This window comes from Lentzea sp. NPDC004782, from assembly GCF_040609115.1.
GTDB lineage: Bacteria > Actinomycetota > Actinomycetes > Mycobacteriales > Pseudonocardiaceae > Lentzea.
This window is the reverse complement of the sequence record NZ_JBEXJN010000010.1, coordinates 69411-181530: the sequence shown is the minus strand read 5'-3', so window position 1 is coordinate 181530 and position 112120 is coordinate 69411. Positions and strand designations below refer to the sequence as shown.

Below are 112120 nucleotides of genomic sequence, written 5' to 3'. Positions count from 1 at the left end.
GCACCAGGCTTTCGGTCAGGTGGAGCAGTTCACCGGCAAGCCCGCGCCGCAGGACGTCATGCGCTCTGCTCTGGCCGCGGAACTCGCCTCACGGTCCTGACCGCGCTTTGTCCAGAATGGACAGCAGTGCGGCCAGGTCGTCCGGTCCGAGTACCGAAAGCGGGCTGCACTCCACCACGATCCGCAGCACCTCCGAGCGCACCTGCCTGCCCTTGTCGGTGAGGACGAGCGCGCGTGACCGCCGGTCGTGCGGGTCGGGCACGCGTTCGACCAGTCCCCGTGCGGCGAGCTGGTCCGCGACGAAGGACAGGTTGGGCGCGTTGCAGTACAGGCGGCCGGCCACGACCTTCATCGACGGCGGCTCCTCGTGGGGGTCCAGCACCCACAACGCCTGAGCGGTCGCCGTGGTCAGGCCCAGCTCCGCGAGCGGGGCGGAGATCGCCGCCTCGGTGCGCATGACCACCTCGCGCACGGCCTCCACGGCCGCGGCCTGATCCTGTTCGCCCATGGCCGCATTCTATCCGCTTGCTTCGAGACTCGAACTTGTTATGCTGCGGCCAAGATACTTCGAGACTCGAACGATTGGAGTGTGCCGTGCACTCGTTCGCAGGCACCACCGCACTGGTCACCGGTGCGTCCAAAGGCATCGGTCGCGCCTGCGCGCTGGAACTGGCCCGCCGGGGCGCCGACCTGGTGCTCGTCGCGCGCAGCACCGCGTCGCTGGACGAGCTGGCGGCTGAGATCCGCGCCGCACACGGCGTGAAGGCCGAGACCATCGGCGCTGACCTCGCGGACGCCGCGGGTCCCCGAGCCGTGGCCGACGCCGTCGCCGACCGCGGCCTGACGATCGACCTGCTGGTCAACAACGCGGGCTCCGGCGCGGTAGGCCCGTTCTTCGAACGCCCCTTCGCGCCGAACAGCCAGTCGGTCGCCGTCAACGTCACCGGGCTGATGGAGCTGACGAACCTGTTCGGCCGCGACATGGTGGCCAGGGGAGCGGGAGGCATCATCAACGTGGCGTCCACGGCGGCGTTCCAGCCGACGCCCTACATGGCCAGCTACGGCGCCACGAAGGCGTTCGTCCTCTCGTTCACCGAAGCCCTCGCGGAGGAGCTGCGGGGCACCGGCGTGCGGATCATGGCCGCGCATCCCGGAGCGACCGCCACCGGGTTCTTCGACGGCACGACGGCCACGATGGACGCCCGTGTGACCGATTCACCGGAGTCGGTCGCCGCCCGCACGCTCGACGACTTCGCGCGCGGCCGCGTCACCTCCTATCCCGGTCGCACCGCGCACCGGCTGATCACCCTGGTGGCACGCGTGCTGCCGCGTCGCACGGTCGCCAGGGCCGCCGCCGCGCTCAACCGCAAGCTCGGCTTCGACGCCGCGGCCGACCTGCCCGCCACCGCGGCTAAGGGCAGTTGACGCCGGTGGCCGGCACGCCTTCCAGCTTGGCCCGGCTCGCGACCGCCGTGCAGTACAGCTGGAACTGCGCCATCTTCGTCAGCGGCGCCATGTCCTCGGGCAGCACGAGCACGTTCGACACCGCGTACACCCGCGACGACGAGACAGGCACCTCGGTCACCAGGCCCAGCTTCCCCTCCTCGTCGGTGGGGCCCGCGACCAGCAGGTTGACGGCGGTGGCGGTGTCAACGTCGCCGGAGTGGGCACGCGTTCGCCGCACCAGCTGGTCGTGCCCGGCCGTGAGCAGGTAGATGGTCACCTCGTGCGAGGAGACGGTCGGGGCCTCCGCACCGCTGAGCACCGGGGTGGGGCGCACGCCGCACGCGGACAGGGTCACCAGGGCAAGCGCAAGGTGAAGACCGCGCCGCCCGCGGGGTCGTTGGCCGCTTCGATGGTGCCGCCGTGCAGGCGTGCGTTCTCCCATGCGATCGCCAATCCCAGTCCGCTGCCCTCGGAACGGGAGCGGGCCGTGTCTGCCTTGTAGAAGCGGTCGAAGATGTGGGGCAGGGCGTCCGGTGGGATGCCGGGGCCGTGGTCGGACACCTCGATGACACCAGGACGCACGGTGATCCGCACGGGCGCGCCGCCGTGCTTGAGGGCGTTGCCGACGAGGTTGGCGACGATCACGTCGAGGCGGCGGCGGTCCACCCGGCCCGTGATGCCGTCCGGCAGACAGGCCTGCACCGAGGTGGCCCAGCCGCGGGCGGCCAGGCAGTCGCGGACGGCGGTGCCGATGTCCCACTCGTCGAGCTCCAGGACGTTGCGGCCCTCGTCGAAGCGCGAGATCTCCATGAGGTCGTTGACGAGACGGGTGAGCTTGCGCGTCTCGGTCGAGACCAGCCGGGCCGCCACGGCGGTGTCGGGCGGCAGGGACCCCGCGTCCTCGTCCAGCACGGCGGTCACGGCGTTCATGGCCGTCAGCGGCGTGCGGAGCTCGTGCGACACGTCGGCCACGAACCGTCTGGAGGCCGCCTGGGATGCCTCCAGCTGCTCGGCGGCGCGGTTGAACGTGCGGGCCAGGTCGGAGAGCTCGTCGGAACCGCGTTCGTCGACACGGGTGTCCAGCCGTCCGGAACCGAGGGCGCGGGCCGCGGCGCCCAGGCGGCGCACCGGGCGCAGGACGCCGCGCGCGGTGAACAGCGCCAGCCCGAGGGCCAGCGGCAGCACCAGGCTCACGCCCACCCAGGCGGCCTTCGCGAAGCTGTCGATGGCGCGTTGCGGGCCGCCCAGCGACGACATCGCCCACACCTCGACACCGGTGCTGGAACCGTCGGCACGCAGCAGCGGGATGCCGATGACCACGTACGGCTCGGCCAGGTCCGTGCGGCGCTGCCAGATGACGGTCCTGCTCGACTTCAACGCCGTGCGCATCTCCGCGGGGATGGTGCTGGAGAGGTCCGGTCCGCTGTGGGCGCGAAGCCCTTCGTAGCTGACGAAGGCGGTACCGCGCAGGTAGGACGCGAACTTGTCGAGGTCCTGCTGCGCCGGCGGCACGGTCAGCTTGGGCGCGTAGTCGCGGACGTCCTTGACCAGCGGGTTCATGAAGCCGTCCTGCGCGTCCTCCAGCAGCAGGTTGCGGGCCGTCGCGTAGGAGGCACCGGCCGCGGCCACCGCGCCCAGCAGGGTCAGCAGCCCGAACGCGGCCATCAACCGGGGGCGCAGGCCGCGCAGCAGCGACCTCATCGCGGGCCGAAGCGATAGCCGAAGCCGCGCACCGTGTGGACGTAACGGGGTTCGGACGGCACGTCCTCGATCTTGGCGCGCAGCCGTTGCACGCAGGCGTCGACGAGCCGGGAGTCGCCGAGGTAGTCGTGCTCCCAGACCGCTTCGAGGATCTGCTGGCGGGTCAGCACGCGGCCCGGTGTGCGGGACAGCTCCAGCAACAGCTTCAGCTCGGTCGGGGTCAGCGCGACCTGCACGTCGTCCTTGAGCACCTGCAGGCCGGCGCGGTCGATCACGAGCGAGCCGTGGCGTTCCACCGTGGACGGTTCGGAGACGGTCCGGCGCAGCACGGCGCGGATGCGGGCCTCCAGCACGCGCGGCTCGACGGGCTTCACCACGTAGTCGTCCGCGCCCGCCTCCAGGCCCGCGACCACGTCGAAGTCGTCGCCGCGCGCGGTCAGCATGATGATCGGCACCTCGGCCTGCGCGCGCATGCGGCGGCACGTCTCGAAGCCGTCGATGCCCGGCAGCATGATGTCCAGCACGACGATGTCGGGACGGGACTCGCGCAGCCGTTCCACACCTTCCTCGCCCGTTCCCGCGGCCCGGACGTCATGACCCTGGCGGCGCAGCGCCAGACCGAGACCTTCGCGCACGGACGGGTCGTCCTCGACCAGCAACACCATCGCCACGAGATCCATTATCGGCGGGGGAGGGCACCTGTGCCGTTTCTGTAGCGGAACCATGACATGGCGTGGACGCTCCCGTCGAGCGGCACGCGGAGTCTCGGCAGCATGGCCGGAAGCTTGGTGGGGTTCCTCTTCACGTACTTCGCGCTGGTGTGGACGTCGTTCGGGCAGAAGGCGGAGAACGCCGCGTTGCCCGAGCTGTCACTGCAGCGTTCCTGGGCGTCCAACGTGGACATGGCGATCCTCGTCGCCGCCGTCCTGGTGGTCCTGGTCGCGCGGAAGAAGTCGTTGCCGCCGTTGCTGGTGCTCGGCGGTTCGGTGTTGCTCGCGCAGGTGCTGAAGCTCCACGTGCTGGTCCGGCCCGAGCTGGACGAGGACGCCGTGCTGGTGCACAACAGCTTCCCCAGTGGACACACGACGGCCGCGGTGGCGTCGGTGATCGCGGTGATCATGGCCGTGCCGCGGCGGTTCGCGGTGTGGGTCGCGGTGCCGGGCGCGATCGGCGCGGGCGCGGTGGCGGCGGAGACGGTGTCGCTCGGCTGGCACCGGTTCAGCGACACGCTCGGCGCGGCGCTGCTGGTCTCGACGCTCGCGTTCCTGGTGCTGCGCGGGTGGACCGCGGGGCTGGTCGTGCCGCCCGCGCTCGCCGCGGGCGGGGTGTGGCTGATGGTGACGTACCCGCAGGCCACGCCGTCGATCTTGGCCGGCGTCGTGACCGCGGGTGTCGTCCTGCACTTCGGGTGGGCCGTGAGCGGACGCCCCGGCGCCCGCTCACGACCTGACTCACTCGTCGTGGTCGGTGGCGATCAGTTCGGCGATGGCGTCGAGAGCGTCGTCCGCTCCGTCCCCGTCGGCGCTGAGCACCACCTCGTCACCGTGCATGGCGCCGAGGGTCATCAGACCCAGCACACTCGCCGCGTCCACGGCTTCGCCGCCGTCCTTGCGGATGGTGACCGTCACCGACTGGTCGGCGGCGGCCTTCGCCAGCAGTGCGGCAGGCCGGGCGTGCAGTCCGACCTTGCTGGCCACGGTGACCCGTCGCTCGGCCATGATGGTTCCTCTCGGTAGAACTGGTTGTGCTGGTTACTTCTCGGACGTGGCGGGCTTCTCGCTCGCCGAGCCGACGATGCTCTCGTCCGCCTCCGGCGACTCGTCGTCCTCGCGGCCCGGCGTCTTCAGGTTCCACTTGGTGATGACCCAGCGGAACAGGAAGTAGTAGACCACCGCGTAGATCAGGCCGAGGATGATCAGCAGCCACGGCTTGGTCGCGATGTTCCAGTTCAGGATGAAGTCGATCGCACCGGCCGAGAACGAGAACCCGTCGTGGGCGCCCAGCGCGTTCGAGATCGCGAGCGAGGTGCCGGTCAGCACCGCGTGGATCACGTACAGCGGCCACGCCACGAACATGAACGCGAACTCGAGCGGCTCCGTCACACCGGTGATGAACGCGGTGAGCGCGGCGGAACCCATGATGCCACCGATGATCTTGCGCTGGTTCGGCCGCGCGGTGTGCACGATCGCGAGCGCGGCGGCCGGCAGGGCGAACATCAGGATCGGGAAGAAGCCGGTCTGGAACGTTCCGGCGGACGGGTCGTGCGCGAGGAAGCGCGGGATGTCGCCGGTCTTGCCGTTGAATTCGCCGAACTGGAACCACACGACGTTGTTGATGATGTGGTGCAGGCCGAGCGGGATCAGCAGGCGGTTGATCGTGCCGTAGATGAACGCGCCGATGACCGTGCTGCCGGTGACCCACTGCCCGAGCGCGGTGATGCCCGCGTTGAACCACGGGTAGACCAGGCCCAGCACCACGCCGACGACGATCATGACACCGGCGACGACGATCGGCACGAAGCGGCGGCCACCGAAGAACGCGAGGTACGGAGGCAGCTTGATGCGGTGGAATCGCTGCCACAACAACGCGGTCAGGATGCCGACGACAATACCGCCGAGCACCCGGTAGTCGATCAGGACCGGCTTGGCGCCCGCCCCGGTGGGCTGGTCCAGGACCAGCGGCGACAGGGCCTTGAAGATGCTCGTCAGTACGGTGTAGCCGACGACGGCGGCGAGCGCGGTCGAACCGTCACCGCGCCGGGCGAACCCGACGGCGATGCCGACCGCGAACAGCAAGGCGAGGTTGCTGAACAGCGCGTCGCCCGCCGCGCCGATCACCGCGGCGACGGCGTTCCAGCCGAGACCGTCCTTGCCCAGCAGGTCGTCTTGACCGAAGCGGAGCAGGAGACCTGCCGCGGGCAGCACGGCGATCGGCAGCATGAGGCTGCGACCGAAGCGTTGCAACGTGGCGAGGCCCTTGATCTCACGCCCACCGGTCTGTGCGGCGTTGGTGCTCATCGGGTACCTCCCTTGGCGGAGTTCGGTCCGGTCCCCGGGACGGTCCGGTCCAGTTGCATGGTCACCTGGTAGAGATCGCCCCGGTACCAGGAAGTCACGTCTTCACACGGCCGCCCCTGAGAGCTGGCGACCCTTCTGAACACGAGCAGCGGACTGCCCTTGCGGACGTCGAGCGCCTTCGCCGTCTCGGCGTCTGCGGTCTCGGCCCACACGGTCTGCCTCGCCTCGTCGAGCTGCACCCCGTACTTCGCCGCGAAGAGCTCGTAGAGCGACCCGGTCAGGTCGCACCGGTCGAGCTCCGGCAACAGGTGCGGGCTGTACCAGCCGGCCTCCAGCGCCAGCGGCGCCCCGTCGGCCCTGCGCAGCCGCACCACGCGGTAGGCGTACTCGTCGGCGTCGAGCCCCAGCGAGGCCTTCGAACCGGGCGTGCCCTGCCCGCAGCTGATCACCTCGGTGCTGGGCTCCAGCCCGCGAGCCTTCATCTCCGAGGTGAACGAGGCGAGGAAGAGCTGCAGGTCGTAGCGCCGCCGCGCGGTGAACGTCCCGCGCCCCTTGGCCCTGGTGAGCAGCCCTTCGGCGACCAGTTGGCCGACGGCGGCCCGCACGGTGATGCGGGACACCCCGTACCGCTCGGCGAGGTCGCGTTCGGACGGAATGGGCGAGCCGGGCGCGAGGTCGTGCTCGGCGAGCCGGCGCAGGATCTCGCGGAGCTGCGCGTGCTTGGGCTTGGGCCCGTCCACGATCTCGTGCATTCGCTCACCTCCTCGCAGTGGTACTTTCCGGTCTAGACCAGTTGGTGCGGGAGAATGCTCCGCGCACCGAGCGGGTGTCAACCGCTGTTACGGGAACGAGAGGTACGAACGTGGCTGACGACAAGGCGCAGAAGATCATCGACGCGCTGGGCGGCGCGTCCAACATCGTCGAGATCGAACCGTGCATCACCCGCCTGCGGTGTGAGCTGGAGGACGGCTCAGTGGTCGACGAGAAGGCCCTGAAAGCGTTGGGGGCACACGGAGTCATGCGCTCCGGCAACGTCGTCCAGGTCGTCGTCGGCCCCGAGGCGGACACCATCGCGTCGGACATCGAGGACCTCCTGTGAGCCTCCGCGTCGGCAGCCCCGTGGCCGGCCGCGTGGTCGCGCTCTCCGCCGTGCCGGACCCGGTCTTCTCGCAGGCGATGGTCGGCCCCGGCGTGGCCGTCGAGCCCGCTCGTTCCCGCGCGGACGTCGTCTCGCCCGTCGACGGCACCGTGGTGACGCTGCACCCGCACGCGTTCGTGGTGGCCACTTCGGACGGCGCCGCGGTCCTGGTCCACCTGGGCATCGACACCGTGAAGCGCAAGGGCGAGGGCTTCGAGCTGCACGTGGTCAAGGGCGAGCAGGTGCTGGCCGGTCAGCGGATCGTGACCTGGGACCCGGCCGAGGTGGAGGCGGCGGGGTTCGCCCCCATCTGCCCGATCATCGCTCTCGACGCCGCCGCCGAGTCGCTGGGCGACCTCGCGCTCGACGTGGACGTGGCCGCGAACGACGCCCTCTTCGACTGGTCCCGCTGACACCGCCGGACCGCACGCGGGGCCCTTGCGTGCGCCAGGAGTGCACGAAAGCTCCCCGCGTGCACTGGTGGGCGGCTGGTGTGGTGGTTGTCTGCGTGTGCCGTGCTGGGCTTGCTGGACGGCACGCGGGGCCCTTGCGTGCGCCAGGAGTGCACGGAAGCTCCCCGCGTGCTCGGTGCGCGCGTTCCCGATCTTGTCGGTGGTGCCCGCTAGGTTGGGTTGCGAGGGGATCCCCGGCCGGGGGTACCCCTGCGCGAGCCCGCCGCGCCACCGGTTCGGGCGTTTTCCCAGCCCGAACCGGGGCATCGTGAGCCCGTGCGTGAACGGACCGTTCACGACCGGTCGCGATTTGTGCCCCGGTCGTACCGAGCAGGACCGTGGTGCCATGACCACGGTCCTGCTCGCGTCCGTCCTGAGTTCGCTGTGGACGGTCGCCGCCGTCCTCGACGCACCACCCTCGTCGTACCTGCTGGCCTGGTTCGGCATCGTGCTCGCGCTGATCGACCTGCGGCACCACCGGTTGCCGGACGCGCTGACCCTCCCTCTGGGCGCCGGGCTGCTGCTCCTGCAGTCCCATCGGCTGGGAGAAGCCGCGTTCGGAGCGGCGGTCTTCGGCGGCGCTCATCTCGCCATCCGGGCGTGGCGTCCCACGATGATGGGCGGTGGTGACGTGAAGCTCGCCGCCGGTCTCGGCGCCACCCTCTCGCTGCCGTTGCTCCTACCTGCGGCGATCCTGTCCAGTACGGTCACGCTCGCCCTCGCCGCGGCGAAACGCGGCAGAGCGGTCCCGCACGGGCCGGGGTTGCTGGCCGCCACCTGGGCGTTGACGACGCTGTGAAAGGATTGTGGACGTGCTGCGCTGGATCACCGCTGGAGAGTCACACGGACCCGCTCTCGTCGCCGTCCTGGAGGGCATGCCCGCCGGTGTCGAGGTGACGACCGACGACCTCGTCACCCAGCTGGGGCGACGCAGGCTGGGTTTCGGGCGAAGCCCGCGCATGGGGTTCGAGCAGGACGACGTCGAGATCCTCGGCGGCGTGCGCCACGGCAAGACCCAGGGCGGCCCGATCGCGGTCACCATCGGCAACTCCGAGTGGCCGAAGTGGCAGACCGTCATGTCCGCGGACCCGGTCGACCCGAGCCTGCTCAAGCCGACCGGCCGCAACGAGGCCCTCACGCGGCCCCGGCCCGGTCACGCCGACCTGCCCGGCATGCAGAAGTTCGGCTTCGACGAGGCCCGTCCCGTGCTCGAACGCGCGTCCGCACGGGAGACCGCGGCCCGCACGGCGCTGGGCACGGTGGCGCGGCAGTTCCTGCAGCAGCTGCTGGGCGTGCAGATCCTCAGCCACGTCGTGTCGATCGGCAGGGCGGAGACGCCCGAGGACAGCGCCCTGCCCACGCCGGACGACCTGGCCGCGATCGACTCCTCGCCGGTGCGCTGCTTCGACCAGCGCGGCACCGACGCGATGGTCGCCGAGGTCGAGGCCGTGAAGGACGCCGGTGACACGGTCGGCGGCGTCATCGAGGTGCTCGCCTACGGGTTGCCGCCGGGCCTCGGCTCGCACGTGCACTGGGACCGCCGCCTCGACGCCCGCCTGGCCGCAGCGCTGATGGGCGTGCAGGCCATGAAGGGCGTGGAGATCGGCGACGGGTTCACGTCGGCGCGCCGGTGGGGTTCCCAGGCGCACGACGAGATCGACCGCGGCAGCGGCCCGGTCGGCGTCACGCGCCGGTCGAACCGGGCCGGTGGTCTTGAAGGCGGCATCACCAACGGCGAGGTCCTCCGTGCCCGCGTGGCGATGAAGCCCATCTCGACCGTGCCGCGCGCACTGTCCACTGTGGACGTCCGCACCGGTGAGCCCGCGGTCGCGATCCACCAGCGTTCCGACGTCTGCGCCGTGCCTCGCGCCGGTGTCGTGCTGGAGTCGGTCGTCGCCCTGGTGCTCGCCGAGGCCGCGCTGGAGAAGTTCGGCGGCGACTCGCTCGACGAGACGCGCCGCAACGCCCACGCGTACCTGAAGGCGCTGGAAGCCCGCTGGGAGGGCATGTGAGCCCGAAGTTCGTCGTGACCGGTCCTCCCGGGGCCGGCAAGACCACGGTCAGCGAGCTGCTGGCCAAGCGGCTGGGCCTCGTGTTCCGCGACACCGACGCCGACATCGTCGAGGCCACCGGCAGAGCGATCGGGGACATCTTCACCGAGGACGGCGAGCCGGCTTTCCGCGCGATGGAAGAGGAAGCGGTCGCCAAGGCGCTCGCGGAGCACGACGGCGTGCTGGCTCTCGGCGGCGGTGCGATCCTGTCGCAGCGGACCCGCGAGCTGCTCAAGAACCACACGGTCGTGTTCTTGAACGTCGGCATGGCCGAGGGCGTGCGCCGCACCGGGCTGTCGACCGCGCGCCCGATGTTCTCCGGTGTCAACCCGCGCGCCACGTTCAAGGCGTTGCTGGACGCGCGCCTGCCGCTGTACCGCGAGGTCGCGACGATCGAGGTGCTGACCGACGCCCTCGACCCGGAGCAGGTGACCGACGCGGTGATCAAGGGAGCCAGCGAATGACCGAGCCCGTCCGCATCCGGGTCGCCGCCGAGAAGCCCTACGACGTGGTGATCGGCCGCGGCCTGCTCGGTGACATCGTCGAGTTCCTCAAGGGCACGGCCAAGATCGCGATCGTGCACCAGCCGACGCTCGCCGCGACCGCGCAGGTGCTGGTCGACGAGCTCAAGGCCGTCGGTGCCGACGCGCACCGCGTCGAGGTCCCCGACGCCGAGGACGGCAAGGACCTCGCCGTCGCGGGCTTCTGCTGGGACGTGCTGGGCAAGATCGGTCTGTCGCGCCAGGACGCCGTCGTGGGCCTGGGTGGCGGCGCGGTGACGGACCTGGCGGGCTTCGTCGCGTCCACGTGGATGCGCGGCGTGCGCCTGGTGAACATCCCGACCACGCTGCTCGGCATGGTCGACGCGGCGGTCGGCGGCAAGACCGGCATCAACACCGACGCGGGCAAGAACCTCGTCGGCACCTTCTACGAGCCCGACGCCATCTTCGTCGACCTCGCGACGCTGGAAACCCTGCCGCGCAACGAGCTCGTCGCCGGCATGGCCGAGATCGTGAAGGGCGGCTTCATCGCCGACCCGGTGATCCTCGACCTGATCGAGGCCGACCCGGCCTGGGCGCTGGACCCCACCGGCGAGGTGCTCGCCGAGCTGGTCCGCCGCAAGATCCAGATCAAGGCCGACGTGGTGACGAGCGACCTGCGCGAGTCGTCGCTGCGCGAGATCCTCAACTACGGCCACACCCTCGGTCACGCCATCGAACGCCGCGAGCGCTACCGCTGGCGCCACGGTGCCGCGATCAGCGTGGGCCTGGTCTTCGCCGCCGAGCTGGCCCGCCTGGCCGGCCGCCTCGACGACGAGACCGCCGACCGTCACAAGCGCGTGCTGGAGCTGCTCGGCCTGCCGACCTCCTACGACCCGGACGCCCTCCCGCAGCTGATGGAGGGCATGAAGGTCGACAAGAAGAACAAGGCGGGCGTGCTGCGGTTCGTCGTGCTGGACGGCCTCGCCAAGCCGGGCCGTCTCGAAGGCCCCGACCCGGCGCTGATCGCCGCCGCCTACTCCGCCGTCGCCGCGGAGCCGTCCACCGGTTCGGGGAAGGTGCTGCTGTGAGGGTTCTCGTGCTCAACGGGCCGAACCTGGATCGGCTCGGCACCCGCGAGCCCGCGGTCTACGGCAGCACCACGTACGCCGACCTGGTCGAGATGTGCGTGGCCGAGGGCAAGGAGCTCGGCTTCGACGTCGAGGTCCGCCAGACCGCCCACGAGGGCGAGATGGTCGGGTGGCTGCACGAGGCCGCCGACGCCTCGGTTCCCGTGGTGCTGAACGGCGCCGCGTGGACGCACTACTCGATCGCGGTGCGCGACGCGTGCTCGCAGCTCACGGCACCCCTGGTCGAGGTGCACATCTCGAACATCCACCAGCGCGAGGAGTTCCGGCACCACAGCTACATCTCGGCGATCGCGAACGGCGTGATCGTCGGGCTCGGCGTGGAGGGCTACCTGCTGGCGCTGCGCTGGCTGGCGCTCAAGGGCCGTGCCTGACCGCGGAGCGCTGCACCACGTCGAGCTGTGGGTGCCGGACCTGGCCCGCGCCGAAGCCTCGTTCGGCCGACTCTTCGCGGACCTCGGCTGGACCGAGCACCAGCGCTGGAGCGCGGGCGTGAGCTGGAAGCTGGGCGCGACCTACGTCGTGGTGGAGCAGTCCCCGGCGCTGACAGGTCCACACGATCGGATGAAAGCGGGCCTGAACCACCTCGCCCTGCACGCCGGTACCCGCGAGGACGTGGACCGCCTCACGGGCGTTGCCCAGCGCAACGGCTGGCGGCTGATGTTCGCCGACCGGCACCCGTTCGCCGGCGGCGAGAACCACTACGCGGCGTTCCTGGAGAACGAGGACGGCTTCGAGGTCGAACTGGTGGCGGATTTCCCGGTCCCGTGACCGGTTCGTCTGCGAGGATGCCGCGCGTGCCGAGACTGCTGATCGCCGCCGTCGCGCTCCTGCTGGCCGGGTGCGATGCCGCCCCGTCCACCAGCACACCCCCGACCTCGCAGAAGCCCGCGGAACGGCCGTCGGACGCGGACCTGCAGGCACGGTGGTGGACGTGGGCGTTGTCGACGCCGCGGGAGCGCAACCCGGTCGCCGACCCGACCGGGCAGTTCTGCGCCCAGAGCCAGCCGAAGGACCTCTGGTTCTTCGCCGGGACGTTCGGCGGCAAGGCGGACCGCAAGTGCGAGGTGCCGCCCGGCCGGCCGCTCGCCGGGCCCGCGGTCAACCTGTACGCCGCCGACGCGGCCGACTGCGAGAAGTTCATGGCCACGGCGAAGGGTTCGGTGACGCTCGACGGCCAGATCGTGGAGCTGCGGCGGGTCGACCCGGTCGGGGTCACGTTCGACGTCGCGCCGGGCAACGTGATCGGGGAACGCGCCGGGCGCGTCGCGGCCAAGGCGTGCGGGCTGTGGGCGTGGCTGCCGCCGCTGGCCGAGGGCGAGCACGAGCTGCGGATCGAGGGCGAGTCGAGCGGCTTCTCGACCTCGGCCGTCTACCGGCTCACCATCCGTGCGGGGGACTAGCGGCGCGCCGAGTCCTTCTGCGCGAGCAACCCACCGAGCAGCATGCCGACCCCGGCCGGCGCCAGGATCAGCAGCGCCGTGAAGGCCGCCCCGCCCGTCAACGCCACCCACAGCGCTTCCTGCCCGGTCTGGTCGACCAGCAGCGCCGACCCGATGACGCCCAGCGCCCCGGCGAACGGCCCCGCTATCAGCGCGGCGATGAACCACTGCATGCCGCGTGACGGCAGGTCGCGCAGCGTGTCGACCGCGCCCCACAGCACCGCGGCGGCGATCAGCAGACCGATCGCGATGGGACCGACCGAGGTCGCCTCGGGACTGCGGACCGCCACCGCCGACACACCGGTCTGCACGGCTCCGTGGAGCAACCCCATCCACAACGCACGGACGAACCAAGGACGCATGCGGACAGCTTAGGACTGGCCGTACGCTGCGAGTCATGTCGTCGTACGCCGCACGCCGCACCGCACTGCGCCAGGAGCTCCAGGCCACGAACCTGGACGCGCTGCTCGTCACGAACCTCCTGAACGTCCGGTACCTGACGGGGTTCACCGGATCGAACGCCGCGGTGCTCATCGACGCCGTGAGCGACGACAAGACGGTGTTCTGCACGGACGGGCGTTATCTGACGCAGTCGGCCAGGCAGGTGCCGGACCTGGAGCGGCTGATCGACCGGCCGTGCGACCTCGCGCTGGCCGCCAGGGCGAAGGGCAGGCTCGGGTTCGAGAGCCACCACGTCACGGTCGACGGCCTCGAAGCCCTCACCGCGGCCGCGGAGAAGGCGGAGCTGGAGAAGGCGAGCGGCCTGGTCGAGAAGCTGCGGCTGGTCAAGGACGAGGTCGAGATCGAGGCGCTGCGGATGGCCTGCGCTGCGGCGGACCGCGCGCTGGCGGCGTTGATCGGGCACGGCGGACTGCGCCCCGGCCGCACCGAACGCGAGGTCGCGCGCGAGCTCGAGAGCCGCATGCTCGACCACGGTGCGGAAGGGCCGTCGTTCTCCTCCATCGTCGCGTTCGGCGCGAACTCGGCGGTGCCGCACCACGCGCCGACCGACGCGACGCTGCACCAGGGCGACTTCATCAAGCTCGACTTCGGTGCCCTCGTCGACGGCTACCACTCCGACATGACCCGCACGCTGGTGCTCGGCAAGCCCGCCGACTGGCAGCGCGACCTGTACGACCTGGTCGCGCGGTCGCAGGCGGCCGGGCGCACCGCGCTGAAGCCGGGGGTGAGCGTGAGCGAGGTCGACCACGCGTCGCGCGAGGTGATCGAGAAGGCCGGGCACGGCAGCGAGTTCGTGCACGGCCTCGGGCACGGGGTCGGGCTGGAGATCCACGAGGCACCGGCGTTGTCGAAGGTGGGTGACGGTACACTTTCGGCCGGTATGGCGGTCACCGTCGAGCCCGGCGTGTACTTGTCGGGGCGGGGCGGAGTCCGCATCGAGGACACCCTCGTGGTGCGCGAAAGCGGGCCGGAGCTCCTCACCCTGACCACGAAGGAACTCGTGGTCGTCTGACACCCCGTCCAATCACAGGAGAAATTCCACCGTGGCCACCACGAACGACCTGAAGAACGGCCTGGTGCTGAACCTCGACGGCCAGCTGTGGACCGTCACCGCGTTCCAGCACGTCAAGCCCGGCAAGGGTGGCGCCTTCGTGCGCACGACCCTCAAGCACGTGCTGACCGGGAAGGTCGTCGACAAGACCTTCAACGCGGGCACCAAGGTCGAGACCGCCACCGTGGACAAGCGCGGCATGACCTACCTGTACAAGGAAGGCACCGACTTCATCTTCATGGACGGTGACACCTACGACCAGATCCCGGTTCCGTCCGAGACCGTCGGTGACGCCGCGAACTACATGCTGGAGAACCAGGAGGCCGTCGTCGCCACGCACGAGGGCGTGCCGCTGTTCGTCGAGCTCCCGACCTCGGTCGAGCTCGTGATCGAGCACACCGACCCCGGCCTGCAGGGCGACCGCTCCACCGGTGGCACCAAGCCCGCGCGGCTGGAGACCGGCGCCGAGATCCAGGTCCCGCTGTTCGTGACGACCGGCGAGAAGATCAAGGTCGACACCCGTGACGGCCGGTACCTCGGCCGCGTCAGCGACAAGTAATGGGCGCTCGCAGCAAGGCCCGCAAACGCGCGGTCGACTTCCTCTACGAAGCCGATCTGCTCGGCAGCGACCCCGTGACGCTGCTGGCTTCGCGGGTCGGGTCCCCGGACGTGCCGCCGGTGAACGACTACACGGTGACGCTCGTCGAGGGCGTCACCGCGAACCGCGCGCGCATCGACGACCTCATCTCGGAACACGCCGAGGGCTGGACCCTGCAGCGCATGCCGGCGGTCGACCGCGCGGTGCTGCGGATCGGTCTGTACGAGCTGCTGTGGGCGGCCGACGTGCCGGACGCGGTGGCCATCGACGAGGCCGTGGAGCTGGCCAAGGGCCTGTCCACGGACGACTCGCCGCGCTTCGTGAACGGTGTGCTCGGCCGGATCGCGGTCATCGCGGACCAGCTGCGCGCCGTGCTCTGAGCTCGATGAAGGGAACCTTCCTCCACGTCAGGTGGAGGAAGGTTCCCTTCATCGTTTTTCAACTCGGGCGCGCCCAGCCCCGGCGTTCGCCCTCGCCGATCAGCTGCATGGCCGCCTCGAAGAGGGCCGTCGAGCCCTCGCCGATGACCTTCTTGCGGCTGCGCACGTCGTCGGCGGTGACGCCGGGCGTGCGCCAGGTTCCGCCCTCGGCCATCCAGTTGAGCAGCAACGGCTGGAACCGGTCCATGGCCTTCGCGAACCGGGCTTCCGGCGTCTTCCGCTCCTCGAACTCGTCCCACAGCGCCCGCAAAGCCCGGCCTGAATCCGCGGGCAGGATGCCGAACAACCGGTCCGCGGCGGCCTCTTCGCGTTCCCGCTGGCTCTTGGCCAGCTCGGTGTCGTAGATCGGCGTGTCGCCCGCGTAGATCTCGACGAGGTCGTGGACGACCACGAGCTTGATCGTGTGGCCGACGTCGATCGGTTCGTCGGCGTACTCCGCGAGCGTCATGACCATGAGCGCCAGATGCCACGAGTGCTCGGCGTCGTTCTCCCGCCGGTCCGCCGCGGCGAGCGGGGACGCGCGCAGGATCGTCTTCAGCCGGTCCACCTCGATCAGGAACGTGAGGTGGTCGCGCAGCCGGGAGTCCAGTTCGGACGGCAGCGGGGTGCGATCGGCGAGAAGTCCTGAGTCGGTCACCTCGCCAGCATGGCATCAGCCGCCAGGAACTCCTCCCACGTGTGCGTGCCGCGGTCGCCGTCCAGCGCGAGGTTCTGCCCGCCCCGGTAGGCCTGGCCCGCCTTGCCCGGCAACCGAACCGGCACCGTCAGCCGGCGCCTGCCCGCGGTCGTCAGGTAGTCGCGCACCAGTTCCCGCATCTCGTAGACCGCTGGTCCGGCGAGGTCCGCGACCCTGCCCGCGGGCGCGCCCAGCGCCAGCTCGACGATCCGCGCGGCGACGTCGCGGACGTCCACCGGCTGCAGCCGCAGGCCCGGCACCGGCACGATCGGCAGCTTCGCGAGCCCGCGGACCATCGTGAGCGTCAGGTCGTGGAACTGGGCGGCCCGCAGGATCGTGAACGGGATGCCCGACGCCGCGATCGCCTCCTCGCAGGCGAGCTTGGTGCGCAACCAGGCCAGCGGCACCGTGTCCGCGCCGATCACCGAGATGTAGACGAAGTGCCGCACGCCCTTGCACCCGGCGAGCAGGTTTCGGGTCGCGACGTCGTCGCCCTTCTGGCCACCGGCCAGGTGCACGACCACGTCGGCCTCGAACTGCGGCACCTCGGTCAGCAGGTCGCAGGCGATGTCGCCGTGCCGGCTCAGCACCACGACGTCGGCGCCCGCCGCGCGGAGCCGGGGGACGACCTGCTTGCCAAGGGTGCCGGTGCCGCCGGTCACGAGAATCTTCATGATTACCCTCCCGAATGAGCTGTTGCCCGGTTGACCCGGCAGCGCTCGGGAACGTGACAGCGTGTGGTTCAGGACACAGGGGGATGCCGTGATCGCGCAGTTCGAGCAGGAACGTCCGCGGCTGAGGGCGATCGCGCACCGGATGCTGGGCTCGTTCGCCGAGGCCGACGACGCGCTGCAGGACGCGTGGATCAGGGTCGAGAAGGCCGACACGAGCGAGATCGACAACCCGGCGGCCTGGCTCACCACCGTGGTCGGCCGGGTGTGCCTGAACATTTTGCGGGACAGGCGTGAGCACGCGTTCGAGATGCCGGACGCGGTGATCGACCCGGCGGAGGAGCCGGAGCACCAGGCCGTCGCCAAGGACGAGGTCGGGCTGGCGATGCTGATCGTGCTGGACACGCTGAAGCCGGACGAGCGCCTGGCGTTCGTGCTGCACGACATGTTCGCGGTGCCGTTCGACGACATCGCGCCGTTGATCGAGAAGACTCCCACGGCGACGCGGCAGCTCGCGTCCCGTGCGCGCAAACGTGTGCAGGAGCGTCCACAGTCGAACGTCGACCTGCCGCAGCAGCGCGCCGTGGTGAACGCGTTCCTCAAGGCTTCGCGTGAGGGAGACCTGGAGCAGCTGGTGTCCGTGCTGCACCCGGACATCGTGCTGCGCGCCGGGGCCCTCGAAGTTGTCGGGGCGCGGACGGTGGCCGGGAGGGCCAGCACGTTCCGCAACCTCGTGGCGGTGGCCGAGATCCGCCCGGTGCTGGTCGGCGGTCTGGCCGGCTTCGTCACGTGGGTCGGCGGCGAGCCGTTGTCGGTCATGGCCTTCACCGTGCGCGACGACAAGGTCGCCGCGATCCACGTCATCCAGGACAAGGAGCAGCTCGCCGCGCTGGTTTCCTGAGAAAGGGTGACAGGACGGTGTCGCGGCCTCCTGCGACGGTCCGCGACATGGAGATCATCGATGAGGACTGCCTCGCCGAAACCGCGGAGTTCACCGGCACGTTCGAGATGCCGGTCGCGCCGCTGGAGGTCCTGCGGCGCAACCGGCTCGGCGGGGACACCCCACCGGTGAGGCTGCCGCAGGGCGGGGACCGGACGGTCGCGGGCGTCGGGGTCAGGGTGTTCGCGCCGGACCACGTCGGCGGCGTCTACCTGCACATCCACGGTGGCGGCTGGTCGTTCGGGTCGGCGGACGGGCAGGACGAGCGGCTGTGGCGGCTGGCGCTGGAGGCACGGCTGGCCGTCGTGAGCGTCGAGTACCGGCTCGCTCCCGAGCACCCGTTCCCCGCCGGACCGGACGACTGCGAGGCGGTCGCGCGGTGGCTGGCCGAGCACGCCGAGGCCGAGTTCGGCACGACCAGGCTGCTGATCGGCGGTGAGTCGGCGGGCGCGCACCTGAGCGTCCTGACGTTGCTGCGCGTGCCCGGCGTCTTCCGGGCGGCGAACCTCGTGTTCGGCGCGTACGACCTGTCGGCGCCCAAGACCGCACGGCTGCAACGCACCTACGAGCTGTTCACGCCGGGTATGACCGCCGAGCGACGCCGTGACCCGGCGATCTCGCCGCTGTTCGCCGACCTGACCGGCCTGCCGCCCGCCCGGATCGTGGTCGGAAACGAGGATCCGCTGCTCGACGACTCGGTGGCCCTGGCCGAACGATGGCGGGCGCCGGTGCGACTGAGCGTCGTCGCGGGCGCGCCGCACGGCTTCACGCTGTTCCCGTTGACCATCGCCGAGCGGGAACGGCGTCGTGAGCGGGAGTTCTTGGCAGGATCGGGGGTGTGAACCGCACTGCCCGGCTGTACGCGCTGGTGGAGGAATTGCGCGCGGCGGCGCCGAGGTCGTTGACGGTCGCGACTCTCGCCGCACGGCTCGAAGTCAGCACACGGACCGTGCAGCGCGACCTGCAGGCGTTGATGGAGGCCGGTGTCCCGGTGCGGACCACGCCGGGACGTGGCGGAGGCTGGTCGATCGACCCGGCGATGACCCTGCCACCGCTGCACTTCACCCCGGAGGAGGCCTCGGTGCTGGCCGCCGCGCTCGCGGGGGCCGACGGCTCGAACGCCGCCCGCACGGCGTTCCAGAAGATCGCGGCGGTGCTGAACGGCCCCGCGACGGCCGCGGCCGGTGAGCTCGCGGGCCGCATCGTCGCGCTGCCGTCGCGAACCGACGCGCGGGTCCGGACGGCGGTCCACCAGGCGCTGGCCGCGAACACGGCACTGCGCCTGACCTACACCGACGCGGCCGGGCAGGAGACCGAGCGTGTCGTGGAACCCGCCGGACTGCTCACCACCGACGGCCGCTGGTACCTCATCGGCTGGTGCCGCTCCCGGCGAGCCGGTCGTGGTTTCCGGCTGGATCGGATCGTCTCGGCGGCCGACACCGCCGAACGGGTGCAACCGCGTGACCTGAATGAGCTGCTGAGGGATTCGGCGGCCGCCGGGGCCGTGCGGCCCTCGACGCTGGATCCCCTGAATGCAGCAGTGGCCCCCTCGACGTCCTCAGGGCGACTAACAGGACGTGAGAGGGCCACTGCTCCGAAAGCGTGAGCGCTCAGTCTTCCTTCGCGGGCCGGGCCTCGGGAGGCAGCACACCCCAGTCGATGAGCTGCTCGGTGAGCTCGCCCGGCGTCATGTCGTAGATGATCGCGAGAGAGCGCAGGTCCTCGGTGCGGATGGAGAGGACCTTGCCGTTGTAGTCACCGCGCTGCGACTGGATGGTCGCGGCGTAGCGGGCCAGCGGGCCGACCTTCTCGACCGGCAGCTGCTGGAGCCGTTCCAGGTTGATCACGATCTTGGTGGCCGGCTCGGCACCCGACGGCACGCGGCCCTCGGGCAGGAGCTCGGCGACGGGAACCCCGTAGAAGTCGGCCAGCTCGGCCAGCTTCTGCACGGTCACCGCGCGGTCACCGCGCTCGTAGGAGCCGACGACCACGGCCTTCCAGCGACCGCCGGACTTCTGCTCGACGCCGTGCAGGGACAGGCCCTGCTGCTGGCGGATAGCGCGGAGCTTGGCCCCCAGCGCCTTGGCGTAGTCGCCCATGTGGCGGTTCTCCGTTCATTCGCCCCGTCAGCAGTACGGGCGTGCTGCGGGGAGGCTTAGATCGATACGCAGAGTAATGATTACTCGCCGTGGTCGACAGGTCAAGCTGATCTCAGGACGAGACGCGCGCCACGCGTGCGACACCACTCGGACGGCTGACCGTCCGTAGGTGATACGGTGCAGGTCAGCCCGGCTGTAGCCGGGTGTCCGACGTCCTTTAAGGACCCGTCCAGTGAGGCGGGGAAGGAGGTCCAGCCGTGGCGTCACGTCAACGTGGCGCGACGGATCCGGCCGGGGATCGCGAGATCCTGTCGGCCGGTGATGTCGCGCGCACTGTCGCCCGAATGGCCCATCAGATCATCGAGAAGACCGCTCTCGATGCACCGAGCGCACCCGACGTCGTCTTGATGGGTATTCCCAGCAGGGGAGCCCCCCTCGCACGCCGTCTGGCCGCTAGGATCGCCGAATTTTCCGGCCGCCAGGTGCTCGAAGGCACTCTGGACATCACGCTCTACCGCGACGACCTCCGCCGCGGCCCGACCAGGCCGCTGGAGACGACGAAGCTGCCCGAGGGCGGCATCGACGACAAGCTCGTCGTGCTCGTGGACGACGTGCTGTTCTCCGGCCGCACCATCCGCGCCGCGCTCGACGCCCTGCGCGACCACGGCCGTCCCCGCTCGGTGCAGCTCGCCGTGCTGGTCGACCGCGGGCACCGGGAGCTGCCGATCCGCGCGGACTACGTCGGCAAGAACCTGCCGACGGCCAAGACCGAGGACGTCGTCGTGCTCCTGGAGGAGTTCGACGGGCGTGACGGAGTGGTGCTGAAGTGAAGCACCTGCTCTCCACCGACGGTCTCGGCCGCGACCAGGCCACCGCGATCCTCGACACCGCGGACCGGCTGAAGCAGGCGCTGCTCGGCCGCGAGGTCCGCAAGCTGCCGACGCTGCGCGGACGCACCGTGATCACCATGTTCTACGAGAACAGCACCCGCACCCGCGTCTCGTTCGAGATCGCGGGCAAGTGGATGTCCGCCGACGTGATCAACGTCAGCAGCTCCGGTTCCAGCGTCAGCAAGGGCGAGTCGCTGCGCGACACCGCGCTGACCCTGCAGGCCGCGGGCGCGGACTGCGTGATCGTGCGGCACCCGGCTTCGGGCGCGGCGCACCGGCTCGCGGGCTGGCTCAAGCACACCAGCACGTCCGTGGTGAACGCGGGCGACGGCATGCACGAGCACCCGACCCAGGCACTGCTCGACGCCGCCACGCTGCGCGACCGCCTCGGCAGCCTGGACGGCCGCCGCGTCGCGATCGTGGGAGACGTGCTGCACAGCCGCGTGGCGCGGTCGAACGTGCACCTGCTCACCACGCTCGGTGCCGAGGTCACGTTGATCGCCCCGCCGACGCTGCTGCCGGTGGGCGTGGAGAAGTGGCCGGTCTCGGTGTCGCACGAGATCGATGCGGAACTCGCCGGCCAGGACGCGGTGATGATGCTGCGCGTCCAGGCCGAGCGCATGACCGGCGGGTTCTTCCCCAGCTCCCGCGAGTACTCGATCGCCTACGGCCTCAACGAGCGCCGCCTGAAGCTGCTGCCAGAGCACGCCGTCGTGCTGCACCCCGGCCCGATGCTGCGCGGCATGGAGATCGCCTCCGTCGTCGCCGACAGCCCGCAGGCCGCCATCACCGAGCAGGTCCGCAACGGTGTCCACGTGCGCATGGCCGTGCTGTACCACCTGCTTGCCCATGAGGAGGAAACCGCGTGAAACCCTTGCTGCTCAAGGGAGTTAGGCCCTACGGCGAGGGGGAACCGATCGATCTGCTGATCCGCGACGGCGTGATCGCAGAGGGCACGGACGACAACGCCGAAGTGATCGAGGGCAACGGCGCGGTGCTGCTGCCGGGCTTCGTCGACCTGCACACCCACCTGCGCGAACCCGGCCGCGAGGACACCGAGACCATCGAAACCGGTTCGCGTGCGGCCGCTCTCGGTGGCTACACGGCGGTCTTCGCCATGGCCAACACCGACCCGGTCGCCGACAACGCCGTCATCGTCGAGCACGTCGCCCGCCGCGGCCGTGAGGTCGGCCTGGTCGACGTCCACCCGGTCGGCGCCGTCACCGTCGGGCTCAAGGGCGAGAAGCTCGCCGAGCTCGGCACGATGGCGGGCTCCAAGGCCAACGTGCGCGTCTTCTCCGACGACGGCCACTGCGTGCACGACCCGTTGATCATGCGCCGCGCCCTGGAGTACTCGAAGGCTCTCGGCGCCGTGATCGCCCAGCACGCCGAGGAGCCCCGGCTCACGATCGGTGCCCAGGCGCACGAGGGCGAGAACGCCTCGAGGCTCGGCCTGCAGGGCTGGCCGGCCGCGGCCGAGGAGTCGATCGTCGCCCGCGACTGCATCCTCGCGCAGCAGGTCGGCGCGAAGCTGCACGTCTGCCACGTCAGCACCACCGGCACGGCCGACGTGCTGAAGTGGGCCAAGGCACGCGGCACGAAGGTGTCCGCCGAGGTCACCCCGCACCACCTGATCCTGACCGACGACCGGCTGAGCACCTACGACCCGGTCAACAAGGTCAACCCGCCGTTGCGCACCCAGAGCGACGTCGACGCGCTGCGCCAGGCGCTGGCCGACGGCACGATCGACTGCGTCGCCACGGACCACGCCCCGCACGCCGTCCAGGACAAGGACTGCGAGTGGTCGGCGGCCCGGCCGGGCATGCTGGGTCTGCAGACCGCGCTGAGCATCGTCGTCGAGACGATGGTGAAGACCGGCCTGCTGGACTGGCGCGGTGTCGCACGGGTGATGAGCGAGAAGCCCGCCGAGATCGCCGGGCTGACCGACCAGGGCCGTCCGATCTCCGCCGGCGAGCCCGCGAACCTCGTGCTGGTCGACCCGGACGCGACGTGGACGGTGAACGGCGCGCAGCTCGCGAGCATCGCGGGCAACACCCCGTTCGAGGGCATGGAACTGCCCGGCGCGGTGACGGCGACCATCTTGCGTGGGCGCGTCACGGCTCTCGCGGGAAGGATTGCGGAATGACCCGCGTGCTGCTCGTTGTGGTGGTGTTCCTGTTCTTCGCGTTGTGCGTCTACGGCATGTGGCACGGCTGGAAGCGACGCCAGCGCAAGCAGGCCGATCTGCCCGCGTTCCCCGCGACCCCCGCGACGCTCGGTGAGCCGCAGCTCGCGACCACGGGCGTCTACGTCGGAACGACCAACGCGGGCAACTGGCAGGACCGCATCCAGGTCGGCGACATCGGCCACCGCGCCGAGGCCACGTTGAGCCTCGTGCCGGAAGGCGTCGCCATCGACCGCGTCGGCGCGACGCCGATCTTCATCCCCGCCGGGTCCATCCGCGACGCCCGCACCGACCGCGGGCTCGCCGGGAAGGTCATGTTCAGCGAAGAGGGACTGCTGGTGGTCCAGTGGGAGAACCAGGGCCACCTGTTCGACACCGGTTTCCGCGGTGACGACAAAGAGGTTTACGACGAATTGGTTGCGGCACTCAGCCGGAAGGCAATTGAACACGGAGGCAAGGCGTGACGAACGCGGCATTGGTGCTGGAGGACGGTCGCGTCTTCCGCGGTGAGGCGTACGGAGCGACCGGCGTCTCGCTCGGCGAGGTCGTGTTCTCCACGGCCATGACGGGGTACCAGGAAACCCTGACCGACCCGTCGTACCACCGCCAGATCGTGGTGCAGACGGCGCCGCAGATCGGCAACACCGGCTGGAACGACGAGGACGACGAGTCGTCGAAGATCTGGGTCGCCGGGTACGTGGTGCGCGACCCCGCGCGGACACCGTCGAACTGGCGGTCCAGGCGCGGTCTGGACGAGGAGCTGGCGAACCAGGGCGTCGTGGGCATCTCCGGCCTCGACACGCGCACGCTGACCCGCCACATCCGCGAGCAGGGCGCGATGCGGGCCGGCGTGTTCTCCGGCTCGGAGCTCACCGACGACGCGTCGATGATCGAGCAGGTCAAGGCGTCCGCGCAGATGGTCGGCGCGAACCTCGCGGTCGACGTGACGACGGACAAGCCGTACGTGGTCGAGGCGATCGGTGAGAAGAAGTTCACCGTCGCGGCGCTCGACCTGGGCATCAAGTCGAACACCCCGCGGATGATGGCGGCGCGCGGCATCGAGGTGCACGTGCTGCCGTTGACCTCCTCGTTCGAGGACATCCTCGCGACGAGCCCGGACGGGTTGTTCCTGTCCAACGGTCCTGGTGACCCGGCGACGCAGGACCACGCCATCGCCCTGACCAAGGAAGCGCTGTCGCGCAAGCTGCCGCTGTTCGGCATCTGCTTCGGCAACCAGATCCTGGGCCGCGCGGTGGGTCGCGGGACCTACAAGATGCGCTACGGCCACCGCGGCATCAACATCCCGGTGATCGACGTGGCCACCGGCAAGGTCGCGATCACCGCGCAGAACCACGGGTTCGCGCTGGAGGGCACGCCGGGGGAGGAGTTCACCTCGGAGTTCGGCCGCGCGGTGCTGTCGCACTACTGCCCCAACGACGGCACCGTCGAGGGCGTCCGGCTGCTCGACGCCCCGGCGTTCTCCGTGCAGTACCACCCCGAGGCCGCGGCCGGTCCCCACGACGCCGCGCCCCTGTTCGACGAGTTCGTGACGCTGATGAATGAGGCCCGCTGATGCCGAAGAGGACTGATCTCAAGCACATCCTGGTCATCGGGTCCGGCCCGATCGTGATCGGTCAGGCGTGCGAGTTCGACTACTCCGGCACCCAGGCGTGCCGGGTGCTGCGGGAGGAGGGCATCAGGGTCAGCCTGGTGAACTCCAACCCGGCCACGATCATGACCGACCCCGAGTTCGCGGACGCCACCTACATCGAGCCGATCACGGCCGAGTTCGTGGAGAAGGTCATCGCGCAGGAACGCCCCGACGCCGTGCTGGCGACGCTGGGCGGCCAGACCGCGCTGAACACGGCCATCGCGCTGCACGAGCGCGGTGTGCTGGAGAAGTACGACGTCGAGCTGATCGGCGCGAACGTCGACGCGATCCAGCGTGGCGAGGACCGGCAGATGTTCAAGGACATCGTGCGCAAGATCGGCGCCGAGGTCCCGCGTTCGGCCGTGTGCAAGACGATGGACGAGGTCCGCGCGACCGTCGCCGAGCTGGGCCTGCCGGTCGTCATCCGGCCGTCGTTCACCATGGGCGGCCTGGGTTCCGGCATGGCGCACACGCCCGACGAGCTGGAGCGGCTCGCGTCGATCGGCCTGGAGGAGTCCCCGGTCACCGAGGTGCTGATCGAGGAGAGCGTGCTCGGGTGGAAGGAGTACGAGCTTGAGCTGATGCGCGACCGCAACGACAACGTGGTCGTCATCTGCTCGATCGAGAACATCGACCCGATGGGCGTGCACACCGGCGACTCGGTGACGGTGGCGCCGGCGATGACGCTGACCGACCGCGAGTACCAGCACATGCGCGACGTCGGCATCCAGGTCATCCGCGAGGTCGGCGTGGACACCGGCGGCTGCAACATCCAGTTCGCCATCCACCCCGAGAACGGCCGCATGGTCGTCATCGAGATGAACCCGCGGGTGTCGCGGTCTTCCGCGCTGGCGTCGAAGGCGACCGGGTTCCCGATCGCCAAGATCGCCGCGAAGCTCGCGATCGGCTACACGCTCGACGAGATCACCAACGACATCACCGGCGAGACCCCGGCGTCGTTCGAGCCGACGCTCGACTACGTGGTCGTGAAGGCGCCGCGGTTCGCGTTCGAGAAGTTCCCCGGCGCGGACCCCACGCTGACGACGACGATGAAGTCGGTCGGCGAGGCCATGTCCATCGGCCGCAACTTCGTCGAGGCGCTGGGCAAGGCGCTGCGTTCGCTGGAAACGAAAGCGGTCGGTTTCTGGACGCAGCCGGATCCGCAGGGCACTACTCTGGAATCCGTCCTGGCACAACTGAATCGCGGTCATGACGGCCGCCTCTACACGGTCGAGCGCGCTCTGCGGCTCGGTGCGTCCATTGAGGACGTCCACAAGGCCTCGGGGATCGACCCGTGGTTCATCGAGCAGATCGCGTGGCTCGGTCAGTTGCGCACGGAGCTGCTGGACGCTCCCGTGCTCGACGAACCGTTGCTGCGCAAGGCGAAGCGCGCGGGCCTGTCGGACCGGCAGATCTCCGTGCTGCGCCCGGAGCTCGCGGGTGAGGACGGCGTGCGCGCGCTGCGGCACCGCCTGGGTGTGCGGCCGGTCTACAAGACCGTCGACACGTGCGCGGCGGAGTTCAAGTCCGAGACGCCGTACCACTACTCCGCCTACGAGCTCGACCCGAACGCCGAGTCGGAGGTGAGCGAGCAGCGGGAGAAGCCGAAGGTGCTGATCCTGGGCTCCGGACCGAACCGCATCGGGCAGGGCATCGAGTTCGACTACTCGTGCGTGCACGCGGCCATGGCGCTGCGGGAGGCCGGGTACGAGACCGTCATGGTCAACTGCAACCCGGAGACCGTGTCGACCGACTACGACACCTCCGACCGCCTGTACTTCGAGCCGCTGACGTTCGAGGACGTCCTGGAGGTCGTGCACTCCGAGCAGCGCTCCGGCGAGGTCGCCGGCGTGATCGTGCAGCTCGGCGGCCAGACGCCGCTGGGCCTGGCGCAGCGCCTGGCCGACGCCGGCGTGCCGGTCGTGGGCACGACGCCCGAGGCGATCCACCTCGCCGAGGACCGCGGCCAGTTCGGCAAGGTGCTCACCGAGGCCGGTCTGCCCGCGCCGAAGTTCGGCACCGCCACCTCGTTCGACGAGGCCAAGGAGATCGCCGACGAGATCGGCTACCCGGTCCTCGTGCGGCCGTCGTACGTCCTGGGCGGCCGGGGCATGGAGATCGTCTACGACGAGGAGTCGCTGTCGGGCTACATCGCCCGCGCGACCGAGGTGACGCCCGAGCACCCGGTGCTGGTCGACCGGTTCCTCGACGACGCCATCGAGATCGACGTGGACGCGCTGTGCGACGGCCACGAGGTGTTCATCGGCGGCGTCATGGAGCACATCGAGGAAGCCGGCGTGCACTCCGGTGACTCGTCCTGCGCGCTGCCGCCGATCACGCTCGGCGCGTCGGACATCGAGAACGTCCGCCGCTCCACCGAGGCGATCGCGCGCGGCATCGGCGTGAAGGGCCTGCTGAACGTCCAGTACGCGCTCAAGGACGACGTGCTGTACGTCCTGGAGGCGAACCCGCGTGCGTCGCGCACGGTGCCGTTCGTGTCCAAGGCGACCGCTGTCTCCATGGCCAAGGCCGCGTCGCGGGTCATGCTCGGCGCCACCATCGCGGAGCTGCGCGAGGAGGGCCTCCTGCCGGCCACCGGTGACGGTGCCCGGCTGCCCGAGCACGCGCCGGTCGCGGTGAAGGAGGCGGTCATGCAGTTCCACCGCTTCCGCACGCCCGAGGGCCACGGCGTGGACTCGTTGCTGGGCCCGGAGATGAAGTCCACCGGCGAGGTCATGGGCATCGACTCGTCGTTCGGCAAGGCGTTCGCGAAGTCGCAGACGGCCTCGTACGGTTCGCTGCCGACCTCGGGCAAGGTGTTCGTGTCGTTCGCGAACCGCGACAAGCGCGCGATGATCTTCCCGGTCAAGCGCCTGGCCGACCTCGGGTTCCAGATCCTCGCCACCGCGGGCACGGCGGAGGTGCTCAAGCGCAACGGGATCCCGTGCACCGAGGTGCGCAAGCACTTCGAGGGCGAGGGCAACGTCGTCGACATGATCCTGGCCGGCGAGATCGACATGATCTTCAACACGCCGTACGGCAACAGCGGCCCGCGCGTGGACGGCTACGAGATCCGCACCGCCGCGGTGGCCAAGGACATCCCGTGCGTCACCACGATCCAGGGTGCCGCGGCGGCCGTGCACGGCATCGAGGCGCTCATCCGCGGTGACATCGGCGTGCAGCCGCTGCAGGCGCTCCAGGCCACGCTGAGGGAGGGCGCGTGACGTTCGGGGAGCGGCTCGCGAAAGCCGTCGAGGCGTACGGGCCTCTGTGCGCCGGGATCGACCCGCACCCGAGCCTGCTCGACGCCTGGGGCCTCTCCCGCACCGCGGAGGGCCTCGAACGGTTCGCTCTGACGGCCGTGGAGGCGTTCGGCGGCAAGGTCGCGATGGTGAAGCCCCAGGCGGCGTTCTTCGAGGCCTACGGGTCACGTGGCGTCGCCGTGCTGGAGCGGGTGATCGCGGAGCTGCGCGACTCGGGCACGCTGGTGCTCGTGGACGCCAAGCGCGGTGACATCGGCTCCACCATGGCCGCCTACGCCGAGGCCTACCTGGGCGACGGCTCACCGCTGGCCGGTGACGCGGTGACCCTGTCGCCGTTCCTCGGTTTCGGGTCCCTGCAGCCCGCCCTGGACACGGCGCGGGCGACCGGCCGCGGCGTGTTCGTGCTGGCGCTGACGTCCAACCCGGAGGGTGCCGAGGTCCAGCGCTCCGTTGCTCCGGACGGGCGAACCGTGGCGCAGACGATCATCGATTTCGCCACCGCTCGGAATTCCGGCATTTCTCCGTGCGGCGATGTGGGGCTCGTCGTGGGTGCCACGATCGGGGAAACGGATGTGGACCTCGCGGGGTTCAACGGGCCGATCCTGGCCCCCGGTTTCGGGGCTCAGGGCGGCTCGGTCACTGATCTAAAACGGCTCTTCGGGCCCGACATGCGCAACGTCTTTCCGACTTCTTCACGAGATGTTCTCAAGCATGGGCCGGACGTATCGTCGCTGGTCAGGGCCGTGCGGAGGGTTCAGGAGAGCCTCTGAGGAGGGGCGCGCCACGTCTTTTGGGGTGTGGCGCGCTCACCTGGGGAAACATGTGTTGGTAGGGTCCACGCCACCGGCTGCCCCGCTGGTCACCGGCCTCATAGCACACGTAACGTGGGCGACGAGTTGCCGGAGGGCAGTGATCAGGCCGCCGGAGGGTGTTGGTACTACTACCACCCGCCGCATCACTCATGGCCGCTGGAGATTTACCTGACTGGGTCACGTTGTCCCCAGGCAATTGCGGTCGGTACGGTCGCGGCACCGATCCGAAAAGAATCCACACCACGGAGGAAATCGTGGCTCTTCCCCAGCTTACCGAGGAGCAGCGAGCCGCAGCGCTGGAGAAGGCTGCTGCCGCTCGTCGCGCTCGGGCTGAGCTCAAGGAGCGCCTCAAGCGCGGCGGCACGACCCTGACGGACGTGCTCAAGGCCGCCGAGAGCGACGAGGTCCTGGGCAAGATGAAGGTGTCCGCGCTGCTCGAGGCCCTGCCGGGCGTCGGCAAGGTGCGCGCGCAGCAGATCATGGAGCGCCTCGAGATCGCTCCCAGCCGTCGCCTGCGCGGTCTCGGTGACCGTCAGCGCAAGGCCCTGCTCTCCGAGTTCAGCGGAGAGTGAGTGACACCGGGACGGGGGCGGGTTCTGCCCGCTCCCGTCTCACCGTCCTGTCCGGGCCGTCGGGCGTCGGCAAGTCCAGCGTCCTGGCGGAGCTGCGCAAGCAGCAGCCCGATGTGTACTTCTCCGTCTCGGCGACCACCAGGAAGCCGAGGCCGGGGGAGGTCGACGGGGTGCACTACCACTTCGTCGACCGCGACAAGTTCCAGCAGATGGCCGATGCCGGCGAGTTCCTCGAACACGCCGAGTTCGCCGGCAACCGCTACGGAACCCCCCGCAAGCCTGTCGAGGACGCACTGGCCGCAGGCAGGCCCGCTCTGCTGGAGATCGAACTGCAGGGAGCGCGGCAGGTCCGCGTGGCAATGCCGGACGCCCAGCTGGTCATGCTGGCGCCCCCGTCGTGGGAACACCTGGTGGACCGGCTGACCGGCCGGGGCACCGAGCACCCGGAGGTCGTCGAGCGCCGACTGGCCATCGCCCGCGAGGAGCTGGCGGCCGAGAAGGAGTTCGACGAGGTCGTCGTGAACGCCGACGTGCGGGCGGCCGCCGCCGAGTTGCTATCCTTGATGGTCGGACCACGAATCTCAGGAGTTTGACGAGTGATCACCCACACCGAGCTCGGTCATCTGACCGGTTCCCCGGAGGGCATCACCAACCCGCCGATCGACGACCTGCTGGAGCAGGTGAGCTCGAAGTACGCGTTGGTGATCTACGCCGCGAAGCGTGCCCGCCAGATCAACGACTACTACGCGCAGCTCGGCGAGGGCCTGCTCGAGTACGTCGGCCCGCTCGTCGAGCCGGGCCCGCGTGAGAAGCCCCTCTCGATCGCTCTTCGTGAGATCCACGCGGGTCTCCTCGAGCACACCGAGGGCGAGTGAATTCCGCGTCTAGCGACGCTGATGCCCCCGCGAAGCCCAGGATCATCCTGGGCGTCGGCGGGGGCATCGCCGCGTACAAGGCCTGTGAGGTTTTGCGGCGCCTGACCGAATCCGGTCATTCCGTGCGGGTCGTTCCCACGGAGGGCGCGCTCAAGTTCGTGGGTGCGGCCACGTTCGAGGCGCTGTCCGGCCAGGTCGTGACCGCCGACCCGTTCGACGACGTGCACGAGGTCCCGCACGTCAAGCTCGGGCAGAACGCCGACCTCGTGGTCGTGGCCCCGGCGACGGCGAACATCATCGCGAAGGCCGCCCACGGCATCGCGGACGACCTGCTGACGAACACCCTGCTGACCGCGCGCTGTCCGGTCCTGCTGGTCCCGGCGATGCACACCGAGATGTGGGAGCACCCGGCCACCCAGCACAACGTGGCGCTGCTGCGCTCCCGCGGGGTCGTCGTCGCCGAGCCCGCGAGCGGCCGCCTGACCGGCAAGGACACCGGCAAGGGCCGGTTGCCCGACCCCGCCGAGATCGTCGAGCTCGCCCGGTTGCTGCTGGTGCGCCCGGACGCGTTGCAGCGGACACTGGAAGGCGTGCACGTCGCGATCTCCGCCGGCGGTACGCGCGAACCCCTCGACCCGGTCCGGTTCCTCGGCAACCGCTCGTCCGGCAAGCAGGGCTACGCACTGGCGCGGGTCGCGGCCCAGCGCGGTGCGAGGGTGACGTTGGTCGCGGGCAACACCGCGGACCTCGCCACGCCCGCCGGGGTCGACCTGGTCCGGGTCGGCTCCGCGATGGAGCTGCGCGACGCCATGCACAAGGTCGCGGCGGACGCGGACGTGGTCGTGATGGCCGCCGCGGTGGCTGACTTCCGGCCCGTCGCGCTCGCCGGGCACAAGATCAAGAAGACTTCGGCGGACCCCGACCCGATCTCGCTGACGAAGAACCCCGACATCCTCGCGGAGCTCGTTTCCGCACGTCGGGAGGGTCAGCTGATCGTCGGGTTCGCGGCCGAGACGGGCGACGAGACGACGTCGGTGCTCGACTACGGCCGGGCGAAACTGCAGCGCAAGGGCTGCGACCTCCTGGTGGTGAACCGGGTGGGCGCCGGCCTCGTATTCGAGCAGGAGGACAACTCCGGGTGGCTGCTCTCCGCCGACGGCGCCGAGACGGCTATACCGCACGGGTCGAAAGCGCAACTGGCGTCCGCGGTGTGGGACGCAGTTACCGCCCGTTCCGGTGAACCTCAGTAAGCTCTTCCAGACGTCATGACAGCGAATAAGGAGTGTCCGTGAGCCAGCACAGCAGCAGGCTGTTCACCAGTGAGTCGGTGACCGAGGGACACCCCGACAAGATCTGCGACGCGATCAGCGACTCGATCCTCGACGCGCTGCTGGCGAAGGACCCGCGCTCCCGCGTCGCGGTGGAGACGCTGGTCACCACGGGGCAGGTCCACGTCGCGGGTGAGGTCACCACGGAGGCCTACGCCGACATCCCCACGATCGTCCGCGAGAAGATCCTGGAGATCGGCTACGACTCGTCCGCGAAGGGCTTCGACGGCCACTCGTGCGGCGTGAACGTCGCCATCGGCTCCCAGTCCCCGGACATCGCGCAGGGCGTCGACACGGCGTTCGAGAACCGCGTCGAGGGCGCGGCCGACGAGATCGACAAGCAGGGCGCCGGCGACCAGGGCCTCATGTTCGGTTACGCGTGCACCGACACGCCCGAGCTCATGCCGCTGCCGATCGCGCTGGCGCACCGCCTCTCGCGCCGCCTGACCGCGGTCCGCAAGGACGGCACCGTCCCGTACCTGCGCCCGGACGGCAAGACCCAGGTCACCATCGAGTACGCGGGCGACCAGCCCGTGCGCCTCGACACCGTCGTCGTCTCCACGCAGCACGCCGACGGCATCGACCTGGAGAAGCTCCTCGGCGTCGACATCCGCCAGCACGTCGTGCAGCCCGAGATCGACGAGCTGGGCCTCGACACCACGGACGTGCGCCTGCTGACCAACCCGACCGGCCGCTTCGTCATCGGCGGCCCGATGGGCGACGCGGGCCTGACCGGCCGCAAGATCATCGTCGACACCTACGGCGGCATGGCCCGCCACGGCGGCGGTGCCTTCTCCGGCAAGGACCCGTCGAAGGTCGACCGCTCCGCCGCCTACGCCATGCGCTGGGTCGCGAAGAACACCGTCGCGGCGGGCCTCGCCACCCGCGTCGAGGTCCAGGTCGCCTACGCCATCGGCAAGGCGGCCCCGGTCGGCCTCTTCGTCGAGACCTTCGGCACCGAGACCGTCGACCCGCAGAAGATCCAGCAGGCCATCAACGAGGTCTTCGACCTCCGGCCGGCCGCGATCATCCGCGACCTCGACCTGCTCCGCCCGATCTACGCCCCAACCGCCGCGTACGGCCACTTCGGCCGCACCGACGTCGACCTGCCGTGGGAGTCCACGGACCGCGCCGAGGCCCTGCGCAACGCCGCAGGCGCCTGATCCGCTCGCCACAACGGCCCGCTTCCCCGAAGGGAGGCGGGCCGTTGCGGTCGGCAGCGCCAGGAGGGAGCGCCGGCGCGTACCGGCGAGGCGCGCCGCCTGACCGGTGACTTCGAGGGGCCGGACCAGGCGGACGACATGCCCGCGCATCCAGCGGAGCTCTCGGGACGCACCCTGATACGTCGGGCGGACGAAGTCTTTGTTCATACTCGCGACGGTTCCGCGTCACCTGCTGAGACTAGAAACTCGTTCCATGTCGCTGTCTCGTCGCGGGTTCATGGCTGCTGCCGCGGCGGCCGGTGCGGGTGCGTTGCTGCCGCCGTCGGTGTACGCCGCATTGGCCCGTGAACCCCGTGCGGGTGGGTTGCGCGCGATCAAGCACGTCGTGCTGTTGATGCAGGAAAACCGGTCGTTCGACCACTACTACGGCACCCTTCGCGGCGTGCGCGGGTTCTCCGACCGCAACGCGTTGCGCGGCGTGTTCGACCAGTCCGGCGTGCTGCCGTTCCCGGTGCGCGAGGCCGCGTCCGGGCGGGACGTCCAGTACATCGGCGACCTCGACCACAGCTGGAACGGCGGGCACGCGGCGTTGCGCGGCGGGTGGAACGACAACTGGGTGCCGGCCAAGACCGCGGCCACCATGGCGTTCTACACGCGGCAGGACATCCCGTTCCACTACGAGCTGGCCGACACCTTCACGCTGTGCGACGCCTACCACTGCTCGGTGCCGTCCTCCACCTCGCCGAACCGGAACTACTGGGTGTCCGGCTACACCGGGTTCGAGCCCTCCGGTGGCCGGGCGACCGGGAACGCCGCCTACAACGAGGACAAGCACACCGGCTACACGTGGAAGACCTACCCGGAACGCCTTGAGGCGGCGGGGAGGTCGTGGCGGGTGTACCAGGAGTGGGACAACTTCCAGGACAACAACCTGGAGTTCTTCGCGCGGTTCAAGGAAATCGCGCGCAAGGTGCTGCCGGCCGGGTTCAGGTCGCTGGACAAGCTGTACGCCACCGGTGACCCCGCGCTGATCGGCGCGATCGACCTGACGAAGCTGACCCCGGCCGAGAAGTCGTTGTACGACAGGGGACTGCACCGCGTCCGGCCGGGCGGGCTCGGCGAGGCGTTCCGGGCCGACGTCGCGTCCGGGCGCCTTCCGGCGGTGTCGTACCTGGTTCCGTCCTCCGCGGACTCCGAGCACCCCGGCGCGTCGTCGCCCGCCGCCTCCGCCTCGATCACCTACCAGGTGCTGGACGCGTTGGCGTCCAACCAGGAGGTGTGGGAGTCCACGGTCCTGTTCATCACCTACGACGAGAACGACGGCTTCTACGACCACGTGCCGCCGCCGCGCCCGCCGTTGTCCGTCACGGACGAGTACGTGGGTGACCGTCCGTTGGGGCTCGGTATGCGCGTGCCGATGACTGTCGTCTCGCCGTGGTCCGTTGGCGGATACGTGTGTTCGCAGGTGTTCGACCACACGTCGATCACGCAGTTCCTGGAGAAGTGGACCGGTGTGCGGTCGGAGGAGATCTCCGCGTGGCGCCGGACCGTTTCCGGTGACCTGACCTCTGCGTTCGACTTCGACCGCCGTCGCACGTGGCCCGAGGTGGGGGAGCCCGCGCCGGTGCCGCCCGCGACGCCCCGATGGCGTCCCGTGCCGCCGTCGTCGCAGAAGATGCCCGAGCAGGAAGCCGGTCGCAGGCGCGCGCGAGCCCTGCCGTACCAGCCTGACGCGTCGTTGCGCGGGTCGCGGCTGGAGATGACGAACTCCGGTTCGGCGTCCGTGCACTTCGCGCTGTACCCGTACTCGGGCCAGTTCGCGGTGCCGCAGCACTTCGACGTCTCCTCGTCGGCGTCGGCCGAGATCGCGGGTGATCATGATCTCGTTCTGCTCGGGCCCAACGGGTTCCGCCGTGAGTTCGCCGGGTCTTCTTCTGACAGCGCGCACGTGTCGTCGTCGGTGCGCGGCTACAGCCGTGTGCTGACACTCACCTTCGAGAACACGGGCTCGTCCCGGCTGACGTTCGTGCTCGGGCGGCGGCGGTACGTGGTGAGACCAGGCCATCGGTACGTCATCCCGTGGCTGACCGCGATGAACTCCGGCTGGTACGACCTGACCGTGACGGTGGAGGAGGAGCCGCGGTTCCGCCGCCGTCTGTGCGGGCACATCGAGAACGGCCAGGAATCGATCTCCGGATGATCACCTGTTCGGTGAGGTGCGGCGCGTGACTGTCAGAGGTGTCTGATACACCAGGAGCATGAGCGCGAAGACCGGGGCGAGACGGGGCGAACGAGTGCCCGCGGCTGTGCTGCCGGTCGCCCGGATCGTGGTGGACGTGCCGCTGGCCCACCTCGACCGCCCCTTCGACTACGCGGTTCCGTCCGAACTGGACACGGCGGCCGTGCCGGGCTCCCGTGTCCGCGTCCGGTTCGCGGGCCAGCTCGTCGACGGCTACCTCCTGGAGCGCGCCGAGACCTCCGACTACGGCAAGAAGCTCGCCTTCATCGAGAAGGTCGTGTCGCCGGAACCGGTGCTCTCGCCGGAGATCGCCGCCCTGGCCCGCGCCGTCGCCGACCGGTACGCGGGCAGCATGATCGACGTCCTCAGGCTCGCGATCCCGCCCCGCCACGCCCGCGCGGAGGCCGCCGCGTCAGGCGAACCGGCGCCGCTGCCGCAGGTCCCGGCCTGGGTCGGGACGGACCCGGTGGGGGGCGGGTGCGCTGCTCCCGCGGACGACGGGCTCGATGCCCCGGCCGACGCGTTCGAGGACGTCGTGGCGACATCGTCTGCGGACTCCGCGTCCCCCACGTCACCGATCCGGTCCCAGCTTCCCCCGGTCCCCGCCGACGCCTGGTCCCGCTATCCCCGCGGCCCCAAGTACCTGGAAGCCCTCCGCACCGGCCGCCCGGCCCACGCGGTCTGGCAGGCCCTGCCGTCCGAGGACTGGCCCGCCCGCCTGGCCGAGGCGGCGGCCGCGGTCGCCTCCACCGGCCGCGGCGTCGTCATCGTCGTGCCGGACCACCGCGACCTCGCCCGTGTGTCCGAGGCGTGCGGCAAGCTCATCGAAGGCGTGGTGACGCTCTCGGCCGATCTGGGGCCCTCCGAGCGCTACAAACGGTGGCTGGCGGTCCGCAGGGGCGTCGCCAGGGTCGTCGTCGGCACTCGCGCCACGGCGTTCGCGCCGGTCGAGAACCCCGGTCTGCTGGTCGTGTGGGACGACGGGGACGACCTGCACGTCGAGCAGCGTTCGCCGTACCCGAACGTGCGCGACGTGCTGGTCCAGCGCGCGCACATGTCCGGGGCCGCGCTGCTGATCGGCGGCTTCGCCCGCACGGCCGAGGCCCAGCTGCTCGTCGAGACGGGCTGGGCGCACGAGATCGTGGCCTCCCGCGAGACGTTGCGGTCGGTGGCGCCGCGGGTGGTCTCGGTGGGCGACAACGAGTGGCAGGAGGTCAAGGACCCCGCCGCTCGCACGGCGCGCCTGCCGTCCATCGCCTTCGACGCGGCCCGGTTCGCCCTGACCGACTCGCCGGTGCTGATCCAGGTGCCGCGGCGCGGTTACGTGCCCGCCCTCGCGTGCGGTCAGTGCCGGGGGCCCGCTCGCTGCCGGCGGTGCGCGGGGCCGTTGGCGTTGCCGGGCGGGACCGAGGACGGCCTGCCGAAGCCCGCGTACTGCCGGTGGTGCGCGGCGACGGAGGCCGGTTTCCGGTGCCCGACCTGCGGGTCGCGCAGGCTGCGTGGCCAGATCATCGGCGCCAGGCGCACGGCCGAGGAGCTGGGGCGGGCGTTTCCCGGGCATCCGGTGCGCACCAGCGGGGCCGACGAGGTGCTGACCGAGGTTCCCGGCAAACCCGCCCTGGTGGTGGCGACACCGGGCGCCGAACCCGTCGCCGAAGGTGGGTACGGCGCGGTGCTGTTGCTCGACGGGTGGGCGTTGCTGGGGCGTGCCGATCTCAGGGCGTCCGAGGAGGCGCTCCGGCGCTGGATGACGGCCGCGGGACTGGTGCGGCCGGGCAACGGGCGGGTGGTCGTCATCGCGGACTCCGGCCTGACGCCGGTGCAGGCCCTCGTGCGGTGGGACCCGGTGTGGCACGCCGCCACCGAGCTGGCCGCGCGCACCGAGCTCGGGTTCCCGCCCGCGGTGCGGATGGCGACCGTCGACGGCACGCCGGACGCGGTGAACGCCCTGCTCGACGAGCTGCGGTTGCCGCCGACCGGCGAGGTCCTCGGGCCCGTGCCGCTGGGTGAGGACGAGACCAGGGAACGGGCGTTGGTCCGGGTCGCCCGCAGTGAGGGCCGTCAGCTGGCCGCCGTGCTCGCCGAGGCGCAGGCCGTGCGGACCGCGAGGAAGGAACAGGAGCTGGTGCGCATCAAGCTGGATCCGCTGGAGGTCCTGTAGGTCTGGGCCAGACCAACCGCTGGCTGGTCACTCGCTGTGCATCTGCGGTCACGCGCATGCGCCGCAGCTTCCTCACGCTCAGTGCCCTGCCGCCGTTGGGCACGATCACGCTGCAGGCCCGGCTCTACCCGGACGAGGAGTCGTAGTACGAACGCAGGTTCGCGATGTGGCCGCGGATGTCGTCGTCGGTGAGCTGCTCGTACTCGAGGTACTCGCTCATGTAGGTCATCAGGTCGGCGCGCTCGGGGTGGTCCTCGTTCGAGATCACGTGCGCCGTGGTGCCCGAGATGCCCGCGGGGAACAACAGGAAGCCGTCGATGCCCGCCATGGTGTCGAAGGAGGCGTTCTTGGCCTCCCACAGCGTCCAGACGTCCTCTTCGCGGCCGCACTCGGCGAGCAGCAGCGCGGCGAGGACCATCGTCTCGCTCAGGCCCCAGCCCTCGCGGTGGGCGGCCGTCTCCTCGGCCAGCAGGTGGCGCAGCAGGTCCGCGTCGCTCTCGCGGCGGTCGCGCAGGAGCAGGTGCAGCGCCTCCTCGCGGTCGGCCTCGTCGAGCGGGGTGTTCGCGAAATCCGTTCGCAACCGGTCAAGATCGATCACCTCCGCACCTTAGGCCTTCCTCAAGGGGCCTTGCCATCCGGTGGCAACGGAGTAGAAGTTTCCGCATGTTGCGAACGGTCGCCGCCCTGACGCTGTCCGTAGTGCTGGTCGCCCCCGCTCAGGCAGGCGCGGCGGAAACACCTGTGCGCGTGCCCGAGCAGGTCGGCTGGGGCGGTGCCGTCACCAGCGTCGACCCCGACGCGTCCCAGATCGGCATCGACGTGCTCCGCAGAGGGGGCAACGCCGTCGACGCCGCCGTCGCCACCGCCGCCGCACTCGGCGTGACCGACCCGTTCTCGGCGGGTATCGGCGGAGGCGGCTTCTTCGTCTACTACGACGCCCGCACCGGGCGCGTGTCCACTCTGGACGGACGGGAGACCGCGCCGCGTTCCGCGACCGACCAGCTGTTCGTGGAGAACGGCAAACCGCTGCCGTTCGCCGAGGCGGTGACCAGCGGTCTGTCCGTCGGCGTGCCCGGCACACCCAAGACGTGGCAGCAGGCCCTGCGCAGGTGGGGCACGCTGAACCTGCGGCAGGCCATGGCACCGGCGGAAGCGTTGGCACGGCGTGGTTTCGTCGTCGACCAGACGTTCAACACGCAGGTCGCCAACAACGCCGCGCGCTTCGCCGACTTCACCTCGACCCGCGACCTGTACCTGCCCGGCGGGAAGCCGCCGGCCGTCGGCAGCACGTTCCGCAACCCGCAGCTGGCTGACACCTACCGCGAGCTGGCCCGCACAGACCTCGCCTCCCTCTACGGCGGACCGGTCGGCCGCGACCTCGTCAAGACCGTCCAGCAGCCGCCGGTCGTGCCGGGTTCGACCCGCAACGTCCGCCCCGGCGCCATGGAGATCTCCGACCTCGCCCGCTACCAGGTCGAACGCCGGGAGCCCACGCATTCGCGCTACCGCGGCCTCGACGTCTACGGCATGGCGGCGCCGTCGTCGGGCGGCACGACCGTCGGCGAGGCGCTGAACATCCTGGAGTCGACCGACCTCTCCGAGGTCTCCGGCGTCGAGTACCTGCACCGGTTCATCGAGTCGACGAAGCTCTCGTTCGCCGACCGCCTGCGCTGGGTGGGCGACCCGGCCTTCACCCGCGTGCCGACCGACGGCCTGCTGTCGCAGGAGTTCGCCGACACCCGCGCGTGCCTGATCAAGCCCGACGCCGTCCTGCCCGCCCCGCAACCCGCCGCCGATCCGGACAACCCCAAGCCCTGCGAGGCCACCGCGGGTCCCTCGAACCTGCGCGAGGACGCCGAGCGCACCACGCACCTGACGGTCGCCGACCGCTGGGGCAACGTCGTCGCGTACACGCTGACCATCGAGTCCGAAGGCGGCAGCGGCATCGTCGTGCCCGGACGCGGCTTCCTGCTCAACAACGAGCTCACCGACTTCGAGTTCGTGCCCCCGACCGCCGGCGTCCCGCACCCGAACCTGCCCGGCCCCGGCAAGCGCCCGCGCTCGTCGATGGCCCCGACCATCGTGCTGGACCACGGCGAGGTCAAGCTGGCCGTCGGCTCACCCGGCGGTGCCACGATCATCACCACGGTCACCCAGATCCTGACCGGGCGCCTGGACCGCGGCATGTCGCTGCTCGACGCCGTGGCCGCGCCGCGCGCCTCCCAGCGCAACTCGGCCACGACCCCGGCCGAGGCGGAGTTCATCGCCGCCGCGACCACCGCGGGCCTGCAGGCCATCGGCCACAAGTTCAGCCAGAACGCCGAGATCGGTGCCGCCACCGGTGTCGAGCGGGCCCCGGACGGCCGCTGGCGTGCCGTGGCCGAGCCGACGCGGCGCGGCGGAGGCGCCGCCCGCGTGGTGTGCGTGGGCTGAGCGCGAGCACGACGAGTCGCCGGGTGGGGTGCGGGCTTCCGCACCCCACCCGCTCGTTTTCCGGGCAGGTCCTGCGCTGGTCCGGTGGCTTCGGTGGGCCCATGGTGAGGCTGGACCGCCTGGTCAACGTGCTCCCTCCCCAGATCGCCCTGACGGCATCTGCCCCGTCACGGAGGCGCCATGACGAGGACAACCCGCGCGTGTGGCCGACACCGCAGGCGCACCACCGGCTCCGCAACGAATTCACGGCACTGCTCGCGCCGGCCCGGATCCGGTTCGACGACGAGGCCGGCATGGTGCTCACCGTCCGCTTCGACGACACCGGTGAGACCGCGACGTTCCTGCACGGCGCCCGCTGCGGCGAACAGCGCGCCTACCGGGTGCCCAGCGGTGCCACGATGTGCGTCACCACACCGTCGCATCGGCCTTTGTGACGTGCGGGTGTCCGCCTTTCGGCCGAGTGGCGCGCCCGATCGTCCCACCTCGGGCTGATGGAGACTCGATACCGCGAGCCGATGTGGGCTGACCTGCGCGAACGGCACAGTTTGTGGCATGACGACGACAACTGCCGGTACTGCCTCGGTGGCCCAGCTCAACTTCCACGCGTTGTTCCGCCCGGTGCTGACGGCGCTGCGGTTCGCCGGCCACTTCCTCGTGGCGCTGGTGGGCGTGATCTTCCTCGGCAGCGCGTCCGAGCACTGACCGCGCTCCTCGTAGACTGGCAACCAGTCCACCACGAGGAGCACTGCGTGACCGTCCAACCCATCCGCCTGTTCGGCGACCCGGTGCTGCGCACCCCCGCCGTCGAGGTCACCGACTTCGACAAAGAACTGCGCACCCTGGTCAAGGACCTGTGGGACTCGATGCAGAACGCGGGTGGAGCGGGACTGGCCGCGCCGCAGCTCGGTGTGGGGCTGCGCGTGTTCACCTACCACTGCGACGGCTTCGCGGGACACCTCGTCAACCCGACGTGGGACGTGGTGGGCGAGGAGATGCAGGACGGTCCCGAGGGCTGCCTGTCCATCCCCGGCATGTCGTGGGACTGCAAGCGCCACCTGCACGTCGTGGCCAAGGGCTGGAACATGCACGGTGAGCCGGTCGAGGTCGAGGGCACCGAGACGCTGGCCCGCTGCATCCAGCACGAGACGGACCACCTCGACGGCGTGCTGTTCCTCGACCGCCTCGACGCCGAGACCCGCAAGCTCGCCATGAGGGAGATCCGGCAGGCCGAGTGGTTCGACGGTACGGTCCCCACCTTGAAGCAGAGCCCGCACCCACTCTTCGGCAGGTCCAGCTGACCATGCGACTCGTGTTCGCCGGTACGCCCGAGGTCGCACTTCCCTCGCTGCGCGCCTTCATCGACTCCCCGCGCCACGACGTCGTCGCCGTGGTCACCCGCCCCGACGCACCCTCCGGCCGCGGCCGCAAGCTGGAGCGCTCACCCGTCGCCGCGCTCGCCGACGAACACGGCATCGAGGTGCTGACGCCCGCGAAGGCCGGCGACCCCGAGTTCCTCGACCGCCTGCGCGCCCTCGAACCGGACCTGTGCCCGGTCGTCGCCTACGGCAACCTGCTGCCGCAGCGCACGCTCGACGTGCCGAAGTTCGGCTGGGTCAACCTCCACTTCTCCGTGCTGCCCGCCTGGCGCGGCGCCGCGCCGGTGCAGGCCGCCGTGCGCAACGGCGACGACATCACGGGCGCCTCGACGTTCCGCATCGTGCGCGAGCTCGACGCCGGCCCGGTCTTCGGCGTGGTGACCGAGAAGGTCCGCGACCGCGACACCTCCGGCGACCTGCTCGCCCGGCTGTCCGAGTCCGGCGCGCAGCTGCTGCTGTCCACTGTGGACGGCATCGAGGACGGCACCCTGCGCGCCGTCGAACAGCCCGCCGACGGCGTCACCTACGCACCCAAGATCACCGTCGAGGACGCGCGCCTCGACTTCACCGCGCCCGCTGCGGCCGTCGACCGCCTCGCACGCGCCGTGACACCCGAGCCCGGCGCGTGGGCGTCGTTCCGGGACGAGCGGCTGAAGCTCGGCCCCGTGACGCCCGTGGACGACGTGACGCTGCCCGCCGGGGAGATCCTCGTGGAGCGCAAGCGGGTGCTCGTCGGCACCGCGACGACCGCGGTGGCGCTCGGCGAGGTCCAGGCGCAGGGCAAGAAGCGCATGGCCGCCACCGACTGGGCCCGCGGCGTGCGCATCGAGGCGGGGGAGCGCATCGCGTGACGCGCTCTCGAGCAACGACGCGCGGTATCACCGTGGTCGCGCAGATGCGAGCCGGGGCGGGGCCGGCTTCAGGTGGCCGTGGCACAGCGGGTGGACGCGTGGCGGCAGAGACGAACTCGGCGCGCGTTGGCCGCGCCGCAGCAGGAGAGTGCATCGCATGACCGGCTACTCGCGAGGAGCCTCCAAGCCTTCCCGTCCGCGCAGGCCGCATCCGCCGCGGCGGCGCACCGGGCCCTCACGGCCGCCCGTGGAGGACCCGGCACGTCTTGCCGCGTTGGAGACGTTGCGGGCGGTTCGGCAGCGCGACGCGTACGCGAACCTCGTGCTGCCGCAGCTGTTGCGCGAGCGCCGCATCACTGGCCGTGATGCCGCGCTGGCCACCGAGCTCACCTACGGTGCGGCGCGCGCTCAGGGATTGCTCGACGCCGTCATCGAGGCGTGCTCCGACCGCCCGCTGTCCGAAGTGGACGGGTCGGCGCTCGACGCGTTGCGGCTGGGTGCGTATCAGCTGCTGCGCACCCGGATTCCGTCGCACGCGGCGGTTGCCTCCACCGTCGACCTCGTGCGGGCCGAGCTCGGGTCCGGGATCGCCGGGTTCGTCAACGCCGTGCTGCGCCGCGTCGCCGAGCAGGACGAGGCCGCGTGGGTCGACGAGCTCGCGCCCGACCCGGACACCGACCCGATCGGCAACCTCGCCTTCGCGCACGCGCACCCGCGGTGGATCGCGCAGGCGTTCGCGGAGGCCCTCGGCAGCCGGGACGAGCCGCTGAAGCGCGCCCTGGAGGCCGATGACGCCCGGCCTGCCGTGCACCTGGTGGCACGGCCCGGCGAGGTGAGCGCCGACGAGCTCGCCGCCATCACCGGTGGTGACGTGGCGCCTTACTCGCCCTACGGCGTGCACCTGGACGCCGGGGCGGGCGACCCGGGCGATCTCGAGCCCGTCCGGGAACGCCTCGCCAACGTCCAGGACGAGGGCAGCCAGTTGTGCGCACTGGCCCTCACCCGCGCAACCCTGGAGGGCACTGACGACCGCTGGCTGGACCTCTGCGCGGGCCCCGGCGGCAAGGCCGCGCTGCTCGCCGCACTCGTCGGCCTCGAAGGTGGCGAGCTGATCGCCGTCGAGAAGGCACCCCACCGCGCCGAGCTCGTGCGCAAGATCACCTCAGGCCTGCCGGTGACCGTGCACGTGGCCGACGGCCGCGAGACCGACTTCGTCGAAGGGGCGTTCGACCGAGTGCTGGTCGACGCGCCCTGCACCGGTCTCGGTGCACTGCGCAGGCGCCCGGAGGCGCGGTGGCGGCGCCAGCCCGCCGACGTCGGCACGCTCACGAAGCTGCAGCGCGAGCTGCTCACCGAGGCGTTGCGACTGGTGCGTCCTGGCGGCGTTGTCGGTTATGTCGTGTGCTCACCTCATCTCTCCGAAACCGTCGGGGTCGTGACGGACGTCGCGCGGCGGACCGGGGCGGAAGTGCTGGACACGCGGGAGCTCTTCCCGGGAGTTCCGGACCTCGGGGAAGGGCCGCACGTCCAGCTCTGGCCTCATCTGCACGGCACCGACGCGATGTTCTGCGCGGTGCTGCGACGCCCTGCTCGAGCGCTCGTGAACGACGGTAGTGGCGGGGTCTGACAGTCCTGCGCGGCTGAGGACGGGCGGGTGGGCGCGACAGAACCGGCGGCAACACAGCCGGTGACGTGCAGGACGGTCACGTCACCCGGATTCGCGACGTCCACGGGAACGTGCGCGCCGGCCGCCCGCGCCCAGGTGGTGGCAGAGGGTGTTCGTGGGAGTGGCGCGGGTCCCCGTCGTGGCTCTGGCGGCCCTGATCGGGTGGTGAGTGCGGGGCGTCTGCACCCCCGCCTCGCCGATGATCGTCCACGCCGGACCCGCCGCCTACCATCGGCGCAATGACACGAGGACTGCTGGGACTGGTCGCGTCGGGCTGCGGCGGCGTGGAGACCTGGTTCCGCACGGAGCTCGCCGAACCCGCGGCGCGGCGCGGCTGGCGGCTCGCCATCACCCTCACCCCGGCGGTCGTGCCGTGGTTCGAGGAGGCGGGCGAGCTGGACCGGCTGCAGGCCCTCACCGACCTCGGGATCCGGTGGCAGCCGCGGTTGCCGAGCCGGCCGAAGCCGCACCCGACGCCGGACGCGTTCATCTTCGCGCCCGCCAGCGCGAACTCCGTGGCCAAGCTGGCCCTGGGCATCGGTGACAACCAGGCGCTGACGGCCCTGAACGAGGCCATGGGCGTCGAGGGCTGCAAGGTCGTCGTCATGCCGCAGGCGAGTGCGGACAAGCGCCGTCACCCGATGTGGGAGACCCACCTGAAGACCCTCACCGGGGCGGGTGTCGTGGTGGTCACTGACGAGGCTCCCGGCAGGCTGCTCGACCTGCTGGACACCTAGACTTCACCCTTGTGGTCCACACGCCGATGATCGCCCCCAGCATCCTGTCCGCCGACTTCGCGCGGCTCGCCGACGAGCTCGCCGCGGTGCCGACGTCGGACTGGATCCACGTCGACGTCATGGACAACCACTTCGTGCCGAACCTGACGCTCGGGCTGCCGGTGGTGAAGTCGCTGCTCAAGGTCACCGACATCCCGATCGACTGCCATCTCATGATCGACGACCCGGACCGCTGGGCCATCGGGTACGCCGAGGCGGGCGCCTACAACGTGACGGTGCACGTCGAGGCGGCGAACGACCCGGTCAAGCTCGCCGGGGACCTCAGGGCCGCGGGCAGCAAGGCGGGGCTGAGCATCAAGCCCGGCACGCCGCTGGAGCCGTACGTCGAGGTCCTCAAGCACTACGACACGCTGCTGGTGATGTCGGTCGAGCCGGGCTTCGGCGGGCAGAAGTTCATGGCGGACGTGCTGGAGAAGGTCAGGACCGCCCGCCGCCTCGTCGACACCGGGCACCTCAAGCTGCTCGTGGAGATCGACGGCGGCATCAACGCCGACACCATCGAGCAGGCCGCGCAGGCCGGTGTGGACTGCTTCGTGGCCGGGTCCGCCGTGTACGACGCCGCCGACCCCGGCAAGGCCGTCGAGGCGTTGCGCGCTCAGGCAGCCGGGGCGAGGTGACACCCGAGGACGCGATGGTGCTCGCCATCGCGGAGAGCGAACGGGTGAGGGGCACCACCAGTCCGAACCCTCCGGTCGGATGTGTCATCCTGGACCGGCACGGCAAGGCGGTCGGGTTCGGCGGCACCCAGCCACCGGGCGGCCCGCACGCCGAGGTGATGGCGCTCAAGGAAGCCGGCACGAAGGCCCAGGGCGGCACGGCGGTCGTGACGCTCGAACCGTGCTCGCACTTCGGCCGCACGCCTCCGTGCACCGAAGCGCTCAGGGAAGCCGGCATCAGGCACGTCATCCACGCCGTGAGCGATCCGAACCCGGACGCGGCAGGCGGCGCGCAACGGCTCCAGGAAGCCGGCATCACGGTCGAGAGCGGTCTACTCGAAGACGAGGTCGGCAACGGACCATTGCGCGCGTGGTTGCACTACGCGCGCACGGGACGTCCACACGTCACGTGGAAATACGCGGCGTCGTTGGACGGCCGGATCGCGGCCCGGGACGGCACCAGCCGGTGGATCAGCTCGGAAGCCTCCCGCAAGGAGGTGCACGACCTGCGCACGAAGCTGGACGCCATCGTCGTCGGCACGAACACGGTCAAGAAGGACGACCCGGCGCTCACGGCCAGGGACGACGACGGAATGCCGTTGCCCCGCCAGCCGTTGCCGGTGGTCGTGGGCCTGAGCGACCTGCCGGACGGGGCCAAGCTCCGGGACAGGGCACTGCACCTGCGCACGCACGACCCGGACGAGGTGCTCGCCGCGCTCGCCGAACGCGGGATCGTCGACGTGCTGCTGGAAGGCGGTGCGACTGTCGCCGGTGCGTTCCTGCGCGCGGGCAGGATCGACCGGGTGCTCGCCTACGTCGCGCCGGTGCTGCTCGGGGACGGCCCCGCGGCGGTGCTGGACGCGGGCGTGTCAACCATCACGGACGCTGTCCGGCTGACCGTGCAAGACGTCACCATGAGCGGACCGGACTTGCGGATCAGCGCGGTTCCGCAAACTTAGGAGGAGCGGTGTTCACCGGGATCGTCGAGGAACTCGGCCACGTGGTCGCCACGGAGGACCTGCCGGACGCGGCACGGATCCGCATCTCCGGGCCCATCGTGACCAGCGACGCCAAGCACGGCGACTCCATCGCGGTGAACGGCGTCTGCCTCACCGTCGTGGAGGTCGAGAACAACACCTTCACCGCCGACGTGATGCGCGAGACGCTGGTGCGCAGCAGCCTCGCGAAGGTGGCGGAGGGCGACCGGGTCAACCTGGAGCGCGCGGCCGCGGTCGGCCAGCGCCTCGGTGGCCACATCGTGCAGGGGCACGTCGACGGCACGGGAACGGTGCTGGCGCGGGAGAAGGCCGAGCACTGGGAGATCGTCCACATCGGACTTCCGCCGAAACTCGCCCGCTACGTCGTGGAAAAGGGTTCAATCACGGTCGACGGCGTGTCGCTGACGGTCGTCACGGTGTCCGAGGACGAGTTCACCGTGAGCCTGATCCCGACCACGCTGGAGCTCACCACGCTCGGGCACCGGCTGCCCGGTGACGTGGTGAACCTCGAGGTCGACGTGCTGGCGAAGTACGTCGAACGGCTGGCCACCCCGCACCTGCGGGACGACAAGGAGGCCCAGTGAGCACCGACTTCCCCGACATCGAGCGGGCGATCAAGGACATCGCGGCCGGTCGGCCGGTCGTCGTGGTCGACGACGAGGACCGCGAGAACGAGGGCGACCTGATCTTCGCCGCCGAGAAGGCGACGCCGGAGCTGCTCGCGTTCATGGTCCGCTACACGTCCGGGTACGTGTGCGTGGCGCTGCCGGAGTCCACCTGCGACCGCCTCGACCTGCCGCCGATGTACCACACGAACCAGGACCAGCGCGGCACCGCGTACACGGTCACGGTGGACGCGCGCGAGGGCATCGGCACCGGCATCTCGGCCGCCGACCGCGCCCGCACCATCCGGCTGCTCGCCGACCCGACCTCGAAGGCGAGCGACTTCACCCGGCCCGGCCACGTCGTGCCGTTGCGCGCCAAGGAAGGCGGCGTGCTGCGCCGTCCGGGGCACACCGAGGCCTCCGTCGACCTGGCCCGGCTCGCCGGTCTCTCGCCCGCGGGCGTGCTCTGCGAGATCGTGTCGCAGAAGCTCGAGGAGGAGATGGCGCACCGCGAGGAGCTGGAGGTGTTCGCCGCCGACCACGACCTCGCGCTGATCACGATCGCGGACCTGATCGCGTACCGCCGCCGGGTCGAGACGCAGGTTGAACGCGTTGCCGAGGCACGCATCCCGACCGCGCACGGCGTGTTCACCGCCGTCGGTTACGACAGCCTGCTCGACGGCATCGAGCACGTGGCGCTCGTTTACGGCGAGATCGGCGACGGCGAGGACGTGCTGGTGCGCGTGCACTCCGAGTGCCTGACCGGTGACGTGTTCGGCTCGTTGCGCTGCGACTGCGGCCCTCAGCTCGACGCGGCGCTGGAAGCCGTTGCGGCACAGGGACGTGGCGTCGTGCTGTACATGCGCGGGCACGAGGGCCGCGGCATCGGCCTGATGCACAAGCTGCAGGCCTACCAGCTGCAGGACGAGGGCGCGGACACCGTGGACGCGAACCTCGCGCTGGGCGTTCCCGCGGACGCGCGTGACTACGGCACGGGCGCGCAGATCCTCGGCGACCTCGGCATCAAGTCCATGCGGCTGCTCACGAACAACCCGGCCAAGCGCGTCGGTCTGGAGGCCGGATACGGTCTGAGGGTGCTCGACCGGGTGCCGCTGCCGATCTCCCCGAACCCGGAGAACCTGCGGTACCTGCGCACCAAGCGCGACCGGATGGGCCACGAGCTGCACCAGCTGGAGCAGTACGAGGCCGTTGTTTCCGCTACGGAGGACCAGGAATGAGCGGCGAGGGCCGTCCAGAGCAGACCCAGCTCGACGGCAAGGGCCTGAGCGTGGCGATCGCGGCCACGCGCTGGCACACCAAGATCACCGACCAGCTCGTCGAGCGCGCGCTGAAGGCCGCCGCCGACGCGGGCTGCGCCGACACGACCGTCGTGCGCGTGGCGGGGGCGATCGAGCTTCCCGTTGTGGTGCAGGAACTCGCACGCCACCACGACGCCGTCGTGGCGCTGGGCGTGGTGATCCGCGGTGGCACCCCGCACTTCGAGTACGTGTGCGACTCGGTGACCGACGGCCTGACCCGCGTCGCGCTGGACGAGTCGACGCCGGTCGGCAACGGCGTGCTGACGTGCGACACCGAGGAGCAGGCGCTGGCCCGTGCCGGCCTGCCGGACTCGGTGGAGGACAAGGGCTACGAGGCGACGGTGGCCGCGATCGACACGGCGCTGGTGCTGCGCGGCCTGCGTCAGCCGTGGACCGAGCGGGGCTTCGAGTGACGACCGTCGTCTTCCGCCCCAAGAAGATCCGCCGTGTCGCGTGGGCGTGCGCGATCTTCCTGATCGCCGTGTTCACCGTGGTCGGGCTGCTGCTGGGCAAGACCCCGACCGGCGTGGTCTTCCGCGCCTCCGACCAGGTCGCCATGATCCTCCTGGGCTTCCTGCTGGCGGGCGGGGTGCTGCTGCTGACCCGCCCGCGCGTCACCGCGGACGCCTCGGGGGTCGACGTGCGCAACGTCGTGACGTCCCACCACTTCGAGTGGAAGGACGTGCTCGCGGTGAGCTTCCCGGACGGCGCCGCGTGGGCGCGTCTGGAGCTGCCGGAGGACGAGTACATCTCGGTGATGGCCGTGCAGGCCGTGGACCGCGAGTACGCCGTTTCGTCCGTGCGCGCGCTGCGTGAACTGCACAAGGCCGCACGAAGCTGACCTGGCGCAACTGCTGAAGGCGCAGAACTTCTGCGCCTCGAGCGACGGGCTCGCCGCCGGCGAGCCGGCCCGGCCGCACCGAACCGGTGGCAGCCGCTGTCTCGACGACTGCTTCACGCGGGGAGTTCCTCGACGCCGGCCTGGTCGACGCGCTGCACGTGGCGGTGTCCCCGCTGAAACTGGGAACCGGGCTGCGGTTCCGGGAGTCACCGGACGAGCTGCGCGACCGCTTCCACCTCGACGTGGTGCCCAGCCCGAGCGGTGTCACGCACCACCTGTTCCGGCGCCGCTAGGTCCAGAGGCCGAGGATCGCGCCCGCCAGCACCAGCCCGACGATGTGGTAGCCCGCGCCGATGGCGGCGAACGTCTTCGGCGCGGGCTTGGTCATGTCGTACGTGCCGGTCACGAACATCACCGGAAGCGCGATGCCGACACCCACGAGAAGTCCGAGCAGGATGCCTTCCATGATGTTGTCGGTGTCCGACGCGGCACCGATCATCGCGGTCGCGAGCGTGGCGAGGAAGCAGGTGGCCAGCGGCACGGTGTAGATGCCCGCGCTCGTGTTCTCCGGTGGGTTCAGGTCCCACCCGGCAGCCCGTTGCCAGGCCCTGCCGAAGGCGAACTCCGCGTACCACAAGGCACCCAAGGCGAAGTACGCGATCGTGGCCACGATGACGGCGAACCAGTTCAGGTCGCCGAGCACGGTCAAGCTCATGAGGTCTCCCGCGGTGGTCAAGGTGACTTGGCATCGCGAGGTGAACGTTCACTGTTACCGGTGGTTCGGGTTCGGACATAACAGTGGTTTATGGATCATGGCCACCTGGTCCGAAGTGGACCAGACCTGGCTGCGCGACCTCAGTTCGGCACGGCGACGGCCACCGCGTCGTCCGAGATCTCGGTGCGGGTGCCGCCGACCTCGGAGAACAGCTGCCAGGTGGGGTCGTCCGGGGCGGGGTGGACGAGGGCCGCGCGGAAGCCGGGGACGACCTGGCGGGTGTAGCCGGGGTCGTCTCGCCTGGTCCACCCGGTGTTCCCGAGCTGCCAGTGGCTTTCCGGGATGGTCACCGACGTCCGCGGGCCACCGCTCGACGCGCAGAGCCACGACGAGTAGATCATGTTCAGGGTCCCGTCCTTGTCGTACCAGACGGCGGCCACACCGGATCCGTCGTCGTTGGGATCACCGGCCACGGGCGTCTCGCTCTGGGCGCCCGTGGCGAGGTTGATCAGGACGACCGACGATCGCTCCTGACAGGCTCCCGCATGGCCTGCGGTGACGTAAACCAGAGAGCGTCCGTCCGGGGAGAAGGCCGCCCGGTAGACGGCGACGTTGCCCTGGACGGCGCCGAGCGGGACCACCTGGCCGCCTGGACGCACGAGGTACAGGTTTTCCGGCCCACCGTAGGCGGACACGCCGTCGGGCGCGGCGACGAGGCTGGTCCCGTCCTCGCCGGCGAGGATCCGCAGCGGCAGGACCAGGCCGGCCTCGTCGACCTTGCGGTCGGGCAGGACGGTGGTCCCCGACACCGGCCGGGCGTTCTGGTCGGCGAGGTCGAGCGTGGTCACGACGTTGCCGGCCAGCCAGCTGATCACGCTGCCGCCCGCGGTCACCGCGTTTCGGCAGCTTCCGCACGGCACCGACCCGGTGGCCCCGGTCCGGACGTCGATGGTGGTGATGCCCGTCGAGGTCACGGCGAACACGAAGTGCCCGTCCGCTGTGTACCCGAGGCTGCGCGGGTCCGCGCTGTCAACGGCTGTCTCCGCGACCACCTTGGTCCCGCGCACGACGCCCAGACGGGTGGTGGTCAGGAACGCGTAGCTCGGTTCCGGCTCCGCTGGTGCCGCCTTGACGCTGAGCGAGGCCGCGTCGGGCGAGTTCGGGACGACGAGCCGGTCGAGGACGACCTTCAGGTCGTCGGCGGAGTCGGCGAACGTGGTGTCGGAGGCGAACTTCGCCAGCGCCTCCTTCCGGTCCTGCGGGACCTGGAAGCCGACGACCCTGATGTCGAGGTCCAGCCCCGCCGCGGCCAAGCGGTCGTCGATGGACTTCCGCGCGCCGGCCGGGTCGTTCGTGCAGGCGTCGGCGCCCGTCGTGGAGATGACGATGATCCGGTTGCGGACGCTGCCGCGGCGGGTCAGGAACCCGCTGACGCCGTCGATCGCCGCCAGGGATGACTCACAGGGACGGCAAACGGGCCGCGCACTGCCTCCGTTGGCACGAACTGTCCACGATTTGGCCAGTTGCGTGTTCCTCCGAGACGTCAGGAAAGCGCCGGGTCGAGCAGGTTCTCTCGATGCCCGCTGCGGACCATGTAGGCGACGGAGGCGTCGTAGATGGTGGTCTGCGGGGCGCCGTCCTCCAGGAAGCTGCGGATGAAGCCGCCCCTGTGAAGTCCTTGCGCTTCACGCCGTGCTCGGTCAGGTACTTGCCCGCGGGCGAGTCGGCCTGGACCGCCCAGTGCTCATCACCCGCCGTTCGACGTAGTCAGATAGCGTTAACGTGGTCGGATGCGCGCTGGGAGGGTGCGATCTGCGGCGCCGGACTCGGGGAGGCTGGAAGGACATGACCGCCAATCTCCAGTGGCCGTATGTGCCGCCGGACGGCTGGACAGCGGCCGACCTGGATCGCATCAGCCCTGACGGGCCTCATAGCGAATTGGACGCGTTGAAGCGCATCGAGTTGATCGATGGAGAGCTCATCATCACGAGTCCGCAGACCGAGTTCCACCGCCGCGTGGTGGAGCGGTTGGGTAACCAGCTGGGCAGCCAGTGCCCTGATGAGCTGACCGCCACGCGGGAGATGGATGTCCTGCTGGGGGGAGCGGCAACGGCCGTGTCCTGACGTCTCGGTGGTGGACAAGGCAGCTGCGGCAGACCTGGACCGCACGTACTACGAACCCGAGGACGTGCTCCTGGTCGTCGAGGTTGTGTCGAAGTCTTCAGAGATCCGTGACCGCGAGACGAAGCCGAAGCGGTACGCACAGGGCGGGATCAAGCATTTCTGGCGGGTGGAGAACGACGGCGGGCAGCCGGTCGTCTACGTCTACGAACTCGATCCGGCGACGACCAGCTACGCGTTGACCGGCATCTTCCACGACCGGTTGAAGACCACTGTGCCATTCTCCGTGGACATCGCGCTGGACACGTTGATCAGCTGAACCGCAAGGCGAAGGGCCGCCCACCGGAACCGGTGGGCGGCCCTTTCGGTCGTTCTGGCTAGCTGCGGACCATCTTGCGCAGGACGTACTGCATGATGCCGCCGTTGCGGTAGTAGTCGGCTTCACCGGGGGTGTCGATGCGGACGACCGCGTCGAACTCGACCTTGGTGCCGTCGGTCTTGGTGGCGACGACGTGGACGGTCGAGGGGGTGGTGCCGTTGTTGAGCTCGGTGATGCCGGTGAAGTCGAACGTCTCGGTGCCGTCGAGGCCCAGGGACGCGGCGTTCTCGCCGGCGGGGAACTGCAGTGGCAGCACGCCCATGCCGATCAGGTTCGAGCGGTGGATGCGCTCGAAGGACTCGGCGATGACGGCGCGGACGCCGAGCAGCGAGGTGCCCTTGGCGGCCCAGTCGCGCGACGAGCCGGAGCCGTACTCCTTGCCGGCGAGGACGACCAGCGGGACGCCGGCTTCGGCGTAGGCGACGGAGGCGTCGTAGATGGTGGTCTGCGGGGCGTCGTCCTCCAGGAAGTTGCGGGTGAAGCCGCCCTGGACGTCGTCGAGCAGGAGGTTGCGCAGGCGGATGTTCGCGAAGGTGCCGCGGATCATCACCTCGTGGTTGCCGCGGCGGGAGCCGTAGGAGTTGAAGTCCTTGCGCTCCACGCCGTGCTCGGTCAGGTACTTGCCCGCGGGCGAGTCGGCCTTGATCGAGCCGGCGGGGGAGATGTGGTCGGTGGTGACCGAGTCGCCGAGCAGCGCGAGGACGCGGGCACCCGAGATCTCGGTGACCGGCTTCGGTTCCATCTCCATGCCCTCGAAGTACGGGGGCTTGCGGACGTAGGTGGACTCGGCGTCCCACTCGAAGGTGTTGCCGGTCGGCGTGGGCAGGGACTGCCAGCGCTGGTCGCCCGCGAAGACGTCCGTGTAGCCCTTGGTGAAGCCCTCCGGCGAGATGGAGGTCGAGATGACCTCGGCGATCTCCTGCGGCGACGGCCAGATCTCGCTCAGGTAGACCGGCTTGCCGTCGGAGTCGTGGCCGAGCGGCTCGGTGGTGATGTCCTTGTCCATCGAACCGGCCAGCGCGTACGCCACGACGAGCGGCGGCGACGCGAGGTAGTTCATCTTGATGTCCGGGTTGATCCGGCCCTCGAAGTTGCGGTTGCCCGACAGCACCGAGACGACGGCGAGGTCACCGGACTGCACGCCGGCCGAGATCTCCTCCTGCAGCGGGCCCGAGTTGCCGATGCAGGTGGTGCAGCCGTAGCCGACCAGGTGGAAGCCGAGCTTCTCCAGGTACGGCATGAGGCCCGCGCGCTCGTAGTAGTCCATGACGACCTTCGAGCCCGGCGCCAGGGTCGTCTTGACCCACGGCTTGCGCTCCAGGCCGCGCTCGACGGCCTTCTTCGCGAGCAGGGCCGCGCCGAGCATCACGGACGGGTTCGAGGTGTTGGTGCAGGACGTGATCGCGGCGATCGCGACGGCGCCGTGGTCCAGCTCGAACTCGTTGCCGTCGACGGTGACCTTGACCGGGTTCGAGGGACGGCCCTGCGCGCCCTCGGCGGCGGTCTGGATGCGCGGTGCGCCCTTGCCGTTCTCGCCCTCGTGCACGGCGATCGGGTCGGAGGCGGGGAACGTCTCGTCGATCGCCTCGTCGACGTCGGACTTCTCGTCCTCGACGTGCGCGACGTAGTCCTTGAGCGACGCGCGGAAGGAGGCCTTCGCGTTCGTCAGCTCGATGCGGTCCTGCGGGCGCTTCGGGCCGGCGATGGACGGGACGACCGTCGCCAGGTCGAGCTCCAGCGTCTCGGAGTACACGGCCTCGCGGGACGGGTCGTGCCAGAGGCCCTGCTCCTTGGCGTAGGCCTCGACGAGCGCGATCTGCTCCTCGGAACGGCCGGTCAGGCGCAGGTAGTCGATGGTCTCGCCGTCGATCGGGAAGATGCCGACCGTGGAGCCGAACTCCGGCGACATGTTGCCGATCGTGGCGCGGTTCGCGAGCGGCACGGCGCCGACGCCCTCGCCGTAGAACTCGACGAACTTGCCGACGACGCCCTGCTTGCGCAGCATCTCGGTGATCGTGAGCACCAGGTCGGTGGCGGTGGCGCCCGCGGGCAGCTCACCGGAGAGCTTGAAGCCGACGACGCGCGGGATCAGCATCGAGACCGGCTGGCCGAGCATCGCGGCCTCGGCCTCGATGCCGCCGACGCCCCAGCCCAGCACGCCGATGCCGTTGACCATCGTGGTGTGCGAGTCGGTGCCGACCAGCGTGTCCGGGTAGGCCTGGCCGTTGCGGACCATGACGACGCGCGCGAGGTGCTCGATGTTGACCTGGTGCACGATGCCGGTGCCGGGCGGGACGACCTTGAACTCGTCGAACGCCGTCTGGCCCCAGCGCAGGAACTGGTAGCGCTCCTTGTTGCGCTCGTACTCCAGGTCGACGTTGAGCTCGAACGCGTCCGGGCGGCCGAAGACGTCGGCGATGACCGAGTGGTCGATCACGAGCTCGGCGGGGGCGAGCGGGTTCACCTTCTCGGCGTCGCCGCCGAGCTGGGTGACGGCCTCGCGCATGGTGGCGAGGTCGACGACGCACGGCACACCGGTGAAGTCCTGCATCACGACGCGCGCCGGCGTGAACTGGATCTCGGTGTTGGGCTCTGCGGCAGGGTCCCAGTTGGCGAGAGCGCGCACGTGGTCGGCGGTGATGTTCGCGCCGTCCTCGGTCCGCAGCAGGTTCTCCAGCAGGATCTTCAGGCTGAACGGAAGACGCTCGGCGCCCTCCACGGCGCTCAGCCGGAACACCTCGTACGAGGCGTCGCCGACGTTGAGCGTGCCGCGGGCGCCGAAGCTGTCCTTGCTAGCTGGTGCAGTCACGTGCAACTCCATCTGGTGACAGCGCGGTGGTCAGTTCGGGGTACGGGGAGAGTCTTCCTCACCGGGTCGACCACTGCCCCTCGACCCCAAACAGTACGCGTGTCCTGTTAGCCGGTTCAAGGCAGGTTGCCCTAAGTCACGTGACGTTGCGTTGCACCCCGGCCCACCTGCGCCGGGCGGACTCGTCAAGATCGATGTCGGCCGGCGTCGAGGGGTAGCCCGGCCGGGGCGGAGGGGGTGTACCGGGCTACCCGCGGAAAGGCGGCGAGGCTACGCGCCGCCGTGGTCCCTGACGACCCGCCTGGCCGAGGCGAAGAGCATGCCGATGTTGACCGACTTCGGGCACACGACGACGGCGACGACGTCCTCGTGGTGGTTGTTGCGGATGAACAGGTGCGTGAGGTTGCTGCTGTTGACCAGGATTTCCTGGAAGTAGTGCTCGGAGCTCGCGATGCCGCGCCGCTCCTTGAAAACGTCCTCGATCATGGTCACCGTGCGGCCCTGGAACAGGTCCAGCGTCGCGCCGGCGAGCAGGTCGAGCACCTCGGACGGGTGACTCTCGGTCGTCTCGAACGAAAGCAGCATGCCGGTGGCCATGTCGACGATTCCGGCGGCCACGCAGCCCTGCACCTCCTGTCGCAGGTGCCTGACCATTGCGGCCATCTGGTCGGACATCGGTCTGTTGCTCATCTCGGGCTTCGTCACTTCACTTTTCTTTTCGGGCGGTGGTGGGAACGGGGCCTGGCTGGTCGAAAATCAGGGAGCTTTCCTCTCTGGTTGTTTGAAGAGCTTCGGCAGCAGCTGGCGGCGCAACGACCGGGGCAGCGGCACGGCCGGCTGCGGGTCCGCCGCGACGGCCGCGGGGTTCGCGACCACCGTCAGCAGGCCGTCGGAGACCATCCGGCAGGCCTCGACCGTCACCGGGAAGACGCTGCGCCCCGACGCGAACGCGATGTCGCGCGCGGTCTGCCTGCCGGTGGCGTGCGAGAGGATCTCCGCCCGTGCGGGGACGAGTTCGCTCAGGTCGGCGTCGTGCGACGGGCTGAGACGGTCGCGGTGGGGCGAGAGCGGGTGCTTCAGCGCGAGCAGTGAGGTGATCCGCCGCGAGGTCTCCTGCAGCAGGCGGACGGGGTCGATCGCGGTCGCCATCGCGACCGGGACGTCGAGTGTCTGCGGGGTGAAGAGGCAGTCCTCGACGTCCCCCGCGACGATCGTGAACGCGGCGTCCTGCGTGGCCATCATGGCGACGACGTGCAGCTCGGTCTCGCCGAGGGCGGATTCGCTGATCCGCCTGGTGCGCGACAACAACGCGTCCGGCCCGGGCGAACCGGGGCTTTCCACGCAGACGATTCCGCCTTCGCGCAGGTGAATTCTGCCGCCGGGATTTCCCAGGACGTGCAGCGTGCCCGTGGCGCGTGCCGCATCTCGTCCGGTCAACGCGCCCGCGAGCAGATCGAAGGAGAATTGCGCAGCGCTTTTCAGGGGTGTCACCCGCATTCGGTCGAACTGAGCTTGAGCAAACTCATCTTTGTTGCTCGGGTGACGGTTTGTCGCCACGGTTCACTCGATCGTGTGAAAAGTGAGGCGACTATATTTATCGGACATGCATGTGATGTCACGCGGAGTTTTCTCAAACGAACATGAGAATGATTCCGAAGGCGCCCAGCATCAGCAGTTTCCCGCATTCGAGCACGATGTAGGCGAGGTGGACGCGGGAGCGGGGAGGCGTCCCTCCGTCGATGATGAGCTGGGCCCTCGCCTCCAGCCGGGGACGCAGCACGACGACCTGGACTGCCAGCGTCGCGGCGAGGGCGGTCATCAGCACAGTGGCGGCGAGCGGGCGCGGGGCCGGTGCGAGCGTGATCGCGGTGGCCGCCGCGAGCACGATCTCCGCGGCGTTGAGTGCGCGGAACACGAGCCGGCCGATGCCCAGGCCGAGGGGCAGCGTGATGCCGGGCGCGCGGAACTTGAGCGGTGCCTCGACGGAGATCGCCAGGACCATGCCGAACCAGATGCACGCCAAAGCGAGCGGAAGTGGTGTCATGAATGGTTATCTTGGCGTGGTGCTCCTCGACCAGGTTTCGAAGCGGTACGGGCGCGGGCAGTGGGTGCTGCGCGACCTCACGCTGGAGGTCTCCGGCCTGACCGTGCTGACCGGCGCCAACGGCACCGGCAAGTCCACGTTGCTCAAGATCGCCGCCGGGGTGCTGAAGCCGACGTCCGGGCGGGTGAAGCGGCCGGCGTCCGTCGGCTACGTGCCGGAACGGTTCCCGTCGGACGTGAAGATGTCCGCGTCGTCGTACCTGGCGCACCTGGGGCGGATTCGCCGGACCGCGGCGGGCGATGTGCTGGAACGACTGGGTTTCGCGGGTTCACTGACGGCGCCGATGTCGGAGCTGTCCAAGGGCAACGCGCAGAAGGTCGCGCTGGCGCAGGCGTTCCTGGCCACCGACCTGTTGGTGCTCGACGAGCCGTGGACCGGCCTCGATCCGGCCGCCGCCGCAGAGCTGGTGTCGATGTTGGAGGGACGCACGGCGCTGGTGTCCGACCACGAGGGGCACCTCGCGTCGGCCACTCGGGTCGACCTCGCGGGCGGGCACGTGACGATCGAGCTGAGCCGGGTCGTCGGGCTGGAAGCCCTGGAGGCGTTGGAAGGCGTGCGCTCGGTGTTGTCGCGGGGGTCGTCGGCGCGGGTCGTGGTGGCGCCGGACCGGAGCGATGAGGTGCTGGCCGAGGCGTTGCGGCTCGGCTGTTCGGTGCGGAGCGTGCGGTGATCTCGCTCGTCCGGTACCTCGCGGCGGATGTCCTTCGGGGACAACGGTTCCTCGCGCCGATGCTGGTGTTCCTCGGCGTGCTCGGGATGTTGTTCTCCTACGACCCGGGACCGCAGCTGTCGGCGTTCTCCGGGTCGGCGGCGCTGATCTACCCGATCGGCGCGTGGCTGGCCGTCGTCGTGGCGACCTCCGAGGACGTCGTGCGGCGGGAGATCACCGTCGTGTCGGCGGGCGGGTGGCCGCGGGTGCTGACGGCGGTCGCCGTGACGGCGGTGGTGTTCGGGCTGGCGTTCGCGGTGGTGGCGACGGTGTGGGCGGTGGTCGCGAGCCCGCGCCCGTACACCGTGCCGCAGGTGCTCGCGGGTCTCGGGGTGCACGGGGTCTCGGTGCTGCTCGGCATCGGTGTCGGGCTGATGTTCGCCCGGCCGGTGTTCGACGCCATCGGCCGGACCGTGCTGGTCGTGTTCGGCGTCGTGGTGATGACCTATCCGCTCGGGCGCCACACGCCGCTCGGGTGGGTGCTGGACACGTTGGGGGACAACCAGGTCACGCTGTCGACCCTGTGGGCGGGCCTGGTCGGTGCCGCCCTGGTGTCCGGTGCGGTGGTCCTGGGGGTGCGGCGGGTCTGATGCGGGTCAACGTGCTCGGGCCGTTGCAGGTCCTCGCCTCCGACGGGACTGTGCTCGAAGTGCGCGGGAAACGGTTGCGGTGGCTGCTGATCCGGCTCGCGATGGAACCCGGCCAGGTGGTGGCCTCGGAGCGGTTGATCGCGGACCTGTGGGTGGACGAGCCGCCGGTGGACGGCCCGGCGGCGTTGCAGTCGCTCGTGTCGCGGCTGCGGCGGACGCTGGGGGCCTCGGTGGTGTCGTCGCACGCGCTGGGCTACCGGCTGGAGGCGGCGACCGACGTCGAGGAGTTCACCCGGACGCGGTCGGCGGCGTTGTGGCGCGGGGCGGCGTTCGAGGACGCGCCGTTCGCGGTGGACGAGGCCGTGCGGCTGGCGTTGCTGCGCGACGACCTCGCCGGGCTGGAGGCGCTGGCCGCCGCGCATCCGTTGCGGGAGGACGTCCAGGCCCGGTTGATGCTCGCGTTGCACGCGGCCGGGCGCCGGTCGGATGCGCTGGGTGTCCACGAACGGGTTCGTGCCGCGCTGGCGGACGAGCTCGGCGTGGATCCCGGTGAGGCGTTGGCGGCGGCGCATCTGACCGTGCTGCGCGAACGGCCGGTGCGGGGCAACCTGCCGGCCGCGGTCGGGTCGTTCGTCGGACGGGACTCGGACTTGGCGCGGTTGTCGGCGTTGTTGCGGGACAACCGGTTGGTGACGCTGACCGGGTTCGGCGGGGTGGGCAAGACCCGGCTTGCGCTGATGTGCGCGGCCTCGGTCGCGCAGGCGTGGTTCGTCGAGCTGGACTCCGCCGCCGAACCGCTGGCCGCGCTGGATGCGGCCTTGGGGCCGAACCCGTTGGCGACGCCGTTGTTCGCGCGGCTCGGGTCGTCGCTGGTGGTGCTGGACAACTGCGAGCACGTGGTCTCCGCGGCGGCCGCGCTCTGCGAGCAGCTGCTGGCCGCGGCGCCGGACGTGCGGGTGCTGGCGACCTCGCGGGAACCGCTGGGGATTCCGGGCGAGGTCGTGCATCCCGTGGCGCCGCTGGACCTCGATCACGCCGTGCGGTTGTTCACGGCACGGGTCGGCGCGGCGTTCGATCCGGACGTGGCGCGGCGGCTTTGTGCCGCGCTGGACGGGATTCCGCTGGCGGTGGAGCTGGCGGCGGCGCGGGCGCGGTCGCTGTCGGCCGCGCAGCTTCAGGCTCGGGTGGACAGCCGGTTGCGGCTGCTCGACCGGGGGCCGCGGACCGGGCCGTTGCGGCACCGGACGTTGCGGGCGGTGATCGACTGGAGCTGGGAGCTGCTGGACCCCGCCGAGCGGTTGTTGCTGGCGCGGCTGGGAGTTTTCGTGGGCGGGGCCACGGCTGCGGCAGTGCACGCCGTGTGCGGGGCAGGCTTGCGCAGGGGTACCCCCGTGCTGGGAACCCCTGCGTTTCAACGTACTCCGGGGCACCGACAAGATCAGGATCTCTGGGACACCGAGGACCTGCTGGCCGCGCTGGTGGAGAAGTCGCTGGTGGTCAGGACGGGGGAGCGGTACCGGCTGCTGGAGACCGTCCGCGAGTACGCGCTCGAACAGGGGCGGGCCGATCCCGCCGCGCACGCCGCCTACTACGTGGCGCTGGCCGAGCAGAACGAGCCGTTGCTCAGGGGACCGCGCCAGCTCGACGCGCTCAAGGTCTTCGACGCCGAACGCGGCAACCTCGACGCCGCGCAGACGTGGGCCGTGCGGCACGACGCGGTGCTCGCCCGCAGGGTGATGGCCGCCCGCACCTGGCACCTGCTCGTGATGACCAAGCGGTTCGAGGAGATGCACCGGTGGGCGTCGCTCACGCCGGACGACCCGCTGTCGGACGTGCTGACGTCGCTGGGCACGCCCAGGGCCGTCGCCGCGGCCCGGCGGCTGTGGGAGGCGGACGTGCCCACCGCCCTCTGCGCGTTGATGCTGACCAGCGCGCAGGTGTGGGGCTCGGCGGAGCTGGGGGAACGGCTTTCCGAGCTGGCCGACCGGCTGGAGCGGTCGCCCGACGAGTGGATGCGCGCGTTCTCGGCGCTGCTCAGGGGCGTGGTGGCCGGTGAGTTCAGCGACGGCGCGGCGCCGGTGGCCGAGGGCTGGTACCGGCGGGCGCTGGAGGGGTTCCGCGCGGTGGGTGACCGGTGGGCCATCGTGTTCGGGCTGTCGTGCCTGGTCATGGTGCTGATCAACCGCGGCGCGTTCGCCGAGGGGTTCAAGGCCGTGTCCGAGGCGCGTGAGGTCGCGGAGGAGCTCGGCGAGCCGGAGTCGGTGCTGGTGCCGATGTCGGTGCTGATGCAGACGGCGCGGCTCAAGATCCGGATCGGCGACCTCGACGGGGCTCGTGAGGACCTGATGCGCGTGCCGGTCTCGGCCGGCCTCGACCGGGCGCGCGTGCTGCAGGTCCACGGCGAGATGGCCTACTTCAGCGGTGACTTCGAGCAGGCCGTGGCGCTGTACCGGCAGGCGCTGCACGCCACGGCGGACTCGCTCGCGACCCAGTTCCGCGCGACCGTCCACGCCGGACTGGGGCTGGCGCTGACCCGCCTCGGCCATCTCGGCGAGGCGGGCGACGAGCACCGGCGCGCGCTCGACACCGTCTCCGTGAGCGCCGACGGGCCCGCACGGGCGATCGTGCTGGAGCGGTACGCGGACTGGCTGTGCGCCCAGGGCGACCCCCGCAGTGCGGGAGAGGCCCTGGACGAGGCGGAACGGCTACGCGGCGGCCCCAGCAGCGACCCGTCGGTGGTGCAGCTGCGTGACCGGGTTCGCGCCGAAGTAGGCGTCGATCGCTGACCGGCCGACCGCGGCGACGTAGCCGTCCGGGCGCACCAGCACCGGGCCGTCGGGCAGGTCCAGCGTCACGAAGTCCGGTCCCCGCAACAGGTCGAAGATGCGGCCGTGCGCGGTGTGCCCGTCGGGCATGCGGTCACCGGCCTGCAGGCCGTCGCCGTCGGACGTCCGGTACGACAACGACAGCTGCAGCGTCTGGTCGTCGCGCTTCTGGAACGGGTTGCCGGACGCCATGATCTCGGTCGTCAGGCCCAGTAACCACTCGGCGACCGGCTTGCGCTCGGCCTCGTAGGTGTCGAGCAGCGTTTCCATCGCGAGCTTCCAGCCCAGGTTGTAGGCGTCCTGGATGCCCGTGTTCATGCCCTGCGCACCGGCCGGGGAGTGGACGTGCGCGGCGTCGCCCGCGAGGAAGACGCGGCCGACCCGGAACCGGTCGACCATGCGGATGTTGGTGCGGTACAACGACATCCACGTCGCCTCGTGCACCACGACGTCGTCCAGCCCGGTGCGCTCGCGCACGATCCGCCGGTAGAGCTCCAGCGAGGGTTCGCCGTCTCCCGTCGCCTGGAACTGGTAGAGGTCAGTGCCGGGCAACGGGCACAGGCCGAGCCACTGGCCGTCGTCGGTGCTCCAGCCGTGCCAGTACTCGCGGTCCAGGCCGGACACGCGGACGTCGCCGACGAGCATCCGCTGGTCCTCCCACGTCTCGCCGACGAACTGCACGCCGAGATGCTTGCGCACGAACGACTTCCCGCCGTCACACCCGACGAGGTACTTGGCGCGCACGGTCTCCGGGCCGACCACCGCCGTGACCCCGTTGTCGTCCTGGAAGAACGACGTGAGCGGCATGCCGTACTCGACGGTCCCCTCGGGCAGCGCGTCGCGCATGATCTGCTCGACCCGGAACTGCGGGATGAGCATGGTGCTCGCGTACGGGCGGTCGGCCGTGGGCTCGCGGCCCTCGTGCATGTCCCACTCGCGCAGCACTTCGCGCCCCTTGTAGTGACGGTGGCGCATGTGGAACTTGCCGGACGCGAGCACGGGCTCGATCAGGCCCAGGTCGTGGAAGACCTCCATCGACCGCGGCTGCAGGCCCTTGCCGCGCGAACCGGCGAACGGGGCGGGCGCCGCGTCGACGACGCGGAACGGCACGCCGCGGCGGGAGAGGTCGAGAGCCAGGGTGAGGCCGGTCGCGCCGGCGCCGATGATCAGAACCTGTGTGTCCATGGCGGCAACACTGCCCCCATGAACTGCCACGGCCCTGTCACCGCGCTGTTGCGGGTGACAGGGCCGTATCTGACCTGCGAAGCCTTACTTCTTGATCAGTGCGATCAGCGCGTCGACGTCCTTGGGCTCGAAGCCGCGGAACAGCGTCAGCGCCAGCTCGTAGTACGAGCGGACCGGGCTCACGTACCACTTGCCGCCGACCTCGGTCGAGACGACGCCGACACCGGTCTTCATGACCGACGCGGCCACCCGGCCGATGATCTCGACGGCCTGCGCCGGGATCTTGCCGCCGCCCTGCTGCTGCAGCAGCTGCGCGATCTCGTCGGCGCAGAGCTTCTGCGAGCCCTGGCCGGGAACCTCGGCGGCGTAGCAGTCGCCGTCACGGGTGATCGAGACGGTGTCGCCCTCGACCGTCACCGACAGCTTCTTCACGGTGACCTGCTTGCCGCCCGTGACGTCCTTGACGTCGGTCTCCAGGGCGTTCAGCTTGGCGCCGGTCGGGCCCACCTTGCCCGCCTGCTCCAGCAGCAGCGGGCCCAGGTCCTGCAGCACACCGGCCTCGTCCGGCGGCAGCAGCGAGATGACCGTCTTCAGGTCGCCGTCCAGCGCGGCGGTGACGAGCTGCTTGGCGGCGTCCTGCGCGGAGCCGGCGCCCTGCGGCGCGAAGCCCTGCTGCGGCCACTTGAGCTTCTCCTTCTCGAGCGCGACGTTCGCGATGGTGTAGAAGGCGCTCGGGTACCACTTGTCCTTGACCTTGATCGTGGCGATGCCGATCGGGGCGCCGCGTTTCTGCACCTCGGCGGTGATGTCCCAGGTCTTCGTCTCGGACTTGGTCAGGCTGACCTTGTCGCCGATCGCGTCCATCAGCTTGTCGGTCAGCGGGACCTTCGAGATGTCCGAGGTGACCGTGATCTTGCCCTCGACCAGCTTGTTGATGGTGAGGTGGTCGTTGATCTTCTCGGCCTTGGCCTCGTCGAACTTGATGTTCTCGCTCTTGAACTCGACGCCCGACAGCTTGTTCGGGTCGGCGTCGGGCTTGAGGATCTCGAGCCGCTTCATCTCCTTCGTCATCGAGTCCATGTAGTCCTTCGACAACGCGGCCTCGGCGGGCGCCAGCGACGCCATGATGCCGACGACGTCACCGCTGCCGAGCTGGTCGATGAGGTTCTTCGCGGCCACGGCGGGGGTGTCCTGGCCCGCGTTCGCCGCCGGGTCGGACTTCTTCAGCGCGAAGAACGTGACGGCGCCGCCCACGAGCAGCAGCACGGCGACGACGGCCGTGATGACCAGGCCGGTGCGCTTCTTCTTCGGCGGCTGCCCGCCCATCGGGGCGTAGCCGTACGGCTGCTGGTCGAAGCCCTGCTGGGGGAAGCCCTGCGGTCCGGTCTGCGGGTAACCCTGCTGCGGGAAGCCCTGCGGACCGGTCTGCGGGTGACCACCCGGCTGCTGGGGCTGCTGCGGGTAACCACCCTGCTGCGGGTAGCCGCCCTGCTGGGGCTGTTGCCCGTACGGGTTGTTCTGCGGCTGCCACTGGCCGCCGCCACCACCTGGGTAGCTCACGGATTCCCTCCCGGAGTTCTCACTGCGCTGCGCCTGTTGGAGGTGAGCACCGTGATCGCCCCCACGATCGTCAGTACGGCACCGGCAAGGGTGACGGCCGGTCCGGCGATGCTGATTCCGACCAACGCGCCCTTGCTGTCCCCTTGGACCGCGGCCAGCAGGGCCACGGTTCCCGCGATCGTGCCAAAGAGAAGGCCGACGCACCCGGCGATTCGACGAAATCGGACCACGTAGAGGACCGCGGCGATCATCGCGAGCGGGGTGAGACCCACCCAGACCGCCGTGACGACGCCGCCGGCCACCCCGTCCAACCCGGCCAGATCACGCAGCGAAAGCACCTCGTAACTGTCCCTCGTGGTCGTTCCGGACTTGAGCCAGGGAAGGAAAGTCCCCGTGATGGACGTGATCAGGCCCACTGCCGCGATGGCGGCTCCCACTGCGCTGCGCACCGGACTAGTGTGAACCGATGCCCACCGACGCCTGCGAAGCGGCACGGGCGCTGGTCGCGTCCGCGCACCGGATCACCGTGCTGACGGGCGCCGGGGTCTCCACCGATTCGGGCATCCCGGACTTCCGCGGCCCGGACGGGCTGTGGACGCGTGACGCCGACGCCGGGCGCACCGCGTCGCTGGACGCCTACCTCTCCGATCCCGAGGTGCGCAGGCTCGCCTGGCGGACGCGGCTCCACAGTCCCGTGTGGACGGCCCAGCCCAACGCCGCGCACAAGGCGTTGGTGGAGCTGGAACGGTCGGGGCGGCTGCGCACCATCGTCACCCAGAACATCGACGGCCTGCACCAGAAAGCGGGCTCCGACCCGCATCGCGTGCTGGAGCTGCACGGCACGTTGCACGCGACCGTGTGCCTCGCATGTGGTGCCACCGGTCCGATGCGGGACGCGTTGAAGCGCGTCGCGGAGGGGGAGCCGGAGCCGGACTGCCCGCGGTGCCGGGGCATCCTCAAGTCCGCCACGATCTCGTTCGGACAGGAGCTCGACGGCGAGGTGCTGCGCCGCTCCCGGCTCGCGGTCCTCGACTGCGACGTGCTGCTCGTGGCCGGGACGTCGCTGTCCGTGCAACCCGCCGCCGGACTCGTGCCGCTGGCCGCGCGGGCGGGCGCACAGGTGATCATCTGCAACGCCGAACCGACGCCGTACGACGGCGTGGCGGCCGTGGTCCTGCACGAACCGGTCGGCGAGGTGTTGCCGGATCTCAGTTCGGTTCCTCCATCCGGGGGAGGCCGATTCTCGTCCTGGGGAGATCCGAGCACCTGGCCGTAGGGTCGGGACATGCGCGTACCGCTGATCACCACGGACTTCCTGGACCGGGCGTCGTTCGCGTTCTCGGCGACGACGGCGACCATCGACGAGCCCGACCAGCCGGCCAAGCCGGTCGAGACGACGACGTACGCGGAGATGGCGACCCGCGTGCGCGCGTGGCAGGCCGGGTTCGACGCACTGGGCATCGGCGAGGGCGAGCGGATCGCCGTCGTCAGCCACAACTCGGCGCGGCTGCTGGAACTGCTGCACGCGGTGCCCGGCAGCGGGCGGATCTGCGTGCCGGTGAACTTCCGCCTGCGCCCGGACGAGGTGAAGTACATCGTCGAGCACAGCGGCGCGTCGGCGTTGTTCGTCGACCCGGAGCTGGAACTGGACGACGTGGTGGCGCGGCACCGGTTCACGCTCGGCGAGGAGTCGGAGTCGCTGCTTCGGTTCGATGTGGAGCCACGGCCGTGGAGCGAGCCCTCGGAGGACGCGACCGCGACCATCAACTACACGTCCGGCACCACCGCGCGGCCCAAGGGCGTGCAGCTCACGCACCGCAACATCTGGCTGAACGCGGTCACGTTCGCCATGCACACGCGTGCGTGGGAGGGCGACGTGTACATGCACGTGCTGCCGATGTTCCACTGCAACGGCTGGGGCATGCCGTTCGGGCTGGCCGGACTGGGCGTGCCGCAGGTGGTGCTGCGCAAGGTCGACGGCGCCGAGATCCTGCGCCGTGTGCGCGACCACGGCGTCACGCTGATGTGCGGCGCACCTGCCGTGTGGAACGCCGTGCTCGACGCCGCTCAGTCGTGGGACGGCGAGATCCCCGGCCGTGACCGCGTGCGGATCGTGTGCGCCGGCGCCCCGCCGCCCTCGCGCACGATCCAGCGCGTGACCGAGGAGCTCGGCTGGGAGTTCCTGCAGATCTACGGCCTGACCGAGACGGCACCGCTGCTCACCTTCAACCGCGCCCAGCCGGGCCCGACCGGTGAGGAGAAGGCGCGCAAGCAGTCGCGGGCGGGTGCGCCGGCGCTGGGCGCGCGGCTGCGGATCTCCGACACCGGCGAGGTGCTCGCGCGGTCGAACGTCGTGATGGAGGGCTACTGGGACAACCCCTCCGCGACCGCCGACGCCATCGAGGACGGCTGGTTCCACACCGGCGACGGCGGCCACTTCGACCACGAGGGCTACCTGACCATCTCGGACCGCAAGAAGGACGTGATCATCACCGGAGGCGAGAACGTCTCGTCGATCGAGGTGGAGGACTGCCTGTTCTCGCACCCGGCCGTCGCCGAGGTCGCCGTGATCGGCGTGCCGGACGAGAAGTGGGGCGAGACGATCAAGGCACTGGTCGTGCGCTCGGCGGACGTCACCGAGGCCGAGCTGATCAAGCACTGCAAGGAGCGGCTCGCCGGGTACAAGGCGCCGACGTCGGTGGAGTTCCGCGACTCGATCCCGCGCACCGCGACCGGCAAGATCCAGAAGTTCAAGCTCCGCGAACCGTACTGGGCGGGCCGGGGCCGCGGCGTGAACTAGGGCCTGCCCGGCGCACGCGGGGACCTTTCGTACTGCATGTCAGTACGGGAGGTCCCCGCGTGCGGTTGCGCCACTCCGGCGACACGCCGGACTCCGATCGTCCCAAAAGGACCACAGCGCGTGTTCCACTGTGACACGTGTGGTTGACGGTGCGTTAGTTCCGGATGCGCCGAATGAGTCTGATTGGTCTAATGCGGTCGGAGGTGATGTCCGGTGTTGACACGACTCTCCGCCGTGTTCGTAGCGCTCACGGTCATCCTGACCGGGACGGCCAACGCCGTGCCGCCGCCTCCGCCGAACCCGAGTGACGCGGAGATCTCGGCGTCGCGGGCGGAGGCCGACGCGAAGGCCGCCCGCGTGGGCGAGCTGACCGGGCGGCTGACCCAGGCCGAGTCACGCCTGCAGGAGCTGCAGGACGACGTCTCCTACAAGCGCGAGCTCGCCAACAAGGCCCGCGTCGACCTGGAGACCGCGATCTCCGAGGCCGAGGCCGCCCGTCGTGAGGCGTCCGCCGCGCGCGTGCAGGCCGATGCCGCTGCCAAGGCCGTGGAGGAGAGCCGGCGGGCGCTGGACGAGTTCGCGGCGGCGTCCTACGCGCAGGGCAGCACGGTCGGTTCGTTCTCGGCGTACTTCGGCGCCAAGTCGCCGGAGGACCTGCTGGCGCGTGCCCAGCTGCTGGAGGCGGTGTCGTCGGCCGGGCTGAACCAGCTGGAGCAGGTGACCCGCGACCAGGGCACCGCCGCGAACCTCGACGCGGCCGCCCGCGCCGCCGTGCGCAAGGCCGACGCGAAGCAGGCCGCCGCCGACGAGGCGAAGAAGATCGCGGACCGGGCGCAGCAGGTGGCGGTCGAGGCGCACACCGCCCAGGCCGCCGCGACCGCGGAGCTGCAGGCCGGCAAGGACGCCGTCGAACGCGAGCTGGTGGCGGCGCGCGGTCAGGTCAGCGGCCTGGAGGCGCAGCGCCGGCAGTACGACCAGTGGGTCGAGGCGAAGAAGCGCGAGGACGAGGAGAACGCCCGTCGTGCGGCCGCGGCCGCCGCGGCAGCCGCCGCTGCCGCGCAGCCGGCTCCGGCTCCGCAGCGCCCGATCGCCGCTGCCCCCGCACCGTCCGGCAGTCGCGTGCAGACGGTGATCAACCGGGCGTTGGCTCAGCGCGGTGTCATCTACGCGTGGGGCGGTGGCGACTACGACGGTCCCACTTATGGCGTGCGCGACGGTGGTGTGGCCGACGAGTACGGCGACTACCGCAAGATCGGGTTCGACTGCTCGGGGCTGATGATGTACGCGTTCGCCGGCGCGGGCGTGTACCTGCCGCACTACAGCGGCTATCAGTACAACTCCGGGCGCAAGGTGCCGCTGTCGCAGATGGCGCCGGGCGACATGATCTTCTGGGGTCCCGGCGGCGGCACGCACGTGGCGTTGTACATCGGCGGCGGGATGATGGTCGAAGCACCGCATTCCGGTGCTGTGGTGCGGATTTCGCCCGTGCGGTACGGCGGGATCATGCCGTACGTGACGCGCGTGCTGTGATGAAGGTCAGGGCTTGAGGGCACGCGCCCAGAGCTGGCCGATGACGTCGTGGCCGAAGCTGTGCCGCGGCGTCTTCTCGACCAGTTCGAAGCCGTGCGCCTCGTAGATCTTCCTGGCGGACGTCAGCCCGTCGACCGTCCACAGCACCATGCGCTGGTATCCGGCGTTCTTGGCGAACTCGATGCACTTTTCGACGAGCTTGGCGCCCGTGCCGTGGCCACGCGCGTCGGGGTGCACGAGCAGCACGCGCAGCTTCGCGGTCGTGTCGTTTTCGCGCACGCAGAACACGCATCCGACGCGTCGGCCGTCGAGCTCGGCGATCCACGCGGCTTCCTTCGTGTCGTCGTGGTCCGCCGCGTAGTCGCCGACGATCTTCGCGACCATCGCCTCGAACGACGTGTCCCAGCCGTGCTCGGCGGCGTAGAGCTCGCCGTGCGCCTGGACCACCCAGCCCAGGTCGCCGGGCCGGTCGAGCGGGCGGATCAGCATGGTCGCCTCCACTGACACGACTGTTTCAGTAATGCGAGAATAGTGGTCATGCCGTCCGCGCGGGAGACCGAACTGCTCGAAGCCGCCTACCGGTACGTGCTCACCCACGGCCTGGCGGACGTGTCGCTGCGGCCGCTGGCGGCGGCCATCGGGTCGAGCACGCGCGTGCTGCTCTACCTGTTCGGCAGCAAGGAAGGCCTGGTCAGGGCGTTGCTGGCGCGAGCGCGAGCCGACGAGCTGGCGCTGCTCGCCGACATCGGCACCGGGCCAGGAGTGATCGCGCGGCTGTGGGAGTGGCTGTCCACGCCGGCGCACCGGCCGTTGCTGACGTTGTGGCTGGAGGCTTACGCGCGCTCTCTCGTGGAACCGGACGGGCCGTGGTCGGGCTTCGCGCGCGCGACCGTCGAGGACTGGCTGGAGGTTCTCCGTGTTTCGCAACCCGCGGACCTGCGGGACACGCCTGCCGGGCTGGTCGAGCGCACGCGGGAGCTCGCGTTGCTACGGGGCGCGTTGCTGGACCTGCTGGCGACAGGGGACGAGCAGCGGGTCAGCGCGGCACTGGCGTGAGGCCGAGCGCGGCGAGGAACCGCTCGGAGGGCGGGGCCGTGCCCGGTGTCCAGTAGTGCTGCGCAGGGTGGCGCCGAGGTACGTGACGAGCACCGACCAGCTCGGGCGCGCGATGGTCGCGCTGGCCAAGGGTGCGCGCCCGGCGGTGCGGGTGCTGCGCAGCGACGAGATCAACCGGCTGGCCTGAAGGCGTCCTCGGTCGTGACCACGCCCGCGGTGCGGCCCGGCGCCGTGTGGTTGCCCCAGTAGAGGTTGGTGTGCGCGATGACCTCGTCCGGCGTGGGCGCGCCCCACTCGGACAGGTCCTCGGTGGTGTGCGCGTCGCTCACCAGCAGGGCGTCGTAGCCGCGGGCGATGGCGCCGTGCAGGGTCGAGCGGATGCACTCGTCGGTCTGCGCGCCGGACACCACGAGGCGGCCGATTCCCTTGCCCGCCAGCACTTCCTCGAGGTCGGTCGCCTCGAACGAGTCGGCGTAGGTCTTGTGCACCACGGGTTCGCCGTCGGCGACCTTCAGCTCGGGCACGAACTGCCAGCCGTCGGAGCCGACGGGCAGGTGCTCGGGGTTGCTGTGCTGCACCCACACGACGTCGACGCCGGCCGCGCGGGCTTTGTCGACGAGAGTGGCCACGTTGGCGACGACCTCGTCGCGGTTGTGGGAGTGGTTCACCACGCCGTTCTGCACGTCGATCACGAGGAGCGCGGTGTTGGGGCGGTTCGCCAGAGTCGTCACGAGGGTCACACTATGCCTCGGGTCTGACAGTTTTCAGCGGGAACGCAGGCGGCGCAGCATGCGGGCGTCCTCGAAGCCGACGTTGCGCGCTGCCGCCTCGACCGTGGCGCCCTGTCCGATGAGGTGCTCGGCCCGTTCGACGCGCAACGCCTGTTGGTACTTCAACGGCGTCATGCCCGTCGCCCTGCCGAACAACCGCGTCACGGTCCGTTCGCTGCACCCCGCGAGCGTGGCGAGGTCCGTGAGCGAGAGGCGGTCGGCGAGGCGTGACTCGATGACGTCCTGAATGCGGTGCACGGTCTCGTTGACGTGCGAGCGGTGCCGCAGCAGCACGCTCGCCTGCTGGTCGTCGCCGTTCCTGCGCGCGTAGACGACCATCGTGCGTGCGATGGCTGCTGCCGTGGCAGGGCCGTGCCGCGTCGCGACCAGGTTCAGCGCCAGGTCGATGCCGCTCGCGATACCCGCGGACGTCACGACCCGGTCGTCTTCCACGAACAGGACGTCGCGGATCACCCGTGCGCTCGGGTAGCGCCGTTCGAGCTCGTCCTGCAGTTCGTGGTGCGTGGTGCAACGGCGGCCGTCGAGCAGGCCGGCGCGTCCCAGCGCGTCTGCGCCGGCGCACACGCTTGCGACCGTGCCTCCGTTGGCGTGGTGTGCGCGCAACCAGGCCAACGCGCGCGTGCTCAACGGTCCGGTGCCGGCGATCTTCGGTGACCGCCATCCCGGCACGAACACGAGGTCGTGCACGTCGAGAGAGGGCAGTTCGGTCGTCGCGCCCAGCGGCACGCCCTGATGGCTGAGCACGGACTCGGCATCGCCCACGTAAGTGAGCTCGTAGCCGCCCACGAGGTCGGCCGCGCTGGAGAACACCTGCGCCGGCCCCGCGAGGTCGAGCAGGTGCACTCCCGGCACGAGCAGGAAGACGACTCTGGTCACGATCCGGTCAGCGTAGCGACATCGGAGATCCGCGCGAACCGGCCGGCCAGCACGTACTCGGTCCGCTCGATGATCTCCTCGACGCCGAGCACCTTCCCGGTCCGCCAGTGCGGCAGCGGCGTGGTGGCGGTCGCGTCCGTCACGAACGTCATGTCGAAGCCCAGGTCGGAGCCCACCCGCGTGGTCGTCTCGCAGCACTGCTCGGTCTTGATGCCGCTGATCAGCAGCTCCCGGACGCCGTGCACGGTGAGCTGCTGCTGCAGGTTCGTCGTGGTGAACGCGTTGTGCGACGTCTTGGTCAGGACGGGCTCGTCGTCGAGCGGCTTGAGCCCGTCGATGAGCCGCACGTGACCGAGCGCGGGGTCGAACACGCCACCGCTGCCGGGTTCGGAGTGCAGCACCCACACCACCAGGTCACCGGCGTCGCGCGACAGGTCGACCAGCTGGTTCACCTTGCCGACGACGTCCGGGTTCGAGACCTCGGCCCAGTCGGGGCGCTGGCGGAACGACTCCTGCACGTCGATGACGATCAATGCTCGCTTCATGACCTCGAGCCTCGCGGTCGCGGCTGCGCGCGGACAGGCACGGCCTGGACGTGGTGCGGACGGATCCGGTCACCGTGCGAAGATCACGACGTGGACTTACGCGTGCTTGCGGGCGACCCGGCGGACGAGAACCTCGGTGCCCAGGTGACGGTGTCGGTGGGCAGCGAGAGCCTCGACGGGGACGCCGTGCCGTTCGTGCGGGTCACGAAGGAGGAGGTCCGCAGAATCCTCGTGGGACACGCACGCACGGACGGCGAACGACTCGACGTCGCGATCCGGGCGGTGTGGAGCGAGAACGGCGGCTGGCACCGGGAGCACTGGCGCGGCGGCGACGTGTCGGAGCTGCTGCGGCACCCAGCCCACGCGATCCCCGGCGACGGCACGAGGTCCGAGGTGATCGCCAAGGCCGTCGCGGAGGGGTCGCGGAACACGGTCGCGGAGCTGCGGGGCTTGCGCTACGAGATGGAACGGCAGGTCGCGGACCTGCTGGCGCAGCGCAGGAACACCGCGCTGCGGCTGGTGATGGCCCAGCTCGTCGAGCTGTCGATCGCGTTCAGCCGCGCCCGCGACCAGGCCCGCGACACGCTCCGCGAGGTCAGGAACCCCGGCGTCGTGCGGCACTGCGAGGCGATGGACGCCGAGCTCGGCGAGGAGGTCACGCGGCTGCAGTCGTTGCTGAGCAGCGTGTCGACGTTCGCCGTGGCACAGGAAGGCGAGGCGCAGCAACGGTTCAACATGCTCGCCGCGGCCGCCGCGGCCGGACTCGGTCTGCCCGCGCTGATCCTCTCGCTCTACGGCGCGGACGCCTACCTGCCGTTCACGTGGGACAAGGCGTGGCGGGCGCTGGCACCGATCGCGGGCGCGCTGACGCTGGCGGCGGTGATCATCCTGCGGCGCATGCCCGGAAGCACGACCGTGAAGCACTACCTGGCGGCACTGGGCCTCATCACCGGGCTGATCGGCGTGCTGCTGGTCGCCGGCTTCCTGGCTCCCTAGAGCGGACGGCGACCCGCGAACCCGATGTCGGCGCGGTGGTACCAGGCGAGCGTCCGGTCACCCTCCAGCCAGCACAGCAGCACCGGCACGCCGTCCCGTTCGGACGGGAAGTCGACCAGCAGCGGGGCGAAGCCCTTCAGCTCGGCGCCGGTCCGCTGCACCGTCTCCAACAGCTCGTCCAACCGGGCCTGCGCCGCCTTGAACTCCGGCAGGCCGCCCAGGGACGAGGGGCCGGCGGCGAGCTCGGCGGCGTCGGCGCGCAGGCGGACGATCTCGTCCAGCACCGGCAGCAACCGCGTCAGCTCGGCCCGGGCTTCGGAGAGGGTGAACAGTCCCACGGCACCAAGGCTGGCACAGTGGACGTAATGACGTGGCGACTGGGTGACCTCACCGTGAACCGGATCGGCTTCGGCGCGATGCGCCTGCCGCAGCGGGGTGCCGCGTTCGATCCGAACGCGACACCCCGCGACCGCGCGCAGGCGATCCGGGTGCTGCGGGACGCCGTCGAGCTCGGCGTCAACCACATCGACACGGCCGCCTTCTACTTCTCGCGGACCCGGTCGGCCAACGAGCTGATCAACAGCGCGCTGCGGCCGTACCCCGACGACCTGGTGATCGCCACCAAGGTCGGCCCGAGCCGCACACCGCAGGGGGAGTGGCTGCCGCTCGCCACCCCCGAGCAGCTCCGGGGCCAGGTCGAGGAGAACCTCCGGCAGCTCGGCAGAGATCACCTCGACGTGGTGAACCTGCGGGTCAGCGGCCTCGACGACGTCAGCGCGCACTTCGCGCAGCTCGCGCGGCTGCGGCAGGAGGGCCTGATCCGGCACCTCGGGCTGTCGAACGTGAAGCCGCACCACCTCGACCAGGCGCAGCGGATCGCCCCGGTGGTGTGCGTGCAGAACTCCTACGGGCTCGGCCACCACCCCGAGCAGGACGACTTCGTCGGCCTCTGCGGTGAGCGCGGCGTCGCGTTCGTGCCGTTCTTCGCGCTGGCCGGGGCGAACGAGGAGGCCGGGACGTCGGCCGAGGACGACGAGGTGACCGAGATCGCGGCGGCGCACCGGGCCACGCCGGCCCAGGTCAGGCTCGCGTGGACGCTCGCGCGAGGACCGCACGTGCTGGTCATCCCTGGCACCGGCGATCCGGCGCACCTGCGGCAGAACGTCGCGGCGGGCGAGGTGCGGCTCAGTCCAGAGGAGCTCACCCGCCTCGACGCCCTGCACCTCAACGGGGTCTGATCGGCTGTGTCTGATTGACTGGGGCGATGACGTACGCGGCGATCATCCTCACCGGCGGCAGGGGTGAACGGCTCGGTGGCGTCGACAAGGCCGCACTGTCCTATCGGGACGCCACGCTGCTCGACCACGTTCTGTCCGTTGTGGACGATGCGAGCGAGATCGTCGTTGTCGGGCCGGAAAAAGACGTCCCGAACGTCGTCTGGGCGCGCGAGGAACCGCCCGGCGGCGGACCGCTCGCCGGACTGGCCGCCGGGCTCGCGAAGATCACCGAGGACTGGGTGGCGGTGCTCGCCGTCGATCAACCCGGCCTCACGAAGGACACCATCGCGAGGCTGCGGGAGCCGGGACGCAACGCCGTGCTCACCGACGGCCGCGTGCAGTGGCTGATCGGCGTCTGGAAGACGGCTGACCTGCGCGAAGCCCTCCCCGGAGATCCGCGCGACCTGCCGTTGCGCAAGACTCTGAGCCGGCTCGACCCGGTGGAGGTGTCCGCTTTGCCCGGTGAGGCGCGCGACGTCGACACGCCCGGTGACCTGGACACCCTTCACAGCGGTTGAACAGGCGAAGAGCAAGACTGGTCCACTATCGGTAAAACCCTGTTCTGCATGGAGGCCCGCACGTGACCGAGCCCGCCGCCGAGGCAACGCCGAACGCATCGGCGCCCGTCACCCCGGCTCGTGACGCCCAGCTGCTCGAACGCACCGTGTTCGAGGTGAAGCGGGTGATCGTCGGCCAGGACCGGCTCGTCGAGCGGATGCTCGTGGGTCTGCTGGCCAAGGGCCACCTGCTGCTCGAAGGTGTGCCGGGTGTCGCGAAGACGCTCGCCGTCGAGACGTTCGCCCGCGTGGTCGGCGGCTCGTTCAGCCGCGTGCAGTTCACGCCCGACCTGGTGCCCGCCGACATCCTCGGCACCCGCATCTACCGCCAGTCCAGCGAGGCGTTCGACGTCGAGCTGGGCCCGGTCGTCGCGAACTTCGTGCTCGCCGACGAGATCAACCGCGCGCCCGCCAAGGTGCAGTCGGCGATGCTGGAGGTCATGGCCGAGCGGCACGTCTCGATCGGTGGCCGGACGTTCCCGATGCCCAACCCGTTCCTGGTGCTGGCGACGCAGAACCCGATCGAGAACGAGGGCGTGTACCCGCTGCCCGAGGCGCAGCGCGACCGGTTCCTGTTCAAGATCCAGGTCGAGTACCCGACCGCCGAGGAAGAGCGCGAGATCGTCTACCGCATGGGCGTCGAGGCGCCCACGCCGAACCAGGTCCTCTCGCCGGAGGAGCTGGTGCGGCTGCAGGGCGTGGCGTCGCGCGTCTTCGTGCACCACGCGCTGGTCGACTACGTGGTGCGCCTGGTCATCGCGACCCGCGCGCCCGCGGAGCACGGCCTCACCGACGTCGCCGGCTGGGTCGCCTACGGTGCGTCGCCGCGTGCGTCGCTCGGCATCATCGCCGCCGCACGCGGCCTGGCGCTGGTCCGCGGCCGCGACTACGTGCTGCCGCAGGACGTCGTGGACGTCGTTCCGGACGTGCTGCGCCACCGCCTCGTGCTCTCGTACGACGCGCTGGCCGACGGTGTGCCGATCGACCACATCATCACGCGCGTGCTGCAGATCGTGCCGTTGCCGCAGGTGTCGGCCCGTCCGCAGCAGCCGGTTCCGGCTGGTAGGCAGTGAGCCCCAAAGACGCTGCAGCGAAAGCCGTCGAGCGCCCCTCGTGGGCGCCGCCCGTCCTGCGCGGCGTGCGGATGGAAGCCGCGCTGCGCATGCTGGAGCTCGACGTCCGGCGCCGCCTCGACGGCCTGCTGCAGGGCAACCACCTCGGCCTCGTGCCGGGACCGGGCACCGAACCGGGCGAGGCGCGCACCTACCAGCCCGGTGACGACGTGCGCCGGATGGACTGGGCGGTCACCGCGCGCACGACGGTCCCGCACATCCGCGAGACGGTCGCCGACCGCGAGCTGGAGACGTGGCTCGCGATCGACCTGTCGCCGTCGCTCGACTTCGGCACGGCGGCCTGCGAGAAGCGCGACCTGGCCATCGCCGCGACGGCCGCGGTCGCGCACCTGACGCGCGGTGGCGGCAACCGGATCGGCGCGGCGGTGTCGACGGGCGCGGAGAACGCCCGCATCCCGGCGCGCGGCGGTCTGGCGCACGCGCGGGGCATGATCCGCAAGATCGCCGAGATGCCGCGCGCGGCCGAGGGCACGCGGGGTGACCTGGCGGCGTTGCTGGAGCAGCTGCGCAGGCCACCGCGGCGGCGCGGCCTGATCGTGGTGATCTCGGACTTCCTCGGCGGCATGGAGTGGCAGCGCCCGCTGCGCGCGTTGTCCGCGCGGCACGACATCGTCGCGGTCGAGATCGTCGACCCGCGTGACGTCGACCTGCCCGAGGTCGGCACCGTCGTGCTGGCCGACCCGGAGACGGGGCGGCAGCGCGAGGTGACGGCGTCGGCGTTGCTGCGCAAGGAGTTCAACGCGGCGGCCGCCGAGCACCGGGCCGAGGTCGCCGCCGGTCTGCGCCGGGCGGGGGCCGGGCACCTGGTGCTGCGCACCGACTCCGACTGGATCGCGGACACCGTTCGTTTCGTGGTGGCGCGCAAGCGCCGCTGGTCTGGGGGTGTCGCGTGAGCTTCTCGAACTTCGTCGCCCCGTGGTGGTTCCTGCTGCTGGTGGCGGTCGCGCTGCTGGCCGCCGCGTACGTGCTCGTGCAACGGATGCGGCGCAAGCGGGTGCTGCGGTTCACGAACCTGGAGCTGCTGGAGAAGGTCGCGCCCAAACGGGAGCGCTGGTCGCGGCACGTGCCGGCGGCGTTCCTGCTGGCGGCACTGGCGTTGCTGACCGTGGCGCTGGCCGGGCCGACCTCCGAGCAACGGGTGCCGCGCAACCGGGCGACCGTGATGCTCGTGATCGACGTGTCGCTGTCGATGAAGGCGACCGACGTGAAGCCGTCCCGGCTGGAGGCCGCGCAGGTCGCCGCCAAGTCGTTCGTGGAGGGCCTGACGCCCGGCATCAACCTCGGGCTGATCACGTTCGCGGGGTCGGCCACCGTCCTGGTGGCGCCGACGACGGACCGGGCGGCCGTCTCGCAGTCGATCGACGGGCTGAAACTGGCCCAGTCGACGGCGACCGGTGACGCGATCATGGCGGCGATGGCGTCGATCGACTCGTTCGGCAAGGTGGTCGGAGGGGCCGAGGGGCCGCCGCCCGCCCGCATCGTGCTGATGTCGGACGGCAAGGAGACCGTCGGCACCAGAAAGGCCTTCGACGCGGCGGACGACGCCAAGAAGGCCGGGATCCCGATCTCCACGATCTCGTTCGGCACCGAGGACGGCGTGGTCGACATCGAGGGACGGCAGCAGGCCGTGCCGGTCGACGACGACTCGATGAAGGAGATCGCCAAGCTCTCCGGTGGCGAGTTCTTCAAGGCCGCCACGGCGGAGGAGCTGCGCCGGGTGTACGACACGCTCGGCGAGCAGATCGGCTACGAGAAGAAGCAGGCGGACGCGTCGAAACCGTGGTTGATGCTCGGCACGCTCACGGCGATGTTCGCGGCCGCGGCGGCCCTGCTGCTGGGGCAGAGACTTCCCTAGGGCCTGCCGTAGGTCAGCAGCACGACTCCGTTGTCGAACGCCCTGGTGCCCCTGAGCGCCAGGGCGTTCGGCCTTTTGAAGAACGGTGTGCCCGCGCCGAGCGCGACCGGGTTGACGTAGAGCCTGATCTCGTCCACCAGGTCGTGGGCGAAGAACGTCTCCAGCAGGGTGGCGCCGCCGACCATGCTGTCACCGGGGAGGTCGCGGATCTCGTCCGCGTCGACCTCGGTGCGGGTCTCGCTGTTCCACTCGGTGAACGTCCGCGTGCGCGAGTAGATGATCTTGCGCACGTTCCGCCAGATCGGGCCGAACTCGCGCATCTTCTGCGTGAAGTCGGGCTGCTCCTCGGCGTGCGGCCACGCCTGAAGCATCAGCTCGTGCGTGCGCCTGCCGTCGAGGAGCGCGCTCATCGTCGCCAGGTCGGCGTTGATGTAGTCGTGCATCTCCTCGCTCATGTGGTGCCAGCTGATGTCGTGGCCGGGTCCCTCGAAGAACCCGTCCAGCGAGATCGACGCCATCGTGATGATCATCCGTGGAGCCTCCGGTATTCCGCTGCCGCACCTGGATGCAACGGCACTTTGCCCGTGTCGATGAGGCTGCGCACGTCGAGGTACTGCGTGCCGAGCGCCTGCTCCGGCACGAGCTGGGCGGCCTTGGCGACCAGGAGCCGCACGACGGCGCTCGCGTACTCGTCGCTCAGGTCCGGCCGGCACACCAGCAGGTTCGGGGTGCCGATCGTGGGCACCTCGACGGACGAGCCGTACACGCCCATGCGCACGTCCACGCGTTCGTAGACCTTGCCGTAGTCCTGGCGCAGCCTCGGCAGGAAGCCGTCGAGCGGGAGCAGCCGGATACCGCTCGCCCTGCCCAGCTCCGGGGTCGGGACGCCACCGGACCACAGCAGCGCCGCGATGTCGCCCGCCTTGAGGGCGTCGATGGCGTTGCGCAACGGGTAGTGCTGCTCCCGCACGCCCAGCGCCAGCCGTTCGCCCTGCAGCGCGGCGCCGGAACCGGCCGCGCCCACCGACACCGGCCTGCCGACCAGGTCGGCCGGGGTGCGGTACGGGGAGGCGTCGAGGACCACGAGCTGCAGGTAGTTCTCGTAGACGCGGCCGAGGGAGACGATGCCGGGTTCCAGGTGGGCGCTGTCGCTCAGCGTCAGGCCCAGGTCGGCGGTGCCCTCGCGGAGGAGCTTGAGGTTGTCGGCGCTGCCGCCGGTCTCCAGCGGGGTGATGGTCAGCGGGCTCGGGGCCAGGCGGGAGAGGAGAGCGGCGAAGTCGTTGTAGAAGCCCCCCGGCTCGCCGCCGGCGATGCGGATCGTGCCGCTCGGCCCGGTCGTGCCGCACGCGGTCAGCAAGAGGGTTCCCAGCAGGAACGTCCGGCGCTTCACAGCAGCGGCTCCTTCGGCAGCTCCACCGCGACCACCAGGCCGCCGTCCGTGTGCAGGCTCAGCGTGCCGTCGTGGGCCGTCACGATCCGTTCCGCGATGGCCAGGCCGAGCCCGGTGCCGCGCTGCGAGCCGTCCCCGCGCCAGAACCGTTCCGTGGCACGGGCGATGTCCTCTTCGGACAGTCCGGGTCCGTTGTCCCGCACGGTCAGCGTGGCGCGGTCGCACACGACCGTCACCCGGGTGCCGCCGTACTTGATGGCGTTGTCGAGCAACACGTCCAGCACCTGCGCCAGGTCCGACACCGCGCACCGCACGAGTCCGGGCGCGCGGTCCTCGACGGTGATCGTGACGCCCGTGGCCTGGGCCGCCGCGCGCCACGCGTCGACCCGGTCGTGCGCCACGACCTGCAGGTCGGCCAGCTCGGGTTCGACGCCGCCCGCCGCGCGTTCGGTGGCGGTGCTCTCCGCCGACGCCAGCGCGAGCAGCCCGTCCAGCAACGACTCCAGGCGCTCGACCTCGGTGAGCAGTGAGCTGTTGGACGGCAGCATGTCCACCCGCAGCCGCAGGGCCGCCATGGGGTTGCGCAGTTGGTGCGAGGCGTCCGCGATCAGTCGTCGTTGCTGGTCGGCGGCCTCGGCGACGGCGTCGGACATGCGGTTGAACGACTCGGACAACGCGCGCAGCTCGGCCGGTCCGGCGGTGTCCGCGACGTGGGTGCGGCGCTGGCCCTCGGCGACGGCCCGGACGCCTCGGTCGAGCTCCTTGAGCGGCCGCAGCAGCCAGCGTGCGACGACCAGGGCCAGCAGCACGCACGCGCAGGCCGCCAGCAGGGCTCCTGCCAGCACGAACGCCCAGCGGCGCGCCACGTCCAGCGCCGCCACGCGGGTCGACGCCCGCAGCACCACCGCGCCCGCGACCTTCGTGCCGGTGCCGACCGGGCGGGCGAACAGGACGTCGCCGCCGTTCCAGGGCAGGACGGTCGGCACGGGCGCGGCCGGCTGGTTGCGCAGGGCGGCGTCGATCTGGGCGGAGACGTCGGCGACCTTCATGCCCGCCTCGACGACGGGCTCGCGCGCCGCGGTGACGACCACGACCTCCTCGCCGTAGATCTCGTTGTACCGCACCGCCTCGGACACCACGGCGTCGGCGGGCAGGGTGGCGAAGCGGTCGAGGTCGGCGGTGCGGCTGATCACGAACTGCTGGGTGCGTTCGGAGGCGGTGCTCATCAGCAGCGGCAGGGCGAACGCGGTGACCGCCGACAGGGAGAACAGCAGCAGCACCAACAGAAGCCGTTGCCGCATCTACTCACCGAGCCGGTAGCCGAAACCGCGGATCGTGTGCAGCAGGCCCGGCCGGTCGAGCTTGGCGCGCAACTGCGTCAGGTGGACGTCCAACGTCCGTGAGACCGCCACGAAGGCGTTGCCCCACACCTCGTCCATCAGCTGCTGACGGCTCACCGCGGTGCCAGGACGGCGGGCCAGTACCGCCAGCACGTCGAACTCCTTGGTGGTCAACGAGATCTGCCGCCCGCCGACCAGGACCTGGCGGCTCTGCAGGTCGATCTCCACATCGGACACCCGCACGACGTCGCCGGGTTCCTGCGCACGGGCGGCACTGCGCCGCGCCACCGCGTCGATGCGGGCCAGCAGCTCGGCCAGCCGCACCGGCTTGACGAGGTAGTCGTCGGCACCCAGGCGCAGCCCGCGCACCACCGTGCGCTCGTCGCCCCGCGCGGTCAGCACGAGCACCGGCACCGGGTCGATCCTGCGGAGCTTGCGCAGCACCTCCAGGCCGTCCTGGTCGGGCAGGCCGAGGTCGAGCAGCACCACGTCGGCGTCGCGGTGGGCGATCAGCGCGTCGGCACCCCTGCGCACGCGCACGGGCCGGTGGCCGTTCGCCCGCAGCGCCTCCACCAGGGCGTCGGCGACACCGTCGTCGTCTTCGACCAACAGCACCCGCATGGGAGAAGTATCGCCCCATGAGGTTGTTTCCGGTGCGCGACGACGCGCCTAAGTGAATGTAAAGAAGCCTCGGCCCAGGTTGTGACGGGGCTGACACGCCCGAGATGGTGTCCGGCATGACAGTCGTTCAGGAGAAGAGCAACGAGCGCCGTGTGGTGGCGAACGTGCTGCGCGGGTCGGTGGGCAACCTCATCGAGTGGTATGACTGGTACGCCTACACCGCGTTCAGCATCTACTTCGCGGCGGCGTTCTTCCCCAAGGGCGACCAGACCGCGCAGCTGCTGAACACCGCCGCCGTGTTCGCGGTGGGCTTCCTCATGCGGCCGCTGGGCGGCTGGTTGCTCGGCCGCTACGCCGACCGGCACGGCCGTCGCGCCGCGCTGACGTTGTCCGTCACGCTCATGGCCCTGGGTTCGCTGATCATCGCGTTGACCCCGTCGTACGCGACGATCGGGGTGGCGGCGCCGATCCTGCTCGTGCTGGCGCGCTTGCTGCAGGGCCTGTCGGTCGGCGGTGAGTACGCGACCTCGGCGACCTACCTGTCCGAAGTGGCCTCTCCCGCCCGGCGCGGTTTCTACTCCAGCTTCCAGTACGTGACGCTGACGGCCGGACAGCTCGTGGCGCTGGGCGTGCAGATCGTCCTGCAGCAGTTCCTGTCCAAGCCCGAGATGTCGGCGTGGGGCTGGCGGATCGCGTTCGTGATCGGCGCGACCGGCGCGATCATCGTGATGTGGCTGCGCCGCGGCATGGACGAGTCGGAGAACTTCGAGCAGCAGAAGGCGAACACCGACAAGGGCACGTTCAAGGCGTTGTTGCGGCATCCCAAGGAGTGCCTGCTCGTCGTCGGACTGACGCTGGGCGGCACGGTCGCGTTCTACACGTACACGACCTACCTGCAGAAGTTCATGGTGAACACGAGCAAGATCGACGCCGCCACGGTCAGCTGGATCAACTTCGCCGCGCTGCTGGTGTTCGTGGTGCTGCAGCCCGTCGCGGGCGCGCTGTCGGACCGGATCGGCCGTCGCCCGCTGCTGCTCGGGTTCGGCGTGCTGGGCACGCTGGCGACCGTGCCGCTGCTGTCGACGCTGGCGCACACGTCAGAGGCGTTCCCGGCGTTCCTGCTCATGCTCGGCGGCCTGGTGATCGTCACCGGCTACACGTCGATCAACGCGATCGTGAAGGCCGAGCTGTTCCCGACGAACATCCGCGCGCTGGGCGTCGGCCTGCCGTACGCGCTGACGGTGGCCATCTTCGGCGGCACCGCGGAGTACGTGGCGTTGTGGTTCAAGCAGGCCGGGATGGAGAAGGTCTTCTTCTACTACGTCGCCGGGTGCGTGCTGATCTCGCTGCTGGTCTACGGGTTCATGCGCGAGACCTCGAAGGACTCCGTGCTCGACCGCGACTAGCAGGCCATGCGGAGGGCGGTCATGCGGCGACCGCCCTCCGCCTTCCGCTCCACGCGCCTTGCCAGAGGTCTTGTCCGTAAGCCGCCTGCTGGGCACTTACGTGGATGAAGGGCTCCTTCATCCACGCCACGGGGTGGTACGAGCCCATCATACACCACACCACAACCCGAGGTTCGAACAAGAATTAATGGGAAAATAGTAGCAGCGTTCCTCGGTCATGCCGTCGTACCGGCTCGACCCGACGAACACGTGGCCGAACGCACGGGTGCAGTACTGCAGGGTGTTCGCGCCGCGCGACCACACCTCCTGCTGGCCCCGCGCACCGCTGCCGGTGTCGATCTCACCGTCGCTGTCGCGGGTGATGATCGCCACGCTGGCGTCGAAACCGGGGTGCTTGGCCTTCCACGAGTCCCAGACGTAGATGTAACCCCAGTTCTTGTTGCAGCCCTTGAACTGCTTGACCGAGGCCACGGTGTCGCTGCCCGACTTGAGGTACTTCGTCGCGCCGATCTGCGTGACGCTGCTGCACCTCGGGTTCGTCTCGGCGTGCGCCGCGCCCGTGAACGTCAGGGCGATCGTGGCCGCGGTCAGCACGACCGCGCTCAGCTTCCTCATGTCAGCAACGCTCCTCGGTCTGGGCACCTTCGTAGTAAGACTCCGAAACCATGTCGGCCCATCCCCTGGTGCACTTGTCCAGCGTGTCCGTGCCGCGCGACCACACCTCCTGCTGGCCGCGCGCGCCTGACCGGTCGCCGCTCGGGAACTCGGCGCCGCGCACCTGGACCGCGGCAGTGGGGATGTAGTCGCGGTGGTTGGCGCGCCAGGAGTCCCAGACGTAGATGTAGCCCCAGTTCTTCCCGCAGCCCTTGAACTGCTTGACCGAGGCGATGGTCGCGCTGCCGTGTTTGACGTACGCCGTGGCGCCGATCTGGGTGACGCTGGAGCACGACGGGTTCGTCTCGGCCTGCGCCTGGCCCGTGAAGCTCAGCGCTACCGCCGCAGCCGCCAGCACGGCGGCACCAATCTTCCTCATGTCAGCAGCGCTCCTCTGTCTCGACGCCGTAGTCGTAGGACGACGACACGATGGCGCCGTAACCCTTGGTGCACTTGTCCAGCGTGGGCGTGCCGTACGACCACAGCTCCTGCTTGTTCTCGACGCTGTTGTAGCCGATCGGGAACTCGCCACCGCGGACCTGGACACCGGCGTAGATCCGGTACGTGCGGTGGTTGGCACGCCACGAGTCCCACACGTAGACGTAGCCCCAGTTCTTGTCGCAACCCTTGAACTGCTTGACCGAGGCGATGATCGTGCTACCGCTCTTGAGGTACGCCGTGGCGCCGATCTGGGTGACGCTCGAACACGACGGGTTCGTCTCGGCCTGCGCCTGGCCCGTGAAGGTCAGCGCCAGCGCCGCAGCCGCCAGCACGACCGAACCGATCTTCTTCTGCATGCGCACGAGACTGAACGGGACCGGTTAGTCAGCGGTTAATCACACCCAGCCGGGTCGCGAGCACGGTGGCCAGGTGGACCGGCCGCCGGTCGGTGGTGTGGCGGATCTGCGTTCGGCAGCTGAACCCGTCGGCGATGACCAGCGCGTCCTCGTCGGCGCGCAGGGCGGGCAGCAGGTCCTGTTCGGCGCACGCGATCGACACGTCGTAGTGGCCCTGCTCGAACCCGAAGTTGCCGGCCAGGCCGCAGCAGCCCTCGACGACCTTCGGCGCGATGCCCGCCCTGGTCATCGCCTCGAGGTCGGCGTCGAAGCCGAGTTCCGCGTACTGGTGGCAGTGCGTCTGCACCACGGCGTCCCGTGTGCCCTCCACTGCGGGCAGCTTGGGCGCGACGTGCGAGGCGAAGGTCTGCGTGACGTCGGCGAGCGCGCGCACCGCCGGGTCGTCGGACAGCTTCGGCGCCTCGGTCTTCAGGAACGCCGTGCAGCTCGGCTCCAGCCCGATCACCGGCACGCCCTCGCCGGTCCGCGGAAGCAGTGCGCGGGCTGTGCGCTCGACGACCCGGCGGGCCTTGGCGAGCTGCCCGGTCGAGTGCCACGTCAGTCCACAGCAGACGTTCACGGACGGGACCTCGACGCGGTTTCCCAGGTGTGCCAGCACGTTCGCGGCGTCGAGGCCGATGCCCGGCTCGAAGAAGTTCGTGAACGTGTCGGGGAACAGCAGCACCGGATCACCCTCGCCGAGCGGGTGCAGCTGCCGGACCAGGGGAGTGGCCGGGACGGGCAACGAGCGCTCGGGCGTGATGCCCGCGAACCGGGCGAACTTCGCCGTGAACCTGTTGACCAGCCCGTACTTCAACCACGTCGGCAGCCAGCCCATCGCGTAGTGCGAACGCGGCCGCAACCGTCCTTTGTAGTGCTCGTGCAGGAACTCCGCCTTGTAGCTCGCCATGTCGACGTCGACCGGGCAGTCGCGCTTGCACCCCTTGCAGCCCAGGCACAGGTCGAGCGCCTCGGCGACCTCCGGCGACCGCCAGCCGTCCGTGATCACGTCACCGGAGAGCATCTCGAACAGCAGGTGCGCCCGTCCGCGCGTCGAGTGCTTCTCCTCGCGGGTGACCCGGTAGCTCGGGCACATCACGCCGCCCCTGGTGTTCAGGCACTTGCCCACGCCCACGCACCGCCGGGTGTCGGCCGCGAACTCCGCCCGCGTCGGAATCCGGGGTGGCGCAACGAGAATCCGCAGGTCGTCGTCGAGCTTCAGCGGCTCGACGATCCGGCCGGGGTTGAGCAGGTTGCCGGGGTCGAAGGCGTGCTTGAACCGCCGGAACGCCTCCAGCGCCGCGGGCGGGTACATCCGGCCGAGCAGCTCGGAGCGGGCCTGGCCGTCGCCGTGCTCGCCGGACAGCGAGCCGCCGTGGCTCACCACCAGGTCGGCGGCGTCCTGCAGGAACTCCCGGTAGCCGTGCGCGAGGTCGAAGTCGATGCGGACGTGCAGGCAGCCCTCGCCGTAGTGGCCGTAGGTGATGCCGCGCCGGCCGTGCCGCGCGAGCAGCTGGTCGAACTCGCGCAGGTAGGTGCCGAGCCGTTCGGGTGGCACCGCCGCGTCCTCCCAGCCCGACCACGCCTCACCGCCGTCGGGCATCCGGGTGGCGAGCCCGGCGCCGTCCTCGCGGATCCGCCACAGCGCCCGCTGGTGCGCGGGGTCGTGGATGACCATCGAGTTCCTGGTGATCTTGGCGACGCGTTCCGGGTGGTCCTCGACCTCGACGAACAGCCAGCTGCGGCCTTCCGGCAGGTCCGGGCGCACCCGCACGCTGCGGACCAGCGCCTCGTCGACGCCCTCGACCGCCAGCGCGTCCTCGATCTCGGTGACGTGGTCGGCGGCGGCGTAGGTGTCGGCGAACCCCAGCACGACCAGGACGCGGCGTTCCGGGCGGCGCACGAGCTTCAGTTCGGCGCCCAGCACCACGACGCAGGTGCCCTCGGTGCCGACGAGCTGCTGGGTCAGCGTCGGGGCGTCCAGGGCGTACCCGCTGACCCGGCGGCCCAGCTGCGGAAACCACGCCGGGTCGTACGCCGGGAGGTCGAACGCGGGCGGGTTCGTGGTGTCGAACGTGCGGCCGTCGGCGGTCAGCACGTGCAGGTTCGCGACGTTCTCGCTGGTCTTGCCCCACTTCACCGAGTGCGCGCCGCACGCGTTGTTGCCGATCATCCCGCCGATGGTGCAGCGCGAGTGTGTGGACGGGTCCGGCCCGAAGATGTGGTCGCCGGCCAGGGAGTTCACCCGGTCGAGCACCGCGCCCGGCTGGACGAACGCCCGGTCGCCGGAGATCTCGATCGCGGTCAGGTACCGGCTGAAGTCGATCACCAGACCGGTGCCGCACGCGTTGCCCGCGATGGACGTCCCGGCGCCGCGGCTGGTGACCGGCACGCGGTGCTCGGCGGCCAGCGCCACAGCGGCCCCTACCGCACCGGGGGTGCGCGGGCGGATGATCACCCGTGGCACGTGCCGGTAGTTCGACGCGTCCGCCGAGTACAGGGCCCGGCTCGCCGGGTCGTCGAGCACGTCGCCGTCCACGTGGCGGCGGAGTTGATCGAGAAAGGCCCGCATCACCCGATCATGCCCGGCTGGATGTGACATGGCCCCGCCGATGCCGGTCTACCTGCGAGTAGCCGATAGCCTCACCCGGTCAACCAGCAGCGATTCTCAGGAGAGCTAGTGAGTCGGTCCGTTCTGGTCACCGGAGGCAACCGCGGCATCGGCCTCGCCATCGCGCAGGCGTTCGCCGCGCAGGGCGACAAGGTCGCGGTGACCCACCGCGGGTCCGGCGCTCCCGAAGGCCTGCTCGGCGTGAAGTGCGACGTGACGAACCCGGAGGAGGTCGACGCCGCCTTCACCGAGGTCGAGGCCGCGCACGGCCCCGTCGAGGTCTTGGTCTGCAACGCGGGCATCACCCAGGACACGCTGCTGCTGCGCATGAGCGAGGAGCAGTTCACCCAGGTCGTCGACGCGAACCTGACCGGCGCGTTCCGGTTCGCCCAGCGCGCCTCCCGCGGCATGCTGCGCAAGAAGTTCGGTCGCATCGTCTTCATCTCGTCCGTCGTGGGCCTCACCGGTGGCGCCGGCCAGGTCAACTACGCCGCGTCCAAGGCGGGCATGGTCGGCATGGCGCGCTCGATCGCGCTGGAGCTCGGTTCGCGCAACATCACCGCGAACGTCGTCGCGCCCGGTTTCATCACCACGGACATGACCGCCGAACTGCCCGAGGCCGTCCGCGAGGCCGCGCTGAAGCAGATCCCGGCCGGCCGTTACGGCGCCGCCGAGGAGATCTCACGCGCCGTCACGTTCCTCGCGGCCGACGAGGCGGGCTACATCAACGGTGCCGTGCTGCCGGTCGACGGCGGCCTCGGCATGGGCCACTGACGGTTTTGTTCTTCTCGGGAAAGGGTTGGATCAAGTGACCGGACTGCTCGAAGGCAAGCGACTGCTGATCACCGGTGTGATCACCGACGCGTCGATCGCCTTCCACGTCGCACGCGTCGCCCAGGAGCAGGGCGCCGAGGTCGTGCTGACCGGGTTCGGCCGGATGAGCCTCGTGCAGCGCATCGCCCAGCGCCTGCCCAAGCCCGCGCCCGTGGTCGAGCTCGACGTGCAGAACCAGGAGCACCTGGACACGCTGGCCGATCGCGTCCGCGAGCACGTCGACGGCCTCGACGGTGTCGTGCACGCCATCGGGTTCGCCCCGCAGAGCTGCCTCGGCGCGCCGTTCATGGACGCGCCGTGGGAGGACGTCTCGGTCGCGATGCACGTGTCGGCGTACTCGTACAAGGCTCTCGTGGCCGCTGTGCGCCCGTTGCTGTCGCACGGCTCGTCGGTCGTCGGTCTCGACTTCGACGCCCGTCAGGCGTGGCCGGCCTACAACTGGATGGGCGCGGCGAAGGCCGCGTTCGAGTCGATCAACCGCTACATGGCGCGCGACCTCGGCCCGGACGGCATCCGCGTGAACCTGATCTCGGCCGGTCCGGTGCGGACCATGGCCGCGAAGTCCATCCCCGGCTTCTCCGAGCTGGAGAAGATGTGGGGCGAGAAGGCTCCGCTGTCGTGGGACGTCGACGACCCGACGCCGGTCGCGAAGTCGGTGTGCGGCCTGCTCTCCGACTGGTTCCCGGCCACCACCGGCTCGATGGTGTTCGTGGACGGCGGCGTCCACTTCCTCGGCCTCTGACCCCGCCTGCCTGACAGTACGCGGGGAGCTTTCGTACTCCAGAAACGTACGAAAGGCCCCCGCGTTCCTTTCGGCGGCGGGCGGGGGCGGGCTTGTCGTGTGGGGTGCTGGGGCGTCTGATTGGATGGGGCGGTGAGTTTTGATGCGCTGCTCTGGCTGTCCTTCGGCGGTCCGGAGGGTCCTGAGGACGTCCGCCCCTTCCTGGAGAACGTGGTTCGCGGACGTGGCGTGCCGCCGGAGCGGCTGGACGAGGTCGAGGCCCACTACCAGCACTTCGGCGGCGTGTCGCCGATCAACCGCCTGAACACCGAAGCCATCGAGGCCGTCAAGGCCCGCGGCTTCGAGCTGCCGATCTACTTCGGCAACCGCAACTGGCACCCCATGGTCGAGGACACCGTCGCGCAGATGAAGGCCGACGGCGTCAAGCGCGCCCTGGTGTTCCCGACGAGTGCGTACGGCGGCTATTCCGCGTGCCGTCAGTACGACGAGGACATCGTGCGGGCGTTGCAGGCCGTGCCGGACGGCCCCGAACTGGTGAAGCTGCGCCAGTTCTTCGACCACCCGCTGTTCATCGGTGCCTTCGCCGACAGTGTGCGAGCGGCTGCGAAGACGTTGTCGGGCCAGTATCGGCTCGTCTTCACCGCGCACTCGGTGCCGGTGTCCGCCGACAAGGCCGCCGGTCCGCCCGAGGAGGGTGGCTACCGCTACTCGCGCCAGGTCGTCGAGGCCTCGCGACTGGTCGCGGCCGAGCTGGGCGTCACCGAGTACGACGTGGTGTGGCAGTCGCGGTCCGGCCCGCCGCAGATCCCGTGGCTGGAGCCGGACGTCGTGGACCACATCGACGCGCTGCACGCCAAGGGCGTCACCGGTGTCGTGGTGTGCCCGATCGGGTTCGTGTCCGACCACCTCGAAGTCGTGTGGGACCTCGACACCGAGGCCCGTGACCGCGCCGCCGAGCTCGGCATGGAGTTCGCGCGTGCCGCCACGCCGAACGGTGACCCGCGCTTCGCCGAGCTCGTGACCGAGCTGGTCGCGGAGCACACCGAGGGCGTTCCCGCGCGCAAGCTGTCCGAGTTCACCGCCGCGGGGTGCACGGTGAACGGGGCGTTGTGCGCGCCGCTGTGTTGCGAACCGGTCAAGAGGCCGGTCCGAGCCTAGACAGAGGTTTTTCAACGGGCGAAGAATTGGTGGCATGACCAGTTCCGCGGCCGTTGAGGTCACCGGGCTCCGGGTCCACCGGGGCAAGCGTCTGGTCCTGCGGGATGTGAGCTGCTCGATCCCGCAGGGCAGTGTCACCGGGCTGCTGGGCCCGTCCGGCTGCGGCAAGACCACCCTCATGCGCTCGGTCGTGGGCGTGCAGATCGTGTCCGGCGGGTCGGTGACGGTCCTCGGCTCGCCCGCCGGCAGTCCAGGCCTGCGCAACCGGATCGGGTACGCGACCCAGAACCCCTCGGTGTACGCCGACCTGACCGTCGCCGAGAACCTCCGCTACTTCGCCGCCGTGCTGCACGCGCCGCGGTCCGACGTCGCCCGCGTGATCGACGAGGTCGGGCTGGGCGGGCACGAGTCGCAGCTCGTGTCCTCCCTGTCCGGTGGCGAGCTGTCCCGGACGAGCCTGGCCGTCGCGTTGCTCGGCAAACCCGAGCTGCTCGTGCTCGACGAACCGACGGTCGGCCTCGACCCGTTGCTGCGCGACGAGCTGTGGACGTTGTTCCGCACTCTGGCCGCGCGTGGCGTCACGTTGCTGATCTCCAGCCACGTCATGGACGAGGCCGCCCGCTGCGAACGCCTGCTGCTGATGCGCGACGGCGAGCTGCTGGCCGACTCCTCGCCGGACGCGCTGCTCGCCGAGACCGGCACCCACGACCTCGAGCAGGCCTTCCTGTCGCTGGTCCGGGCGAAGGAGGCAGTGTGAACACGTCGATCCTGCTGGCCACGACCGCGCGGATCCTCAACCAGTTCCGCCACGACCGCCGCACCGTCGCCCTGATGGTGCTGATGCCGTCACTGCTGTTGATCCTGCTGCGGTTCGTCTTCAACTCCGAGGCCGCCTTCAGCCGTGCCGCACCCGCGCTGCTGGCGGTCTTCCCGTTCGCGATCATGTTCATCGTCACGTCGATCACGACCCTGCGCGAACGCACGACGGCGACGCTGGAGCGGCTGATGACCATGCCGATCGGCAAGCTCGACCTGCTGTTCGGCTACGCGCTGGCGTTCGGCGTCGTCGCGCTCGTGCAGGTGCTGGTCGCGGTGGGCATCTCGCTGACGTGGCTCGGCCTGGAGATCGGCGGCTCGGTGTGGCTGCTGGTCGTGATCGCGGGCCTGGACGCGTTGCTGGGCACGGCGCTGGGCCTGTTCGCGAGCGCGTTCGCCCGCACGGAGTTCCAGGCCGTGCAGTTCATGCCGCTGTTCGTCATGCCGCAGGTGTTGTTGTGCGGGTTGTTCGCGCCGCGTTCGTCCATGACGACCGTGCTGGAATGGCTCTCGAACGTCATGCCGCTGTCGTACGCCGTCGACGCGCTCACGGCCGTCACGACGTCGAGCGAGATCACCGGCGAGCTCGTCCGCAACCTCGTGATCGTGGCCGCGTGCGGGCTGCTGGCGCTGGTGCTCGGCGCCGTGACGTTGCGGAGGCGCACACCCTAAGCGCTTTGCCTGAGGTCTGTCCGCAACCCGCCTGCCGGGCAGTTACGTGGATGAAGGGCGCCTTCCTCCACCTGACGTGGATGAAGGCGCCCTTCATCCACCTCACCGGACGGCGAGTGCGAACACGACTTCCGGTTACCTGCTCAGTGCCGGCCGGCACCCGTGTCGGCCAGCACCCGCACTGCCTCGTCGACGGCCGCGCACCGAGCCCGCCGCACCGCCTCCGACACCGGACGCAGCGCGTCGCTGCGCGCGGACATCGCCGAGGCCGACACCGCGCCACCGGGCGCGTCCGACCGGGCCACGGACAGGATCGCGTCCACCTCGGCGGCACGCTGCAGCACGCGCAGAGCCCGCGGCGGCATCGCGTCCGGCCACGGCAGGGTCGAGTTCGCGGCGGCCAGGTCGGCGATCTCCTTGCGCACGTTCGGGCGGTGCTTGGCCACGTCGAGGGACGCCAGCGCGGCGGTCGCCTCGCGCAGGGCGGCACCCAGGCCGTGCTCGGCCTCACCGATCGGGATGTGCTCCAGGCCGTTGGAGGACGGCAGGTCGAACACCGTCCAGCGCATCACGCCGTCGGCCACGATCTTCGGCACCAGGCCGACGTGCACGGACGGGATCACGAGCGCCTCACCGGAGCGCAGCGCGCAGGTCGAGAGCGGGCCTTTGCCGCCGAGGCCGCGGACGTCGCCGGGAATCGGCAGCGCGAGCCGCGCCGAGGTCGCGCCCGCGCGCCGCAGGGCGGCCAGCAGCAGGGCGGGACCCACCGGGGCCTCGTCGGGACCGGGGAGGTCGAGCGCCGTGGCGGTGCCGTCGTCGTCGGCCACCACCTCGTGCTGCTCGGCCCACGTGTGCAGGGCGTCGAGGACGTCGTCGGAGGCGGCCAGACCGTGCAGCCATCCCGACGTCCACACGACCAGCGTGGCACTCGCACAGGACACGCGACGAGATTACGTGGCCGTGCCCCCGCAGCCCCACCCGGTGTGCCCGATCCGAGACACCTGCTTGCCGGGACCGATGTGCTGTTCGAGCAGCGCCCGGAACGACGTGCGGTCCTCATCGGACGCGAAGGCCCGGTGCGGCACGGACAACGACGCCGCGCCCCCGTCCAGCGTCTCCAGGACAAAGCCCTGCCGCGTCTCGGTCCAGCCCGGCAGCTCGTCCCAGACGATCTCCTCGCGCACCGCGTGGCCCACTGCCATCCGGAACGACTGGTCGTCCGCGCTGCCCACCACGGTCCGGCTGATCATCTCGTCGGACGAGAACCGCCACCACACCGCGACCGGTTCCATGAACCCGATGACCAGCGCGCACACCAGGCCGAACACCGCCACGGGAACCATGCCGTCGAACCCGAACAGCAGCACGAGCGAGAACACGCCCAATGCGAGCGCGAACCACGGCGCCCACCGGAACATCGGCACCATCGCCCGCAGGCTGGCCCGCCAGTCCGCCGGTGACGGCGCCCACTTGAAATCAACCCTGTTGCTCATCGCCCCGCATTGTCCTGCACGCCGGGGCCGCGGACCCGGTGGATCGCGAAACCGCGGGGCTGGAGTCGCTCCACGTCGACGGGTCCTGATTCGGTGCGTAGCGTCGTCTGCGTGACCCAGAACCTGGCCCGCACGGCGGGCGAACTGCGCGCCGCCGGGCACCTGCCGCGCGGCGTCAAGACCGAGATCAGGGAGAACCTCCTCGCGGCCCTGCGCGAGGGACGCAACCCGTGGCCCGGCATCGTCGGGTTCGACCGCACGGTGCTCCCGCAGCTGGAACGTGCGCTGCTGGCAGGCCACGACGTCGTCCTGCTCGGTGAGCGCGGTCAGGGCAAGACCCGTCTGCTGCGCACCTTGGTGTCGCTGCTGGACGAGTGGACGCCCGTCATCGAGGGCTCCGAGCTGGGCGAACACCCGCTCGACCCGATCACGCCCGAGTCGCGGCGGCGTGCTGCCGAGCTCGGCGACGACCTGCCGGTGGTGTGGCGGCACCGCGACGAGCGGTACGCGGAGAAGCTCGCGACGCCCGACACGTCCGTCGGTGACCTGGTCGGCGACGTCGACCCGGTGAAGGTCGCCGAAGGCCGATCGCTCGGCGACCCGGAGACGATCCACTACGGCCTGCTGCCGCGCGCCCACCGCGGCATCATCGCCATCAACGAGCTGCCTGACCTGGCCGAACGCATCCAGGTCGCGCTGCTGAACGTGATGGAGGAGCGCGACATCCAGGTCCGCGGCTACACGCTGCGCCTGCCGCTGGACGTGCTGCTCGTGGCCACCGCGAACCCCGAGGACTACACGAACCGCGGCCGCATCATCACGCCGCTCAAGGACCGCTTCGGCGCCGAGGTGCGCACGCACTACCCGCTGGAGGTCGACGCCGAGGTGGACCTGGTCCGCCAGGAGGCCGACCTCGTCGCCGAGGTGGGCGACCACCTGCTGGAGATCATCGCCCGCTTCGTGCGCCACCTGCGCGAGTCGTCGTCCATCGACCAGCGTTCCGGCGTCTCCGCCCGTTTCGCCGTCGCGGCGGCGGAAACCGTTGCGGCGTCGGCACTTCGCCGTTCCGCGCTGATCGGCGAGACGCCCGCGATCGCCCGTCCGATCGACCTGGAGTCGGTGCCGGACGTGCTGCGCGGCAAGCTGGAGTTCGAGGCGGGGGAGGAGGGGCGCGAGGACGAGGTGCTCGTGCACCTGCTGCGCCGCTCGATCGCCGACACCGCCCGTGCCCGCCTGGCCGGGCTGAACCTCCGCGCGCTGGCCGAGGTCGTCTCGGACGGCCACCCGGTCGCCACGGGTGATCGCGTGCACGCCGGCGACCTGCTGGCCGCGCTGCCCGAGCTGCCGATCCTGCACGAGGTGGCGGCACGGATGGGTGCGGGCCCGAAGGACCCGGTCGGCCGCATCGCCTCCGCCGTCGAACTGGCGCTGGAGTCGCTGTACCTGACGCGCCACCTGTCGAAGGACACCTCCTCCGACGACGACCGAACGGTGTACGGATGAGGTATCGCCCATGAGGTATCGCTACGGACGCTGGAGCGGGGGCGCCGACCCGTTGGCGCCGCCGGTGGACCTGCGCGCGGCCGTCGACGAGCTCGGCCGCGAGATCATGGAGGGCGCGTCGCCGTCGGCTGCTCTGCGCGAACTGCTGCGCCGCGGCGTCGACGGCACGCGCGGCCTGGACGACCTGACGTCCCGGCTGTGGCAGCGCCGTGCCTCGATCCAGCGCCGGCACCGGCTGGACGGCACGTTGTCCGAGGTCCGGCGGTTGCTCGACGAGGCGCTGGAGGCCGAGCGCCGGGCGTTGTTCCCGGACCCGTCCGACGACGCGCGCTTCCGCGAGGCCCAGCTCGACGCGCTGCCTCCGGGCACCGCCGCGGCCGTGCAGGAGCTGTCGTCCTACGACTGGCGTTCCTCCGAGGCCCGGTCCGCGTTCGAGCAGATCCGCGAGCTGCTCGGCCGCGAGCTGCTGGACCAGCGCTTCCAGGGCATGAAGGAAGCGCTGTCCAATGTGGACTCCGATGACGTCCGCCGGATCCAGCGGATGCTGCGCGACCTGAACTCGCTGCTCGAAGCGCACGCGGCCGGTTCGCCGGACACGCCGCGGCTGTTCGACGACTTCATGCGCAAGCACGGCGAGTTCTTCCCGGAGAAGCCGCGCAACGTCGACGAGCTGATCGACGCGCTGGCGGCCCGTTCGGCGGCCGCGCAACGCATGATGAACTCGATGACCGACGCCCAGCGCGCCGAGCTGGCGGCGTTGTCGCAGCAGGCTTTCGGCGGCATCGGCGCACAGCTGTCCACTTTGGACTCACTGCTGCAGCGGCTGCGTCCCGGCGAGGACTGGACGTCGTCCGCGCGCTTCCGCGGCCAGGACCCGCTGGGCCTGGGCGAGGGCGCGCAGGCGATGGCGGACCTGGCCGAGCTGGACGCGCTGGCCGAGCAGCTCGCGCAGTCGTATCCGGGCGCCCGCCTGGAGGACATCGACCTGGAGGCCCTGGAACGCCAGCTGGGCGCGTCGGCGTCGGTCGACGCCCGCCGGCTGGCCGAGCTGGAGAAGGCGCTGCGGCAGCAGAACATCCTGGAACGCGCCCCGGACGGCTCGTTGCGGCTGACCCCGAAAGCGCTGCGCCGCCTGGGCGAGACCGCGCTGCGCGGGGTCGTCGACCAGCTGCGGTCGTCGCAGGGTTCGCGCGAGACCGTGTCCGCCGGCGCCGCGGGCGAGCTGATGGGCTCGACCCGCCCGTGGCAGTTCGGCGACACCGAACCCTGGGACGTCCCGCGAACCCTGCGCAACTCCGTGCTGCGGTCGGGTTCCATGTCGCTGGACGTCGTCGACCTGGAGGTGTCCGAAACCGAACACCGCACGCGCGCCGCCGTCGCGCTGTGCGTGGACACGTCCTGGTCCATGGTCCAGGACGGCCGTTGGGTGCCGATGAAACGCACGGCGCTTGCGTTGCATCACCTCGTGCGCACCCGATTCCGCACCGATGCTTTGCAGTTGGTGACGTTCGGCCGCTACGCCGAGGCCGTCGACATCGGTCAGCTCACGGGCCTTGAGGGCGTGTGGGAGCAGGGCACGAACCTGCACCACGCGCTGTTGCTGGCGGGACGGCACGTGCGCCGTCACCCCGATGCGCAGCCCGTGGTGCTGGTGGTGACCGACGGCGAGCCCACCGCACACCTGGAGCCCGACGGCGACGCGGAGTTCAACTACCCGCCGCTGCCCCGGACGCTGACGAAGACGCTGAACGAGGTGGACGCCCTGGCGCGGCTCGGGGCGACGATCTCGGTGTTCAAGCTGGGAGACGACCCCCGGCTGGCGGCGTTCGTCGACATCGTGGCGCGGCGGGGTGGCGGGCGCGTGGTGTCGCCGGACGAGGACGGGCTGGGTGCCGCGGTGGTGAGCGACTACCTGAGGTCGCGGCGACGGCGGCGATGACACCGCCGCTGCGCCGCTTCCTCGCGGCCGTCGTGCTGAGCGGCGTGCCGTCGACCGTCCACGCGCTGGCGAACGGCGACGATCCGTTGCGCGCCACCAAGGCCGCCGGGTCGTTGGTCGGCGGTGGTGCCGGTGCGGGCGTAGCGGTGCATCTGGCCGTGTCGGCCTGGTGGGCGTTCGTGCTCTCGCGACTCCGGGTGCGAGGCGTGGTGGCCGGAGCCGTGGCCGGGCTGCTGATCGCGGCGCTCGACCTGGAGGTCATCGGGCGGCGCAACGCGCGGCTGCGGGCGTTGCCGAGGGTTCCGCAGTGGCTGGACCACGTGGCGTTCGGGGTGCTGATCGCTCAGGCCGCGAACAGTGCGGCCAGGCGGGGGAGGCGGGCGGCCAGCTCGGCGCCGTCGTCGAAGTCGAAGTCCCAGTCCGGGTCGAGCTCCGGGTAGTCGATGGTGAAGGCGTCCTCCGGGAGTTTCATGCCGGTGGCCCTCAGGTGGGCGTCCCAGGCGATGTTCAGGGCGGCCTCGCACTCGAGCTCCGCACCGGACTCGGCGGCCGCCACCACGGCCGGTGAGGCGGCGAGGGAGTCGGGGTCGGCGAGGGCCGACTCGAAGACCGACCGGCCCTGAGTGAGCAGCCAGCCGCGGAAGTAGTCGAAGCCGTCGTCGGAGCAGCCGCCGTTGATCAGGTAGGCGGCGGCCCACAGCGGGTTCCGGTACGAGTGCGTCAGCAGGTCCCACAGGACCTGCTGGGCCGCCACGATCTCCGCGGGTGGTCTGGCCGCGAGCAGGGCTGCGGCCTCCGACGCCACGGCGCCGGCGTCGGAGGCCCTCGCGCGGGCGTCGGCGATCAGGGTCCAGAAGGTGTTCGGGTCCACGTGACGGAGCTTGGCAGAGGGGTCTGACATTTTCTTCAGGCCCGCGAACGGACGGCAGTAGGTTGGAACCATGATCAGAACTCTGTGGCGTTCGCTCGAAGCCGTGCACGCGATGATCTACTTCGCCCCCGAGGCGGACCGCAGGTACACCGCCGCCGGGCTCGACCGGCCAGGTGGGTACTTTGCCTCACGGGCCGCCGCGCTCGGGCCCGTCAGCGCCGAGGTCGTGATCTCGACGTTCTACAACTTCAACCCCGAACTCGTCCGAGCACGCATCCCCGCGGCGTGGGAGAAGGCGTCGCCGCAGGAGATGCTGGAGCTGCGGTACGAGGCGGCGGACGAGGCTCTCGCCAAGGTGCTGCCCGACGACCTCAAGGAGATCACCGAGCTCGCCCGGCGTGCCGCCGGACGGGCCACCGAGATGCTGAGCGGGCGCACGCTCTTCGCCGCGCACGCGAGCCTGCCGTGGCCGGACGAGCCGCGGCTGCGGCTGTGGCACGCGCAGACGTTGCTGCGCGAGTTCCGGGGTGACGGCCACCTCGCGGCGTTGCTGCGGCACAACCTCACCGGCATCGAGGCGCTCGTGCTGCACGCGGCGGAGGGTGAGATCCCGGCCGAGACGCTGCGCAAGACGCGCGCGTGGCCCGAGGAGAAGTGGGCCGAGACGGTCGAGGACCTGCGCAGCCGAGGGCTCTTGAACGACGAGCAGCTGCTGTCGGAGAAGGGACGCGAGCTGCGGCAGAGCATCGAGGACGAGACCGACCGCATGAACGCGCCGGCCTACGACGTGTTGTCGGAGCAGGAGAAGCAGCGGTACGTCGAGCTGGCGACACCGCTGAGCAAGGCCGTCGTCGACGCCGGGCTGATTCCCGGCCGTCGCTGACCGGTCGCCCGCTCGTCGCTGCGGCGATACCACTGGCCGTTTCCCTCGAACCGGGACAACCGGGCGCACGTGCAGTGGGCAATGAGTACGCTGCCCCGGCTGTTCGCCGCCTCCGCCGCCGTTGATCCGGACGCCGTCGCGCTGGTCCGCGGGACCACGCGGGTGTCCTACCGGGAGCTCGACGCACGCGCGAACTCCTTGGCGCGCAAGTTGATCGCGCGGGGTGTCCGACCGGGCGACCTGGTCGTCGTCGACACCCCGCGCTCGATCGAGTACGTGGTCGAGATCCTCGCGGTGCTCAAGGCGGGCGCCGCGTACGTGCCGATCGACCGCGACTGGCCGCAGGCGCGCAAGGACTTCGTGCGCCGCGACGACAGTCCGGTCCCGAGCGAGGTCGCTCACGTCATGTACACCTCGGGCTCGACCGGGCAGCCCAAGGGCGTGCTGATCAGCCACGCCGGCGTCGAGGCGATGGCGAAGCAGGACTTCTGGCGGCACCACCGGAAAGTGCTCGCGCTGGCGTCCACGGCGTTCGACGCCTCCACCTACGAGATCTGGGTTCCGCTGCTCAACGGCGGCCAGGTCGTCTTCCCCGAGCACGACGTCGACATCGCCACCATCGAGCAGGAGATCAACGAGCACGGGATCACCGCTGTTTTCCTCACGGCGGCGCTCTTCCACCTCGTCGCCCAGGAACGACCGCGGGCGCTGCAAGGCCTGAGAGAGGTCTGGTCCGGCGGTGACGTCGTCAAACCCGAGGCAGCGCAACGCATCCTCGACGCCTGTCCCGGCATCGAGGTCTACAACGCTTACGGCCCAACGGAGAACACCGTTTTCGTCAGCCGCCACAGGGTCACCGACACCACCGGGCCGTTACCGATCGGCAAGCCGTTTCCCGGCGTGCGCACGAAGATCGAGAACGGTGAGCTGCTCGTCGCGGGCAGGCAGCTCGCCCTCGGCTACCACAACCGCGAGTCGGACAGGTTCGCCGACGGCTGGTACCGCACCGGCGACCGGGTCACCCGGCGTGAGGACGGCACGCTGGAGTTCCACGGCCGCGTGGACCGCCAGGTCAAGATCCGCGGCCACCGCGTCGAGCCCGAAGAGGTCGAGGCCGCACTACAGCCCCTTACGCGGGAATGCACCGTCACGGCCCACAACGGCCGTCTCGTCGCGTACGTGGTCAGCGACCACCAGAACCTCCGCGAAGAGCTCGCGAAGACCCTGCCGGACCACCTCGTCCCATCGGAGTTCGTGCACCTCGACGGCCTCCCGCGCAACCACGCCGACAAGGTCGACCGCACGGCCCTGAAAACCCCGGCCGAGCAGCTCGTCTGCGAGCTCGTCAAGGACGTCCTCGGCAAGGACCTCGCGCCGCAGGACAGGTTCATCCCGCACGGCGACAGCATCAGCGCCATCCAGCTGGTCAGCCGCGCCCGCGCGAAAGGCCTGCACCTGAGCGTCCGCGACGTCCTCGCCCACGACCTCCGCACGCTCGCCACCAAGATCCACCACATCCCGCAGCGCGCCCTCCCGTCGGACTTCCCGGACGGGGAGCTCACCCCGCTGCAGGAAGGCCTGTACTTCCACGCGCTCCTCGAACCCGGCAGCTACCTCGTCCAGCTCGTCTTCCACCTGAGGGAAAGGCCGGACGCGGCACGGTTGCGCCGGGCCGCCGACCGGCTCGTCGCCCGCCACCCCGCCCTGCGCGCCGGGTTCCGCCCCGGCCCGGCCCAGTTCGTCGAGCCGCGGGTCGCGGTTCCGTGGCGGGAGACCGACCAGGACCTCGACGCCTTCCTCGCCGGGGACCGGGAGATCACCTTCGACCTCGCCACTCCGCCGTTGCTGCGCTTCACCCTCGTCCGGCGCGACGTCCTCGTGCTGACCTACCACCACCTGCTGTTCGACGGCTGGTCGGTGCCGCTGCTGGCAAAGGAGCTGTTCGGCCGCAACGAAGAACCGCCGCACCCGTTCCACCACCACCTCGCCTGGTTGCGCGACCAGCCCAGGACCGACGCCTGGCGCAAGGCACTGGAGACCCTCGACGGGCCCACCCTCGTCACCACGAGCCGGGGAACCCGCCCCCACGCCCGCCTCGAAGGCGCCCTTCCCGCCGGCACCGAGGACATCGCCCACCGGGCCGGCGTCACCCTCAACACGGTCGTCCAGACCGCCTGGGCGCTGTTGCTGGCCACGATGACCGGAAAGAACGACGTCGTCTTCGGCGCCACCGTCTCGGGCAGGCCCGCCGATCTGCCGGGCGTCGAGCACATCGTCGGCTGCCTGATCAACACCGTCCCGGTCCGGATCACCCTCAGGGCCGAGGAAAATGCCCACGAGCTGCTGCAACGCGTCCGCGACGAACAGCACGCCCTCCTCGCGCACCACCACGTGGGACTCGCCGAGATCCAGCGCGAAGCCGGTCTGGGCCAGCTCTTCGACACCGCCACCACCCTCGAAGCCTGGCCTGAGTCCACAGTGGACGAGATCGCGCATTTCGAGAGCCTGGACGCGCCGCACTACCCGCTGTCGCTGGTCGTCCGGCGTGATCTCACCGTCAGGCTGAACTACCGCCCGGACCTCTTCGAGCACAAGGACATCCGCACGATCCTGCGCCGCCTCAACCGCATCGTCGAAGCCCTCGGCGCGAACACGGAGGTCGGTGAGATCGACGCGCTGGACCCAGAAGAACACGCCCTCCTCGACACCTGGAACGCCACCGAAACCGCTGTGCCGCGACAAACCTTGCCGGAGCTCTTCCAGCACCAGGCCGACAGCACGCCCACCGCGACGGCGATCTCCTGCCACGGCGACGACATCACCTACGCCGACCTGCTCGACCAGGTCGAGACCAACGCCCGGCGCTGCAGAGATCTCGGGATCACCAGCGGTGACCTCGTGGCACTGAAAATGCGCCGCTCACCCGAGCTCGTCGTCGCCATGCTCGCCGTCACCAGGGCAGGAGCGGCGTACGTCCCGATCGACCCGGACTACCCGCCCGGCCGCATCGCCCTCATGCGGCAGGACGCGAAGCTGACTCTCGACTCCCTGCCGGTTTTCCGCCCCACAGCGGCAAAACCACCACTTCCACAACTGGACGACACCGCGTACGTGATCTACACGTCCGGCTCGACGGGCACACCGAAAGGCGTCGAGGTGACCCACCGCGGCATCGCCGGCCTCGTCGCCGCCCAACGCCGAGCGCTGGAACTCACCGCGAACTCGCGGGTCCTGCAGTGGGCGTCCCCGAGCTTCGACGCCGCGTTCTGGGAGATCACCGGTGCTCTGCTCACCGGCGCCACGCTGGTCGTCGCCGACGCCCACGAGCTCAGGCCCGGCGACCCGCTCGGCGATCTCCTGCACCGGGAGCGGGTCACGCACGTGACGCTGCCGCCGAGCGTCCTCGCCGTCCTCCCGGACAGCGCCGTCCCTCCGCACACCACGATCACCGCGGCGGGAGAGTCCTGCCCACCGGATCTCGCCGCCCGCTGGTCGCGGCACCGGCGGTTCCTCAACGCCTACGGCCCCACCGAGGCCACGGTCTGCGCCACCATCAGCGACCCGATCACCGGCCCCGACGCCCCGATCGGCCGTCCGATCGAGAACACCCGGATCCACCTCAGAGACGCACTGGGCAGGCTCGTCCCACCCGGCGTCACGGGAGAGCTGCACATCAGCGGACCCGGCGTCGCCAAGGGCTACCTGCACGGCGAACGGTTCACCACCTACCGCACCGGCGACCTCGCCCGTTGGCGCGAGGACGGCACGCTCGACCACCTCGGCCGCGTCGACGACCAGATCAAGCTCCGCGGTCACCGCATCGAGCCCGCCGAGATCGAACACGCCCTCGGCCGCCACCCCGGCGTCCGCACCAGCGCCGTGGTCTCCACCGGCACCAGCCTCGTCGCTTTCGTGGTGCCACGAGGAGAACTCCGGCCGGCAGCGCTGCAAGCACACCTGCGGTCCGTGCTCCCGAGCCACCTGGTCCCGTTGATCGAACCGGTCGAGTCGCTCCCGCTCACCCCGAACGGCAAGCTGGACCGCCGCGCGCTGACCACCCGCGCCCGCCACCGGCTCGACCTGGCCGGCCAGGACACGCCCGCGACGCCCGCCCAGCGCCAGGTCTGCGCGGCCTACGAAGACGTGCTCGGACGCGGCCGCGTCGGCGTCCACGACGACTTCTTCACCATCGGCGGCGACTCCCTGCTGCTCGCCAGGCTGCAGACCGTGCTGGCGGACCGGCTGCACCGCCACGTCCCGATCGCCGACCTCTACACGTGCCGCACGCCCGCGGCACTCGCCGCCCACCTCGAACGCGGCCCCGACACCGCCACCACCGACCGCGCGGCACGCGTGAAGGCCGCACGGGTCAGAAGGGCACACCGTGGATGACCCCGACATCGCGATCGTCGGCCTGGCACAGCGCCGATGCACGTCGCTGGACGACATCGCGCTCTTCGACGCCGACTTCTTCGGCTACACACCCGAGGAAGCCGCGGTTCTCGACCCCCAGCACCGGTTGTTCCTCGAATGCGCCTACCACGCGATGGAATGCGCCGGCTACGTCGACTGGGACGGTGTCGCAGGCCTCTACGGCTCCATGAACGTCAGCCGCTACCTGCTGGACCAGGTCCGCCCGTGGCACGCCTCGGCCGACGTGCTGCTGGGCAACATGCCCGACGGCTGCGCGGCCCGCGTCGCCTACGAGCTGGACCTGCGGGGCCCGGTGCTGAACGTCCAGGCCGCCTGCGCCTCCAGCCTCGCCGCCGTCCACCTCGCCTGCCAGGACCTGCTCAGCCACCAGTGCGACCTCGCGCTGGCGGGCGGCGTGTCCGTCGACCCGGAAGCCACCCGCAACGGCGCCGGAGTCGTCGTCCTGAAACGACTCGACGACGCCGTCGGCGACGCGGACCACATCCACGCCGTGATCAAGGGCAGCGCGGTCGTCAACGACGGCCGGAACCGCACGAGCCCCAACGGCATCGGTGCCGCGGGGGCCCGAACCGCCGCCGTCACGGCACTCGCGATCGCCGGCGTCGACCCCGCGCAGGCCCGTCACCTGGAACCGCACGACCCCGAACTGGCCCAGGCCGCGGGTGTCCTCAGCCTCATCCACGCCGCTCTCACCGTCGACCACGGCTACGCGAGCGTCGCCGCCGCGGGTTCCGGTGGCGCCCACGCCCACGTCGTGCTCGGCGGGGCCCCCGAACTCCCCGAGACGCCGAGAACCGGCTGGCACCTCCTCCAGGTCTCCGCGAGGACCGAACGCGCGCTCACCGAGCTCACCGAGCAGCTCAAGACCACACCGCACGCGCTGGCCGACGTGGCCCACACCCTCCGCGCCGGCCGCAGGCGGTTCCGCACCCGCACGTTCGCGGTCGTCCAGGACGGTCAGGACATCGTGTTCGCGAAGCCCACCCGCACCGTCGCCGACGCCGCCGTCGTGCTGAAGTTCAGCGGCCCGCACACCGAACGCGACATCGCCACCGCCCGCGGCCTGCTCGCCACCGGCATCACCCCGGCGCTCCTGCTCGGCCTCGGTCTCGGCGAGTACGCGGCCGCCGCCGTCGCCGGCTCCCTCACCGAGGAGGAGGCCATCGGGTTCGCCACCCAGCGCCGATGCCCGGAGCGCTACGAGAAGGAGATCGCGAACTCCGCCCCGCGCGCCCCGAAGATCCCGCTGCTGTCCGGCACCACCGGCTCGCTGCTGTCCGAAGCAGACATCATCGACTGCCGTCACTGGCTCGCCGTCGCCCAGGACCTCTGCCCGGCCGCTCCCGGCCTGCCCGCGAACGCCGTCGTCGTCGACATCTCCGCGGCGTCAGGCGAACGCGGCGTGCTCGAAGCCATGGGCACGCTGTGGGCGCACGGCGTCGAGCTGCCGAAGTTCCGGCCCGCGCGCAGGGTGCCGCTGCCGGGCTACCCGTTCCAGCGGCAACGGCACTGGCTGGAGCCGCGATAAGGGGTGCGCCGATGAACAAGACGCGGATTCCGGCCCGGCGTCTAGTCGGTCTTCATCTCCCGGTCCGTCGGCGCCAGCACCTTCTCGGTCGGGCCGTCCGGTCCGGCGCGGTGCTTTCCGGGGTGCATCAACGAGAAGTGCGCCTCCTCGCGCATCCGCTCGACCATGTGCGGGTAGTGCAGCTCGAACGCCGGGCGCTCGGACCGGATCCGCGGCAGGTCCAGGAAGTTGTGCCGCGGCGGGGGAGAGGTCGTGGCCCACTCCAGCGAGTTGCCGTAGCCCCACGGGTCGTCCTGCGGTGCCGGGTCGCCGTAGCGGTAGGAGCGGAACACGTTCCACACGAACGGCAGCACGGACGCGCCGAGCAGGAACGAGCTGATCGTCGAGATCGTGTTGAGCGTGGTGAAGCCGTCGGAGCCGAGGTAGTCGGCGTACCGGCGCGGCATGCCCTCGTTGCCCAGCCAGTGCTGCACGAGGAACGTGCCGTGGAACCCGATGAACGTCGTCCAGAAGTGCAGCTTGCCCAGCGGTTCGTTGAGCATCCGCCCGGTCATCTTCGGGAACCAGAAGTAGATGCCCGCGTAGGTGGCGAACACGATCGTGCCGAACAGCACGTAGTGGAAGTGCGCCACCACGAAGTACGTGTCGGACACGTGGAAGTCGAGGGCGGGCGCCGCGAGCAGGATGCCGGTCAGGCCACCGAAGAGGAACGTCACGAGGAAGCCGACGCTGAACAGCATCGGCGTCTCGAAGCTCAGCTGCCCCTTCCACATCGTGCCGATCCAGTTGAAGAACTTGATGCCGGTCGGTACCGCGATGAGGAACGTCATCAGCGAGAAGAACGGCAGCAGGATCGCGCCGGTCGCGTACATGTGGTGCGCCCACACGGCCACGGACAGCATCGCGATCGCCAGCGTCGCGAACACCAGGCCCTTGTAGCCGAACAGCGGCTTGCGGCTGAACACCGGGAAGATCTCGGTCACGATCCCGAAGAACGGCAGCGCGACGATGTAGACCTCGGGATGGCCGAAGAACCAGAACAGGTGCTGCCACAGGATCACGCCGCCGTTGGCCGGGTCGAACACGTGCGCCCCGAGGTGCCGGTCGGCCGCCAGTCCCATGAGCGCCGCGGTCAGGATCGGGAACACGATCAGGACCAGGATCGACGTCACCAGGATGTTCCAGGTGAAGATCGGCATGCGGAACATCGTCATGCCCGGCGCCCGCAGCGTGATGACCGTCGTGGTCATGTTGACGGCGCCGAGGATCGTGCCCAGGCCGGACACCGCCAGGCCCATGATCCACATGTCGGCGCCGACACCGGGGGTGTGCGCCGCGGAGGACAGCGGGGTGTAGGCGAACCAGCCGAAGTCGGGCGCGCCACCAGGTGTCACGAACGCGGCCATCACGATCAGGCCGCCGAACAGGTACAGCCAGTACGAGAAGGCGTTCAGGCGCGGGAACGCGACGTCCGGCGAGCCGATCTGCAGCGGCAGGATGAAGTTCGCGAACCCGAACAGGATCGGCGTCGCGTACAGCAGCAGCATGATCGTGCCGTGCATGGTGAACAGCTGGTTGTACTGCTCGTTCGAGAGGAACTGCAGGCCCGGCCGGGCCAGCTCGGCGCGCATCAGCAGCGCCATCACACCGCCGGCCATGAAGAACGCGAACGACGTGGTCAGGTACATGATCCCGATCTGTTTGGGATCTGTGGTCTTGAACAGCGAGAGGAAGTACGACCCCTTCGGGCGTACGCGGGCAGCCCCGGGGTGGGGTACTACGGGCGTGGGCTTGACAGTGGTCATCGCGCCTCCTCCGTGCCGCAGACATCGTCCTCCCGGTCAGACGCCGGGGCAATCCATGACGAGCACCGCCGAGGTCACCGGCGCCACCGGCGCCCCCACCGAGATGCCGCTGACCTGCACGTAGTAGGCGCCGGGGGCCAGTCCGCCGAATTTGGCCGCCATGGTCTCGGAGATCGCCGGGCTGCGCGATTCGACCTGTCTGCCGTTTTCGTCGAGCACGGCCACCTTCAGCGCGCGCGGGGTGGTGTCCTTCAGCTCGACGGTGACCTCCAGGTCCTCCCCGGCGAGCACCAGGTCGGGCACGACGACCTGCGGTTCCGTGGCGGTGACGTTGCGCGGGACGATCGTCGTGGAGGTCAGGAACGCCTCCACCACGTCCAGCACCGCCGAGTTGTCCTGCAACGACGTGTGCTGCTCGACGACCCGGTGCAGCGTGTTCGACGACAACGCGAGGCCCTTGCGCGCCGCGCCGACCATGGGCACCGTGGCGTCGCCGTAGAGCTCTTGGCCCTCGTATGTGCGGTAGCAGGTCACTTTGCCGTCGGCGATGCGCGCGGTCGTGGCGGTCGGCTGCTTGCCGCCGAGGATCGCGTAGGTCCGGTCGGCGAACGAGTCGGTCAACGCGCCGTGGAACGCCATCGCGTCCGCGACCATCTTCGTGTCGAGCTCGGGCAGCGTGGTCTCGGTGGTCTTGACCAGGCCCTCAGGCGACTCGATGCACGCGTACTCGGGCAGCAGCTGGTGCAGCGACGGCAGCGAGCGGGCGAACTCCGTCAGGTCGGCCGCGAGCGGCCCGAGACCCTTGCGCACGCCGTTGACCAGCTGTTCCAACGCCGAGGCCGCCCCGCGGTACGGCGTGCCCATCGTGATCAGCTTGCCGGTCCGCTCGGCCGTCCCGCACTGCTCGATGCACCACCGCGCGACCAGCCCGCCCATCGAGTGGCACACGAAGCTCACCTCGGCATCCGGTCCGAGCTTGTCCAGCGCCTCGTCCACGCGCCGGGCCAGCAACGCGCCGTTGTAGCGGTTCGACAGCCGCCAGTCGTAGGCGAAGAGCAGCAGGTTGCCCTTCTCGACCGTGTAACCGAGCGAGTTGAGCCGTTTCGTCAGCCGGTCGTAGCCCTTCAACGGCGTCCAGATGCCGGGGATGACGTGCAGGTCCGCCATCAGCGCCACGGGCTCGATGCCGTCGCCGGGATGCTCGTCGCCGATGCCGGCGGGCAGCTTGAGCCGCTGCAGGCTGCGGCCCAGCGTCAGCACGGCGCGCAGGGCGGCCTTGCCGGACACCTCCCAGACCATGCCGTCGGGATCCCTGAGCGTGCTGCCGAGAATGCCGGGTACGACGACGACCAGCTGGTTCATCAGGACTCCTCGGCGAGCGTGCGGATGAGGGAGAGCAGGGTGAGGTTCGCGGGCACCAGGTAGGTGAGCTCGTGGATCCACGCCAGGCGCTGCTCCGGTGCCGGCAGCGCCGGCCGTGCGTCACCGGCGCGCGCCCGCGCCACCGCCTTGTACAGCGCGGACAGCGGGTGCGGCTCCAGCGCCGTCACGGCCTGGGTGAGCGCCTGCGGTGACGCGTCCGCCGCCAGCCCGCGCAGGATCTCCGTGGTGCGCGTGGGGTCCTCCTGGGCGTTCAGCACTTGGTCGAGAACGCCGGAGTCCTCGTCTGCGAGCAGCAGCAACGCGTGCACGGGCCGGTTGTCGCGCACGTTCTTCACGACTTCCTTGTCCAGCAGCTCCTCGCGGCGCGTCGCGAGCAGCACACGGCGCCGGGCGGGCGTGGCGTCGACGAACTCGTCCGCGAGGCTCGCCAGCAGCCACGGCCGGTACGCCAGCGCGACACCCTGCTGCCGCGCGGTCGCCCGGCGCGACTGGATGACCTGCGCCTCGAGCAGGCTCGTCCCGTACAGCGCCTCGGTGACCGCCACGTCCGCCTCCGCCGACAGCAGCTCCGGGTGGCCGAGCAGCACCGCGCGCTCTTCGGCGTACGACCGCGCGAACACCCACTTGCGGGCGGTGGCGAGCAATGTGCGGTCGACGGTCAGCCAGTCCGGCGAGGTGTCCCACGGCCACGGGCCCGAGTCGTAGTGGCGACGGGCGATGTCGTGCACGTCGTGGATCGCCTGCCGGGACTGCCCGACGTGCGTGAGCGCCTGGCACAGCCACCTCGCCGCCGCCGGGTCACCGGCCCTGGTCGCCGCCGCGCGCAGCATCAGCAGCGTCGCGAGGGGCGGGCCGGTGAACCGGGCGGTCACCCGTTCCCACGTCTCGTCGACGGTCTCGGGCTGGTCGAGGCCCGCGCAGAGGACGTCGATCGTGAACAGCGCGGCGGCCAGCGTCGAGAGCCGGTCGGTGTTCTCCAGGCAGACCTCGACGGCCCGCAGCCCGGTCGCCAGCGCCTCGCGGGGCTTGTCCGCGTCCCGCTGCCGGCGCATGAGGTTGTGCAACGCCTGCGCGTGGATCCGCAGCCCGTCCGCGAGGTTCGCCGCCTGGTGAGCGCTGGCGAGCGCCTCGTCCCTGCGGTTGATCATGCTGTAGGCGACGCTCAGGCTCAGCGCGGCGTCGGCGAGCTGCGGGCGGAACGCGGCGTGCCGTCCGAGCGTGCCGCTGATGTCCGCGGCCTGGCCGGTGGTGCTCGCGGCCTCGGCCAGCCTGCCGAGCGCGAGGTGGTCGCGGGCCAGCTCGACCAGCGCGCTGACCAGGTCGGCGAGGAACACCGGGTTCGTTTGGGCGAGGGCGTAGTACAGCTCGACGGCCTGCTTGGAGCGTTGCATGGCCTCGTAGCGGCGGCCGGTTTCGCCGCACCGTGCGGCCAGACACGTCATGGCGCGCGCGAGTGGTGCATCGGAGTCAACGGCCGCAACCGCGTCTCTTGCCGTTGCCAGCGCCTCGTGCCTGCGCCCCAGCATCGCGTAGACCTCGCTCAGGTCCACCAACGCGCCACTCAAATGCGCCGCATACGTCGGGTTGTCACCACCGTGCGCCGACGTCTTCGCGATGCGTTGCGCAAGCCGTTTGTGCGTAAGGGTTTCCGCGGTCGTCGGTGTCGACGCGACCAGCTCCCGGTACCGCACGACGGCTTCCTCGGCGGGTGCCACGGCCTGCTGCACCCGTCCGGCCTCGCGGAACCGCCGCCCGAGCTTGTTCAGCACGAAAGCCAGGTCCGCCAGGTACATCCGGATCGTCGGCACCAGCGCGCGGAAGTGCTCGGCGGCCTCTTCGAGCGGGGCGATGGCGTCATCGCCGCGACCCCAGTGCATCAGCTCGTTGCCCGCGGTGGTGGCCGCGAGAGCGAGGTCCGGCAACAGCTTCTGGTTCGTCATCGCCAGCTCGCGCAGGCCGTCCAGCGCCCGCGCGCCCGCGTGCCCGCAGTGCCGCCACGCGTACTTCCACAGGTAGCCCGGCACGTCCGGCGGCACGCCCGCCTCCAGCCGCTGCCGGTACAGCGCGATCAGCGCGGCCGCCACCGTCTCCGCGCCCGGCGCGAAGACGACCTCCCGGCTCGGCGCGAACGGCGGCCGCAGGTGGTCGGCGAACGTCTGGTGCGTCAGCTTGAAGACGGCCGTGCCCTCCTCACCGTCCTGCACGATGTGACGGCCCAGTTCGGTGAGCACGGCGGTGATGTCGTCACGGCTGAACCGCTCGCCGGACAACGCTTCGGCGACCGCGCGCCACTCCTCCTCGGGGAACCCCGCGCCGTAGCTCCACGTCAACGCGGTCAGCAGCGCACGCGCGGACGGCACCTTCGCGAGCTCGCGGTCGAACGCCGCGTCCAGGGAGAGCTTGAGGTCCGCGCCGCCGTCGGCGAGCACCTGGTCGGTGATCATCCACGCGGTCAGGAACGGCAGCTTCGCCAGCTCGTCCACAGTGGACTGCGGTGCTGCCGGTCCCAGCCGCGCCAGCACGTACTCGCGGACGTCCGAGGCGTTGTCGGCCTCGTCCAGGTCCAGGATCTCGACCGGCGACAGCTCGGTGAGCAGCGGCGCGCCACCGGCCACCCGGTGCGCCTGCCGGGTCGAGACGATCACGACGGCACAGCTCGCGAGCTTGGTCAGCAGCGAGGTCGCGATCGAGAACGACTCGCCGCGCGCCTCGTCCAGGCCGTCGACCACCAGCACCGGCGGTGTGGCGAGCGTGCTGACCACCCCGACCAGCTCGGCCGCGCCCCGCCGCGGCCCGTCGGGCTCCCCGATCAGCCCGGCCCCGACCAGCTGGCGGCTGAGCAGGTCGGCGACGCGGTCGGCGTCCATGGCGCGGGCGTGCACGGCCGCGTCGACCGAGTCCGGGCCGGGGTCGGCGTGCCGGAACGACGGTCCCGCGGTGAGCAGCAGGTCGCGTTCGGCCGAGTTGGACAGGCTCACGACCCGCCCGAGGACCGCGGACTTGCCCGTGCCGGGCGACCCGGTGACCACGCGCAGGCCCGCGGTCCCGGACTTCACCCAGCTCACGACCTTGTCGACCTGGGCGGTGCGCCCGGCGAACCACGACCGGTTGTCCGTCGAGTCACCACCACGCGCCGCGAGCAGCAGGTGCTTGGCGACCGTGTTCGCGGCGTACAGCGGGTTGGGCAGCATCGGCTGTGCGGACCCGTACTGCATGAAACGCGGCCGTTGGACGTCGCTGTCCCACGCGTTCAACAACGCCGTGCCGACCGCCCCGCCGTCGACCAGCGCCGTGCGGTCGCTCCACCGCCTTGCGTCCTCATCGGCCGTGGGACCGGCACGCAGCAGCTTGCGCAACCTGCCGCCGAACAGCCCGTCACGGGCCGTTTCGACGCTCGAACACGACACCAGCACGCCCGCCCAGTGCACCTGGCCCGCGAGCAGCTCCTCCTGGACCGCCGCGACCGTGCGCACCGCCTCGTCGAGCTGGGCCCCGGAGTAGCAGGCGTCGACGATGATGAGCACCTGATGCGCCCCCGACGCGGCACACCACAGCGCGAACTCGTGCAGCATGATGCCGTCGGCCACGCCGTCGTTGTCCCTGGCCAGGAGCCTGAGGTTGCCCGCGACGGGGATCGCGTGCCCGCTCCACAACGCCACCAGGGCCCCGCCGTCCTGCGGTGTCGTGCGCAGCGCTTTCAAGTGCGCGCGGATCTCGGCCTCGGTCGGGTCGGCCAGCGGTTCGCCCTCGTAGCCCTTGAGCAGGGCGTGCAGCTCCCGCACGTCGCTCACGGCGTGCTGCAGCGGCTGCACCAGCTCGTACGAGCCGACGCCGATGCCGACGAACCTGCCTCTGACCCTTTCCCTCATGCGTCACAACCCCCTGTCCACACGTCGCGTGCGGCCAGAAGGCGTTACCGGGGTTAACTCACACGGACGAACCACCCCTCGGCAGCTCGTCCGAGGGCTTGTCGGTGATGGTGTTCTTCTCCAGGAACCGCAGCAGCTCGACGGGGAACGGCAGCACGAGCGTCGAGTTCTTCTCGGCCGCCACCTCGACGATGGTCTGCAGCAGCCGCAGCTGCAGCGCCGCGGGCGTCTCCTCCATCGTGCCCGCGGCCTCGGAGAGCTTCTTGGACGCCTGCAGCTCACCGTCGGCGGTGATGATGCGGGCGCGCCGTTCGCGTTCGGCCTCCGCCTGCCGGGACATCGAGCGCTTCATGCTCTCCGGCAGCGCCACGTCCTTGATCTCGACCCGGTCGATGTCGATGCCCCACGCCAGCGCGGGCGTGTCGATCATCAGCTCCAGCCCCTGGTTGAGGTGCTCGCGGTTGGACAGCAGGTCGTCCAGCTCGCTCTTGCCGATGATCGACCGCAACGACGTCTGGGCCACCTGCAGCATCGCGAACCGGTAGTCCTCGACGTTGACGACGGCCTTCGCGGGGTCCGCGACCTTGAAGTACACGACGGCGTCCACGCGCACGGTGACGTTGTCGCGCGTGATGCCGTCCTGGGCCGGCACGGGCAGGGTGACGATCTGCAGGTTGACCTTCCGCAGCTGGTCGACCCCGGGGATCAGCATCGTCAGTCCCGGCCCGCGCACGCCCTGCTGGAGCTTGCCGAACCGGAACACCAGTCCCTGTTCGAACTGTTTGATCACTCTGGCGCTCATGGCGAGGCCGACGCCTCCGAGCACGACCAGTCCACCGAGGATTTCGAAGATCATGAGACCCGCCCTTCTCCGGCGAATGCCCTTGATCTCCCAAGGTACGCCCCACCTGGCGAAGTTCCCGCGAACCGCGGTGGCCGGTGACCTCGCGGTCCACAGTGGACTGGCCGGGTGAAGGTCCGATCTTTCCGCCCGGACGCGTCGAGGGTGGTCGTCCCAACAGCCGGAAAGTGCACTCCGTCCGGCGGCACGCGTTAGTGTCGGACGCATGCAGACCTGGTCATCGATTCCTGTGCCGCGGGTTCCGGGGGACCCCCGCCCGCTGCGGCTGTTCGACACGGCTACGGGCGAGGTGCGCCCGACGGCTCCAGGAGACACCGCCAGGTTGTACGTCTGCGGCATCACGCCGTACGACGCGACGCACCTCGGCCACGCCGCCACCTACCTGGCCTTCGACCTCGTGCAGCGCGTTTGGCTCGACAACGGCCACAACGTGCACTACGTCCAGAACGTCACCGACGTCGACGACCCGCTGCTGGAACGCGCCGAGCGCGACCAGGACGACTGGGTCGTGCTCGCCATGCGCGAGACGGCGTTGTTCCGCGAGGACATGGAGGCCCTGCGCGTCCTGCCGCCCCAGGACTTCGTGGGCATCGTCGAGGCGATCCCGGAGATCGTCGAGGTGATCGTCAAGCTCGTCAACGACGGCGTGGCCTACCGCGTCGACGACCCCGAGTACCCGGACATCTACTTCGCCCACAACGCCACCGGCCGCTTCGGCTACGAGTCGAACTACGACGCCGACACCATGGTGAAGCTGCTGGCCGAACGCGGCGGCGACCCCGGCCGTCCCGGCAAGAAGCACCCGCTCGACGCCCTGCTGTGGCGCCTGAAGCGCCCCGGCGAGCCCTCCTGGCCGTCCGAGCTCGGCGAGGGCCGTCCCGGCTGGCACATCGAGTGCAGCGCCATCGCCCACAACCGCCTCGGCATGGGCTTCGACGTGCAGGGCGGCGGCTCCGACCTGATCTACCCGCACCACGAGTACTCGGCCGCGCACGCCGAGGCCCAGACCGGCGAGCACCCGTTCGCCCGCCACTACGTGCACGCGGGCATGATCGGCCTCGACGGCGAGAAGATGTCGAAGTCGCGCGGCAACCTGGTCTTCGTCTCCAAGCTGCGCGCGGAGAAGGTCGACCCGAACGCCATCCGGCTCGCCTTGCTGGCCGGCCACTACCGTTCCGACCGCCCGTGGACGCAAGCCCTGCTGGACGAGGCGCTGGAGCGGCTCGCGAAGTGGCGGCGGGCGGCCGCGCTGCCCTCCGGCCCGTCCGCTGTGGACACCGTGACGCGGCTGCGTGACCACCTGGGCAACGACCTGGACACACCGCGCGCATTGGCGGCCATCGACGCGTGGGCCGACGAGGCGCTGTCACACGGCGGCTCGGACGCGCACGGTCCGTCGCAGATCCGCACCGCCGTGGACGCGCTTCTGGGCGTGGAACTCTAGCAGGCTGCCGAAAGTCGTGTTCGCACTCGCCGTCCGGTGAGGTGGATGAAGGGCGCCTTCCTCCACCTGGTGTGGATGAAGGCGCCCTTCATGGAGATCAACTAGAGCTGCGCGCGGTCAG

General features: G+C 70.5%; 114 protein-coding genes and 2 pseudogenes (1 of these 116 running past the window's edge). 75 read left to right on the top strand and 41 right to left on the bottom strand.

All coding sequences use genetic code 11. From position 1 onward, the window contains the following. Positions 1–100 carry the end of a shikimate dehydrogenase gene (locus ABZV40_RS12590; RefSeq protein ID WP_355439129.1) on the top strand. It extends 719 nt beyond the left edge of the window, so the window shows 100 of its 819 coding nt (coding positions 720–819); its start codon lies beyond the left edge, outside the window; it ends in the stop codon at positions 98–100. On the opposite strand, the gene ABZV40_RS12585 is transcribed toward ABZV40_RS12590, so the two are convergent. Further along, positions 89–508, bottom strand: a complete 420-nt coding sequence (locus ABZV40_RS12585; RefSeq protein WP_355439126.1) for a MarR family winged helix-turn-helix transcriptional regulator — start codon at positions 506–508, stop codon at positions 89–91. The genes ABZV40_RS12590 and ABZV40_RS12585 overlap by 12 nt on opposite strands. Positions 509–594: 86 nt before the next feature. Between ABZV40_RS12585 and ABZV40_RS12580 the strand changes: the two genes are divergently transcribed. Beyond that, the gene (locus ABZV40_RS12580; protein ID WP_355439123.1) at positions 595–1425 is read left to right on the top strand and encodes an SDR family oxidoreductase; all 831 of its coding nucleotides are present in this window, start codon (positions 595–597) and stop codon (positions 1423–1425) included. Here ABZV40_RS12580 and ABZV40_RS12575 read toward each other — a convergent pair. The 3 genes from ABZV40_RS12575 to ABZV40_RS12565 are packed head-to-tail and all read right to left on the bottom strand — an operon-like array spanning position 1412 to position 3818. Continuing rightward, positions 1412–1801 (bottom strand): hypothetical protein, encoded by a 390-nt coding sequence (locus tag ABZV40_RS12575; protein WP_355439120.1) that lies wholly within the window; start codon positions 1799–1801, stop codon positions 1412–1414. The two genes, ABZV40_RS12580 and ABZV40_RS12575, sit on opposite strands and share 14 nt — an antisense overlap. Then, positions 1798–3147, bottom strand: coding sequence for a HAMP domain-containing sensor histidine kinase (locus tag ABZV40_RS12570; protein WP_355439117.1), 1350 nt, complete (start codon positions 3145–3147; stop codon positions 1798–1800). Before ABZV40_RS12570 ends, ABZV40_RS12575 begins: the two co-directional genes overlap by 4 nt. Then, positions 3144–3818: a response regulator transcription factor gene (locus ABZV40_RS12565; RefSeq protein ID WP_355439114.1), complete on the bottom strand. Its 675-nt coding sequence runs from the start codon at positions 3816–3818 to the stop codon at positions 3144–3146. The genes ABZV40_RS12570 and ABZV40_RS12565 overlap by 4 nt, the downstream gene beginning before the upstream one ends. A 57-nt stretch (positions 3819–3875) precedes the next feature. Between ABZV40_RS12565 and ABZV40_RS12560 the strand changes: the two are divergent. After that, positions 3876–4412: pseudogene (locus tag ABZV40_RS12560) on the top strand (phosphatase PAP2 family protein); the annotation flags it as partial. Between the two features lie 186 nt (positions 4413–4598). Here the strand turns inward: ABZV40_RS12560 and ABZV40_RS12555 are convergent. The 3 genes from ABZV40_RS12555 to ABZV40_RS12545 are packed head-to-tail and all read right to left on the bottom strand — an operon-like array spanning position 4599 to position 6916. Next, positions 4599–4865, bottom strand: a complete 267-nt coding sequence (locus tag ABZV40_RS12555) for an HPr family phosphocarrier protein (RefSeq protein ID WP_355439195.1) — start codon at positions 4863–4865, stop codon at positions 4599–4601. 33 nt (positions 4866–4898) lie between these two features. Then, a complete protein-coding gene (locus ABZV40_RS12550) occupies positions 4899–6164 on the bottom strand; it encodes a PTS transporter subunit EIIC (protein WP_355439111.1) in 1266 nt (421 codons plus the stop codon). Beyond that, positions 6161–6916, bottom strand: a complete 756-nt coding sequence (locus tag ABZV40_RS12545; protein WP_355439108.1) for a GntR family transcriptional regulator — start codon at positions 6914–6916, stop codon at positions 6161–6163. The genes ABZV40_RS12550 and ABZV40_RS12545 overlap by 4 nt, the downstream gene beginning before the upstream one ends. A gap of 110 nt (positions 6917–7026) precedes the next feature. On the opposite strand from ABZV40_RS12545, the gene ABZV40_RS12540 reads away from it, so the two are divergent. The 9 genes from ABZV40_RS12540 (at position 7027) to ABZV40_RS12500 (ending at position 12835) form a co-directional block, all read left to right on the top strand. Then, positions 7027–7263, top strand: coding sequence for a PTS glucose/sucrose transporter subunit IIB (locus ABZV40_RS12540; protein WP_109641667.1), 237 nt, complete (start codon positions 7027–7029; stop codon positions 7261–7263). After that, complete coding sequence (locus ABZV40_RS12535) at positions 7260–7715, top strand: PTS glucose transporter subunit IIA (RefSeq protein WP_355439105.1); 456 nt, start codon at positions 7260–7262, stop codon at positions 7713–7715. The genes ABZV40_RS12540 and ABZV40_RS12535 overlap by 4 nt, the downstream gene beginning before the upstream one ends. Before the next feature lie 385 nt (positions 7716–8100). Then, the gene (locus ABZV40_RS12530) at positions 8101–8553 is read left to right on the top strand and encodes an A24 family peptidase (RefSeq protein ID WP_355439102.1); all 453 of its coding nucleotides are present in this window, start codon (positions 8101–8103) and stop codon (positions 8551–8553) included. A 13-nt stretch (positions 8554–8566) separates the two neighbouring features. Next, positions 8567–9766: a chorismate synthase gene (gene aroC, locus ABZV40_RS12525; protein WP_355439099.1), complete on the top strand. Its 1200-nt coding sequence runs from the start codon at positions 8567–8569 to the stop codon at positions 9764–9766. Further along, positions 9763–10269 carry a shikimate kinase gene (locus ABZV40_RS12520; protein ID WP_355439096.1) on the top strand — a complete coding sequence of 169 codons (507 nt, stop codon included), beginning with the start codon at positions 9763–9765 and terminating at the stop codon, positions 10267–10269. Before aroC ends, ABZV40_RS12520 begins: the two co-directional genes overlap by 4 nt. Continuing rightward, positions 10266–11375, top strand: a complete 1110-nt coding sequence (aroB, locus tag ABZV40_RS12515) for a 3-dehydroquinate synthase (protein WP_355439093.1) — start codon at positions 10266–10268, stop codon at positions 11373–11375. The genes ABZV40_RS12520 and aroB overlap by 4 nt, the downstream gene beginning before the upstream one ends. Continuing rightward, positions 11372–11806 (top strand): type II 3-dehydroquinate dehydratase, encoded by a 435-nt coding sequence (gene aroQ, locus ABZV40_RS12510; protein ID WP_355439090.1) that lies wholly within the window; start codon positions 11372–11374, stop codon positions 11804–11806. Before aroB ends, aroQ begins: the two co-directional genes overlap by 4 nt. After that, positions 11799–12203: a VOC family protein gene (locus ABZV40_RS12505; RefSeq protein WP_355439087.1), complete on the top strand. Its 405-nt coding sequence runs from the start codon at positions 11799–11801 to the stop codon at positions 12201–12203. Before aroQ ends, ABZV40_RS12505 begins: the two co-directional genes overlap by 8 nt. Positions 12204–12229: 26 nt before the next feature. After that, positions 12230–12835 (top strand): hypothetical protein, encoded by a 606-nt coding sequence (locus ABZV40_RS12500; protein ID WP_355439085.1) that lies wholly within the window; start codon positions 12230–12232, stop codon positions 12833–12835. On the opposite strand, the gene ABZV40_RS12495 is transcribed toward ABZV40_RS12500, so the two are convergent. Beyond that, a complete protein-coding gene (locus tag ABZV40_RS12495; RefSeq protein ID WP_355439082.1) occupies positions 12832–13236 on the bottom strand; it encodes a B-4DMT family transporter in 405 nt (134 codons plus the stop codon). The two genes, ABZV40_RS12500 and ABZV40_RS12495, sit on opposite strands and share 4 nt — an antisense overlap. A gap of 35 nt (positions 13237–13271) precedes the next feature. Here ABZV40_RS12495 and ABZV40_RS12490 point away from each other — a divergent pair, with 35 nt between their 5' ends. The 3 genes from ABZV40_RS12490 to nusB are packed head-to-tail and all read left to right on the top strand — an operon-like array spanning position 13272 to position 15365. Then, a complete protein-coding gene (locus ABZV40_RS12490; protein ID WP_355439079.1) occupies positions 13272–14348 on the top strand; it encodes a Xaa-Pro peptidase family protein in 1077 nt (358 codons plus the stop codon). 31 nt (positions 14349–14379) lie between these two features. Then, on the top strand, positions 14380–14946 hold the full coding sequence (gene efp, locus ABZV40_RS12485; protein ID WP_355439075.1) for an elongation factor P: 567 nt from the start codon (positions 14380–14382) through the stop codon (positions 14944–14946). Beyond that, entirely contained in the window at positions 14946–15365 is a 420-nt protein-coding gene (gene nusB, locus ABZV40_RS12480) for a transcription antitermination factor NusB (RefSeq protein WP_189254040.1), read from the top strand. Before efp ends, nusB begins: the two co-directional genes overlap by 1 nt. A gap of 58 nt (positions 15366–15423) precedes the next feature. Here the strand turns inward: nusB and ABZV40_RS12475 are convergent, their stop codons facing one another. Next, positions 15424–16062 (bottom strand): HD domain-containing protein, encoded by a 639-nt coding sequence (locus tag ABZV40_RS12475; RefSeq protein WP_355439071.1) that lies wholly within the window; start codon positions 16060–16062, stop codon positions 15424–15426. Next, positions 16059–16775 (bottom strand): NAD(P)H-binding protein, encoded by a 717-nt coding sequence (locus ABZV40_RS12470; RefSeq protein ID WP_355439069.1) that lies wholly within the window; start codon positions 16773–16775, stop codon positions 16059–16061. The genes ABZV40_RS12475 and ABZV40_RS12470 overlap by 4 nt, the downstream gene beginning before the upstream one ends. An 88-nt stretch (positions 16776–16863) precedes the next feature. Between ABZV40_RS12470 and ABZV40_RS12465 the strand changes: the two genes are divergently transcribed. Genes ABZV40_RS12465 through ABZV40_RS12455 form a run of 3 tightly spaced genes read left to right on the top strand, consistent with a single transcriptional unit; the run spans position 16864 to position 19318 of the window. Beyond that, complete coding sequence (locus tag ABZV40_RS12465; protein ID WP_355439066.1) at positions 16864–17673, top strand: sigma-70 family RNA polymerase sigma factor; 810 nt, start codon at positions 16864–16866, stop codon at positions 17671–17673. 47 nt (positions 17674–17720) lie between these two features. Then, on the top strand, positions 17721–18554 hold the full coding sequence (locus ABZV40_RS12460) for an alpha/beta hydrolase (protein ID WP_355439063.1): 834 nt from the start codon (positions 17721–17723) through the stop codon (positions 18552–18554). After that, positions 18551–19318 carry a YafY family protein gene (locus ABZV40_RS12455; protein ID WP_355439060.1) on the top strand — a complete coding sequence of 256 codons (768 nt, stop codon included), beginning with the start codon at positions 18551–18553 and terminating at the stop codon, positions 19316–19318. Before ABZV40_RS12460 ends, ABZV40_RS12455 begins: the two co-directional genes overlap by 4 nt. A 4-nt stretch (positions 19319–19322) precedes the next feature. Here ABZV40_RS12455 and ABZV40_RS12450 read toward each other — a convergent pair whose 3' ends face one another. Next, complete coding sequence (locus tag ABZV40_RS12450) at positions 19323–19811, bottom strand: transcriptional regulator (RefSeq protein ID WP_030471611.1); 489 nt, start codon at positions 19809–19811, stop codon at positions 19323–19325. A gap of 257 nt (positions 19812–20068) precedes the next feature. On the opposite strand from ABZV40_RS12450, the gene pyrR reads away from it, so the two are divergent. The 14 genes from pyrR to ABZV40_RS12380 all read left to right on the top strand — a co-directional run bounded on the left by pyrR (position 20069) and on the right by ABZV40_RS12380 (position 36950). Further along, a complete protein-coding gene (gene pyrR / locus ABZV40_RS12445) occupies positions 20069–20641 on the top strand; it encodes a bifunctional pyr operon transcriptional regulator/uracil phosphoribosyltransferase PyrR (protein ID WP_355439057.1) in 573 nt (190 codons plus the stop codon). After that, the gene (locus ABZV40_RS12440; protein ID WP_355439054.1) at positions 20638–21570 is read left to right on the top strand and encodes an aspartate carbamoyltransferase catalytic subunit; all 933 of its coding nucleotides are present in this window, start codon (positions 20638–20640) and stop codon (positions 21568–21570) included. The genes pyrR and ABZV40_RS12440 overlap by 4 nt, the downstream gene beginning before the upstream one ends. Next, on the top strand, positions 21567–22847 hold the full coding sequence (locus tag ABZV40_RS12435) for a dihydroorotase (protein ID WP_355439051.1): 1281 nt from the start codon (positions 21567–21569) through the stop codon (positions 22845–22847). The genes ABZV40_RS12440 and ABZV40_RS12435 overlap by 4 nt, the downstream gene beginning before the upstream one ends. Further along, positions 22844–23350 (top strand): transporter, encoded by a 507-nt coding sequence (locus tag ABZV40_RS12430; RefSeq protein WP_355439048.1) that lies wholly within the window; start codon positions 22844–22846, stop codon positions 23348–23350. The genes ABZV40_RS12435 and ABZV40_RS12430 overlap by 4 nt, the downstream gene beginning before the upstream one ends. Beyond that, positions 23347–24459, top strand: a complete 1113-nt coding sequence (gene carA / locus ABZV40_RS12425; RefSeq protein WP_355439045.1) for a glutamine-hydrolyzing carbamoyl-phosphate synthase small subunit — start codon at positions 23347–23349, stop codon at positions 24457–24459. The genes ABZV40_RS12430 and carA overlap by 4 nt, the downstream gene beginning before the upstream one ends. Further along, positions 24459–27761 carry a carbamoyl-phosphate synthase large subunit gene (gene carB, locus ABZV40_RS12420; RefSeq protein WP_355439042.1) on the top strand — a complete coding sequence of 1101 codons (3303 nt, stop codon included), beginning with the start codon at positions 24459–24461 and terminating at the stop codon, positions 27759–27761. Before carA ends, carB begins: the two co-directional genes overlap by 1 nt. Further along, complete coding sequence (gene pyrF / locus ABZV40_RS12415) at positions 27758–28570, top strand: orotidine-5'-phosphate decarboxylase (RefSeq protein ID WP_355439039.1); 813 nt, start codon at positions 27758–27760, stop codon at positions 28568–28570. Before carB ends, pyrF begins: the two co-directional genes overlap by 4 nt. 296 nt (positions 28571–28866) lie before the next feature. Further along, complete coding sequence (mihF, locus tag ABZV40_RS12410; RefSeq protein WP_030471603.1) at positions 28867–29184, top strand: integration host factor, actinobacterial type; 318 nt, start codon at positions 28867–28869, stop codon at positions 29182–29184. Further along, a complete protein-coding gene (gmk, locus tag ABZV40_RS12405) occupies positions 29181–29777 on the top strand; it encodes a guanylate kinase (RefSeq protein ID WP_355439036.1) in 597 nt (198 codons plus the stop codon). The genes mihF and gmk overlap by 4 nt, the downstream gene beginning before the upstream one ends. A gap of 3 nt (positions 29778–29780) precedes the next feature. Further along, a complete protein-coding gene (rpoZ, locus tag ABZV40_RS12400) occupies positions 29781–30059 on the top strand; it encodes a DNA-directed RNA polymerase subunit omega (protein WP_045313812.1) in 279 nt (92 codons plus the stop codon). 44 nt (positions 30060–30103) lie between these two features. Further along, the gene (gene coaBC / locus ABZV40_RS12395; RefSeq protein WP_355439192.1) at positions 30104–31309 is read left to right on the top strand and encodes a bifunctional phosphopantothenoylcysteine decarboxylase/phosphopantothenate--cysteine ligase CoaBC; all 1206 of its coding nucleotides are present in this window, start codon (positions 30104–30106) and stop codon (positions 31307–31309) included. A gap of 38 nt (positions 31310–31347) precedes the next feature. Beyond that, the gene (gene metK / locus ABZV40_RS12390) at positions 31348–32550 is read left to right on the top strand and encodes a methionine adenosyltransferase (RefSeq protein WP_355439033.1); all 1203 of its coding nucleotides are present in this window, start codon (positions 31348–31350) and stop codon (positions 32548–32550) included. A 253-nt stretch (positions 32551–32803) separates the two neighbouring features. Beyond that, positions 32804–34750 (top strand): phosphocholine-specific phospholipase C, encoded by a 1947-nt coding sequence (locus tag ABZV40_RS12385; RefSeq protein ID WP_355439030.1) that lies wholly within the window; start codon positions 32804–32806, stop codon positions 34748–34750. 58 nt (positions 34751–34808) lie between these two features. After that, positions 34809–36950, top strand: coding sequence for a primosomal protein N' (locus ABZV40_RS12380; RefSeq protein WP_355439027.1), 2142 nt, complete (start codon positions 34809–34811; stop codon positions 36948–36950). 124 nt (positions 36951–37074) lie between these two features. On the opposite strand, the gene ABZV40_RS12375 is transcribed toward ABZV40_RS12380, so the two are convergent. Continuing rightward, on the bottom strand, positions 37075–37548 hold the full coding sequence (locus tag ABZV40_RS12375; RefSeq protein ID WP_355439024.1) for a hypothetical protein: 474 nt from the start codon (positions 37546–37548) through the stop codon (positions 37075–37077). A 65-nt stretch (positions 37549–37613) separates the two neighbouring features. On the opposite strand from ABZV40_RS12375, the gene ggt reads away from it, so the two are divergent. The 14 genes and pseudogenes from ggt to ABZV40_RS12305 all read left to right on the top strand — a co-directional run. Then, on the top strand, positions 37614–39383 hold the full coding sequence (gene ggt / locus ABZV40_RS12370) for a gamma-glutamyltransferase (RefSeq protein WP_355439021.1): 1770 nt from the start codon (positions 37614–37616) through the stop codon (positions 39381–39383). A gap of 101 nt (positions 39384–39484) precedes the next feature. Next, positions 39485–39817 (top strand): hypothetical protein, encoded by a 333-nt coding sequence (locus ABZV40_RS12365; protein ID WP_355439017.1) that lies wholly within the window; start codon positions 39485–39487, stop codon positions 39815–39817. Positions 39818–39935: 118 nt separating this feature from the next. Next, positions 39936–40085: a hypothetical protein gene (locus ABZV40_RS12360; RefSeq protein WP_355439015.1), complete on the top strand. Its 150-nt coding sequence runs from the start codon at positions 39936–39938 to the stop codon at positions 40083–40085. Between the two features lie 47 nt (positions 40086–40132). Next, positions 40133–40681, top strand: coding sequence for a peptide deformylase (gene def / locus ABZV40_RS12355; protein ID WP_355439013.1), 549 nt, complete (start codon positions 40133–40135; stop codon positions 40679–40681). A gap of 2 nt (positions 40682–40683) precedes the next feature. After that, complete coding sequence (fmt, locus tag ABZV40_RS12350) at positions 40684–41610, top strand: methionyl-tRNA formyltransferase (RefSeq protein ID WP_355439011.1); 927 nt, start codon at positions 40684–40686, stop codon at positions 41608–41610. A gap of 157 nt (positions 41611–41767) precedes the next feature. Beyond that, positions 41768–43237 carry an RsmB/NOP family class I SAM-dependent RNA methyltransferase gene (locus ABZV40_RS12345; RefSeq protein WP_355439009.1) on the top strand — a complete coding sequence of 490 codons (1470 nt, stop codon included), beginning with the start codon at positions 41768–41770 and terminating at the stop codon, positions 43235–43237. A 278-nt stretch (positions 43238–43515) separates the two neighbouring features. Beyond that, positions 43516–44013: a flavoprotein gene (locus ABZV40_RS12340; protein ID WP_355439007.1), complete on the top strand. Its 498-nt coding sequence runs from the start codon at positions 43516–43518 to the stop codon at positions 44011–44013. A gap of 26 nt (positions 44014–44039) precedes the next feature. Then, positions 44040–44690, top strand: coding sequence for a ribulose-phosphate 3-epimerase (gene rpe / locus ABZV40_RS12335; RefSeq protein WP_355439005.1), 651 nt, complete (start codon positions 44040–44042; stop codon positions 44688–44690). Between the two features lie 14 nt (positions 44691–44704). After that, positions 44705–45688, top strand: coding sequence for a bifunctional diaminohydroxyphosphoribosylaminopyrimidine deaminase/5-amino-6-(5-phosphoribosylamino)uracil reductase RibD (gene ribD, locus ABZV40_RS12330; RefSeq protein ID WP_355439189.1), 984 nt, complete (start codon positions 44705–44707; stop codon positions 45686–45688). Positions 45689–45696: 8 nt separating this feature from the next. Beyond that, positions 45697–46311 carry a riboflavin synthase gene (locus tag ABZV40_RS12325; protein WP_355439003.1) on the top strand — a complete coding sequence of 205 codons (615 nt, stop codon included), beginning with the start codon at positions 45697–45699 and terminating at the stop codon, positions 46309–46311. Beyond that, positions 46308–47570 (top strand): bifunctional 3,4-dihydroxy-2-butanone-4-phosphate synthase/GTP cyclohydrolase II, encoded by a 1263-nt coding sequence (locus ABZV40_RS12320; protein ID WP_355439001.1) that lies wholly within the window; start codon positions 46308–46310, stop codon positions 47568–47570. Before ABZV40_RS12325 ends, ABZV40_RS12320 begins: the two co-directional genes overlap by 4 nt. Next, positions 47567–48064 (top strand): 6,7-dimethyl-8-ribityllumazine synthase, encoded by a 498-nt coding sequence (gene ribH, locus ABZV40_RS12315; RefSeq protein WP_355438999.1) that lies wholly within the window; start codon positions 47567–47569, stop codon positions 48062–48064. Before ABZV40_RS12320 ends, ribH begins: the two co-directional genes overlap by 4 nt. Beyond that, the gene (locus tag ABZV40_RS12310; protein WP_355438997.1) at positions 48061–48492 is read left to right on the top strand and encodes a PH domain-containing protein; all 432 of its coding nucleotides are present in this window, start codon (positions 48061–48063) and stop codon (positions 48490–48492) included. Before ribH ends, ABZV40_RS12310 begins: the two co-directional genes overlap by 4 nt. Before the next feature lie 122 nt (positions 48493–48614). Then, a pseudogene (locus tag ABZV40_RS12305) lies at positions 48615–48785 on the top strand (deaminase); the annotation flags it as partial. Here ABZV40_RS12305 and ABZV40_RS12300 read toward each other — a convergent pair. Both ABZV40_RS12300 and ABZV40_RS12295 read right to left on the bottom strand, forming a co-directional pair. After that, positions 48782–49207, bottom strand: a complete 426-nt coding sequence (locus tag ABZV40_RS12300; RefSeq protein ID WP_355438995.1) for a DUF1761 domain-containing protein — start codon at positions 49205–49207, stop codon at positions 48782–48784. The pseudogene ABZV40_RS12305 and the gene ABZV40_RS12300 overlap by 4 nt on opposite strands. Before the next feature lie 140 nt (positions 49208–49347). Further along, the gene (locus tag ABZV40_RS12295; RefSeq protein ID WP_355438994.1) at positions 49348–50520 is read right to left on the bottom strand and encodes a hypothetical protein; all 1173 of its coding nucleotides are present in this window, start codon (positions 50518–50520) and stop codon (positions 49348–49350) included. A gap of 532 nt (positions 50521–51052) precedes the next feature. Between ABZV40_RS12295 and ABZV40_RS12290 the strand changes: the two genes are divergently transcribed. Together ABZV40_RS12290 and ABZV40_RS12285 are read left to right on the top strand one after the other, a co-directional pair. Beyond that, a complete protein-coding gene (locus ABZV40_RS12290) occupies positions 51053–51331 on the top strand; it encodes a Uma2 family endonuclease (RefSeq protein ID WP_355438992.1) in 279 nt (92 codons plus the stop codon). A gap of 10 nt (positions 51332–51341) precedes the next feature. Next, a complete protein-coding gene (locus ABZV40_RS12285; protein WP_355438990.1) occupies positions 51342–51647 on the top strand; it encodes a Uma2 family endonuclease in 306 nt (101 codons plus the stop codon). A gap of 58 nt (positions 51648–51705) precedes the next feature. On the opposite strand, the gene acnA is transcribed toward ABZV40_RS12285, so the two are convergent. From acnA to ABZV40_RS12265, 4 genes are all read right to left on the bottom strand, one after another. Next, positions 51706–54516 carry an aconitate hydratase AcnA gene (gene acnA / locus ABZV40_RS12280; protein ID WP_355438988.1) on the bottom strand — a complete coding sequence of 937 codons (2811 nt, stop codon included), beginning with the start codon at positions 54514–54516 and terminating at the stop codon, positions 51706–51708. Positions 54517–54786: 270 nt separating this feature from the next. After that, positions 54787–55206, bottom strand: coding sequence for a hypothetical protein (locus ABZV40_RS12275; RefSeq protein WP_355438986.1), 420 nt, complete (start codon positions 55204–55206; stop codon positions 54787–54789). A 66-nt stretch (positions 55207–55272) separates the two neighbouring features. After that, positions 55273–56007: a hypothetical protein gene (locus tag ABZV40_RS12270; RefSeq protein WP_355438984.1), complete on the bottom strand. Its 735-nt coding sequence runs from the start codon at positions 56005–56007 to the stop codon at positions 55273–55275. Between the two features lie 139 nt (positions 56008–56146). Continuing rightward, on the bottom strand, positions 56147–56560 hold the full coding sequence (locus ABZV40_RS12265; RefSeq protein WP_355438982.1) for a hypothetical protein: 414 nt from the start codon (positions 56558–56560) through the stop codon (positions 56147–56149). Here ABZV40_RS12265 and ABZV40_RS12260 point away from each other — a divergent pair. The 3 genes from ABZV40_RS12260 to ABZV40_RS12250 are packed head-to-tail and all read left to right on the top strand — an operon-like array spanning position 56559 to position 60705. Then, entirely contained in the window at positions 56559–57290 is a 732-nt protein-coding gene (locus tag ABZV40_RS12260; RefSeq protein WP_355438980.1) for an ATP-binding cassette domain-containing protein, read from the top strand. The genes ABZV40_RS12265 and ABZV40_RS12260 overlap by 2 nt on opposite strands. Then, positions 57287–57919, top strand: coding sequence for a hypothetical protein (locus tag ABZV40_RS12255; RefSeq protein WP_355438978.1), 633 nt, complete (start codon positions 57287–57289; stop codon positions 57917–57919). The genes ABZV40_RS12260 and ABZV40_RS12255 overlap by 4 nt, the downstream gene beginning before the upstream one ends. Continuing rightward, positions 57919–60705, top strand: coding sequence for a BTAD domain-containing putative transcriptional regulator (locus tag ABZV40_RS12250; RefSeq protein ID WP_355438976.1), 2787 nt, complete (start codon positions 57919–57921; stop codon positions 60703–60705). The genes ABZV40_RS12255 and ABZV40_RS12250 overlap by 1 nt, the downstream gene beginning before the upstream one ends. Here the strand turns inward: ABZV40_RS12250 and ABZV40_RS12245 are convergent. The 3 genes from ABZV40_RS12245 to ABZV40_RS12235 all read right to left on the bottom strand — a co-directional run bounded on the left by ABZV40_RS12245 (position 60625) and on the right by ABZV40_RS12235 (position 63938). Continuing rightward, the gene (locus ABZV40_RS12245; RefSeq protein WP_355438974.1) at positions 60625–61929 is read right to left on the bottom strand and encodes an FAD-dependent monooxygenase; all 1305 of its coding nucleotides are present in this window, start codon (positions 61927–61929) and stop codon (positions 60625–60627) included. The genes ABZV40_RS12250 and ABZV40_RS12245 overlap by 81 nt on opposite strands. 84 nt (positions 61930–62013) lie before the next feature. Beyond that, positions 62014–63489, bottom strand: coding sequence for a flagellar basal body protein FliL (locus tag ABZV40_RS12240; protein WP_355438972.1), 1476 nt, complete (start codon positions 63487–63489; stop codon positions 62014–62016). After that, a complete protein-coding gene (locus ABZV40_RS12235) occupies positions 63486–63938 on the bottom strand; it encodes a hypothetical protein (protein WP_355438971.1) in 453 nt (150 codons plus the stop codon). The genes ABZV40_RS12240 and ABZV40_RS12235 overlap by 4 nt, the downstream gene beginning before the upstream one ends. A gap of 17 nt (positions 63939–63955) precedes the next feature. Here ABZV40_RS12235 and ABZV40_RS12230 point away from each other — a divergent pair, with 17 nt between their 5' ends. From ABZV40_RS12230 to ABZV40_RS12220, 3 genes are all read left to right on the top strand, one after another. Next, positions 63956–64765, top strand: a complete 810-nt coding sequence (locus ABZV40_RS12230) for a Sir2 family NAD-dependent protein deacetylase (protein WP_355438969.1) — start codon at positions 63956–63958, stop codon at positions 64763–64765. A gap of 9 nt (positions 64766–64774) precedes the next feature. After that, entirely contained in the window at positions 64775–66289 is a 1515-nt protein-coding gene (locus tag ABZV40_RS12225; RefSeq protein ID WP_355438967.1) for an AMP-binding protein, read from the top strand. 213 nt (positions 66290–66502) lie between these two features. Then, entirely contained in the window at positions 66503–67819 is a 1317-nt protein-coding gene (locus ABZV40_RS12220; RefSeq protein WP_355438965.1) for an NlpC/P60 family protein, read from the top strand. A gap of 6 nt (positions 67820–67825) precedes the next feature. On the opposite strand, the gene ABZV40_RS12215 is transcribed toward ABZV40_RS12220, so the two are convergent. Next, on the bottom strand, positions 67826–68308 hold the full coding sequence (locus ABZV40_RS12215) for a GNAT family N-acetyltransferase (protein ID WP_355438963.1): 483 nt from the start codon (positions 68306–68308) through the stop codon (positions 67826–67828). A 48-nt stretch (positions 68309–68356) separates the two neighbouring features. Between ABZV40_RS12215 and ABZV40_RS12210 the strand changes: the two genes are divergently transcribed. Both ABZV40_RS12210 and ABZV40_RS12205 read left to right on the top strand, forming a co-directional pair. After that, entirely contained in the window at positions 68357–68875 is a 519-nt protein-coding gene (locus ABZV40_RS12210) for a TetR/AcrR family transcriptional regulator (RefSeq protein ID WP_355438961.1), read from the top strand. A gap of 55 nt (positions 68876–68930) precedes the next feature. Next, positions 68931–69062, top strand: coding sequence for a hypothetical protein (locus ABZV40_RS12205; RefSeq protein ID WP_355438959.1), 132 nt, complete (start codon positions 68931–68933; stop codon positions 69060–69062). On the opposite strand, the gene ABZV40_RS12200 is transcribed toward ABZV40_RS12205, so the two are convergent. Genes ABZV40_RS12200 through ABZV40_RS12190 form a run of 3 tightly spaced genes read right to left on the bottom strand, consistent with a single transcriptional unit; the run spans position 69046 to position 71087 of the window. Continuing rightward, positions 69046–69606 carry a cysteine hydrolase family protein gene (locus ABZV40_RS12200; RefSeq protein ID WP_355438957.1) on the bottom strand — a complete coding sequence of 187 codons (561 nt, stop codon included), beginning with the start codon at positions 69604–69606 and terminating at the stop codon, positions 69046–69048. The genes ABZV40_RS12205 and ABZV40_RS12200 overlap by 17 nt on opposite strands. A 33-nt stretch (positions 69607–69639) precedes the next feature. Further along, positions 69640–70542 (bottom strand): DJ-1/PfpI family protein, encoded by a 903-nt coding sequence (locus ABZV40_RS12195; RefSeq protein WP_355438955.1) that lies wholly within the window; start codon positions 70540–70542, stop codon positions 69640–69642. Continuing rightward, positions 70539–71087 (bottom strand): isochorismatase family protein, encoded by a 549-nt coding sequence (locus ABZV40_RS12190; RefSeq protein WP_355438953.1) that lies wholly within the window; start codon positions 71085–71087, stop codon positions 70539–70541. Before ABZV40_RS12190 ends, ABZV40_RS12195 begins: the two co-directional genes overlap by 4 nt. A gap of 90 nt (positions 71088–71177) precedes the next feature. Here ABZV40_RS12190 and ABZV40_RS12185 point away from each other — a divergent pair, with 90 nt between their 5' ends. After that, the gene (locus ABZV40_RS12185; RefSeq protein WP_355438951.1) at positions 71178–72083 is read left to right on the top strand and encodes a hypothetical protein; all 906 of its coding nucleotides are present in this window, start codon (positions 71178–71180) and stop codon (positions 72081–72083) included. Here the strand turns inward: ABZV40_RS12185 and ABZV40_RS12180 are convergent. Further along, a complete protein-coding gene (locus tag ABZV40_RS12180) occupies positions 72080–72421 on the bottom strand; it encodes a DUF2203 domain-containing protein (protein WP_355438949.1) in 342 nt (113 codons plus the stop codon). The two genes, ABZV40_RS12185 and ABZV40_RS12180, sit on opposite strands and share 4 nt — an antisense overlap. A gap of 27 nt (positions 72422–72448) precedes the next feature. Between ABZV40_RS12180 and ABZV40_RS12175 the strand changes: the two genes are divergently transcribed. From ABZV40_RS12175 to ABZV40_RS12155, 5 genes are all read left to right on the top strand, one after another. After that, on the top strand, positions 72449–73321 hold the full coding sequence (locus ABZV40_RS12175; protein WP_355438947.1) for an oxidoreductase: 873 nt from the start codon (positions 72449–72451) through the stop codon (positions 73319–73321). Positions 73322–73347: 26 nt separating this feature from the next. Continuing rightward, complete coding sequence (locus ABZV40_RS12170; protein WP_355438945.1) at positions 73348–73878, top strand: molybdenum cofactor guanylyltransferase; 531 nt, start codon at positions 73348–73350, stop codon at positions 73876–73878. Between the two features lie 62 nt (positions 73879–73940). Beyond that, a complete protein-coding gene (locus ABZV40_RS12165) occupies positions 73941–74990 on the top strand; it encodes a MoxR family ATPase (protein ID WP_089912206.1) in 1050 nt (349 codons plus the stop codon). A 71-nt stretch (positions 74991–75061) separates the two neighbouring features. Continuing rightward, positions 75062–75943, top strand: coding sequence for a DUF58 domain-containing protein (locus tag ABZV40_RS12160; RefSeq protein ID WP_355439187.1), 882 nt, complete (start codon positions 75062–75064; stop codon positions 75941–75943). Continuing rightward, on the top strand, positions 75940–76905 hold the full coding sequence (locus tag ABZV40_RS12155; RefSeq protein WP_355438942.1) for a VWA domain-containing protein: 966 nt from the start codon (positions 75940–75942) through the stop codon (positions 76903–76905). Before ABZV40_RS12160 ends, ABZV40_RS12155 begins: the two co-directional genes overlap by 4 nt. Here the strand turns inward: ABZV40_RS12155 and ABZV40_RS12150 are convergent. The 4 genes from ABZV40_RS12150 to ABZV40_RS12135 are packed head-to-tail and all read right to left on the bottom strand — an operon-like array spanning position 76902 to position 80256. Beyond that, on the bottom strand, positions 76902–77435 hold the full coding sequence (locus tag ABZV40_RS12150; RefSeq protein ID WP_355438940.1) for a dihydrofolate reductase family protein: 534 nt from the start codon (positions 77433–77435) through the stop codon (positions 76902–76904). The two genes, ABZV40_RS12155 and ABZV40_RS12150, sit on opposite strands and share 4 nt — an antisense overlap. Further along, positions 77432–78295, bottom strand: a complete 864-nt coding sequence (locus ABZV40_RS12145) for a TAXI family TRAP transporter solute-binding subunit (RefSeq protein ID WP_355438938.1) — start codon at positions 78293–78295, stop codon at positions 77432–77434. Before ABZV40_RS12145 ends, ABZV40_RS12150 begins: the two co-directional genes overlap by 4 nt. Continuing rightward, a complete protein-coding gene (locus ABZV40_RS12140; RefSeq protein WP_355438936.1) occupies positions 78292–79596 on the bottom strand; it encodes a HAMP domain-containing sensor histidine kinase in 1305 nt (434 codons plus the stop codon). Before ABZV40_RS12140 ends, ABZV40_RS12145 begins: the two co-directional genes overlap by 4 nt. Further along, positions 79597–80256, bottom strand: coding sequence for a response regulator transcription factor (locus ABZV40_RS12135; RefSeq protein ID WP_355438934.1), 660 nt, complete (start codon positions 80254–80256; stop codon positions 79597–79599). Between the two features lie 116 nt (positions 80257–80372). Between ABZV40_RS12135 and ABZV40_RS12130 the strand changes: the two genes are divergently transcribed. Then, positions 80373–81662, top strand: a complete 1290-nt coding sequence (locus ABZV40_RS12130; RefSeq protein WP_355438932.1) for an MFS transporter — start codon at positions 80373–80375, stop codon at positions 81660–81662. A 147-nt stretch (positions 81663–81809) separates the two neighbouring features. Here ABZV40_RS12130 and ABZV40_RS12125 read toward each other — a convergent pair whose 3' ends face one another. The 4 genes from ABZV40_RS12125 to ABZV40_RS12110 are packed head-to-tail and all read right to left on the bottom strand — an operon-like array spanning position 81810 to position 85724. Continuing rightward, on the bottom strand, positions 81810–82277 hold the full coding sequence (locus ABZV40_RS12125) for a hypothetical protein (RefSeq protein ID WP_355438930.1): 468 nt from the start codon (positions 82275–82277) through the stop codon (positions 81810–81812). Between the two features lies 1 nt (position 82278). Continuing rightward, positions 82279–82695: a hypothetical protein gene (locus tag ABZV40_RS12120; RefSeq protein ID WP_355438928.1), complete on the bottom strand. Its 417-nt coding sequence runs from the start codon at positions 82693–82695 to the stop codon at positions 82279–82281. 1 nt (position 82696) lies between these two features. Beyond that, the gene (locus ABZV40_RS12115) at positions 82697–83113 is read right to left on the bottom strand and encodes a hypothetical protein (RefSeq protein WP_355438926.1); all 417 of its coding nucleotides are present in this window, start codon (positions 83111–83113) and stop codon (positions 82697–82699) included. Between the two features lie 28 nt (positions 83114–83141). Continuing rightward, positions 83142–85724: an FAD-binding and (Fe-S)-binding domain-containing protein gene (locus ABZV40_RS12110; protein WP_355438924.1), complete on the bottom strand. Its 2583-nt coding sequence runs from the start codon at positions 85722–85724 to the stop codon at positions 83142–83144. Between the two features lie 108 nt (positions 85725–85832). Between ABZV40_RS12110 and ABZV40_RS12105 the strand changes: the two genes are divergently transcribed. The 5 genes from ABZV40_RS12105 to ABZV40_RS12085 all read left to right on the top strand — a co-directional run bounded on the left by ABZV40_RS12105 (position 85833) and on the right by ABZV40_RS12085 (position 89985). Continuing rightward, positions 85833–86537, top strand: a complete 705-nt coding sequence (locus tag ABZV40_RS12105; protein WP_355438922.1) for a beta-ketoacyl-ACP reductase — start codon at positions 85833–85835, stop codon at positions 86535–86537. 34 nt (positions 86538–86571) lie between these two features. Continuing rightward, a complete protein-coding gene (gene fabI / locus ABZV40_RS12100) occupies positions 86572–87339 on the top strand; it encodes an enoyl-ACP reductase FabI (protein ID WP_355438920.1) in 768 nt (255 codons plus the stop codon). Positions 87340–87471: 132 nt separating this feature from the next. After that, positions 87472–88497, top strand: a complete 1026-nt coding sequence (locus ABZV40_RS12095; RefSeq protein ID WP_355438918.1) for a ferrochelatase — start codon at positions 87472–87474, stop codon at positions 88495–88497. Positions 88498–88531: 34 nt separating this feature from the next. After that, entirely contained in the window at positions 88532–89254 is a 723-nt protein-coding gene (locus tag ABZV40_RS12090; RefSeq protein WP_355438916.1) for an ABC transporter ATP-binding protein, read from the top strand. Continuing rightward, entirely contained in the window at positions 89251–89985 is a 735-nt protein-coding gene (locus ABZV40_RS12085) for an ABC transporter permease (protein WP_355438914.1), read from the top strand. Before ABZV40_RS12090 ends, ABZV40_RS12085 begins: the two co-directional genes overlap by 4 nt. Before the next feature lie 143 nt (positions 89986–90128). Here ABZV40_RS12085 and ABZV40_RS12080 read toward each other — a convergent pair whose 3' ends face one another. Beyond that, the gene (locus ABZV40_RS12080; protein ID WP_355438912.1) at positions 90129–90926 is read right to left on the bottom strand and encodes a hypothetical protein; all 798 of its coding nucleotides are present in this window, start codon (positions 90924–90926) and stop codon (positions 90129–90131) included. Between the two features lie 9 nt (positions 90927–90935). Further along, a complete protein-coding gene (locus ABZV40_RS12075) occupies positions 90936–91478 on the bottom strand; it encodes a YcxB family protein (protein ID WP_355438910.1) in 543 nt (180 codons plus the stop codon). A 111-nt stretch (positions 91479–91589) separates the two neighbouring features. Between ABZV40_RS12075 and ABZV40_RS12070 the strand changes: the two genes are divergently transcribed. From ABZV40_RS12070 to ABZV40_RS12060, 3 genes are read left to right on the top strand one after another with little or no spacing between them, the layout of a single operon-like run. Beyond that, positions 91590–92981, top strand: coding sequence for a sigma 54-interacting transcriptional regulator (locus ABZV40_RS12070; RefSeq protein ID WP_355438908.1), 1392 nt, complete (start codon positions 91590–91592; stop codon positions 92979–92981). A gap of 10 nt (positions 92982–92991) precedes the next feature. Next, the gene (locus ABZV40_RS12065) at positions 92992–94920 is read left to right on the top strand and encodes a VWA domain-containing protein (protein WP_355438906.1); all 1929 of its coding nucleotides are present in this window, start codon (positions 92992–92994) and stop codon (positions 94918–94920) included. Next, entirely contained in the window at positions 94917–95360 is a 444-nt protein-coding gene (locus tag ABZV40_RS12060) for a hypothetical protein (protein WP_355438905.1), read from the top strand. Before ABZV40_RS12065 ends, ABZV40_RS12060 begins: the two co-directional genes overlap by 4 nt. Here ABZV40_RS12060 and ABZV40_RS12055 read toward each other — a convergent pair. Continuing rightward, complete coding sequence (locus ABZV40_RS12055) at positions 95264–95791, bottom strand: DUF4240 domain-containing protein (protein WP_355438903.1); 528 nt, start codon at positions 95789–95791, stop codon at positions 95264–95266. The genes ABZV40_RS12060 and ABZV40_RS12055 overlap by 97 nt on opposite strands. 70 nt (positions 95792–95861) lie before the next feature. Here ABZV40_RS12055 and ABZV40_RS12050 point away from each other — a divergent pair, with 70 nt between their 5' ends. The 3 genes from ABZV40_RS12050 to ABZV40_RS12040 all read left to right on the top strand — a co-directional run bounded on the left by ABZV40_RS12050 (position 95862) and on the right by ABZV40_RS12040 (position 102636). Next, entirely contained in the window at positions 95862–96674 is an 813-nt protein-coding gene (locus ABZV40_RS12050; RefSeq protein WP_355438901.1) for a hypothetical protein, read from the top strand. Between the two features lie 81 nt (positions 96675–96755). Continuing rightward, complete coding sequence (locus ABZV40_RS12045; protein WP_355438899.1) at positions 96756–101066, top strand: AMP-binding protein; 4311 nt, start codon at positions 96756–96758, stop codon at positions 101064–101066. Next, positions 101059–102636 carry a beta-ketoacyl synthase N-terminal-like domain-containing protein gene (locus ABZV40_RS12040; RefSeq protein ID WP_355438897.1) on the top strand — a complete coding sequence of 526 codons (1578 nt, stop codon included), beginning with the start codon at positions 101059–101061 and terminating at the stop codon, positions 102634–102636. The genes ABZV40_RS12045 and ABZV40_RS12040 overlap by 8 nt, the downstream gene beginning before the upstream one ends. 41 nt (positions 102637–102677) lie before the next feature. On the opposite strand, the gene ctaD is transcribed toward ABZV40_RS12040, so the two are convergent. Genes ctaD through ABZV40_RS12020 form a run of 4 tightly spaced genes read right to left on the bottom strand, consistent with a single transcriptional unit; the run spans position 102678 to position 110549 of the window. After that, complete coding sequence (gene ctaD, locus ABZV40_RS12035) at positions 102678–104441, bottom strand: cytochrome c oxidase subunit I (protein ID WP_355438895.1); 1764 nt, start codon at positions 104439–104441, stop codon at positions 102678–102680. Between the two features lie 36 nt (positions 104442–104477). After that, the gene (locus tag ABZV40_RS12030; RefSeq protein ID WP_355438893.1) at positions 104478–105803 is read right to left on the bottom strand and encodes a hypothetical protein; all 1326 of its coding nucleotides are present in this window, start codon (positions 105801–105803) and stop codon (positions 104478–104480) included. Next, on the bottom strand, positions 105803–109693 hold the full coding sequence (locus tag ABZV40_RS12025; RefSeq protein WP_355438891.1) for a hypothetical protein: 3891 nt from the start codon (positions 109691–109693) through the stop codon (positions 105803–105805). Before ABZV40_RS12025 ends, ABZV40_RS12030 begins: the two co-directional genes overlap by 1 nt. Before the next feature lie 58 nt (positions 109694–109751). Beyond that, the gene (locus ABZV40_RS12020; RefSeq protein ID WP_355438889.1) at positions 109752–110549 is read right to left on the bottom strand and encodes a slipin family protein; all 798 of its coding nucleotides are present in this window, start codon (positions 110547–110549) and stop codon (positions 109752–109754) included. 211 nt (positions 110550–110760) lie between these two features. Between ABZV40_RS12020 and mshC the strand changes: the two genes are divergently transcribed. Continuing rightward, on the top strand, positions 110761–111999 hold the full coding sequence (gene mshC, locus ABZV40_RS12015) for a cysteine--1-D-myo-inosityl 2-amino-2-deoxy-alpha-D-glucopyranoside ligase (RefSeq protein ID WP_355438887.1): 1239 nt from the start codon (positions 110761–110763) through the stop codon (positions 111997–111999). Positions 112000–112120 lie beyond the last annotated feature (121 nt).

What these genes read in the sequence shown, in the direction of transcription:
- ABZV40_RS12585 (WP_355439126.1), bottom strand. Translation starts at nt 508, where the DNA reads ATGGGCGAACAGGATCAGGCCGCGGCCGTGGAGGCCGTGCGCGAGGTG.
- ABZV40_RS12570 (WP_355439117.1), bottom strand. Translation starts at nt 3,147, where the DNA reads ATGAGGTCGCTGCTGCGCGGCCTGCGCCCCCGGTTGATGGCCGCGTTC.
- ABZV40_RS12555 (WP_355439195.1), bottom strand. Translation starts at nt 4,865, where the DNA reads ATGGCCGAGCGACGGGTCACCGTGGCCAGCAAGGTCGGACTGCACGCC.
- ABZV40_RS12550 (WP_355439111.1), bottom strand. Translation starts at nt 6,164, where the DNA reads ATGAGCACCAACGCCGCACAGACCGGTGGGCGTGAGATCAAGGGCCTC.
- ABZV40_RS12545 (WP_355439108.1), bottom strand. Translation starts at nt 6,916, where the DNA reads ATGCACGAGATCGTGGACGGGCCCAAGCCCAAGCACGCGCAGCTCCGC.
- ABZV40_RS12530 (WP_355439102.1), top strand. Translation starts at nt 8,101, where the DNA reads ATGACCACGGTCCTGCTCGCGTCCGTCCTGAGTTCGCTGTGGACGGTC.
- aroB (WP_355439093.1), top strand. Translation starts at nt 10,266, where the DNA reads ATGACCGAGCCCGTCCGCATCCGGGTCGCCGCCGAGAAGCCCTACGAC.
- ABZV40_RS12495 (WP_355439082.1), bottom strand. Translation starts at nt 13,236, where the DNA reads ATGCGTCCTTGGTTCGTCCGTGCGTTGTGGATGGGGTTGCTCCACGGA.
- ABZV40_RS12490 (WP_355439079.1), top strand. Translation starts at nt 13,272, where the DNA reads ATGTCGTCGTACGCCGCACGCCGCACCGCACTGCGCCAGGAGCTCCAG.
- nusB (WP_189254040.1), top strand. Translation starts at nt 14,946, where the DNA reads ATGGGCGCTCGCAGCAAGGCCCGCAAACGCGCGGTCGACTTCCTCTAC.
- ABZV40_RS12470 (WP_355439069.1), bottom strand. Translation starts at nt 16,775, where the DNA reads ATGAAGATTCTCGTGACCGGCGGCACCGGCACCCTTGGCAAGCAGGTC.
- ABZV40_RS12460 (WP_355439063.1), top strand. Translation starts at nt 17,721, where the DNA reads ATGGAGATCATCGATGAGGACTGCCTCGCCGAAACCGCGGAGTTCACC.
- ABZV40_RS12450 (WP_030471611.1), bottom strand. Translation starts at nt 19,811, where the DNA reads ATGGGCGACTACGCCAAGGCGCTGGGGGCCAAGCTCCGCGCTATCCGC.
- ABZV40_RS12430 (WP_355439048.1), top strand. Translation starts at nt 22,844, where the DNA reads ATGACCCGCGTGCTGCTCGTTGTGGTGGTGTTCCTGTTCTTCGCGTTG.
- carB (WP_355439042.1), top strand. Translation starts at nt 24,459, where the DNA reads ATGCCGAAGAGGACTGATCTCAAGCACATCCTGGTCATCGGGTCCGGC.
- ABZV40_RS12385 (WP_355439030.1), top strand. Translation starts at nt 32,804, where the DNA reads ATGTCGCTGTCTCGTCGCGGGTTCATGGCTGCTGCCGCGGCGGCCGGT.
- ABZV40_RS12380 (WP_355439027.1), top strand. Translation starts at nt 34,809, where the DNA reads ATGAGCGCGAAGACCGGGGCGAGACGGGGCGAACGAGTGCCCGCGGCT.
- ggt (WP_355439021.1), top strand. Translation starts at nt 37,614, where the DNA reads ATGTTGCGAACGGTCGCCGCCCTGACGCTGTCCGTAGTGCTGGTCGCC.
- ABZV40_RS12365 (WP_355439017.1), top strand. Translation starts at nt 39,485, where the DNA reads ATGGTGAGGCTGGACCGCCTGGTCAACGTGCTCCCTCCCCAGATCGCC.
- ABZV40_RS12360 (WP_355439015.1), top strand. Translation starts at nt 39,936, where the DNA reads ATGACGACGACAACTGCCGGTACTGCCTCGGTGGCCCAGCTCAACTTC.
- fmt (WP_355439011.1), top strand. Translation starts at nt 40,684, where the DNA reads ATGCGACTCGTGTTCGCCGGTACGCCCGAGGTCGCACTTCCCTCGCTG.
- ABZV40_RS12345 (WP_355439009.1), top strand. Translation starts at nt 41,768, where the DNA reads ATGACCGGCTACTCGCGAGGAGCCTCCAAGCCTTCCCGTCCGCGCAGG.
- ABZV40_RS12340 (WP_355439007.1), top strand. Translation starts at nt 43,516, where the DNA reads ATGACACGAGGACTGCTGGGACTGGTCGCGTCGGGCTGCGGCGGCGTG.
- rpe (WP_355439005.1), top strand. Translation starts at nt 44,040, where the DNA reads ATGATCGCCCCCAGCATCCTGTCCGCCGACTTCGCGCGGCTCGCCGAC.
- ribD (WP_355439189.1), top strand. Translation starts at nt 44,705, where the DNA reads ATGGTGCTCGCCATCGCGGAGAGCGAACGGGTGAGGGGCACCACCAGT.
- ribH (WP_355438999.1), top strand. Translation starts at nt 47,567, where the DNA reads ATGAGCGGCGAGGGCCGTCCAGAGCAGACCCAGCTCGACGGCAAGGGC.
- ABZV40_RS12300 (WP_355438995.1), bottom strand. Translation starts at nt 49,207, where the DNA reads ATGAGCTTGACCGTGCTCGGCGACCTGAACTGGTTCGCCGTCATCGTG.
- ABZV40_RS12290 (WP_355438992.1), top strand. Translation starts at nt 51,053, where the DNA reads ATGACCGCCAATCTCCAGTGGCCGTATGTGCCGCCGGACGGCTGGACA.
- ABZV40_RS12275 (WP_355438986.1), bottom strand. Translation starts at nt 55,206, where the DNA reads ATGAGCAACAGACCGATGTCCGACCAGATGGCCGCAATGGTCAGGCAC.
- ABZV40_RS12260 (WP_355438980.1), top strand. Translation starts at nt 56,559, where the DNA reads ATGAATGGTTATCTTGGCGTGGTGCTCCTCGACCAGGTTTCGAAGCGG.
- ABZV40_RS12265 (WP_355438982.1), bottom strand. Translation starts at nt 56,560, where the DNA reads ATGACACCACTTCCGCTCGCTTTGGCGTGCATCTGGTTCGGCATGGTC.
- ABZV40_RS12250 (WP_355438976.1), top strand. Translation starts at nt 57,919, where the DNA reads ATGCGGGTCAACGTGCTCGGGCCGTTGCAGGTCCTCGCCTCCGACGGG.
- ABZV40_RS12245 (WP_355438974.1), bottom strand. Translation starts at nt 61,929, where the DNA reads ATGGACACACAGGTTCTGATCATCGGCGCCGGCGCGACCGGCCTCACC.
- ABZV40_RS12230 (WP_355438969.1), top strand. Translation starts at nt 63,956, where the DNA reads ATGCCCACCGACGCCTGCGAAGCGGCACGGGCGCTGGTCGCGTCCGCG.
- ABZV40_RS12225 (WP_355438967.1), top strand. Translation starts at nt 64,775, where the DNA reads ATGCGCGTACCGCTGATCACCACGGACTTCCTGGACCGGGCGTCGTTC.
- ABZV40_RS12215 (WP_355438963.1), bottom strand. Translation starts at nt 68,308, where the DNA reads ATGCTGATCCGCCCGCTCGACCGGCCCGGCGACCTGGGCTGGGTGGTC.
- ABZV40_RS12210 (WP_355438961.1), top strand. Translation starts at nt 68,357, where the DNA reads ATGCCGTCCGCGCGGGAGACCGAACTGCTCGAAGCCGCCTACCGGTAC.
- ABZV40_RS12190 (WP_355438953.1), bottom strand. Translation starts at nt 71,087, where the DNA reads ATGAAGCGAGCATTGATCGTCATCGACGTGCAGGAGTCGTTCCGCCAG.
- ABZV40_RS12175 (WP_355438947.1), top strand. Translation starts at nt 72,449, where the DNA reads ATGACGTGGCGACTGGGTGACCTCACCGTGAACCGGATCGGCTTCGGC.
- ABZV40_RS12170 (WP_355438945.1), top strand. Translation starts at nt 73,348, where the DNA reads ATGACGTACGCGGCGATCATCCTCACCGGCGGCAGGGGTGAACGGCTC.
- ABZV40_RS12160 (WP_355439187.1), top strand. Translation starts at nt 75,062, where the DNA reads ATGGAAGCCGCGCTGCGCATGCTGGAGCTCGACGTCCGGCGCCGCCTC.
- ABZV40_RS12150 (WP_355438940.1), bottom strand. Translation starts at nt 77,435, where the DNA reads ATGATCATCACGATGGCGTCGATCTCGCTGGACGGGTTCTTCGAGGGA.
- ABZV40_RS12140 (WP_355438936.1), bottom strand. Translation starts at nt 79,596, where the DNA reads ATGCGGCAACGGCTTCTGTTGGTGCTGCTGCTGTTCTCCCTGTCGGCG.
- ABZV40_RS12135 (WP_355438934.1), bottom strand. Translation starts at nt 80,256, where the DNA reads ATGCGGGTGCTGTTGGTCGAAGACGACGACGGTGTCGCCGACGCCCTG.
- ABZV40_RS12130 (WP_355438932.1), top strand. Translation starts at nt 80,373, where the DNA reads ATGACAGTCGTTCAGGAGAAGAGCAACGAGCGCCGTGTGGTGGCGAAC.
- ABZV40_RS12125 (WP_355438930.1), bottom strand. Translation starts at nt 82,277, where the DNA reads ATGAGGAAGCTGAGCGCGGTCGTGCTGACCGCGGCCACGATCGCCCTG.
- ABZV40_RS12120 (WP_355438928.1), bottom strand. Translation starts at nt 82,695, where the DNA reads ATGAGGAAGATTGGTGCCGCCGTGCTGGCGGCTGCGGCGGTAGCGCTG.
- ABZV40_RS12115 (WP_355438926.1), bottom strand. Translation starts at nt 83,113, where the DNA reads ATGCAGAAGAAGATCGGTTCGGTCGTGCTGGCGGCTGCGGCGCTGGCG.
- ABZV40_RS12110 (WP_355438924.1), bottom strand. Translation starts at nt 85,724, where the DNA reads ATGCGGGCCTTTCTCGATCAACTCCGCCGCCACGTGGACGGCGACGTG.
- ABZV40_RS12090 (WP_355438916.1), top strand. Translation starts at nt 88,532, where the DNA reads ATGACCAGTTCCGCGGCCGTTGAGGTCACCGGGCTCCGGGTCCACCGG.
- ABZV40_RS12075 (WP_355438910.1), bottom strand. Translation starts at nt 91,478, where the DNA reads ATGAGCAACAGGGTTGATTTCAAGTGGGCGCCGTCACCGGCGGACTGG.
- ABZV40_RS12065 (WP_355438906.1), top strand. Translation starts at nt 92,992, where the DNA reads ATGAGGTATCGCTACGGACGCTGGAGCGGGGGCGCCGACCCGTTGGCG.
- ABZV40_RS12060 (WP_355438905.1), top strand. Translation starts at nt 94,917, where the DNA reads ATGACACCGCCGCTGCGCCGCTTCCTCGCGGCCGTCGTGCTGAGCGGC.
- ABZV40_RS12050 (WP_355438901.1), top strand. Translation starts at nt 95,862, where the DNA reads ATGATCAGAACTCTGTGGCGTTCGCTCGAAGCCGTGCACGCGATGATC.
- ABZV40_RS12045 (WP_355438899.1), top strand. Translation starts at nt 96,756, where the DNA reads ATGAGTACGCTGCCCCGGCTGTTCGCCGCCTCCGCCGCCGTTGATCCG.
- ctaD (WP_355438895.1), bottom strand. Translation starts at nt 104,441, where the DNA reads ATGACCACTGTCAAGCCCACGCCCGTAGTACCCCACCCCGGGGCTGCC.
- ABZV40_RS12030 (WP_355438893.1), bottom strand. Translation starts at nt 105,803, where the DNA reads ATGAACCAGCTGGTCGTCGTCGTACCCGGCATTCTCGGCAGCACGCTC.
- ABZV40_RS12025 (WP_355438891.1), bottom strand. Translation starts at nt 109,693, where the DNA reads ATGAGGGAAAGGGTCAGAGGCAGGTTCGTCGGCATCGGCGTCGGCTCG.
- ABZV40_RS12020 (WP_355438889.1), bottom strand. Translation starts at nt 110,549, where the DNA reads ATGATCTTCGAAATCCTCGGTGGACTGGTCGTGCTCGGAGGCGTCGGC.
- mshC (WP_355438887.1), top strand. Translation starts at nt 110,761, where the DNA reads ATGCAGACCTGGTCATCGATTCCTGTGCCGCGGGTTCCGGGGGACCCC.